At 64.7% G+C, this 110522-nt stretch carries 110 protein-coding genes and 6 pseudogenes (2 of these 116 running past the window's edge); 66 read left to right on the top strand and 50 right to left on the bottom strand.

Annotated elements, in window-relative coordinates; translation table 11 throughout:
• Nucleotides 1-155, bottom strand: the start of a protein-coding gene (locus tag AC6RIC_RS13865; RefSeq protein WP_499732755.1) for a hypothetical protein. 466 nt of this gene lie to the left of the window's left edge; 155 of the gene's 621 nt are visible here — the first part of the coding sequence; its start codon is at nt 153-155; its stop codon lies beyond the left edge, outside the window.
• A 36-nt stretch (nt 156-191) separates the two neighbouring features.
• Nucleotides 192-1631 carry a DHA2 family efflux MFS transporter permease subunit gene (locus AC6RIC_RS13860; RefSeq protein WP_499732754.1) on the bottom strand — a complete coding sequence of 480 codons (1440 nt, stop codon included), beginning with the start codon at nt 1629-1631 and terminating at the stop codon, nt 192-194.
• 317 nt (nt 1632-1948) lie between these two features.
• Here AC6RIC_RS13860 and AC6RIC_RS13855 point away from each other — a divergent pair, with 317 nt between their 5' ends.
• The 8 genes from AC6RIC_RS13855 to AC6RIC_RS13820 all read left to right on the top strand — a co-directional run bounded on the left by AC6RIC_RS13855 (nt 1949) and on the right by AC6RIC_RS13820 (nt 11906).
• A complete protein-coding gene (locus AC6RIC_RS13855; RefSeq protein ID WP_499732753.1) occupies nt 1949-2263 on the top strand; it encodes a hypothetical protein in 315 nt (104 codons plus the stop codon).
• 183 nt (nt 2264-2446) lie between these two features.
• Nucleotides 2447-3940, top strand: coding sequence for an IMP dehydrogenase (gene guaB / locus AC6RIC_RS13850; protein WP_454656811.1), 1494 nt, complete (start codon nt 2447-2449; stop codon nt 3938-3940).
• Nucleotides 3941-4010: 70 nt separating this feature from the next.
• Nucleotides 4011-4421: an MAPEG family protein gene (locus AC6RIC_RS13845; protein ID WP_454656810.1), complete on the top strand. Its 411-nt coding sequence runs from the start codon at nt 4011-4013 to the stop codon at nt 4419-4421.
• A 142-nt stretch (nt 4422-4563) separates the two neighbouring features.
• On the top strand, nt 4564-5667 hold the full coding sequence (locus AC6RIC_RS13840) for a DUF2865 domain-containing protein (RefSeq protein ID WP_499732752.1): 1104 nt from the start codon (nt 4564-4566) through the stop codon (nt 5665-5667).
• Nucleotides 5668-6107: 440 nt separating this feature from the next.
• On the top strand, nt 6108-7118 hold the full coding sequence (locus AC6RIC_RS13835) for an extracellular solute-binding protein (RefSeq protein WP_499732751.1): 1011 nt from the start codon (nt 6108-6110) through the stop codon (nt 7116-7118).
• 77 nt (nt 7119-7195) lie between these two features.
• Nucleotides 7196-8800, top strand: a complete 1605-nt coding sequence (locus AC6RIC_RS13830) for an ABC transporter permease (RefSeq protein WP_499732750.1) — start codon at nt 7196-7198, stop codon at nt 8798-8800.
• A gap of 96 nt (nt 8801-8896) precedes the next feature.
• The gene (locus AC6RIC_RS13825) at nt 8897-10651 is read left to right on the top strand and encodes an AsmA family protein (RefSeq protein ID WP_499732749.1); all 1755 of its coding nucleotides are present in this window, start codon (nt 8897-8899) and stop codon (nt 10649-10651) included.
• Nucleotides 10652-10727: 76 nt separating this feature from the next.
• Nucleotides 10728-11906 (top strand): E22 family MetX-like putative esterase, encoded by a 1179-nt coding sequence (locus AC6RIC_RS13820; RefSeq protein ID WP_499732748.1) that lies wholly within the window; start codon nt 10728-10730, stop codon nt 11904-11906.
• Nucleotides 11907-12046: 140 nt separating this feature from the next.
• Here AC6RIC_RS13820 and AC6RIC_RS13815 read toward each other — a convergent pair whose 3' ends face one another.
• The 3 genes from AC6RIC_RS13815 to AC6RIC_RS13805 all read right to left on the bottom strand — a co-directional run bounded on the left by AC6RIC_RS13815 (nt 12047) and on the right by AC6RIC_RS13805 (nt 13376).
• Nucleotides 12047-12658 (bottom strand): ATP-dependent Clp protease proteolytic subunit, encoded by a 612-nt coding sequence (locus tag AC6RIC_RS13815; protein WP_499732747.1) that lies wholly within the window; start codon nt 12656-12658, stop codon nt 12047-12049.
• 134 nt (nt 12659-12792) lie between these two features.
• The gene (locus tag AC6RIC_RS13810) at nt 12793-13065 is read right to left on the bottom strand and encodes an SRPBCC family protein (protein ID WP_499732746.1); all 273 of its coding nucleotides are present in this window, start codon (nt 13063-13065) and stop codon (nt 12793-12795) included.
• Entirely contained in the window at nt 13062-13376 is a 315-nt protein-coding gene (locus AC6RIC_RS13805) for an ArsR/SmtB family transcription factor (RefSeq protein ID WP_499732745.1), read from the bottom strand. The genes AC6RIC_RS13810 and AC6RIC_RS13805 overlap by 4 nt, the downstream gene beginning before the upstream one ends.
• A gap of 210 nt (nt 13377-13586) precedes the next feature.
• Here AC6RIC_RS13805 and AC6RIC_RS13800 point away from each other — a divergent pair, with 210 nt between their 5' ends.
• On the top strand, nt 13587-13832 hold the full coding sequence (locus AC6RIC_RS13800) for a hypothetical protein (RefSeq protein WP_499732744.1): 246 nt from the start codon (nt 13587-13589) through the stop codon (nt 13830-13832).
• Between the two features lie 344 nt (nt 13833-14176).
• Here AC6RIC_RS13800 and AC6RIC_RS13795 read toward each other — a convergent pair whose 3' ends face one another.
• The gene (locus tag AC6RIC_RS13795; protein ID WP_499732743.1) at nt 14177-14809 is read right to left on the bottom strand and encodes a MarC family protein; all 633 of its coding nucleotides are present in this window, start codon (nt 14807-14809) and stop codon (nt 14177-14179) included.
• 292 nt (nt 14810-15101) lie between these two features.
• Here AC6RIC_RS13795 and gyrA point away from each other — a divergent pair, with 292 nt between their 5' ends.
• Nucleotides 15102-17825: a DNA gyrase subunit A gene (gene gyrA / locus AC6RIC_RS13790; RefSeq protein ID WP_499736597.1), complete on the top strand. Its 2724-nt coding sequence runs from the start codon at nt 15102-15104 to the stop codon at nt 17823-17825.
• Nucleotides 17826-18242: 417 nt separating this feature from the next.
• The gene (gene aat, locus AC6RIC_RS13785; protein WP_454658988.1) at nt 18243-18851 is read left to right on the top strand and encodes a leucyl/phenylalanyl-tRNA--protein transferase; all 609 of its coding nucleotides are present in this window, start codon (nt 18243-18245) and stop codon (nt 18849-18851) included.
• 24 nt (nt 18852-18875) lie between these two features.
• On the opposite strand, the gene AC6RIC_RS13780 is transcribed toward aat, so the two are convergent.
• The 4 genes from AC6RIC_RS13780 to AC6RIC_RS13765 form a co-directional block, all read right to left on the bottom strand.
• A complete protein-coding gene (locus AC6RIC_RS13780) occupies nt 18876-19502 on the bottom strand; it encodes a DUF2155 domain-containing protein (RefSeq protein WP_499732742.1) in 627 nt (208 codons plus the stop codon).
• A gap of 89 nt (nt 19503-19591) precedes the next feature.
• A complete protein-coding gene (locus tag AC6RIC_RS13775) occupies nt 19592-20824 on the bottom strand; it encodes a glycosyltransferase (RefSeq protein ID WP_499732741.1) in 1233 nt (410 codons plus the stop codon).
• 21 nt (nt 20825-20845) lie between these two features.
• Nucleotides 20846-21256 carry an NADH:ubiquinone oxidoreductase subunit NDUFA12 gene (locus tag AC6RIC_RS13770; protein WP_257735652.1) on the bottom strand — a complete coding sequence of 137 codons (411 nt, stop codon included), beginning with the start codon at nt 21254-21256 and terminating at the stop codon, nt 20846-20848.
• 61 nt (nt 21257-21317) lie between these two features.
• Complete coding sequence (locus AC6RIC_RS13765; protein WP_499732740.1) at nt 21318-21827, bottom strand: hypothetical protein; 510 nt, start codon at nt 21825-21827, stop codon at nt 21318-21320.
• 717 nt (nt 21828-22544) lie between these two features.
• Between AC6RIC_RS13765 and AC6RIC_RS13760 the strand changes: the two genes are divergently transcribed.
• From AC6RIC_RS13760 to AC6RIC_RS13705, 12 genes and pseudogenes are all read left to right on the top strand, one after another.
• Nucleotides 22545-26279, top strand: a complete 3735-nt coding sequence (locus AC6RIC_RS13760; protein WP_499732739.1) for a vitamin B12-dependent ribonucleotide reductase — start codon at nt 22545-22547, stop codon at nt 26277-26279.
• A gap of 33 nt (nt 26280-26312) precedes the next feature.
• The gene (locus AC6RIC_RS13755; protein ID WP_499732738.1) at nt 26313-26993 is read left to right on the top strand and encodes an ImmA/IrrE family metallo-endopeptidase; all 681 of its coding nucleotides are present in this window, start codon (nt 26313-26315) and stop codon (nt 26991-26993) included.
• A 608-nt stretch (nt 26994-27601) separates the two neighbouring features.
• Nucleotides 27602-29374 (top strand): ThiF family adenylyltransferase, encoded by a 1773-nt coding sequence (locus AC6RIC_RS13750; protein ID WP_499732737.1) that lies wholly within the window; start codon nt 27602-27604, stop codon nt 29372-29374.
• On the top strand, nt 29362-29853 hold the full coding sequence (locus AC6RIC_RS13745; protein WP_499732736.1) for a Mov34/MPN/PAD-1 family protein: 492 nt from the start codon (nt 29362-29364) through the stop codon (nt 29851-29853). Before AC6RIC_RS13750 ends, AC6RIC_RS13745 begins: the two co-directional genes overlap by 13 nt.
• 90 nt (nt 29854-29943) lie before the next feature.
• Nucleotides 29944-30482 (top strand): annotated as a pseudogene (locus AC6RIC_RS13740) (transposase); the annotation flags it as partial.
• Between the two features lie 326 nt (nt 30483-30808).
• Nucleotides 30809-33196 (top strand): heavy metal translocating P-type ATPase, encoded by a 2388-nt coding sequence (locus tag AC6RIC_RS13735; protein ID WP_499736596.1) that lies wholly within the window; start codon nt 30809-30811, stop codon nt 33194-33196.
• 52 nt (nt 33197-33248) lie between these two features.
• The gene (locus AC6RIC_RS13730) at nt 33249-33707 is read left to right on the top strand and encodes a hypothetical protein (protein ID WP_499732735.1); all 459 of its coding nucleotides are present in this window, start codon (nt 33249-33251) and stop codon (nt 33705-33707) included.
• 92 nt (nt 33708-33799) lie between these two features.
• Nucleotides 33800-34801 carry a YVTN family beta-propeller repeat protein gene (locus AC6RIC_RS13725; protein ID WP_499732734.1) on the top strand — a complete coding sequence of 334 codons (1002 nt, stop codon included), beginning with the start codon at nt 33800-33802 and terminating at the stop codon, nt 34799-34801.
• Nucleotides 34802-34928: 127 nt separating this feature from the next.
• Entirely contained in the window at nt 34929-35162 is a 234-nt protein-coding gene (locus tag AC6RIC_RS13720) for a DUF2933 domain-containing protein (protein ID WP_454656791.1), read from the top strand.
• Between the two features lie 171 nt (nt 35163-35333).
• Nucleotides 35334-36011: a Spy/CpxP family protein refolding chaperone gene (locus tag AC6RIC_RS13715; RefSeq protein ID WP_499732733.1), complete on the top strand. Its 678-nt coding sequence runs from the start codon at nt 35334-35336 to the stop codon at nt 36009-36011.
• Between the two features lie 216 nt (nt 36012-36227).
• On the top strand, nt 36228-36485 hold the full coding sequence (locus AC6RIC_RS13710; protein ID WP_047579395.1) for a heavy-metal-associated domain-containing protein: 258 nt from the start codon (nt 36228-36230) through the stop codon (nt 36483-36485).
• A gap of 5 nt (nt 36486-36490) precedes the next feature.
• Nucleotides 36491-36970 (top strand): DUF411 domain-containing protein, encoded by a 480-nt coding sequence (locus AC6RIC_RS13705; protein WP_499732732.1) that lies wholly within the window; start codon nt 36491-36493, stop codon nt 36968-36970.
• A gap of 160 nt (nt 36971-37130) precedes the next feature.
• Here AC6RIC_RS13705 and AC6RIC_RS13700 read toward each other — a convergent pair.
• The 4 genes and pseudogenes from AC6RIC_RS13700 to AC6RIC_RS13685 all read right to left on the bottom strand — a co-directional run.
• Nucleotides 37131-37604 (bottom strand): annotated as a pseudogene (locus AC6RIC_RS13700) (3'-5' exonuclease); the annotation flags it as partial.
• A 188-nt stretch (nt 37605-37792) separates the two neighbouring features.
• Entirely contained in the window at nt 37793-38473 is a 681-nt protein-coding gene (locus AC6RIC_RS13695) for a transmembrane anchor protein (protein WP_499732731.1), read from the bottom strand.
• 11 nt (nt 38474-38484) lie between these two features.
• Nucleotides 38485-39210: a HupE/UreJ family protein gene (locus AC6RIC_RS13690; protein WP_499732730.1), complete on the bottom strand. Its 726-nt coding sequence runs from the start codon at nt 39208-39210 to the stop codon at nt 38485-38487.
• Nucleotides 39211-39260: 50 nt separating this feature from the next.
• On the bottom strand, nt 39261-39584 hold the full coding sequence (locus tag AC6RIC_RS13685) for a hypothetical protein (RefSeq protein ID WP_499732729.1): 324 nt from the start codon (nt 39582-39584) through the stop codon (nt 39261-39263).
• 166 nt (nt 39585-39750) lie between these two features.
• On the opposite strand from AC6RIC_RS13685, the gene AC6RIC_RS13680 reads away from it, so the two are divergent.
• From AC6RIC_RS13680 to AC6RIC_RS13665, 4 genes are read left to right on the top strand one after another with little or no spacing between them, the layout of a single operon-like run.
• Complete coding sequence (locus AC6RIC_RS13680; protein ID WP_499732728.1) at nt 39751-40029, top strand: metal-sensing transcriptional repressor; 279 nt, start codon at nt 39751-39753, stop codon at nt 40027-40029.
• A gap of 7 nt (nt 40030-40036) precedes the next feature.
• Nucleotides 40037-41305, top strand: coding sequence for a nickel/cobalt efflux transporter (locus AC6RIC_RS13675; protein ID WP_499732727.1), 1269 nt, complete (start codon nt 40037-40039; stop codon nt 41303-41305).
• A gap of 21 nt (nt 41306-41326) precedes the next feature.
• Nucleotides 41327-42697 carry an MFS transporter gene (locus AC6RIC_RS13670; RefSeq protein WP_499732726.1) on the top strand — a complete coding sequence of 457 codons (1371 nt, stop codon included), beginning with the start codon at nt 41327-41329 and terminating at the stop codon, nt 42695-42697.
• A gap of 12 nt (nt 42698-42709) precedes the next feature.
• Nucleotides 42710-42910, top strand: a complete 201-nt coding sequence (locus tag AC6RIC_RS13665) for a hypothetical protein (RefSeq protein ID WP_499732725.1) — start codon at nt 42710-42712, stop codon at nt 42908-42910.
• Between the two features lie 202 nt (nt 42911-43112).
• On the opposite strand, the gene AC6RIC_RS13660 is transcribed toward AC6RIC_RS13665, so the two are convergent.
• Nucleotides 43113-43346: a helix-turn-helix transcriptional regulator gene (locus tag AC6RIC_RS13660; protein WP_499736595.1), complete on the bottom strand. Its 234-nt coding sequence runs from the start codon at nt 43344-43346 to the stop codon at nt 43113-43115.
• Here AC6RIC_RS13660 and AC6RIC_RS13655 point away from each other — a divergent pair.
• A complete protein-coding gene (locus tag AC6RIC_RS13655; protein WP_499736670.1) occupies nt 43257-44093 on the top strand; it encodes a hypothetical protein in 837 nt (278 codons plus the stop codon). The genes AC6RIC_RS13660 and AC6RIC_RS13655 overlap by 90 nt on opposite strands.
• A 272-nt stretch (nt 44094-44365) precedes the next feature.
• On the opposite strand, the gene AC6RIC_RS13650 is transcribed toward AC6RIC_RS13655, so the two are convergent.
• Together AC6RIC_RS13650 and AC6RIC_RS13645 are read right to left on the bottom strand one after the other, a co-directional pair.
• Nucleotides 44366-45721 (bottom strand): ATP-binding protein, encoded by a 1356-nt coding sequence (locus AC6RIC_RS13650; RefSeq protein ID WP_499732724.1) that lies wholly within the window; start codon nt 45719-45721, stop codon nt 44366-44368.
• Nucleotides 45718-46380 (bottom strand): response regulator, encoded by a 663-nt coding sequence (locus tag AC6RIC_RS13645; protein WP_499732723.1) that lies wholly within the window; start codon nt 46378-46380, stop codon nt 45718-45720. Before AC6RIC_RS13645 ends, AC6RIC_RS13650 begins: the two co-directional genes overlap by 4 nt.
• Before the next feature lie 63 nt (nt 46381-46443).
• Between AC6RIC_RS13645 and AC6RIC_RS13640 the strand changes: the two genes are divergently transcribed.
• On the top strand, nt 46444-47151 hold the full coding sequence (locus AC6RIC_RS13640) for a DsbA family protein (protein ID WP_454656776.1): 708 nt from the start codon (nt 46444-46446) through the stop codon (nt 47149-47151).
• A gap of 83 nt (nt 47152-47234) precedes the next feature.
• Nucleotides 47235-47825: a L,D-transpeptidase gene (locus tag AC6RIC_RS13635; RefSeq protein WP_499732722.1), complete on the top strand. Its 591-nt coding sequence runs from the start codon at nt 47235-47237 to the stop codon at nt 47823-47825.
• Nucleotides 47826-47880: 55 nt separating this feature from the next.
• Here AC6RIC_RS13635 and AC6RIC_RS13630 read toward each other — a convergent pair whose 3' ends face one another.
• The gene (locus AC6RIC_RS13630; protein ID WP_499732721.1) at nt 47881-48678 is read right to left on the bottom strand and encodes an AraC family transcriptional regulator; all 798 of its coding nucleotides are present in this window, start codon (nt 48676-48678) and stop codon (nt 47881-47883) included.
• Nucleotides 48679-48792: 114 nt separating this feature from the next.
• On the opposite strand from AC6RIC_RS13630, the gene AC6RIC_RS13625 reads away from it, so the two are divergent.
• From AC6RIC_RS13625 to AC6RIC_RS13605, 5 genes are all read left to right on the top strand, one after another.
• Nucleotides 48793-50112: a tetratricopeptide repeat protein gene (locus tag AC6RIC_RS13625; protein WP_499732720.1), complete on the top strand. Its 1320-nt coding sequence runs from the start codon at nt 48793-48795 to the stop codon at nt 50110-50112.
• Complete coding sequence (locus tag AC6RIC_RS13620) at nt 50109-51326, top strand: MFS transporter (protein WP_499732719.1); 1218 nt, start codon at nt 50109-50111, stop codon at nt 51324-51326. The genes AC6RIC_RS13625 and AC6RIC_RS13620 overlap by 4 nt, the downstream gene beginning before the upstream one ends.
• Before the next feature lie 5 nt (nt 51327-51331).
• On the top strand, nt 51332-52489 hold the full coding sequence (locus AC6RIC_RS13615; RefSeq protein WP_499732718.1) for a flavin monoamine oxidase family protein: 1158 nt from the start codon (nt 51332-51334) through the stop codon (nt 52487-52489).
• A gap of 5 nt (nt 52490-52494) precedes the next feature.
• The gene (locus AC6RIC_RS13610; protein WP_454656770.1) at nt 52495-53520 is read left to right on the top strand and encodes an alcohol dehydrogenase; all 1026 of its coding nucleotides are present in this window, start codon (nt 52495-52497) and stop codon (nt 53518-53520) included.
• Between the two features lie 90 nt (nt 53521-53610).
• The gene (locus AC6RIC_RS13605; protein WP_499732717.1) at nt 53611-54183 is read left to right on the top strand and encodes an ureidoglycolate lyase; all 573 of its coding nucleotides are present in this window, start codon (nt 53611-53613) and stop codon (nt 54181-54183) included.
• 148 nt (nt 54184-54331) lie between these two features.
• Here AC6RIC_RS13605 and AC6RIC_RS13600 read toward each other — a convergent pair whose 3' ends face one another.
• From AC6RIC_RS13600 to AC6RIC_RS13550, 11 genes are all read right to left on the bottom strand, one after another.
• Entirely contained in the window at nt 54332-57508 is a 3177-nt protein-coding gene (locus AC6RIC_RS13600; RefSeq protein ID WP_499736528.1) for an efflux RND transporter permease subunit, read from the bottom strand.
• Nucleotides 57505-58920 (bottom strand): efflux RND transporter periplasmic adaptor subunit, encoded by a 1416-nt coding sequence (locus tag AC6RIC_RS13595; protein WP_499736527.1) that lies wholly within the window; start codon nt 58918-58920, stop codon nt 57505-57507. Before AC6RIC_RS13595 ends, AC6RIC_RS13600 begins: the two co-directional genes overlap by 4 nt.
• On the bottom strand, nt 58917-59312 hold the full coding sequence (locus tag AC6RIC_RS13590; RefSeq protein ID WP_499736526.1) for a FixH family protein: 396 nt from the start codon (nt 59310-59312) through the stop codon (nt 58917-58919). Before AC6RIC_RS13590 ends, AC6RIC_RS13595 begins: the two co-directional genes overlap by 4 nt.
• A gap of 127 nt (nt 59313-59439) precedes the next feature.
• On the bottom strand, nt 59440-59838 hold the full coding sequence (locus tag AC6RIC_RS13585) for a hypothetical protein (RefSeq protein WP_499736525.1): 399 nt from the start codon (nt 59836-59838) through the stop codon (nt 59440-59442).
• A 12-nt stretch (nt 59839-59850) separates the two neighbouring features.
• On the bottom strand, nt 59851-61026 hold the full coding sequence (locus tag AC6RIC_RS13580; RefSeq protein WP_499736524.1) for an MFS transporter: 1176 nt from the start codon (nt 61024-61026) through the stop codon (nt 59851-59853).
• Entirely contained in the window at nt 61023-62441 is a 1419-nt protein-coding gene (locus AC6RIC_RS13575; protein ID WP_499736523.1) for an FAD-dependent oxidoreductase, read from the bottom strand. Before AC6RIC_RS13575 ends, AC6RIC_RS13580 begins: the two co-directional genes overlap by 4 nt.
• 57 nt (nt 62442-62498) lie before the next feature.
• A complete protein-coding gene (locus AC6RIC_RS13570) occupies nt 62499-62816 on the bottom strand; it encodes an ArsR/SmtB family transcription factor (RefSeq protein WP_454656762.1) in 318 nt (105 codons plus the stop codon).
• A gap of 59 nt (nt 62817-62875) precedes the next feature.
• Nucleotides 62876-63928, bottom strand: coding sequence for an ACR3 family arsenite efflux transporter (gene arsB, locus AC6RIC_RS13565; RefSeq protein ID WP_499736522.1), 1053 nt, complete (start codon nt 63926-63928; stop codon nt 62876-62878).
• 7 nt (nt 63929-63935) lie between these two features.
• Entirely contained in the window at nt 63936-64361 is a 426-nt protein-coding gene (gene arsC / locus AC6RIC_RS13560) for an arsenate reductase (glutaredoxin) (protein ID WP_499736521.1), read from the bottom strand.
• The gene (locus AC6RIC_RS13555; protein WP_454656759.1) at nt 64361-64888 is read right to left on the bottom strand and encodes an arsenate reductase ArsC; all 528 of its coding nucleotides are present in this window, start codon (nt 64886-64888) and stop codon (nt 64361-64363) included. The genes arsC and AC6RIC_RS13555 overlap by 1 nt, the downstream gene beginning before the upstream one ends.
• Nucleotides 64881-65237, bottom strand: a complete 357-nt coding sequence (locus AC6RIC_RS13550; protein ID WP_499736520.1) for an ArsR/SmtB family transcription factor — start codon at nt 65235-65237, stop codon at nt 64881-64883. The genes AC6RIC_RS13555 and AC6RIC_RS13550 overlap by 8 nt, the downstream gene beginning before the upstream one ends.
• Before the next feature lie 166 nt (nt 65238-65403).
• Here AC6RIC_RS13550 and AC6RIC_RS13545 point away from each other — a divergent pair, with 166 nt between their 5' ends.
• The 4 genes and pseudogenes from AC6RIC_RS13545 to AC6RIC_RS13530 all read left to right on the top strand — a co-directional run bounded on the left by AC6RIC_RS13545 (nt 65404) and on the right by AC6RIC_RS13530 (nt 68423).
• Entirely contained in the window at nt 65404-65622 is a 219-nt protein-coding gene (locus AC6RIC_RS13545) for an Lrp/AsnC ligand binding domain-containing protein (protein WP_454656758.1), read from the top strand.
• A gap of 232 nt (nt 65623-65854) precedes the next feature.
• A pseudogene (locus AC6RIC_RS13540) lies at nt 65855-66079 on the top strand (chromate transporter); the annotation flags it as partial.
• Between the two features lie 158 nt (nt 66080-66237).
• Entirely contained in the window at nt 66238-67035 is a 798-nt protein-coding gene (locus AC6RIC_RS13535; RefSeq protein WP_499736519.1) for a metallophosphoesterase family protein, read from the top strand.
• 5 nt (nt 67036-67040) lie between these two features.
• Entirely contained in the window at nt 67041-68423 is a 1383-nt protein-coding gene (locus AC6RIC_RS13530) for a protein kinase domain-containing protein (protein WP_499736518.1), read from the top strand.
• Between the two features lie 99 nt (nt 68424-68522).
• Here the strand turns inward: AC6RIC_RS13530 and AC6RIC_RS13525 are convergent, their stop codons facing one another.
• From AC6RIC_RS13525 to blh, 5 genes are read right to left on the bottom strand one after another with little or no spacing between them, the layout of a single operon-like run.
• The gene (locus AC6RIC_RS13525) at nt 68523-69308 is read right to left on the bottom strand and encodes a sulfite exporter TauE/SafE family protein (protein ID WP_454656755.1); all 786 of its coding nucleotides are present in this window, start codon (nt 69306-69308) and stop codon (nt 68523-68525) included.
• Nucleotides 69305-69748 (bottom strand): DUF6691 family protein, encoded by a 444-nt coding sequence (locus AC6RIC_RS13520; RefSeq protein ID WP_454656754.1) that lies wholly within the window; start codon nt 69746-69748, stop codon nt 69305-69307. The genes AC6RIC_RS13525 and AC6RIC_RS13520 overlap by 4 nt, the downstream gene beginning before the upstream one ends.
• Complete coding sequence (locus AC6RIC_RS13515) at nt 69745-70152, bottom strand: YeeE/YedE family protein (protein ID WP_454656753.1); 408 nt, start codon at nt 70150-70152, stop codon at nt 69745-69747. The genes AC6RIC_RS13520 and AC6RIC_RS13515 overlap by 4 nt, the downstream gene beginning before the upstream one ends.
• On the bottom strand, nt 70149-70487 hold the full coding sequence (gene bigR, locus AC6RIC_RS13510) for a sulfite-sensing transcriptional repressor BigR (protein WP_454656752.1): 339 nt from the start codon (nt 70485-70487) through the stop codon (nt 70149-70151). The genes AC6RIC_RS13515 and bigR overlap by 4 nt, the downstream gene beginning before the upstream one ends.
• Nucleotides 70481-71776, bottom strand: a complete 1296-nt coding sequence (gene blh, locus AC6RIC_RS13505; RefSeq protein ID WP_499736517.1) for a bifunctional sulfur transferase/dioxygenase Blh — start codon at nt 71774-71776, stop codon at nt 70481-70483. The genes bigR and blh overlap by 7 nt, the downstream gene beginning before the upstream one ends.
• Nucleotides 71777-71996: 220 nt before the next feature.
• On the opposite strand from blh, the pseudogene AC6RIC_RS13500 reads away from it, so the two are divergent.
• From AC6RIC_RS13500 to AC6RIC_RS13475, 6 genes and pseudogenes are all read left to right on the top strand, one after another.
• Nucleotides 71997-72248 (top strand): annotated as a pseudogene (locus AC6RIC_RS13500) (hypothetical protein); the annotation flags it as partial.
• A gap of 394 nt (nt 72249-72642) precedes the next feature.
• Complete coding sequence (locus tag AC6RIC_RS13495) at nt 72643-72957, top strand: Hsp20/alpha crystallin family protein (RefSeq protein WP_499736516.1); 315 nt, start codon at nt 72643-72645, stop codon at nt 72955-72957.
• 109 nt (nt 72958-73066) lie between these two features.
• Complete coding sequence (locus tag AC6RIC_RS13490) at nt 73067-73447, top strand: hypothetical protein (RefSeq protein ID WP_454656749.1); 381 nt, start codon at nt 73067-73069, stop codon at nt 73445-73447.
• An 88-nt stretch (nt 73448-73535) separates the two neighbouring features.
• Entirely contained in the window at nt 73536-74366 is an 831-nt protein-coding gene (locus tag AC6RIC_RS13485) for a universal stress protein (protein WP_499736515.1), read from the top strand.
• 153 nt (nt 74367-74519) lie between these two features.
• Entirely contained in the window at nt 74520-75140 is a 621-nt protein-coding gene (locus tag AC6RIC_RS13480; protein WP_499736514.1) for a BON domain-containing protein, read from the top strand.
• 91 nt (nt 75141-75231) lie between these two features.
• On the top strand, nt 75232-75447 hold the full coding sequence (locus AC6RIC_RS13475) for a hypothetical protein (RefSeq protein ID WP_454656746.1): 216 nt from the start codon (nt 75232-75234) through the stop codon (nt 75445-75447).
• A 337-nt stretch (nt 75448-75784) separates the two neighbouring features.
• Here the strand turns inward: AC6RIC_RS13475 and AC6RIC_RS13470 are convergent, their stop codons facing one another.
• Complete coding sequence (locus AC6RIC_RS13470) at nt 75785-76273, bottom strand: NUDIX hydrolase (RefSeq protein WP_454656745.1); 489 nt, start codon at nt 76271-76273, stop codon at nt 75785-75787.
• A 114-nt stretch (nt 76274-76387) separates the two neighbouring features.
• On the opposite strand from AC6RIC_RS13470, the gene AC6RIC_RS13465 reads away from it, so the two are divergent.
• Entirely contained in the window at nt 76388-76789 is a 402-nt protein-coding gene (locus tag AC6RIC_RS13465; protein WP_499736513.1) for a phasin family protein, read from the top strand.
• Nucleotides 76790-76842: 53 nt separating this feature from the next.
• Here AC6RIC_RS13465 and AC6RIC_RS13460 read toward each other — a convergent pair.
• The 4 genes and pseudogenes from AC6RIC_RS13460 to AC6RIC_RS13445 all read right to left on the bottom strand — a co-directional run.
• Nucleotides 76843-77242, bottom strand: a pseudogene (locus AC6RIC_RS13460) (acetate/propionate family kinase); the annotation flags it as partial.
• A 243-nt stretch (nt 77243-77485) separates the two neighbouring features.
• The gene (locus AC6RIC_RS13455) at nt 77486-77716 is read right to left on the bottom strand and encodes a hypothetical protein (RefSeq protein WP_499736512.1); all 231 of its coding nucleotides are present in this window, start codon (nt 77714-77716) and stop codon (nt 77486-77488) included.
• A gap of 21 nt (nt 77717-77737) precedes the next feature.
• On the bottom strand, nt 77738-78076 hold the full coding sequence (locus tag AC6RIC_RS13450; RefSeq protein WP_499736511.1) for a MaoC/PaaZ C-terminal domain-containing protein: 339 nt from the start codon (nt 78074-78076) through the stop codon (nt 77738-77740).
• Nucleotides 78073-79767 carry a PHA/PHB synthase family protein gene (locus AC6RIC_RS13445; protein WP_499736510.1) on the bottom strand — a complete coding sequence of 565 codons (1695 nt, stop codon included), beginning with the start codon at nt 79765-79767 and terminating at the stop codon, nt 78073-78075. Before AC6RIC_RS13445 ends, AC6RIC_RS13450 begins: the two co-directional genes overlap by 4 nt.
• A gap of 225 nt (nt 79768-79992) precedes the next feature.
• Here AC6RIC_RS13445 and AC6RIC_RS13440 point away from each other — a divergent pair, with 225 nt between their 5' ends.
• Both AC6RIC_RS13440 and AC6RIC_RS13435 read left to right on the top strand, forming a co-directional pair.
• Nucleotides 79993-80976, top strand: a complete 984-nt coding sequence (locus tag AC6RIC_RS13440) for a zinc-dependent alcohol dehydrogenase family protein (protein WP_454656741.1) — start codon at nt 79993-79995, stop codon at nt 80974-80976.
• Between the two features lie 86 nt (nt 80977-81062).
• Entirely contained in the window at nt 81063-81959 is an 897-nt protein-coding gene (locus AC6RIC_RS13435) for an ABC transporter ATP-binding protein (protein WP_488850840.1), read from the top strand.
• 29 nt (nt 81960-81988) lie between these two features.
• Here the strand turns inward: AC6RIC_RS13435 and mgtA are convergent, their stop codons facing one another.
• The 3 genes and pseudogenes from mgtA to AC6RIC_RS13420 all read right to left on the bottom strand — a co-directional run bounded on the left by mgtA (nt 81989) and on the right by AC6RIC_RS13420 (nt 85743).
• On the bottom strand, nt 81989-84382 hold the full coding sequence (mgtA, locus tag AC6RIC_RS13430) for a magnesium-translocating P-type ATPase (protein ID WP_499736509.1): 2394 nt from the start codon (nt 84380-84382) through the stop codon (nt 81989-81991).
• A 100-nt stretch (nt 84383-84482) separates the two neighbouring features.
• Nucleotides 84483-84602, bottom strand: a pseudogene (locus AC6RIC_RS13425) (hypothetical protein); the annotation flags it as partial.
• 76 nt (nt 84603-84678) lie between these two features.
• Nucleotides 84679-85743, bottom strand: a complete 1065-nt coding sequence (locus tag AC6RIC_RS13420) for an NAD(P)-dependent alcohol dehydrogenase (RefSeq protein WP_499736594.1) — start codon at nt 85741-85743, stop codon at nt 84679-84681.
• Nucleotides 85744-85810: 67 nt separating this feature from the next.
• Here AC6RIC_RS13420 and AC6RIC_RS13415 point away from each other — a divergent pair, with 67 nt between their 5' ends.
• Together AC6RIC_RS13415 and AC6RIC_RS13410 are read left to right on the top strand one after the other, a co-directional pair.
• Nucleotides 85811-86878 carry a universal stress protein gene (locus AC6RIC_RS13415; RefSeq protein ID WP_499736508.1) on the top strand — a complete coding sequence of 356 codons (1068 nt, stop codon included), beginning with the start codon at nt 85811-85813 and terminating at the stop codon, nt 86876-86878.
• 85 nt (nt 86879-86963) lie between these two features.
• Nucleotides 86964-87770 (top strand): ABC transporter ATP-binding protein, encoded by an 807-nt coding sequence (locus AC6RIC_RS13410; RefSeq protein ID WP_454656737.1) that lies wholly within the window; start codon nt 86964-86966, stop codon nt 87768-87770.
• Nucleotides 87771-87929: 159 nt separating this feature from the next.
• Here AC6RIC_RS13410 and AC6RIC_RS13405 read toward each other — a convergent pair whose 3' ends face one another.
• Entirely contained in the window at nt 87930-88466 is a 537-nt protein-coding gene (locus AC6RIC_RS13405) for a GNAT family N-acetyltransferase (protein ID WP_499736507.1), read from the bottom strand.
• Between the two features lie 233 nt (nt 88467-88699).
• Here AC6RIC_RS13405 and AC6RIC_RS13400 point away from each other — a divergent pair, with 233 nt between their 5' ends.
• Both AC6RIC_RS13400 and AC6RIC_RS13395 read left to right on the top strand, forming a co-directional pair.
• The gene (locus AC6RIC_RS13400; RefSeq protein ID WP_499736506.1) at nt 88700-91090 is read left to right on the top strand and encodes a phosphoketolase family protein; all 2391 of its coding nucleotides are present in this window, start codon (nt 88700-88702) and stop codon (nt 91088-91090) included.
• A gap of 141 nt (nt 91091-91231) precedes the next feature.
• Nucleotides 91232-91405: a cytochrome b/b6 domain-containing protein gene (locus tag AC6RIC_RS13395; RefSeq protein WP_499736505.1), complete on the top strand. Its 174-nt coding sequence runs from the start codon at nt 91232-91234 to the stop codon at nt 91403-91405.
• A gap of 31 nt (nt 91406-91436) precedes the next feature.
• On the opposite strand, the gene AC6RIC_RS13390 is transcribed toward AC6RIC_RS13395, so the two are convergent.
• On the bottom strand, nt 91437-92180 hold the full coding sequence (locus tag AC6RIC_RS13390; protein ID WP_499736504.1) for a response regulator: 744 nt from the start codon (nt 92178-92180) through the stop codon (nt 91437-91439).
• A 138-nt stretch (nt 92181-92318) separates the two neighbouring features.
• On the opposite strand from AC6RIC_RS13390, the gene AC6RIC_RS13385 reads away from it, so the two are divergent.
• Complete coding sequence (locus AC6RIC_RS13385; protein ID WP_454656732.1) at nt 92319-93071, top strand: Crp/Fnr family transcriptional regulator; 753 nt, start codon at nt 92319-92321, stop codon at nt 93069-93071.
• A gap of 9 nt (nt 93072-93080) precedes the next feature.
• A complete protein-coding gene (locus AC6RIC_RS13380) occupies nt 93081-94994 on the top strand; it encodes a hybrid sensor histidine kinase/response regulator (RefSeq protein ID WP_499736503.1) in 1914 nt (637 codons plus the stop codon).
• A 26-nt stretch (nt 94995-95020) separates the two neighbouring features.
• Here AC6RIC_RS13380 and AC6RIC_RS13375 read toward each other — a convergent pair whose 3' ends face one another.
• Nucleotides 95021-96607, bottom strand: a complete 1587-nt coding sequence (locus AC6RIC_RS13375; RefSeq protein WP_499736502.1) for a bifunctional aminoglycoside phosphotransferase/ATP-binding protein — start codon at nt 96605-96607, stop codon at nt 95021-95023.
• Between the two features lie 144 nt (nt 96608-96751).
• On the opposite strand from AC6RIC_RS13375, the gene AC6RIC_RS13370 reads away from it, so the two are divergent.
• On the top strand, nt 96752-96994 hold the full coding sequence (locus AC6RIC_RS13370; RefSeq protein WP_499736501.1) for a hypothetical protein: 243 nt from the start codon (nt 96752-96754) through the stop codon (nt 96992-96994).
• Between the two features lie 38 nt (nt 96995-97032).
• On the opposite strand, the gene AC6RIC_RS13365 is transcribed toward AC6RIC_RS13370, so the two are convergent.
• On the bottom strand, nt 97033-98640 hold the full coding sequence (locus AC6RIC_RS13365; RefSeq protein WP_499736500.1) for an MBL fold metallo-hydrolase RNA specificity domain-containing protein: 1608 nt from the start codon (nt 98638-98640) through the stop codon (nt 97033-97035).
• A 186-nt stretch (nt 98641-98826) separates the two neighbouring features.
• On the opposite strand from AC6RIC_RS13365, the gene AC6RIC_RS13360 reads away from it, so the two are divergent.
• Together AC6RIC_RS13360 and AC6RIC_RS13355 are read left to right on the top strand one after the other, a co-directional pair.
• Nucleotides 98827-99273, top strand: coding sequence for a host attachment protein (locus AC6RIC_RS13360; protein ID WP_454656727.1), 447 nt, complete (start codon nt 98827-98829; stop codon nt 99271-99273).
• Between the two features lie 1031 nt (nt 99274-100304).
• Complete coding sequence (locus tag AC6RIC_RS13355; RefSeq protein WP_499736499.1) at nt 100305-100460, top strand: hypothetical protein; 156 nt, start codon at nt 100305-100307, stop codon at nt 100458-100460.
• A 31-nt stretch (nt 100461-100491) separates the two neighbouring features.
• Here AC6RIC_RS13355 and AC6RIC_RS13350 read toward each other — a convergent pair whose 3' ends face one another.
• Together AC6RIC_RS13350 and AC6RIC_RS13345 are read right to left on the bottom strand one after the other, a co-directional pair.
• Complete coding sequence (locus AC6RIC_RS13350) at nt 100492-101868, bottom strand: PleD family two-component system response regulator (protein ID WP_499736498.1); 1377 nt, start codon at nt 101866-101868, stop codon at nt 100492-100494.
• Nucleotides 101869-101886: 18 nt separating this feature from the next.
• Complete coding sequence (locus tag AC6RIC_RS13345) at nt 101887-102255, bottom strand: response regulator (RefSeq protein WP_047574547.1); 369 nt, start codon at nt 102253-102255, stop codon at nt 101887-101889.
• 133 nt (nt 102256-102388) lie between these two features.
• Between AC6RIC_RS13345 and AC6RIC_RS13340 the strand changes: the two genes are divergently transcribed.
• A complete protein-coding gene (locus AC6RIC_RS13340; protein ID WP_499736497.1) occupies nt 102389-102679 on the top strand; it encodes a DUF3572 domain-containing protein in 291 nt (96 codons plus the stop codon).
• A complete protein-coding gene (locus AC6RIC_RS13335) occupies nt 102676-104025 on the top strand; it encodes a DNA polymerase IV (RefSeq protein ID WP_499736496.1) in 1350 nt (449 codons plus the stop codon). Before AC6RIC_RS13340 ends, AC6RIC_RS13335 begins: the two co-directional genes overlap by 4 nt.
• On the opposite strand, the gene AC6RIC_RS13330 is transcribed toward AC6RIC_RS13335, so the two are convergent.
• Entirely contained in the window at nt 103982-104827 is an 846-nt protein-coding gene (locus AC6RIC_RS13330; protein WP_499736495.1) for a cell envelope integrity EipB family protein, read from the bottom strand. The genes AC6RIC_RS13335 and AC6RIC_RS13330 overlap by 44 nt on opposite strands.
• A gap of 193 nt (nt 104828-105020) precedes the next feature.
• On the opposite strand from AC6RIC_RS13330, the gene AC6RIC_RS13325 reads away from it, so the two are divergent.
• The 7 genes from AC6RIC_RS13325 to AC6RIC_RS13295 all read left to right on the top strand — a co-directional run bounded on the left by AC6RIC_RS13325 (nt 105021) and on the right by AC6RIC_RS13295 (nt 110242).
• On the top strand, nt 105021-105494 hold the full coding sequence (locus AC6RIC_RS13325) for a RidA family protein (protein ID WP_454656721.1): 474 nt from the start codon (nt 105021-105023) through the stop codon (nt 105492-105494).
• A complete protein-coding gene (locus tag AC6RIC_RS13320) occupies nt 105494-106273 on the top strand; it encodes a glycerophosphodiester phosphodiesterase family protein (protein WP_499736494.1) in 780 nt (259 codons plus the stop codon). The genes AC6RIC_RS13325 and AC6RIC_RS13320 overlap by 1 nt, the downstream gene beginning before the upstream one ends.
• Nucleotides 106270-107508, top strand: coding sequence for a GNAT family N-acetyltransferase (locus AC6RIC_RS13315; protein WP_499736493.1), 1239 nt, complete (start codon nt 106270-106272; stop codon nt 107506-107508). The genes AC6RIC_RS13320 and AC6RIC_RS13315 overlap by 4 nt, the downstream gene beginning before the upstream one ends.
• Complete coding sequence (locus AC6RIC_RS13310; protein ID WP_499736492.1) at nt 107501-108277, top strand: 2'-5' RNA ligase family protein; 777 nt, start codon at nt 107501-107503, stop codon at nt 108275-108277. The genes AC6RIC_RS13315 and AC6RIC_RS13310 overlap by 8 nt, the downstream gene beginning before the upstream one ends.
• 90 nt (nt 108278-108367) lie before the next feature.
• Complete coding sequence (locus AC6RIC_RS13305) at nt 108368-108796, top strand: HIT family protein (protein WP_257731955.1); 429 nt, start codon at nt 108368-108370, stop codon at nt 108794-108796.
• Nucleotides 108797-108858: 62 nt separating this feature from the next.
• Nucleotides 108859-109329 carry a carboxymuconolactone decarboxylase family protein gene (locus AC6RIC_RS13300; RefSeq protein WP_499736491.1) on the top strand — a complete coding sequence of 157 codons (471 nt, stop codon included), beginning with the start codon at nt 108859-108861 and terminating at the stop codon, nt 109327-109329.
• A gap of 19 nt (nt 109330-109348) precedes the next feature.
• On the top strand, nt 109349-110242 hold the full coding sequence (locus tag AC6RIC_RS13295; RefSeq protein ID WP_499736490.1) for a sigma-70 family RNA polymerase sigma factor: 894 nt from the start codon (nt 109349-109351) through the stop codon (nt 110240-110242).
• A gap of 185 nt (nt 110243-110427) precedes the next feature.
• On the opposite strand, the gene AC6RIC_RS13290 is transcribed toward AC6RIC_RS13295, so the two are convergent.
• A protein-coding gene (locus AC6RIC_RS13290) for an AzlD domain-containing protein (RefSeq protein ID WP_454656715.1) crosses the window boundary here: on the bottom strand, nt 110428-110522 show its 3' portion. The gene runs 265 nt beyond the window's last position; the window shows 95 of its 360 coding nt (coding positions 266-360); the start codon falls outside the window, past its right edge — the gene reads right to left on this strand; its stop codon occupies nt 110428-110430.

Genomic DNA, 110522 nt, shown 5'->3' with positions numbered 1-110522 from the left:
GCGAAGGGCCGCAAGCCCGAGCGGCCATCGAGCTCGTAAGCGATGCCTTCGTCGCTGAGCGTCAGTTCGGTTTCGGCGAGCTTGAGCCGGGCCGCGCCGTCGCCGACGCAGAGCGTATAGCGCGTCTCGTCCAAGGGCGCGGGCTCAACCTGCATGCCCTGACCCTGCGGCAAGTCAGGGAATCCCGCAAGCTAGTCGAGCGGCTTCTGCTCCGCGATCGCCTCGGCGGTGACCTTGCGCGCACTGACCGGCACATGGCCAGAAACCTCGGCGCCGGCATCAGGCGCAAGCTGCATCATCCAGAACACCGACGAGGCCGAGATCAGACCGACGATCAGGAAGGCCGGCCAGAAATCCCCCGCCCCGAGCGTCTTGCCGCCGTGCAGGAAATGGGTCGTCTCCAGAGCGAAGGCGCCGATCGTCACGCCGATGCTGAGCGAGAGCTGCTGCGCGACGCTCGACATCGAGGTCGCGCTCGACATCTCGCGGTTGGAGACGTCGGCATAGCTCAGCGCGTTGATGCCGGTGAATTGCAGCGAGCGGAAGCAGCCGCCGACCAGCAGCACGGAGAGGATGATCGCGTGCGGCGTCGTCGGCGTGAACAGCCCGGAAGCCGCGAGGAAGGCTGCACCGATCACGGCATTGACGGTCAGGACCCGCCGGAAGCCGAAACGGGCCAGGATGGTCCTCGCCAGCGTCTTCATGATCAGCGCGCCGGCCGCCGAGACGAAGGTGATCAGGCCGGACTGCAGCGCATCCAGTCCGAATCCGAGCTGCAGCATCAACGGCAGCAGGAAGGGAATCGCGCCGATGCCGGTCCGGAAGACCGAGCCGCCGATCACGCCGGTCCGGAAGGTCGGAATCCGGAACAGCGACAGGTTGAGCACCGGGTAAGGCACGCGCTGCGCATGGAACCAGTAGGCCACCAGCGCCGCTGCACCGCCCAGCACGCAGGCGTAGGATACGACCTCTGGCACCAGATGGCGGCCGCCCGTATTGAGCCCGAGCATCAGGCTGGCGAAACCGCAGGAGGAAAGCAGGAAACCGCGGATATCGAGGGGCGGAACATCCTCCTCCCGGATATCCTCGAAGAACAGGCTCGCCAGCACGATGCCGACGAGGCCGATCGGGATGTTGATCAGGAAGATCCAGCGCCAGTCGAAATAGGTGGTGATGAAGCCGCCGAGCGGCGGCCCGACGACGGGGCCGACCAATGCCGGAATCGTCAGATAGGCGAGCGCGCCGACGATCTCCGACTTGCTGACGCTGCGCAGGATGACGAGGCGCCCGACCGGCACCATCATCGCCCCGCCCATGCCCTGGATGAAACGCGCGCCGACGAAAGCGCCGAGCGAGTTCGAGACCGCGCAGAGCAGCGAGCCCAGCATGAAGACGCAGAGCGCCGAGCGGAAGATCGTGCGGGCGCCGAAGCGATCCGCCATCCAGCCGGAGATCGGGATGAAGACGGCGAGGCTGACGAGATAGGAGGTCAGCGCAAGCTTCAGCGCGATCGGGTCCTCGCCCAGTGATTGCGCGATCACCGGCAGCGAGGTCGCGATCACCGTCGAGTCGGTGTTCTCCATGAACAGCGCGCAGGAGACGATCAGGGGCAGGAGTTTTGAGCGCTGCAAGTCTGTAGACCTTGAGACTTCGGACCTTAGGGCTTCGGACCTTCCGCGCCCGTCGAATTAGGCGCACTTGAAATCATAAGCTCGGCTATTAATGCGATGTGTAGGGAGTGACGAGAGCGAAATCGCGGCTTGCCGCTGGATTTGCCCGCTGCCCGCGCGCTTCCGCCATGCGCCTGGATTATGCCTCGGCGGCAAGCACAATGCCGCCATGCGCTGGCCGCTCTCCTTCGGGCGCTGCGGCGCCCCCATTTCTCTGGAGCCCGGTCGCACCGGGCCGTCGCGGGGGGGCGCGCGCGTTCATTCTCCGGAGAAGCGCCATGATCGATATTTCATCTGTTTTCGCCGCCGCTCGCTGCCTGTCGCCCGGCCTGACCGCACTCGGCTTCACCCTCGCCCTCGCAACGAGCCTGAGCTGGGCCCCCGCCGCAAAGGCGGCCGACATGACCAGCTGGCAGGCCGGCTGCCAGTTCAAGGCGATGCCAGGCAGTGGCGGCGAAGGCCTGCGTTATGACATGTGCCTGCGTCTGCAGACCTGCCAGCGTATGGCCGATGCGGGCGACCAGAGCATTGCCCGGATCGGCTGCTTCGGCTTCGCGCCGGAGGTGCCCGCCGCCGCTGGCCGTACCCACTGACGTCGACGACGCAACGGAAACGGCGCCGCCATGCGCCAGCGCCGTTTCCGCACCGCAAAAGAATCCCTCACCGAGCACTAGCGGCCCCGCCGCGGCCATGCTAACGGGCCTCGTCAACTCGGCACCGGGCCTGTCGCCCTGCCCCCCTCGAAAAGCCGGCCCCGCCCGGTCTCGGAGTTGACGATGACGCTTTCCCTCGACGGCCTGATCCGCGACGGCTTCACCTTCGACGACGTGCTGCTCGAGCCGGGCCCGTCCGAGGTCATGCCGGCGGATGTCGATATCCGCACCAGGCTTACCAAGACGATCTCGCTGAACCTCCCGATCATCGCCTCGGCGATGGATACGGTCACCGAAGCCCGGATGGCGATCGCCATGGCGCAGGCCGGAGGGCTGGGCGTCATTCACCGCAATCTCGACGCCGATCAGCAGGCCGCACAGGTCCGCCTCGTCAAGAAGTTCGAATCGGGGATGATCGCCAACCCGATCACCATCCACCCCGACGAGACGCTGGCCGACGCGCTGGCGCTGATGAAGAACAACGGCATCTCCGGCATCCCGGTCGTCGAGCGCGGGCCGCAGGGCCATAAGGGCAAGCTCGTCGGCATCCTGACCAACCGCGACGTGCGCTTCGCTCAGAACCCGGCCCAGCCGGTCTCAGAGCTGATGACCAAGGAGCGCCTGATCACGGTCCGCGAGGGCGTCAACCCCGAGGAGGCGCGCCGCCTGCTCCATCAGTTCCGCATCGAGAAGCTGCTCGTCGTCGACGATCACTATCGCTGCATCGGCCTGATCACCGTGAAGGACATGGAGAAGCAGGTCGCCCATCCGAACGCCGCCAAGGATACGCATGGCCGCCTCCTCGCCGCTGCGGCGACCACGACCGGCGACCAGGGCTTCGAGCGCTCGGAGATGCTGATCGATGCCGGCGTCGACCTCATCGTCGTCGACACCGCCCATGGCCATTCGGCCAAGGTGCTGGAAGCGGTCAGCCGGGTGAAGAAGCTCTCGAACTCGGTCCAGGTCATCGCCGGTAACATCGCCACCGCCGGCGGCGCCCAGGCCCTGATCGATGCCGGCGCCGACGCCATCAAGGTCGGCATCGGCCCGGGTTCGATCTGCACGACCCGCATCGTCGCGGGCGTCGGCGTGCCGCAGCTCACCGCGATCATGGATGCGGCCTCGGCCGGCGCGAAGGCCGGCGTCCCGGTCATCGCCGATGGCGGCATCAAGTATTCGGGCGACCTCGCCAAGGCGCTGGCCGCCGGCGCCTCCTGCGCCATGGTCGGCTCGCTGCTGGCCGGCACCGACGAGACCCCCGGCGAGACCTTCCTGTACCAGGGCCGCTCCTACAAGGCCTATCGCGGCATGGGCTCGGTCGGCGCGATGGCGCGCGGCTCGGCCGATCGCTACTTCCAGCAGGATATCAAGGATTCGCTGAAGCTCGTGCCGGAGGGCATCGAGGGCCAGGTCGCCTACAAGGGCCCGGTCTCGAACGTGCTGCACCAGCTCGCCGGCGGCCTGCGCGCCGCGATGGGCTATGTCGGCGGCAAGGACCTCGCCGACTACCAGAACAAGGCCCGCTTCATCCGCATCACCAGCGCCGGCCTGCGCGAGAGCCATGTCCACGACGTGACCATCGTGCGCGAGAGCCCGAACTACCCGACCCGCTCTTGAGTCGGCCGGAACTTCGTGCAGCACTGGCCCGGCTCATCCGGGCCGGTGCGACACAAGGCGACGCGCAACCATGACTCTCAAGCTGATCTACCCGACGCTGGCGATGATCTTCTGGATCTTCGTCGTCGGCGTCATCCTGGCTTTGCGCCGTAAGACTGCCTTCACCAGCGGCGCCGTCCGGCCCGACGACGTGTCGGTTTCGACCGAGCGCTATCCTCTGCCGGCGCGGCTCGCCGCGGCGAACTTCACCAATCAGTTCGAAACGCCGGTGGTCTTCTTCGCGCTCGTGATGGTCGCGATGGAGACGGGTGCCACCGGCTACGCCATGGCGCTTCTCGCCTGGCTCTTTGTCGCCACCCGGGTCGTCCACACCTTCATCCATATCGGCTCCAACAGGCTGCCGCTGCGCGGCGCCGTCTACGGCATCGGCGTCATCGCGCTGTTCTTCATGTGGCTCGGCGTCTTGATCTCCGTGCTCTGAGCGGGAACCACGCTCCTCGCTCCCGTTAAGCATCCCGTCCGTTTCCGGAGAGCACCCGCCCGGAAGCGTTGAGGCTTAACGAAAAGTAAACTACACCCCGAATGGCGGCGGATGGTGGACAAGCGTAGTTTGGAGTGACGCGATGTTGCGTGTCCGTGAAGTCCCGGCGCGGGTTTTCGCCCGCGACGGTGAGGTTCTGGCTGCCACTTCCGGCAAAGTGAAACTCGCAGGCCGCAGCCCCTCCGCGCGCCTGCTGGCGCTTGCCGCGCTCGGGATCGCGCTCGGCTCCGGCGGCATGGTGCTGACGGCTTCGATGGTCCAGGCCGAGAGCGAGGGCAGCGCGCGCGAATTCCTCCTCCAGGAAGCGGCCCGCCGGGAACAGGGGCGCGTGCAGAACGCGACCTACAGCTCGACCCGCTATGTCCCGCAGGCCAATGCCTATGCTCCCGCCGGCAATGGCTGGCGCCTGCCGCTGATGCAGGTCCAGCCGGACGGTCGCCTCGCGCATCCACCGATCGAGCTCAACCCCTTCCGGAAATCGACCCAGAAGACCGCCGACCGGCAGCGCAGGCCAGCCGGCACGACCGGCGCCTCGCTCGACGCGGTCTCCGGCGCGGCGGACCGCGCCCAGACCTTCTGCGTGCGCCTGTGCGACGGCTTCCACGCCCCCATCGGCTATCTCCGCTCGGGCGGCGACATGAAGGCCCATGAAACGCTCTGCACGGCGATGAACCCGGGCGTTCCGGTAAAGGTCTTCAGGATGGCTGCCGGCGGGACCAGCATCGCCGACGCAGTCGCCGCCGACGGCAAGCGCTATGGCGCCCTGCCGATGGCCTTCAGCCACGAGAAGGCGGCCGATCCGGCCTGCCGCCCGGCCATCGTCCAGGCCGGCGAACGGCGGATTTCGCTGCTGCGCGACATCACCTTGCGGCCTGGCGACAGCGTCGTGCTCGACGGCAAGGTCTCGACCTTCGCCGGCAGTTCGAGCTGGCCCTATAGCCGGCGCGACTTCCGCGATTTCCGGACAGCCTCGGAGCTCAGCAAGACCCAGCGCCGGCAGATCGACGAGCAGGTCGGCATTTCCCGGATGGAAGCGCAGGCTCGCAGCGTCCGGCGCCAGATGCGGGTCCGCGAGGCGCAGTTGCAGGACGATACCGTCGCCAGCGACGCGGTCCTGCGCGGCACGGTCTCTCCGACGACGCGCGAGCCGGTCCGCCTGATTCCGCTCTCGCTGCCGTCGCGCTAGGCCTTCCAGACTGTCAACGCCCCTTGTCATTCCGGGGCTTCGCGCAGCGAAGAACCCGGAAGCCACGACCGGCTGAGACCTGCAGGTCCTGGCATAGAATGCTCCACCCAGTCGTGGGCTCCGGGTTCGCTCCTACGGAGCGCCCCGGAATGACAATGGCTGGCACATCCTGGGAGCCGGCACTCCGTCCACGTTCGACAAGAGATCGCCGGATTCCGCCGCGACAGGTCGTCTCACCCGAAAGACCCGCGACCGGGGCACGTCCGAAATCCCCTCGTCTTTCCAAGGCAGTGCCCCATTTATTAGAATTCATCAAAATACGAAACAGACTAGAATTCCTATAAGGCATTGATATCAAAGGAATACTTCATTGACGCTCCGCAGGCGGCGTTCTATCGCTCGCCCATCGCGCTGACCGCGCCCACCGACGGAGCAGAAGAATGATCGCAAAGACCTATCTCCACGCCCTGGCGCTGTCCTCCTGCCTGCTCGCTGCCCCGGCCTTCGCGCAGGGCGTGAACCTGTACACGACCCGTGAGCCTGCCCTGCTCAACCCCGTGCTGGAAGCCTTCACCAAGGACACCGGCATCAAGGTCAACGCGGTCTTCCTGAAGGACGGCCTGCAGGAGCGCATCCGCGCCGAGGGCGCCAACAGCCCGGCCGACGTCATGCTGATGGTCGATGTCGGCGAGATCAACGCCGCAGTCGATGCCGGCATCACCCAGCCGATCAAGTCCGACCTCGTCGACAAGACCGTCCCGGCCCAGCTTCGCCCGGACAACAACTGGGTCACGCTGACCAAGCGCGCCCGCGTCGTCGTCGTCTCGAAGGAGCGCGTCAAGCAGGACGCGATCACCTATGAGGACCTCGCCGATCCCAAGTGGAAGGGCAAGTTCTGCATCCGCGCCGGCCAGCACCCCTATAACAACGCGCTCTTCGCTGCCTATCTCGCCCATCACGGCGCCGAGAAGACCGAGACTTACCTGAAGGCCGTGCGCGCCAACGCTGCCCGCAAGCCCGGCGGCGGCGACCGCGACGTGGCTCGCGACATTCAGTCCGGCCTCTGCGACATCGCCATCATCAACACCTACTATATCGGCCTGATGAGCGAGGCGAAGAACGAGCAGAAGGGCTGGTTCGACGCGATCAAGCCGCTCAAGACCACCTTTGCCAATGACGGCACCCATGTGAACGTCTCGGCCGCCGCGCTCGCCAAGAACGCCCCGAACAAGGAGAACGCCGTCAAGCTGGTCGAGTACATGCTCGGCGACAAGGCCCAGGCGCTCTATGCGAACGGCAACTTCGAGTTCCCGGTCAACGCGGCCGTCGCCGACTCCTCTGCCGTCAAGCTGCTCGGCGCTGTGACGCCGGACAAGCTGCCGCTCTCCGAGGTCGCCAAGCAGCGCAAGGCCGCGGCCAATCTGGTCGACAAGGTCGGCTTCGACAATTGAGCCTGAGTCAACCACTCAGCGCTATGCGACGGCCGCCATTCCGATGGCGGCCGTCGACCCGTTTCGCCTATGCCTCCATGGCCGGCGCGGCGCTCGTGCTGCTGCCGCTGCTCGCGCTCGTCGCGACGGCCTTCTCCTCCCGGCAGGCTGCCGAGATCTGGCCTCACCTCGCCGCCAACGTCCTGCCCACCGCCCTCGTCCAGACGAGCCTGCTGCTGGCCGGCGTCGGAACGGCCTGCGCCATCATCGGCGTCGGCAGCGCCTGGCTGGTGACGCAGTACGATTTCCCGGGACGGCGTTCGCTCGAATGGCTGCTGGTGCTGCCGCTGGCGCTGCCGACCTATCTAACGGCCTATATCTACGTCGAATTCCTCGGTTTCCAGGGGCCGCTTCAGAGCGCTCTGCGCGCCGCGACCGGCTGGCGCTCGCTGCGCGACTACTGGTTTCCCGATCCGCGCAACCTGCCAGGCGCGATCGCGATCATGGCGATCGTCCTCTACCCTTATGTCTATCTCAGCACGCGCGCGCTGTTCAGCGTGCAGGGCGCCAGCATCGTCGAGGCCGCCCGCAATCTCGGAGCCGCACCCGGCCGCCTGTTCTGGCGCATCGGCCTGCCGCTCGCGCGCCCGGCGCTCGCCGCGGGCCTCACCCTCGTCCTGCTTGAGGCGCTGAATGATATCGGCGCCACCGAATATCTCGGCGTCCGCTCGCTGACGCTCTCGATCTACACGACCTGGGTCAATCGCGGTTCGCTGCCCGGCGCCGCCCAGATCGCCTGCGTCATGCTGCTGATGGTCTTCGCCCTGATCCTCGTCGAGAGGAAACTGCGCGGGCAGAGGCGCTTCGCGTTGCCGGTGCGCCAGCCCCGGCCGGTGACGCGCCGGCCACTCCATGGGCGTAGGGCAATGCTGGCCGCCCTCGCCTGCGTCCTGCCCGTGCTGTTCGGAGCCGTCCTGCCGGTCGGCTATCTCGTCGTCGAGATCCTGCAGCGCGGCCTGCTGGCGCAGTTCGACACGGCACTGCTGCGCCTCCTCGGCAACGCGCTCCTGCTCTCCGGCCTCGCCGCGATGCTGGTCGTGGCGCTCGGGCTCGGGATCGCGACCGCGGGCCGCACCGGCCGCGAGACCTGGCTGAAGCCCCTCGCCCGCATCGCCAGCCTCGGCTACGCCGTGCCCGGCACCGTGCTGGCGCTCGGCCTGCTGATCCCGCTCGCCGCCTTCGACAATCTGCTGGCCGATGCCGCATCCGCCCTGTTCGGCCTCAAGCCGGGCCTGATCCTGATCGGTTCCGGCGCGGCCCTGGTGATCGCCTATACCGTGCGCTTCCTTGCCATCGGCGTCTCCGGCGTCGAGAGCGGGCTGGCGCGCGTCTCGCCGCGGATCGACGACGCCGCCCGTGCGCTGGGCGCCGCCGGACCTGAGCTGCTGCGGCGGATTCACTGGCCGTTGGCGCGCCCGGCGATCGCTGCCGCCGCGCTTCTCGTCTTCGTCGACTGCCTCAAGGAGCTGCCGGCGACGCTGCTGCTGCGCCCCCTCAACATCGACACGCTGGCGACCGTCGTCTACGGCCATGCCTCGCGCGGCGTCTTCGAGGACGGTGCGCTGGCCGCGCTGCTGATCATCCTCGCCGGCCTCTATCCGGCCTTCGTTCTGGCGAAAACCGGCACAGATCGGGCGGGATAGCCGGCTTTCCAGCCTCGACAAGCCCTCCGCATCGGCCTAAACCCTGTGCCGCCAGGGGGCTGGCTGACTTTCGGCCCGGTGCCGATTCGGAAGTCCATGACCAGACGCGCTGCGATCATCGCTTTCAGCCTCGTCGTCGCCATCGGCCTCCTGGGCTTGCAGTCCTGGGATGTCGCCCTCGGGCGTGTCCAGCGCGGCGCCATCAAGGCGATCGAGGAGCGGACCGGTTTCGTCGTCAAGACGATCGAGCGTGCCGAGATCGCCCTGCTGCCCTTGCCGCGTATCAGCCTGTCCCAGGTCGCCTTCGCTCAGCGCGACGGTGCACTCGCCGGCGAGGCCGTGCGGATCAAGGCGCATCTGCGCCTGCTGCCGCTGTTCAGCGGTCAGATCAGCTTCGACCGGGTCGATCTGGTCGCGCCCCGGATCGACATCGCCGGCCCCGCCGGCAGCGACGGCATCGCCGAATGGCTCGCTCCCGCGCTCGCCGAACTCGAGCGACTGCAAAGCCAGAGCAAGATCGTCATCAGCGCGGGCTCCGTCTTCCTGCGGGCGAACGGCGCGATCCAAAGCGTCGTGCGCGATCTCGACCTCGTGATCGACGAGCGCAGCCGGAACGAACCTCTCGCTCTCTCCGGCCAGCTCAACTGGCGCGGCATCCCGACCGAGGTGAGCCTGCTCTGGCCCATGGTCGGCGGCAACGCCAAGGCGGCCCTGTCGGCGACGTCCTCGTTGCTGAAGCTGCGCTTCGAAGGCACCCGCTCCGGCCCCGGCGAGCCCGTGATCAGCGGCCCCCTCGTCCTCTCCACCCCTTCGCTGACAAAATTGCTCGGCTGGTTCGACGAGGAATCGCGCCTGGGATCGGCGCTCGGCGCCGTCGCCATCTCGGCTGATATCCAGGTGAAGCCGCGCGAGGTCTCGTTCAGCAACGCCATCGTCAATCTCGATGGCGAGCGTCTGGACGGCGCGATCAAGCTCGCCGAGACCGGCGGGCGCTTCGCGTTGTCGGGCACGCTTGCCGGCGCGACGCTCGATCTCGGCCGCATCGTCGATCGGCTGCCGGTTCCGGTCGTCGATGTCGCGGACACGACCCCCTTCGACCTGGAAGCCTGGACCGCGCGCGATATCGATCTGCGCATCTCCGTCGACGCAGCCCGCCTAAAGGGCGCGAGGCTCAACGACGTTGCGACCTATCTGCTCGTCAAGAAGGGGCGTTTCGAGACCGGGCTGCTCCGCGCCGGCGCCTACGGCGGCAGCATCAAGAGCCGCCTGCTCGCGATCGCCACCCCCGCCGGTGTCGACATCAAGCTTCAGGCCGGGCTCGACAAGGTGAATATCGGCCAGGCTGCATCCGACCTGCCGCAGCTGGGGCGCCTGAGCGGCACCGGCAATCTCCAGTTCGCCCTGGACGGCGTCGGCCGCACTTTCGACGAGCTGCTGGGATCGTTCACCGGCCGGATCAACCTGGCAGCCCGGCAGGGCGAGATCGGCGGCGTCGCCTTCGGCGAATTGCTCCGCCGCGCCGAGCGCAGCCCGGTCCAGGCGCTGCGCGACTGGCGGCAGGGCAAGACGCCCTACGAGAGCATCAGTGCCAATGCGGGTATCGCCGGAGGCCTGCTCGCCCTGACCGAGGCGCAGATGATCGGCGCGAACTACCGCTTCAACCTTGCCGGCAGCGCCGCGCTGCGCACCCGCACCCTGGACATGACCGCACTGCTCGCCTCCCCGAACGGCGCCACGAAGCTGCCCTTCCTGCTCAAGGGCCCGGTCGATGCTCCAGCCTTCGAGATCGAGACAGAGGCCCTCGTGAGCCCGGCCGGCGCCTCCCTCGTTCCGACGCTGCTCACGCGTTGAATCCCCGCTTTCGCGATCATCGTAAATCCGCTCTGATGCGGACGGATCTGGTTGCGGCAGCGGGAAGGATGCAGCGATGAAGATGTGGATCATGGGCGCGCTGGCGCTCGCAGGGTGGATGACGGCAGGCATGGCCGAGGCACAGGATCTGGCGGTCGAGAAGAAGGTCTTCGAGCTCCCGAGCTTCACCACCCAGAGCGGACGCACGCTGAAGAATGTCCGCGTCGGCTGGGAGAGCTACGGCACGCTCAACGCCGACAAGTCCAACGCCGTGCTGATCTGCCACTTTTTCTCAGGCAACTCGCATGCCGCCGGCAAATACGCGGCCAGCGACCCGACGCCGGGCTACTGGGACGCGATCGTCGGCCCGGGCAAGGCGATCGACACCAACAAGTATTTCGTCCTGTCCTCGGACACGCTGGTGAACCTCAACACCGGCGACCCGAAGACCACGACGACGGGCCCCGCCTCGACCAATCCCGATACCGGCAAGCCCTACGGCCTCGACTTCCCCGTCGTCACGGTCCGCGATTTCGTCGAGGTGCAGAAGGCACTGGTCGAGAGCCTCGGGATCAAGAAGCTCGCGCTCGTCGCCGGTCCCTCGATGGGTTCGCTCCAGACCTTCGAATGGGCGGCGAGCCATCCCGAAATGGTCGCCAAGGCCATGCCGGTGATCGGCGCCGGCGAGGCCGATGCCATGCTGATCGCCTGGCTCGACGTCTGGGCTGCGCCCATCCTCGTCGATCCCAACTGGAACAACGGCGACTACTACGGCAAGGCCCCGCCTCTCGCCGGTCTTGCCAAGGCGCTGACGGCGGTGACGCTGCAGGCCAATCACCAGGATTGGGCCAACGCCACCTTCGGCCGCCGTCCGGCCAAGGAGGGCGATGAACCCGGCAAGGCGCTCGCCAACAAGTTCCAGGTCCAGAGCGTGCTCGACAATGCCGGCATGGCCCGCGCCAAGCTCTCCGACGCCAACCATTTCCTCTATCTCGTCAAGGCGAATCAGCTCTTCGCGGCGGGCGGCACCTCGCTCGCGGACGGCATGGCGAAGATCAAGGCACCGATGCTGCTGATCACCCAGCCGAAGGACCTCGTCTTCACGCCCGACATGGTCGCGACGACGGTGAAGGCGGCGAAGGCGGCCGGGCGCGACATCACCCACGCCACCATCGACGGCTCGCGCGGCCATCTCGACGGCGTAATATCGATGAAGCAGGCGGAAGGCGCGATCCGGGCGTTCCTGGAGAAGTAGCCGGACGCCCTCGTTCACCCGAGCGGTCATCCCGGACAAGCCGCGTCAGCGGCGCCGATCCGGGATCCATGCCTGAACCGTTCCGGCATGGATTCCGGGTCTACGCTTCGCTCCGCCCGGGATGACCTCGCGTGTAGGGCTCACGCCGCGGCCGGCTCCTCCATCCGGTGGACGATCCGATCGATCAGGCCCCATTCCAGCGCCTCTTCCGCCGTCATGAAGCGATCGCGGTCGAGCGTGCGCTCGACCTCCTCGTAGCTGCTCCCGCAATGCTCGGCATAGAGCCGGGTCAGGCGATGCTTGGTCTGCCGCATCTCCTCGGCATGGATGAAGATGTCGGAGGCCTGCCCCTGGAAGCCGCCGAGCGGCTGGTGGACATGCAGGCTCGCATTGGGCAGCGCCCCGCGCTCGCCCGGCTCCCCCGCCATCAGCAGGAACGACCCCATCGAGCGCGCCGTGCCCATGCACAGCGTATGCACCGGCGAGCGGATGTAGCGCATCGTGTCGTACATGGCGAAGCCGCTGGTCACCACGCCGCCCGGCGAGTTGATGTAGAGATGGATCGGCTTCTTCGGGTTTTCCGCTTCCAGGAACAGCAATTGCGCGCAGACCAGCGCGCTCATCGCGTCGTTGACCTCGCCGTTGAGGAAGATGATCCGTTCGCGCAGCAGCCGCGAGTAGATGTCGAACGAGCGCTCCCCGCGGCTCGACTGCTCGACGACCATAGGGACGAGTTGCATCGCTTCGCGCATCGGCGAACTCCAGGATTTCGACAGGGAATGGAACGTGGTCGCGCCGCCTCAGGCAGCGGCGCGCATGACCGGTGGTGCGTTGCTGTTCGCCGGGACCAGATCCAGCCCGACGCGATGATCGGTCAGTTCATGGATCACATGCAGGCTGCTTCCGCCGGCCTCGCTGGCGTCGATGCGGAAGGTGACCACGCTTTCGAGAAAGGCGGCTCGCTGTCGCGCATCCGGTAGCGCAGCGCCGCCCCCGGCGTGACGACGCTCGGCTCGGGGTCGGCCAGCTCGGCATCAGGCAGCCACTGCTCGCGCAGGCCGGGCGTGCTAAGGGCGCGCCAAAGCTTTTCGGGTGGCTCGTCGAACTGAAACGCGAAGACGAGAGGATCGGCCGCCGCCTGGCTGTCGTTGCCGCTCATTGATCCATTTCCCTGAGCAAGGCCCTGAGATCGTCGATCCGTGCCGGCCAGAAGGCGCGGTATTTCGTCAGCCATCGCGCGACCAGCGCGAGCCCCTCCGGATCGACCCGATAGTTCACGAAGCGCCCTTGCCGCTCCTCGCGGACGAGGCCGGCGCCGCGCAGCACCGCGAGATGCTGCGACATCGCCGGCTGGCTGATCGCCATGCCCTCGCGCAACGCACTGGCATTCAGGCTGCCCGCCGCCAGCTTGTCGAGGATGGTGCGCCGCGTCGGGTCGGCCAGCGCCTTGAAGATCTCGTTCTCGATCATGACATCACATAAGCATTCACTTATGTGAATCGCAAGAGGCATTGCGCTGAAGGCTCGTGCTAGCCTGTCACGAGGACAGAGTCAGAGCGCGAGAGAGCAGCCATGAGGGCGACAGGGTCGGGACCTTTCCTCCTATACGCCTTGCTGTCATCTCACCCGGCACAGGCCGCCTGCACGGAGCCGCAGGCCGGCTCGGATCAAGCCCCGGCTTTGTCGCCGCCACTGAGCCAGGTGGTGACCGGCGCCGGCCGCCTGCAATTCCATTCGGCGCCGAGCAGCGCCTGTCCGATGAAAGGCATCTTCATCATCTCGAAGGACGAGGTCATCGCCTATGCGCAGACGCGGGATGGCTGGTCGTCGGTGATGTATCTCAATCCCCGGACCGGCAACGACGTCAGCGGCTGGGTCCGGTCGGGGCGCTTGAAGACGATCGGAACGATGGGACCGAAGCGCTGATTGCTGCGTGCTGCACCACGCGGTCCGCGATGGGGCGATGTCAGCCTTAGCCCTGGCGCTCGCTCAAGATCACATGCGCAAGTCAATCCCGCCAGGTAAGGCCGATTGCCAAGAACCCTGCCGGAAGACCGATCAAAGCACCGAATATCAAGCCGATGAGACCTGAAAACTCGTCAAGATGCTGAAAAAATAGGCCACCGATAAGCGCGACGACGATGGTGCAGGTGCACCAGACAAAAATAAAAAGGCAGATGCTAAATAGAATTCTTATCACATTGGTTCGTCCATAGACTGCCGTTGGCGACCCGCTATCGGCCGAAAGCAGCCTTTCCGACCCGCCGCCCCTACCCCGCCTGCGCCGCAGCCTTGATCCCGTCGATCACGAACTGCACGGCGAGCGCCGCCAGGATCACCCCGAGCAGGCGCGTCAGCACGATATTGCCGGTGACGCCCAGGAGCTTCGCGATCGGCGTCGCGGTCAGGAAGACCAGAAGGCAGGACAGCACCACCAGCCCGCAGATCACCGCGAGCGTCGCCAGCAGCAGCGGATCGCCATGGGCGCGGCCGGCGAGCAGGATCATCGCGGTCAGCGCGCCCGGCCCCGCCATCAGCGGGATCGCCAGCGGGAAGGCCGCGACGTTACGGATGTGATCCTGCGTGATCGCGGTGTCCGCCGTCTGCTGCTTGCGCTCGGTGCGGCGCTCGAACACCATCTCGAAGGCAATCCAGAACAGCAACAGCCCGCCCGCGATGCGGAAGGCCGGCAGCGAGACGCCGAGCGCCTTCAGCACGATGTCGCCGGCCACCGCGAAGAAGGCCATGATGCAGAAGGCGATGATCGAGGCGCGGATCGCGACCTGCTTGCGCTCGCCCTCCGACATCCCGCGCGTCAGCGACAGGAAGATCGGCGCGAGGCCCGGAGGATCGAGCGTCACCAGCATGGTGACGAGCGCGGCAGTGGCGAATTCGACGAACATGGCGCCACATCAGCATGCCGAAAGCCCGCCGTCACGCGCCAAGAAAGGCCGGAATGAGGCAGCGCGCCGGAAGACCTTCGAGAATGTCTTCTAACGCGCTGAATTTATTGGCGTAATTTTTGCCGGGACAGCGCCCGCTTTTGCTGGCTTCTCCTGCTGGAATCGGCTAGCCAGAAGGCTGAAAAATCAGCAGGAATCGGGACATTTCCCCTTGAGCGACGATACCGACGACAAGCGCGACGGAGCCCCGGATCTCGGCGGCGACATCAAGCCGATCGCGATCACCGACGAGATGAAGAAGAGCTATCTCGATTACGCCATGAGCGTGATCGTGAGCCGCGCTCTGCCCGATGTCCGCGACGGCCTGAAGCCGGTCCACCGCCGCATCCTCTATTCGATGTGGGAGAACGGCCAGACCCCGGAGAAGAAGCACGTCAAATCGGCGAACATCGTCGGCGCGGTCATGGGTCAGTACCATCCGCACGGCGACCAGGCGATCTATGATGCGCTCGTCCGCATGGCCCAGCTTTTCTCGATGAGCGTGCCGCTCGTCGACGGCCAGGGCAATTTCGGCTCGATGGATGGCGACCCCCCGGCGGCCATGCGTTACACCGAAAGCCGGCTGGCCAAGCCGGCCATGCCCCTGCTCAGCGATCTCGACCGGGACACGGTCGATTTCCAGCCCACTTACGACGACAGCCGCCTGGAGCCCAAGGTCCTCCCTGCGACCTTCCCCAACCTGCTCGTCAACGGCGCGGGCGGCATCGCCGTCGGCATGGCGACCAACATCCCGCCGCATAACCTCGGCGAGGTCATCGATGCCTGCGTCGCCTATATCGACGATCCCGAGATCTCGATCGACGACCTGATCGAGATCATCCCCGGCCCCGACTTCCCGACCGGCGCCTCGATCATGGGCCGCAGCGGCATCCATGCCGCCTACCATGTCGGCCGCGGCTCGATCGTGATGCGCGCGAAGACGCATATCGAGGAGCTCCGCAAGGAGCGCGAGGCGATCATCGTCACCGAGATCCCCTATCAGGTGAACAAGGCCTCGATGGTCGAGAAGATCGCCGATCTCGTGCGCGAGAAGCGCATCGAGGGCATCTCCGACCTGCGTGACGAATCGAGCCGCGAGGGCGTGCGCGTCGTCATCGAGGTCAAGCGCGACGCCGTCGCCGATGTCGTGCTGAACCAGCTCTATCGCTTCACCCCGCTGCAGACCTCCTTCGGCGCCAACATGGTGGCGTTGAACAACGGGCGGCCCGAGGTGCTGAACCTCAAGGACTTCATCTCGGCCTTCGTCGAGTTCCGTGAGGAAGTGGTCTCGCGGCGGACGCGCTACCTGCTGAACAAGGCTCGTGAGCGCGCCCATGTGCTCTGCGGCCTGGCCACCGCCGTCGCCAATATCGACGAGGTCATCCGCCTGATCCGCACGGCGCCGACGCCTGCCGCGGCGCATGAATCGCTGATGGCGCGCGACTGGCCGGCCGACGACATCGCCCCGCTGATCGCGCTCGTCGACGATCCGCGCCACCCGATGAATCCCGACGGCACCTACCGGCTTTCGGACGCGCAGGCCAAGGCGATCCTCGAACTGCGCCTGTCGCGCCTGACCGCTCTGGGCCGCGACGAGATCGGCGACGAGCTGGAGAAGCTCGCCAAGGAGATCGCCGACTATCTCGAGATCCTGCGCTCGCGCCTTCGCATCCAGACGATCGTCAAGACCGAACTCGCCGAGGTGAAGGCCGCTTTCGCCACGCCGCGCCGCACCGAGATCCAGGATTGGGGCTCCGACCTCGACGACGAGGATCTCATCGCTCGCGAGGACATGGTCGTCACCGTCAGCCATGGCGGCTACATCAAGCGCGTGCCGCTCTCGACCTATCGGGCGCAGCGCCGCGGCGGCAAGGGTCGCTCCGGCATGGCGACCAAGGACGAGGATTTCGTCGCGCGGCTCTTCGTCGCCAACACCCATACCCCGGTGCTGTTCTTCTCCTCGGAAGGCCAGGTCTACAAGGAAAAGGTCTGGCGCCTGCCGCTCTCGGCGCCGAATGCCCGCGGCAAGGCGCTGGTCAACATGCTGCCGATCGAGGCAGGCGAGCGCATCACCACGATCATGCCGCTGCCGGAGGACGAGGCGAGCTGGGAGACGCTCGACGTGATGTTCGCCACCGCCTCGGGCGGGGTGCGTCGCAACAAGCTCTCCGACTTCGTCAACGTCAACCGCGCCGGCAAGATCGCGATGAAGCTCGACGAGGGCGACCACATCGTCGACGTGCAGATCTGCACCGAGAACGACGACGTGCTGCTGACCACGGCCGACGGCCAGTGCATCCGTTTCGCGGTGCCGGAGGTTCGCGTCTTCAAGGGCCGCGATTCGACCGGCGTGCGCGGCATCAATCTGGCCAAGGGTGACGAGGTGATCTCGCTCGCGATCCTGCACCATCTCGATGCGACACCGGATGAGCGCGCCGCCTATCTCAAGCGCGCCGCGGCCGCCCGCAGGGCGCTGACCGGCGAGGCCGAGGACGGTGCGGAGACCACGGCGGCGACCGAGGCCGATGCGGAGGAAAGCGCCGGCGATATCGAGCTCGGTCAGGAGAAATACGCTGCGATGGGTGCAGCCGAGCAGTTCATCCTGACCATCTCGGAACGCGGCTACGGCAAGCGTACATCGTCCTTCGAGTACCGGGTCACCGGACGCGGCGGCAAGGGCATCGTCGCCATGGTCGTCAACGACCGCAACGGCAAGCTCGTGGCCTCCTTCCCGGCCCTCGACAGCGACCAGCTCATGCTGGTCACGGATGGCGGCCAGCTCATCCGCGTCCCCGTCGATGCCGGCCCGGACAATCGCATCCGCATCGCCGGGCGCTCGACGCAAGGCGTGACGGTGTTCAACACCGCCAAGGACGAGAAGGTCGTCTCGGTCGAATGCATCAACGACGACGGCGAAGGTGACGAGGACGGCGAGGCTGGCAACGAAACGCCGGGTGCCGAGCCGACGGAAGGCTGATCCATCAGCCTCTTGCGGCCATGGCTTCAGGCTCGATCTGAAACCATGGCGCCTGCTGCGGGAGCCTCAAGTTCGCACTGAACCTCGCCGTCATTCCGGGCTTGACCCGGAATCCATCGTAGAGTGCACCATCCTACGATGGACCCCGGATCGGCGCGGCTCCGCCGCTTGTCCGGGATGACGCGGAGGTTCCCTTGCGCAACCTCGGCACCAGCCGTCATTGCGAGCGCAGCGAAGCAATCCAGGGAACTGGGTCGAACGTCTCACCAGCCCCCTGGATTGCTTCGTCGCCTCGCTCCTCGCAAGTACGATCAACCCTCACCGCTTCCGTTTGACTCAAAGCCCGCCTCACGCTCCCATCCGGTCATGAAGGCTCGTTCCGTGCCCGTCCGTTCCCCTGCGATCACGCCGGAGATCATGCTGCGCGCCTATGCCGCCGGCATCTTCCCGATGGCGGAGAGCGCCGACGACCCCAGCCTGTTCTGGGTAGAGCCGGAACTGCGCGGCATCATCCCGCTCGACCGCTTCCATCTCTCGGCGCGGCTCGCCCGCACCGTGCGCTCGGACCGTTTCGAGATCCGGGTCGACACCGCCTTCGACGCCGTCATCGCGGCTTGTGCCGAGGCCAAGCCGGACCGGGCCGAAACCTGGATCAATACGCGCATCCGCGAGATCTTCGGCGAGCTCTTCGCGCTCGGCCATGTCCATACGGTCGAGTGCTGGCGCGAGGGCCGGCTGGTTGGCGGCCTCTACGGGCTTTCGCTCGGCGGTGCCTTCTTCGGCGAGAGCATGTTCCACCGCGAGACCGACGCCTCGAAGGTCGCACTGGTCCATCTCGTCGCCCGCCTCAGGCAGGGCGGCTACCGGCTATTGGATACCCAGTTCCAGACCGGCCACCTCGCCCAGTTCGGCACGATCGAAATCCCGCGCGACGGCTATCGCGGCCTGCTCGACGATGCGTTGCGGCACCCGGGCGACTGGCAGGTCAGGCCGCTGAGCGGCCGCGAGGCGCTCGCCTCGCTCTGAGCGCCTTGCCGCGAGCCTGCTGGATCAGTTGCCGCCCATATACGGGTCGCGGCCGGGGGCGGGATTGGTCGGGAAGAAGCGCTGGCTCGGCCGCTGCGGCTGCACGGGCACGCCGCGCGGCGGTTCGACATCGATGCGCCCGCCGGGCGGCGGCGGAGCGGCTTGCTGTCCGGGCAGCGGCTGGTTGGGCGTGCGCGGCCGGCGCGGGTCCTCGGCCGGCGGCGCTTCCGGCTCTTTGGGATCGACGACGAGTTCGGTGCCGCCTTTGCAGTCGGTCAACCAGGCATCGTAGATCGCGTGCTCGACGCCGTGCAGGCCCGGGCTCGCCGCATACATCCAGCCGGTGAAGATGCGCCGGTACTCGTTCTTGACCGTGACCTCGTCGACCTCGACGAAGGCGTCGGTCTGCGGCGCCTCGGTCGGCGGCCGCGTCCAACAGACGCGCGGCGTCAACTGGAGGGCGCCGAACTGCACGGTCTCGTCGATCGCCACCTCGAAGGAGATGATGCGGCCGGTGATCTTGTCGAGCCCAGCGAAGACGGCCGTCGGATTGCGGATGCGATCAGCGTGCGCCGGGCCTGTGGCGGCCAATGTCGCCAGCGCGCTCGAGGCGAGGCCTGCCAGGATCGGGAAACGAAAGAACGACGGCATGCGGGCGCGAATCTCTTCGACAGCGCGGGAGAACCGCGATGGCGCGCAGTAACACGGCAAAGGCAGCGGAAAAAGGGCGCTCTGCTTCGTCAACAGCTCATGCGCTCTTCGATATCGATGACCGCAGCCTCGACCCCTTGCTCGGCGCGGATCACTTTCCCGAGCTCAGCGGCGCGCTTTCGCACTTCCGGCACCTGCAGTGCTTTTGCGGCGGCCGCCACGACATCGGGTGTCAACTGTCGCGGCAGAGCTCCGGGCCCCGCTCCCAAGGCCGCAATCCGGTCAGCCCAGAATGGCTGATCGCCGAAGAATGGCCGGATAGCCATCGGCACCCCTGCCCGCAAGCTCGCTCCCGTCGTGCCCGCACCGCCATGGTGCAGCGCTCCGGCAACGTGCGGAAGCAACTTATCGTGAGGCGCCGCATCGATCACAAGCATGTCGTCGCCATGTTCCTGCAGGTCGAGTGCCCCACCACCACGGACGAGAATGCCGCGCATACCCGCCAGCCGCAGACCAGCGACGATTGCTTCGGCCAATTCTCGTGGCCGATCTCCCGGCATGCTCCCAAATCCGACATAGATCGGGGCTGTCCCGGCCGTGAGGAAGGAAGCAAGCGCCGGCGACACCCCGCTCTCGGGCTCATCGAGGAACCAGTAGCCGCAGACGTGCACACGCTTCGGATCCCAATCGGACGGAACCGGAATCACGTGGCGGCTATAGGCATAGAGCACGCCGATCGAGGGGTCTGGATAGCGTCTTTGCTGCCCCAGCCGCTCGCGTCGCCACCGCGTCAGCATCCGTCCGAACAGGAGGGCCGGAGCAGCGGCCATCAACATGTGGCTGGGCTTGTTCAACAGGCTTGGCAGCCTGATCGGCAGAATGGGACTTGGGAAGGCAGATGTAGGCGTAAAGCCCGGCAAAGGCGAGGCAAGCAGGCTTCGTGCCCCCAATCTGGCGGCAATGGCGGGGCTCACGAGCGACTTGGGGTGATGCAGGATCAGACGAGGTCCGAACCCACGTAGAGCCTCCCATTCAGCATCCATCAGCCGGGTCATCGCCGGCTTGATCTTGCCGAGCAACGCGAGGCCGGCAGAAAAACCGCGACCGGCAGCGACCGCGGCCTTCCCGGCGTCACTGTCGAGCAAGTCGAGCAACGTGCCCGGCAGCGGGGCAAAGGGTACTCTCAGACGCGACGCCAGATCGGAAAACTGTTCGGGTGCAGCCAACTGGACGTCGTGCCCGCGCGCAATCAGGCCACGCGCAAGGGCGACATAGGGCTGAACGTCGCCACGCGTACCGAATGTCTGGATGGCAATGCGCATCGGAGCGCTACGCCGGAAGCCTCAGCGGCCGGGCGTCCAGGCCTCGTAGTCGCCGGTCGCGGCCGGGCGCTCGCCCTCGGCCAGGGTTGAGCCTTGCGGGCGATAGGCCAGCGCCGTGCCGGTCCAGTTCTGCTGGTGCGGCTGCTGCCATTCGCGCGGCTGGTAGCTTTCCTCGGAGGGCGCGACATCGACGGTGTGATGCAGCCAGCCGTTCCAGCCCGGCGGCACCTTGGAAGCCTCCGCGTCGCCCTTGTAGATCACCCAGCGCCGCTGAAAGCCGAGCGCCTTGTCCTTCACCCCACCCTTGGTGCGGTAATAGACATTGCCGAACTCGTCCTCGCCCACCCGCTCGCCATGGCGCCAAGTGTGGAAACGCGTGCCGATCGTCTGGCCGTTCCACCAGGTGAATATCTGCAGCAGCCAGTCCTTCATCGTCTTTCAAGTCCGTGCGCGCGATGCAAAATAATCGCGCGACTTATGGCCCCCGCACCGCCTACTGTCCAGCCCGCGATAGCCCGACCGTGCTGAAACTGCCCGATGTTTCGCGCTTGTCGCAGCGTGTCAGGCTCATGACGGCCAGGACGTCGGGATCGGCGGCCCTGAGCTGGCGGGTCTGCTTGTCCCGGAACATCACGTTGGTCGCGTTGACCAGCCGGCCTGACGCGATCAGCGTCGCCAGAATCTCCATGTCGCGCGGATCGTCGCGATCGCGCGGCTTCTTGGGGTCAGGCGCCCCCGCAATCAACCGCACGCCCGCGCTCAGCTCCATGACGACATGCGCCGTGGCGCCGGAGACGGTCGCCTTCGTGAAGGTGAGCCCATCCACGGGCATCCCGGGGGCGGAGATGCCTGTTTTGTTGATGGTGATCCGCGCCGCCGAGCCGCAGCCGCGCGCCCGGGATGCCCGGGACGCCCATTCGCCCGCGAAGGCCGGAGCCAGCGGCTCGCTATCGGTGCAACCGGCCAGGACCAGAGGAAGCAGGCAGAAGGCGTAGCGGTGCATGGGTTATCCCGGTCGGATCACGCTGCAACCGGCATAGCCTGACCGACCTGACGTCACTTTAAGCCGATCGCTAAATCTGCGCGCCTTGAGTCGCCGCCACGATTCGGCCGCGATTCGGAACGGCCTTTTCAGGGAGCATTCTCCGGGAAGTCGCCCGAGATCAGCCACTTCCGGGCGGCTTTGAAAGCGGTGCTCGCGGCAGGCCCCGGCGCGCACCGGATTCAGCTCGCGTCAACCATGAATAGCGGGGATTTTATGGACTGCGCTTCATCCCGCACTGTGGCAATCTTGCCAATGCGCATCCGATTCCCCGGTAATTTCCGAGGCTTAGCGGGCGCCTTGCAACTTATCCCCATAACCCACATATCCCTACCAGATGTCGTGTCCACAGGGATCACAGGGCACTATTCCTTGACGCGCAGCGGGTATCTGCACTAGATTTTGACCATCGCATGACGGCCGGCGGCACCCCCTCTGGATGACTGCGAAACCCTAGTTTTCCAGTGTGTTCCGGGCCTGCCGCCGCATCCGCCATCAACAGCGGAAGCGAACGGATTTGCGCGGGCATTTTGGGCGCGTCCGGGACCATCGGCGGGGCGACACCGCGGAGATCCCACAGGGCATCGAACCGAGTTTGGGCTGACATCAGGAGCCGGTGATCAACCGGCCGCGCGTGGCTTGCGAAGCAGGCCCGCGGCAGATCAAGGGACGAAGATCATGCGCATCGAGCGCCGCTACACCACCGCCGGACAGTCGCCCTATGCCGCGATCCCGTTCCGATCGGCCGTCAGCGAGATCAAGAACCCGGACGGCTCCGTCGTCTTCCGGCTCGAAGGCATCGAGGTTCCCGAGACCTGGTCGCAGGTCGCGAGCGACGTGCTCGCGCAGAAATATTTCCGCAAGGCCGGCGTGCCGGCGCGCCTGAAGCGGTTCGAAGAGAACGACGTTCCCTCCTTCCTCTGGCGTTCCGTCGCCGACGAGGCCGCTCTCGCCGAGCTGCGGGAAGGCGAGCGCTACGGCTCCGAGATCTCTTCCAAGCAGGTTTTTGATCGCCTCGCCGGCTGCTGGACCTATTGGGGCTGGAAGGGCGGCTACTTCACCTCGGAAGAGGATGCGGCTGCATTCCATGACGAGCTGCGCTTCATGCTCGCCACCCAGCGCGTCGCGCCGAACTCGCCGCAATGGTTCAACACCGGCCTGCACTGGGCCTATGGCATCGACGGTCCCAGCCAGGGCCATTTCTACGTCGACTTCAAGACCGGCAAGCTGGTGAAGTCGAAGTCGAGCTACGAGCACCCGCAGCCGCATGCCTGCTTCATCCAGGGCGTGCAGGACGACCTCGTCAACGAGGGCGGCATCATGGACCTCTGGGTCCGTGAAGCCCGCCTGTTCAAGTACGGCTCCGGCACCGGTTCGAACTTCTCGATGCTGCGCGGCGAAGGCGAAAAGCTCGCCGGCGGCGGCAAGTCCTCGGGCCTGATGTCCTTCCTCAAGATCGGCGACCGCGCTGCGGGTGCCATCAAGTCGGGCGGCACCACCCGCCGCGCCGCCAAGATGGTGGTGGTCGATGCCGACCACCCGGATATCGAGGCCTATATCGACTGGAAGGTGAAGGAAGAGCAGAAGGTCGCCGCGCTCGTCACCGGCTCCAAGACCGTCAAGAAGCACATGAAGGCCGTGCTCAAGGCCTGCGTGAACTGCGAGGGTGATGGCGATTCCTGCTTCGATCCCGAGCAGAACCCGGCCCTGAAGCGCGAGATCAAGCTCGCCCGCAAGGCGCTGGTACCCGACAACTATATCAAGCGCGTCATCCAGTTCGCCAAGCAGGGTTACAAGGACATCTCCTTCGACACCTATGACACCGACTGGGATTCCGACGCCTATCTCACCGTCTCCGGCCAGAACTCGAACAACTCGGTCTCGCTGACCGACGATTTCCTGCGCGCCGTCGAGACCGATGCCGACTGGAACCTGACCGGCCGCACCACCGGCAAAGTCCTCAAGACGCTGAAGGCCCGCGACCTCTGGGAGAAGATCGGCTACGCCGCCTGGGCCTCGGCCGATCCCGGCCTGCACTTCAACTCGACGATGAACGACTGGCACACCTGCCCGGCTTCCGGCCGGATCCGGGCGTCCAACCCGTGCTCCGAGTACATGTTCCTCGACGACACCGCCTGCAACCTGGCCTCGGCCAACCTGCTGCAGTTCTACGATACCGAAACCAAGTCCTTCGACGTCGCGGCCTATGAGCATCTCTGCCGGCTCTGGACCGTCGTGCTCGAGATCTCGGTGACGATGGCGCAGTTCCCGAGCCGCGAGATCGCCGAACTCTCCTACGAGTACCGCACGCTCGGCCTCGGCTACGCCAATATCGGCGGCCTGCTGATGACCATGGGCCTCGGCTACGACTCCGACGAGGGCCGTGCGCTGGCCGGTGCGCTGACCGCGATCATGACCGGCGTCGCCTATGCGACCTCGGCCGAGATGGCGGGCGAGCTCGGCCCCTTCCCTGGCTACAAGAAGAACGCCAGCCACATGCTGCGCGTCATCCGCAACCACCGCACGGCCGCCCATGGCCTCGCCGACGGCTATGAGGGCCTGAGCGTTACCCCGGTCCCGCTCGACCATGCGACGCTGGCCCGCCTCGGCGGCTCGGCCGTCACCATGGCGGAGCGCTCGCGCATCGTCTGGGACGAGGCTCTCGAGCAGGGCAAGCGCTACGGCTACCGCAATGCCCAGGCGACCGTGATCGCGCCGACCGGCACGATCGGCCTCGTCATGGATTGCGACACCACCGGCATCGAGCCCGATTTCGCGCTGGTGAAGTTCAAGAAGCTCGCCGGCGGCGGCTACTTCAAGATCATCAACCGCGCCGTGCCGGACGCGCTCCGCGCCCTCGGCTACCGCGAGGCCGATATCGCCGAGATCGAGGCCTATGCCGTCGGCCATGGCTCGATGAAGCAGGCGCCGGGCATCAACCCCTCGACGCTGCGCGCCAAGGGCTTCACCGACGAGAAGATCGAAGCGGTCGAGAAGGGGCTGAAGAGCGCCTTCGACATCAAATTCGTCTTCAACAAGTGGACGCTGGGTGAGGATTTCCTCACCGGCACGCTCAAGGTCCCGGCCGAGAAGCTGAACGACATGTCGTTCGAGCTCCTGCCCTTCCTCGGCTTCAGCAAGGCCGAGATCGAGGCCGCCAACGTCCATGTCTGCGGCGCGATGACCCTGGAAGACGCCCCGCACCTGAAGACCGAGCACTACAACGTCTTCGATTGCGCCAACCCCTGCGGCCGCATCGGCAAGCGCTATCTCTCGGTCGAGAGCCATATCCGCATGATGGCGGCGGCCCAGCCCTTCATCTCGGGCGCGATCTCCAAGACCATCAACATGCCGAACGAGGCGACGGTCGAGGACTGCAAGAGCGCCTATATGCTCTCCTGGAAGCTGGCGCTGAAGGCGAACGCCCTCTACCGCGACGGTTCCAAGCTCTCGCAGCCGCTGAACTCGGCGCTGATCTCCGACGATGACGACGAGGCGGACGACGCCGTCGAGACGCTGGTCGCCCAGCCGATGGCGGCCCGCGCCACCCAGATCTCGGAGAAGATCGTCGAGCGCATCGTCGAGCGCATCGAGCGCAAGCGCGAGCGCGAGAAGATGCCGGATCGGCGCACGGGCTACATCCAGAAGGCCACCGTCGGCGGGCACAAGGTCTATGTCCATACCGGCGAGTATTCGGACGGGCGCCTCGGCGAGATATTCATCGACATGCACAAGGAGGGCGCGGCCTTCCGGGCGATGATGAACAACTTCGCCATCGCGGTCTCGCTCGGCCTGCAATACGGCGTGCCGCTGGAGGAGTACGTGGAGGCCTTCACCTTCACCCGCTTCGAGCCCTCGGGCTTCGTCGCCGGCAACCAGTCGATCAAGAACGCGACCTCGATCCTCGACTACGTCTTCCGCGAGCTGGCGATCTCCTATCTCGGCCGCAACGACCTCGCCCATGTCGACCCGAGCGAGATCGGCCATGACGTGTTGGGCAGCGGCGTCGGCCAGGACAAGGCGCCGGATGCGACCCCGATCGTGACGACTCCCCTCGCCTCCACCGGCTTCCGCCGCGGCAAGCCGATCAACCTGCTCGCCATCCAGGGCGGCAGCCAAGGGAACCACGCAGCGAACGATGCGGTTGCCCGCTCGTCCTCCACTGTGACGGCTCTCGCCACGGCAGGCGCGACCGCGCTGAAGGAGGAGCCCGAGGCTTATGGCGAGGCGGAGATGGCCAAGCTCGGCTTCTCAGCGCCGGCTGCCCAGCCGACCCAGTCAGAGCGCCGGGCCGAGGCGATCATGAAGGGCTATGTCGGCGACTCGTGCGGCGAATGCGGCAACTTCACGCTGGTCCGCAACGGCACCTGCCTGAAGTGCAACACCTGCGGAAGCACGACTGGGTGCAGCTGATAGATTAACGGCGCCTGTCTGAGAGGCCCAATCATGCTAGATGATACGAAAGTTCCCTGGCTTGATGCCTCAAAGATCGAAGAATTTGCGCTTGCGTGGCGAAAAATTGAAGGAAACAGCAACGCATCAAGATTTAAAATCGTTGAGTTTCTTTATGAAACCCTTCCCAACCTTTTGGTTGGGAAGGCACTTGAGATAATAACATACGATGACCTTGGAGAGGACTCACCGGCATTCGTCAGATTTTTGAATCAACGAAAGCACGGATATCAGCTCGTAGAGCTTCACATTGAAAACTGGGTTCTGGAGAATGCCAAACTCGATGATGAAGAGGCTCGCAAGATCATTGCCCATGAAATAGGGCACATCATTCTCCACGATGTAAGCGCACAGAAATTCTCACCCGGATCAGAGAAAAATGTTCGTTTTCTTCCCAACGAAGAATCTGGAGAGTGGCAAGCCAAGCGATTTGCCGACGCATTTCTAGTTCCGTTACATGTCGCAGCATCGTTTGATAACCCAGAAGAATTAGCTGAATACTGCGCAGTCGATATCGATTGCGCAAAACGTCGTCTTATCTCGGTTCGTGCTGAAGCAATCGAAAAAAGAAATTCTAGCGGTTACTCTTGCATTAAATGCGGCGATTATAACTTAAGAACATTTGGCATGAGCAATTTTTGCATGAATTGCCAAGCGCATTTTATATCATTCTAGATTTCCAGAGGTTCAGCGCAGAAATCGTAACCGGCCCTTTTACCTCTTTCTACCGGCGTTCGGATTGGGTCGGCTGGACGCAGCAAAACATTAGATCGCATCGAAGATCGATTTGGACAACGCCCTAATCTGTATCGGCGACTCGTGCGGCGAGTGCGGCAACTTCACGCTGGTCCGCAACGGCACCTGCCTGAAGTGCAACACCTGCGGCTCGACCACCCGCTGCTCATGACTATCCCAAGGTGCTGAAGTTGTAGGCGCTCCGGAAGTTTGGTCAGATTCCACCCAAAACACGCCTCGATGAGAGCGAAAGTCCGCCGCCCCCCTGCGGCGGACCACCCAAGTCCTCTACTGCCGCGAGCTGTTCTGGGAACGAGATACGAGTTCGTCCTCTTCCTGCTCGAGAGCGGAAGCGGCCAGGCCGAATGGATCTGAAAGGAGCGTCCTATGTCAGGAAGACCCGACACGCCCGGTCGGCCCGATCATCCACCGGGACGGCCGGACGGCCCTCCCGGGAAGCCGGACGGCGTGCCACCCGGCCGTCCTGACGGCGTGCCGCCCGGACCGAAGGACCCGCCGCAGCCGCCGGATCGCCCCGTAGGCTGACAATGATCCGCTACGCCGACGTCAAACCGGGAATGGTTCCTCGCTGGGAGCACACCTACCCCGGCAGGTTCGAGCACGAAATTCGTGACCTGCTTCATTTCGTCGGCGATAGCCTTCGGGTTGACGGAGACCTTTTGGCGAAGGGCATTCTCCGTTTGACGTTCACGTGGCCTCTGCCGGACGACAGGAAGTGCGCGCTCCAAGCGGTGTTCCCCGACACCTATCCATTCATTCGACCTCAGGTCTCTCTGGTTGCGACACAGGATTCGTTCCCAGAACGCCACGTCTCGCCGATCGACGGAACTCTGTGCCTTCTCGGAAGAGATAGCGGCCTATGGCCTGCCAAGTGGACGTTGGCAGAACTCCTCAATCGGCAGCTCGCCAACGCTCTCGGTGGCTCTGGAAGCGAAGACCCTCAAGGCGAGCCGATGGAAGTTTGGTGGAACAGCGTCGCTCCTGCTGCCGAAGGATACGTCGAGGGTAGCTATATGCTCGTCGACAGTTCCTGGGATCTCGGCAGTGCATTGATTGGCACGGCGAAGATCTCCTTCGCCCTTGAGCGAACGCAGGGCGGAATCATCTGGCGTGGCGCCGTCGACGAGGTGAAGGCCGCCGACGGAACGGTTCTAGCGAAGCGCGAATTCACGCTTCCATCCGATATCGAAGCTCGCAAGACTTCGCGCACGTTTCCGTGGCGGCGTGTCGAGCGATTGGCACCTCCGACACAGGCGATGTCACGGGATCGAGCCTTCTGGAATGACGTCGTTTTCAACAAGGACAATAGCGGCCCGGCACTCGATGGAGCCGTCTCAATGTCCATCACCGTCCAATCAACGGAAATTGCACACGAGCGTCGCGGCGATACCTGGCTGTTTGCCGCACTGTACGGTCCGGCCCAATCGTTCCGCAGGCCGAAGCCCGGCCAAAAGCCACATAAGCAGTCGCTGCTGATCGTCCCGACATACCGAGCGGGTATTGAGGACGTCGGAGGGCGCGTGCCCTCGGTCGATGTCCTGCGGAACAAGACGGTTACGATATTCGGGCTCGGTGCAATCGGCGCGCCATTAGTGATCGAGCTCGCCCGCAACGGTTGCCGTAAGATCATCGTGCTCGACCATGACTTCGTCGAACCCGGCAACTCCATCCGGTGGCCTCTCGGCTCCTCGGCATGGGGGCGGCGGAAGGTCTCGGTTCTCAAGGAATTCGTTGAGCGGGAGTATCCGGCGACCATGGTACAGGCGGTTACTCACCATGTCGGCGCAGCGGCCGTCCAGGAAGGCACGGGCGACCTCGACGTTCTCCCGGGCATCATTGCGGAAGCCGACCTCGTCGTCGACGCGACCGCGTCGAGCGGAGTGTCGCGCCTCCTCGCTGATCTCTGCCAGCGAGCGGCCAAGATGATGGTCTCCGCCTATGCCACCGCCTCGCTGAAAGGTGGCGTCGTGGCCGTCTATCACCCCGCCTCCGGTTGCCCAACTTGTCGAGAGTTCGCCTATCAGTCGGGCCATATCCAGAAGCCGCCGGGTTCCGGCGAGAGCGAGGCTTTGCGCCAACCGCCCGGATGCGCTGAGCTCACTTTCACCGGCGCTTCCTTCGACCTTCAGGAACTGTCGCTTGCGGCGGTTCGGACGGTCGTTGATGTCATGACGAATCCCTCATCGTACCAAGGGTCCATGATCAACACGCTGTCCCTGCACGATGGTACCCGATCGGCGCCGCCAAGTTGGACGGCCGACCTGCTGCCGCCGATGCGGGAATGCGGATGCAAGCCGTAGTCTGGTTGTCCCGCGCGGCCGTCGACGAGATATCCGCCGAAGCCGATCACCACTATGAGCTCGAGACGGGTGGGTCATTCATGGGCTATTGGGCCGATGACCGCGCTGCCGTCGTGACCAGGGTGATCCCAGCGGGTCCCAATGCCCATCGCAGTCGACGGAGCTTCAAGCCGGACCAGGATTGGCAACTCGCGGCGATCGCGGAGCACTACGCGCGATCCGACAGGCGGGACACCTATCTGGGCGATTGGCATACCCATCCCAATGCCCGGGCGGCTGTTCTTAGCTGGACGGACAAAGCCTGCCTGAAGGCGATCATCAAGACCCCGAAAGCGCGAACGACCCTTCCGATCATGATGCTGGTCTGCGGCGCTCCGGGAGGCTGGAGCTTTCACCCGAAGGTATGCCGTCTGATCAGGCGATACCGCGTGTTCGAGATGATCGAGGCAACCGACGCCTCAGTAGCCACATACGAATAGGGCCGCACGCGCCGAGGCAAGTCAGCCGGCAGTCCGACGCGCTTGTCGGTCCTCGCGGGCATGTCGCTTTTCGGGCGGGCGGAAGCGCGCGGTCAGGCGCGGGGCCTGACCCGGGAGCGCAACCGGATCGACGAGATCGCGCAGGTTACGCTGGCCGATCATCACGATTCCCGGTTGCTGCGGCGCATTCCGGGAATCGGACCGATCAACGCTCTGACAATCCTGGCCGAGGCCGGAGACCTGCGGCGGTTCGGCCATTACCGCCAGTTCCTGAAGTTCTGCGGACTCGACCTCGCGACCTACCAATCCGGCACCTTCCGCGGTCGGACCAAGCTTTTGAAGTAGGGCAATGCCCGCCTGCGCCGAACGTTCTGGATGGCGGCGCAGGTCGCCGCACGCCAATGTGACAACAGCTTCCGCGATAAGCTCGGCCGCTATATTGCCGGTCACGCGGACGATGCCGATCGCCGTCGCAAGGCGATGACCGCGCTCACCGCCAAGATGGCGCGGGCGGCGCATGCCGTCGCCAAGACGGGAACAGAATACCGACCGTTTCTGTAGCGGTCGGGCGCCAGGTGGAAGGCCCCCTCTCTGCAAGAGCCGTGAGGGCGCCAAAGGCGACCCTGTAGACAATGTTCGGGCCTTCCACCTGGGTGCGCATCTCGTCTTGAGGACGGTGAGGGCCACGGCCGCGTCAGCGCCGCTGGATCCTGTGTTTGCTATGGCTGGGAGCGATCCCGTTGACGGTGGAAACCATCTGGATCAGCTTGCTGCCAACGTCGGCGATCTGCCGGCGCGATGAGACCCGCTGGCCAAAGCCTAAAGCTGCTTCACGACATAGGACGTTATCGCTGACCACGACGAGCGCGAGGACGGAAGCCCCAACGCAAACGCTTGACCTTCCTATTATGGGAAGGCCCAACATTACCGCAGCTCATCAATGCGTATGCGGAGAATGGTCATGACCGACACCCCGACCAGTAAGGGCCATGGCCATCATCATGACCATCGCGCCCCTGGGGGCCATGGCCATGAACACGCCGGGGAAGCCGGGAAGGTAAAGGACCCGGTCTGCGGGATGACGGTCGACCCGCACGCAACCGCGCACCGGGCGCAATACGAGGGCAAGCCGTATTACTTCTGCTCCTCCGGCTGCCAGTCAAAATTCATGGTGGAGCCCGCCAAATACGTCGAGCCAGCGGCGGCCCGGAAGGCGGAACCCGTGCCGGAAGGCACGATCTACACCTGCCCGATGCATCCCCAGATCAGACAGGTGGGACCCGGTTCCTGCCCGATCTGCGGGATGGCGCTCGAACCCGTGCTCGCGACGGCGGAGACCGGCCCCAGCCATGAACTGATCGACATGACGCGCCGGTTCTGGATTGGACTCGCGCTCTCCCTGCCCGTGATCGTGCTGGAAATGGGCGGGCACCTGACGGGTCTGGGCCACTACGTCGGCCAGCAGACCTCGAACTGGGTCCAGATGCTGCTCGCGACTCCTGTCGTGCTGTGGGCCGGCTGGCCGTTCTTCGAGCGTGGCTGGCAGTCGCTGGTTTCGCGCAACCTCAACATGTTCACGCTCATCGCCATGGGGACGGGCGTGGCCTGGGTCTACAGCATGGTGGCGACGCTGGCGCCCGGGATCTTCCCGGCCGCGTTCCGAGGCCATGACGGTTCGGTGGCCGTGTACTTCGAAGCGGCCTCCGTCATCACGGTTCTCGTCCTGCTTGGGCAGGTCCTCGAGTTGCGGGCGCGGGAGAGCACCAGCGGGGCCATTCGCGCGCTGCTCGACCTCGCGCCCAAGACGGCCCGCAGGATCATGCCTGACGGCACCGAGCAGGAGGTCCAGCTCGACACCGTGCAGGTCGGTGACCGTCTGCGGGTGCGGCCGGGCGAGAAGGTCCCGGTCGACGGCGTCGTTGTCGAGGGGCGCAGCGCGGCCGACGAGTCGATGGTCACGGGCGAGTCGATGCCAGTCACCAAGGAGGTCGGCGTCGCGGCCATCGGGGGCACGATGAACCAGTCCGGCGGCCTCGTGATCGAGGCGCAGAAGGTTGGGCACGACACGATGCTGTCGCGGATCGTCCAACTGGTGGCGGAGGCCCAGCGCAGCCGCGCCCCGATCCAGCGATTGGCCGATCACGTCTCGGGCTACTTCGTGCCCGCGGTCATCGGCGTGGCGGCGCTCGCCTTCATTGCATGGGCCTTCTGGGGTCCCGAGCCGCGGCTCTCCTACGGCCTCGTCGCGGCCGTGGCGGTGCTCATCATCGCCTGTCCCTGCGCGCTCGGTCTCGCCACGCCGATGTCGATCATGGTCGGGGTCGGCCGCGGCGCCCAGGCGGGCGTTCTCATCAAGAACGCCGAGGCCTTGGAACACATGGAGAAGGTCGACACCCTCGTGGTCGACAAGACCGGAACCCTCACGGAGGGCAAGCCATCCGTGATTGCCGTGGTTCCAGCTCCGGGCTTTGACGAAGCCGAAATCCTGCGCCTGGCAGCCAGCGTGGAGCGGGCGAGCGAGCATCCGTTGGCGTTGGCCATCGTCGCGGCCGCCGACAAGCAGGGCATCGCCACCGCGCCGGTCGCCGATTTCGACTCACCCACCGGCAAGGGAGCGCTGGGTACCGTCGAGGGGCGACGCGTCGTGCTCGGCAACGCGGCCTTCCTGACCGAGCATGGCATCGTCCCCGATCGCCTGGCAGAGCAAGCGGACAGGTTGCGCGAGGACGGCGCCACGGTGATCTTCGCCGGAATCGGTGGAACGGTGGCGGGTGCCATCGCCATTGCCGATCCGGTCAAGAGTTCGACGCCGGAGGCGCTCGCCGGGCTCAGGGCGGAAGGCATCCGGGTCGTGATGCTCACCGGCGACAACTGGACGACCGCGAAGGCGGTTGCCAGGCGGCTCGGTATCGACGAGGTCGAGGCCGAGGTCCTGCCCGACCAGAAGAGCGCCGTGGTCCAGCGTTACAAGGCGGAGGGCAGAGTGGTCGCCATGGCGGGCGACGGCGTCAACGACGCGCCGGCGCTGGCGGCGGCGGATGTCGGCATCGCCATGGGCACGGGCACCGACGTGGCGATGGAAAGTGCTGGCGTGACCCTGCTGAAAGGCGACCTCACCGGAATCGTGCGGGCGCGACGGCTGTCGCAGGCCGTAATGCGCAACATCCGCCAGAACCTGTTCTTCGCCTTCATCTACAATGCGCTCGGCGTGCCGGTGGCGGCGGGAGTGCTCTTCCCGTTCTTCGGGATCCTGCTGTCGCCGATCATCGCGGCGGCCGCGATGGCACTGTCCTCGGTCAGCGTGATCGGCAACGCGATCCGCCTGCGCACCGTACGCCTGTAGTTCCCGGACCGGGCAGTTCTATCGAGAGCCGCTCGGTCCGTCCGACTGTTTGATGCAGCGCAAGGTTTCGGTCCGCCAGCCGGGTAGACTTTTTGCAATGAAGAGGCGTCGCAAAAAAGCTCTGTCTCCGTTGATGGCCATGCTCCTCGCGGTCGCCGCGATGGTTCTCGTGGTCGGTCGTATGGCGACGCCTGCCTTTTCGGCGCCCGGTCCTGCCACGCACCTGTCCTTGGTCATGGAGCATGGGCACGTCGACCCGGCGGCGGCCTCCATCCATCACGGCCGAAACGCGGATCAAGACAACGCCGAGGGAACGGCGGGCGGCCCCTCTTGCGACCAGGCTTGTCTCGGCGCTTCCTCGAGCTGCCTCGTCGTGCCCCCGGCGATGATCCGTGCCGGTGCCCCTTTCCCAGGATGGCCCGAAGCCGTCTGCCTCCAGCCGGGGAATGACTTGATGCTGACCGGGGCAATCCCGGAGGTGCGTTTCAAACCGCCAAAATCCATCGCGTAACCCAACCGAATCCCGACCCCGCCGCTTCCGTGATGTCGCGGCCTGCGTGGGCACCGGGCCCCTGTTCAATTCGAATTCGGAAGGACAATGCGATGTTCGCACGCAGAACCCAGATTGCACTCGCCCTCGTCACATCCCTTGGCGCCGCCGGCGCCCGGGCCGACACGATCGTCGTCGCCAACGAGAACGGGCAGAGCCTCTCCATCATCGACTCCCAGACCTCGAAAACCACTACGGCGGCGATTCCGATCTCGCCGCACAACGTCGACGTCACCGCCGATGGCCGCCTCATCCTGGCGACCGGTATGCCTGCGGCACAGTCCGGCAGCCATGCGGCTCACGGTTCCGCGGGCGGGCAGCTCATTCTCATGGACGTCTCTGGCGACGCGCCCGGCGCGCCGCAGGTCGTGGCCGTTGGAGGACATCCGGCGCATGTCGTTCCCGACGCACAGGGGCATTTCGCCTACCTGACCGACGCCGAAACCAACTCGGTGGTAGTGGTCGATATCCCGGGGCGTAGGGTAACCGGTCGCATCCCCGTGCAGAACTACCCGCATGGACTGCGCCTATCGCCGGACGGCAACCTGCTCGCGGTCGCCAACATGAAGAGCGACACGGTCTCGTTGGTGGATACGCGCAATCCGGAGAAGGCCATGCATATCTCCGTCGGAAAGCGGCCGGTCCAGGTCGCGTTCGACCGGAGCGGCCGCATCCTCGTGGTCTCGCTCAACGGCGAGGACAAGGTCGCCATCATCGACGTCGACGCTCGCAAGCTGCTGCGGAAGGCCTCCGTCGGAAACGGACCCGTGCAGGTCTACGTTACGCCGGACGGCAAGGCCGCCCTGGTCGCGAACCAGGGCTCGGCGGCGAAGCCGGACAACCGGGTGTCGGTCGTCGCGCTCGAGGACGGCAAGCTGATCCGGAACGTGACGGTCGGCAAGGGAGCGCACGGCATCGTCATCGCTCGCGACGGTCGCACGGCCTACGTCACGAACACCTACGCGAACACCATCTCCGCGATCGATCTCGGCAGCCTCTCGGCCGGGAAGGCCTATCCGGTGGGCAAGGGGCCGAACGGCATCGCCGCCCGCTAGGTGCCAGGAAGCGGGAGCAGACCGGGTGGGCGGAACGAGCCTTGCCGGTACCCCGCTTGATTTCGCTCAAGGCACCGTTCGCCAGCAACGTCCAAGATCGGCCCGCTCCGCACCGGGAGAGATCGACATGCCCACCACACCGACTCCTGCCCCCGAGTCGCCACGAACCTGGCGGACCCTGCTGATCAACACGCCTCTGGGTTGGGTCTGCTCGCTCGCGTTGGCCACTCTCGGCATCTACCTCCTCGCGAACCACGGCGTTCATATCGTGACCGCACTGCCCTACCTCCTGCTGCTGGCCTGCCCCCTGATGCATCTGTTCATGCACGGCGGCCACGGCCACCACGACAAGCGGGGGTGACCGCCCAAGGCCGGGCCGGCTGCGGCCCGGCTGAGAACATTGGGGACCCTTGCAGCCCCGGGACCAATGGCTGCGCCCGACGCAACCTGATCGGCGCGGCCTGCGGCCATTCCGCGAAAGCTGCGCCGACGCCGTTCTTACCCTTTTTGACCGCTCAAAGGAGACACTGCCATGAAGATGTCCGTTCTCGCGACTGTCCTGGTTACCCTTGCCGGGCCCGCGCTGGCCCAGGCGCCGACTTCCAGTGACCCGCACCATCCAGGTAATGCCCCCAAGGCGCAGGCCCAATCCACGGCGCCAGCAAAACCTCAGGCGATGCCCGGCCAATCCGGAATGCCAATGCCCATGGGCCAGATGATGCAGGGTCAAGGCATGCCCGGCGGCAGCCGAGGGATGATGGGCCAGTTCTCGACCGAGGATATGAGTGCCTTCGCCGAAGCCCACATCGCGTCCATCCATGCCGGGCTGAAGCTGACCGCCGGCCAGGAAAAGCTATGGCCTTCGGTCGAAACCGCGCTCCGGAACCTGGCGACCCTTCACCTCAGCCATATGCAGGCCAATCGCCAGACGGGAGGCATGACGGCAAACGATCCGGTGAACATGCTGCGCACCATGGCCGATCATATGAGCCAGGGATCCGACGCCATGCGCAAGCTCGCGGACGCTGCCGCGCCGCTCCACGCGACCCTCGACGAGGCCCAGAAGCGGCGGCTGCCGGCACTCGTCCGGATGGGCAGCCGAGGCATGATGGCGCAAGGCATGATGGGGCGGGGAATGATGGGACCCGGCGGTGCCATGATGCCCGGTGGATCCGATGGTGCTGACGACGACACCCCGAACAAGCACTGATGCGCCACCCCGGATGGAGCCAGGCTCGCAACGAGGTCAACCCTGCTCCGAACCAATGAAAGCGGGCGGACACGGGGTTGTCCGCCTTCGCAAGGGCGCCCTCGCAATGTACGTGCCGTCGCGACATCGGCGCGTCGTGATGAATCGCCGCTTGACCTTGCCATCATGGTAAGGTGCAGGCTGTTCTCATCGTCGATGAGAAACGGAGACCATTCCATGTGCGGATGCAACAACCACTCCTCCCGGCCGGACCAGGCGGCCGAACGTGATCCGAATGCCCTGACCTTGCGGGTCGAGGACATGACCTGCGGTCACTGCGCTGGCACGATCAAGAACGCGATCGAGACGGGACTGCCCGGCACGCAGGTCGAAGCCGATCCGGCTTCCAAGTTGGTGTCCGTCCGCGGGAGCAGCGACCTGGCATCCATCAAGGCTCTCGTCGCCAAGGCCGGCTATACCCCGGTCGCAGCCTGAAGGAGATGCTCATGCTCACCCGCCGCCGCTTCCTCGCCGTTCTCGGAACCTCTGGCGCCGCGATGATGGCCGGACGAGCCTTTGCGCAGGCCACCCTGCCGAAGGTGACCGTGACCAAGGATCCGAACTGCGGCTGTTGCGGCGGCTGGGTGGAGCACATGAAGGCCGCAGGCTTCCCCGTCGAGGTCATCACATCCTCGGACGTCGACCAGGTGAAGCTCCGCCTCGGCGTGCCGGGCGACCTTGCCTCCTGCCATACGGCAGAGGTGTCCGGTTACGTCGTCGAAGGTCATGTGCCGGCTGACGCCGTCAAGCGCCTCCTGGCCGAGAAGCCGCAGGCTCGGGGCCTCGCCGTTCCGGGAATGCCGATGGGTTCTCCCGGCATGGAGGTCGCCGGCAAGGCGCCGGACAGCTACGAGGTCGTCCTGTTCGGATCTTCGGGCCGGACCAGCTTCGCGCGCTACCGCGGCGTACACCGCGTCTGATCCCGGAACGCCATTTGCTCGAGGCCCTGGCGAACCATTGCCGCGTCGATTTCGGCAGGCTGACGGCAGCCGCGACCGTGAACTTCGGCGAACGCCGGTATACGATCGGCGACCAGATCCTGACGCGGGACACCCTGAGCCGGAAGAGGCTGCGGGTTTACCCGAGCTTGTTGCCTTCGAAGCCCAGATCGGCCCACCGGATCTCGGTGACCGAGCATGCCCAGGCCTTCGACTCGAAGGCTGGCGATAGCTTTTCGCAGAATGGGCGATCGAACGCGGCATTGTGCGCGATGACGAGGTCGGCGGGTTCGACCAGAGCATCGAGCGCCGCGATATCGATGCCGTGACCGGAGACCATCTCATCCGTGATGCCCGTCAGCCGCGTTATCTCCGCGGGGATCGGAGCGGATGGCTGGCGCAGGCCGCTATTGACACCGACAACATCCCCGATCACGCCCGCATCGTCGTAGGTGAAGCTCACCGCGCCGATCTCGATGATCTCGTCCCGGGTATGCAAGAGGCCGGTGGTCTCGGTGTCCACCAACACCGCGAGGTTCGGGAACGCGCTCTTCTCCCGCGGGACGATCGGGCGAGGCATTAGCTTTCGCAGCACCCTGAAGTAGCCAGGGGCATCGTCGAACAGGTCAATCTGGATTGCTGCGATCTTCATGCGGCGACCCTAGCCGTTTTCTTCGTCGCCAACTGCCAGCAGTAGTCTCCGGCCGCAAATTGGAAGCGAACCCGCGACGCATCCTTGGAAGCCAAAACTGGTGGGCAGGGCTCAACCAAGGTGTGATGCACCAGGTTGAGCCCGCTGTCGATTTAGATCATCCGCTTGATCTCGGCATAGGCGCCGTTGGTCTTCAGCGTGATCGTCACGTCCTTGGAGCCGCGATTGCGCCAGAACCAGCCATGAGCGCCGTCACCCTCAGCCGTCAGAACGCCCTCGTCGCTGGCGGCACCACGTCCCTGCTTGTAGCTCTTCTCCTTGCCGCCGCCGGCCGGAGTGCCGTGCATGTCGTAGTTCACGACGCCACCGTCGGTCGCCCAGGAGAAGTTCACCTTGGCGCCTGCCTTCATCGTCAGCTTGTACTCGACACCTTCGCTGGGCTTCAGGGTGATGACTGTTTCGTCCTTGCGCCCGGCCGCCTGAGCGACAACCAGCCGCTCACCTGCCTGGGCTGGTGAGACGAACAGGGTCGCCAGCACGTTGCCGATCAGGCTGGAACGCTGATCCGGAGCCGGACGAGCTGGCTGCTCAACCGCGCCCGTCGAATCCTTCTGGCGATCGCGCTCGGCTTCCTCGGCGAGCTGGGTCTTGATCTCGCCCATCTCGGTCAACTTCAGCATCCGGCCGACCCCGGTCGGGTCGATGGCGTACTCGGCCGGGAGCACGATGGTGACGAGGATGCCAGCCGCGGCGACGAAGGCGATGGCGGTGGAGCGCAGGAGCTGGGCCGAGGTGGGCAGTTCCGCGCGGGTCGGGATGTCAGTGTTGTACATGGGTGCGAACCTCAAGCTTGCGAGATGAAATAGCCGGTGAGCTGGTAGCCGATCAGCACGAACCCAGCGGTGAGCATGACGGTGTTGGCGGCGTAGGCATGGCGCCAGAAGCTGTTGGTGCGGCGCCAGAAGCCCATCGCGATCAGGATCATCGCCAGGGCGGTGAGCTGCCCGATTTCGACGCCGACATTGAAGGCGAGGAGGTTCGGGACGAGGCCGTCCGGCGAGATCTTGTATTCGAGTATCTTGGTCGACAGGCCGAAGCCGTGGAACAGGCCGAAGATCAGAGTCGCGACCTTCGTGTTCGGCTGGAAGCCGAGCCAGCGCTGGAAGGCGCCCATGTTGTCGAGCGCCTTGTAGACGACCGACAGGCCGATGATCGCGTCGATGATGTAGCTGTTGATCCCGACGTTGAAATAGACGCCGAGCAGCATCGTGGTCGAGTGGCCGATCGCGAACAGGCTGACATAGATCGCGATGTGCTTCAGCCGGTAGAGGAAGAAGATCACTCCGAACAGGAACAGGATGTGGTCGTATCCCGTCACCATGTGCTTCGCGCCGAGGTAGACGAAGGGGATGATGTTCACCCCCGTGATCTCCTGGATGTAGCCCTTGTCGCCTTCAGCGACGGCGTGGGCGAGTGCTGCGTTCAGGCCGATCAGCCCAAACATCGCAGCAAGCAGGACTATGAACAGAGCGCGCAGCTTGCGACGCCCCGTCAATGAGGATCGTTTCATGTGATTTCCGAGATGTGTCGTGAGGGAACGCCGCCTTGGGCGGCGCGCTTTCAAGCGACGAAGGATCTCGGCGGTCGATCGAGGCCGTGGCGCAGGCCCAGCTCGGTATCTTGCGGCTCATGCCGCATCATGGTGCCGACGAAACGCGGCATCCCGAGCCGAGGCTGAGCGACCAGATTGGCGGTCTCGTGAACATGGTCGGAGGTGTTGTGGCCGTGAACATGTCCCGGGACGCGTTCGTCCGGCTCGCCCTCGTCATGCGAATGCCCGTGCTCGGCAATCGTCGCGGCGAGTTCGGCGTGGCGCTGGGCTTCGGCCTGGGCCATCGCATAGGCGTTGTGGCCCGACTGGACGTGGACCGCGGACAGCAGCATCGCGAACACCGCCAGGAAGGCGGCCGCGAGGCTCGATCTGATTCTGATGCTGCGACGCGGCATGACGAAAAGCTAGGGACACCATTCTTAACGAAAGTTTGACGTGATGAACTAAAGGCACCGAATCGCGCTTTGACTCATCCTATCCAGGGGGATACCATCAGCCATGTCCGAAAGCCACCTGCACGAGAGCCATCCCGAGATCGCCAAGCGCCTGAAGCGGGCGGAGGGCCATCTGCGCAAGGTCATCGAAATGATCGAAGCCGGCCGGCCGTGCCTTGAGCTCGCGCAGCAGCTTCACGCGGTCGAGAAGGCCATCGGGCAGGCCAAGAAGAACCTGATCCAGGACCATCTCGATCACTGCCTTGAAGACGTCGTCGGTCCTCTCGCACGCGAACAGCGCCGCTCGATCGACGAGTTCAAGGAGATCGCCAAGTACCTATGAGAACGTGATGCCGTCCTTCGCCGACCTGATCCAACAGAGTGCCTCTCACGCCTGGCTGTTCATCCCGAGCGCGATCCTGCTCGGAGCGCTGCATGGCCTGGAGCCCGGCCACTCCAAGACGATGATGGCCGCGTTCATCGTCGCGATCCGTGGAACAGTGACGCAGGCCGTACTCCTCGGCCTGGCGGCGACGGTCTCCCATACGCTCGTGGTCTGGGGCATCGCGATCGGCGGCATGTTCCTCTGGCAGGGCGTCGCCCCGGAAACGTTCGAGCCCTATCTCCAGATCACCTCTGCGGTGATCATCGTCGGCATGGCTCTTTGGATGCTCTGGCGCACCTGGGGAGACCAGCAGCGCGCCGGGCTGGCTTCGGGACATAGCCATGGCGGCCACGGGGGCCACAGCCACGGAGGACATGGCGGGCATAGTCACGGCGGGCATTCGCACGGCCCCGCAACGGCAGCCGCGCATTCTCACCATGGCCACGAGGCCGATATCCGTCGCATCGACACCGGGCATGGCGTCATCGCCGTCGAGGTCTTCGAGGATGGCGTCCCGCCGCGCTGGCGCATTCGTACCGAGCGGGGCCATGCCTGGGCAGCCAAGGACGTCGGCATCGTCACCGAGCGGCCGGACGGCTCGCGTCAGGCCTTCACCTTCGAGAGGCGTTCCGGGCTCCTCGAATCCGTGCAGGAAATCCCCGAACCCCACGAGTTCATGGCGCGGGTCAGCCTCGGCCATGGCGACCACACCCATGATTACGATCTCTCCTTCGTCGAGGATCACGCCCATGGCCACGACCACATGCATGAGGAACTGCGTGGGCTCGATGTCGCGACCGATGGCTACCAGGACGCCCACGAGCTGGCGCATGCCAACGACATCCGTCGCCGCTTCGCCGATCGCAACGTCACGACCTGGCAGATCGTCCTGTTCGGCCTGACCGGCGGCCTGATCCCGTGCCCGGCTGCGATCACCGTGCTGCTGCTCTGTCTCCAGCTCAAGGAGTTCACGCTCGGCTTCACGCTGGTATTGTGCTTCTCGATCGGTCTCGCGATCACGCTCGTCTCCGTCGGCGCGGCGGCCGCGCTGAGCGTCCGTCACGCGACGAAGCGCTGGTCCTGGTTCTCGACCTTCGCGCGACGTGCGCCCTACTTCTCCGGAATCCTGCTGATCGGCGTCGGCCTCTATGTCGGCATCCACGGCTGGATGGGGCTCTCCTCCCAGGCAACGCGTGCGGCCCAGGTTGCTCTAGTCCTGCCGCTGGGCGGCTGATCAGAACCGCATCGGACGATCATGCTCGACGTTCTTTCCAACCGAACCTACCGGCACCTGTTCCTTGCGCAGATCATCGCGCTGCTCGGGACAGGTCTTCTGACCGTCGCGCTCGGGCTGCTCGCCTTCGAACTTGCCGGCGACAAGGCGGGAGCGGTGCTCGGGACTGCGCTGGCGATCAAGATGGTCGCCTATGTCACGGTCGCGCCCGTGGTCGGCGCTTACGCTGCGCAATTGCCGCGGCGCGCCTTCCTGATCGCGATGGACTTGGTGCGGGCCGCCATTGCCTTGCTGCTGCCCTTCGTCTCCGAGGTCTGGCAGATCTATGTCCTGATCTTCCTGCTGCAATCGGCCTCGGCGGCCTTCACGCCGACCTTCCAGGCGACGATCCCCGACGTGCTGCCGGAGGAGGCCGACTATACCCGGGCCCTATCGCTCTCGCGCCTGGCTTATGATCTCGAAAGCCTCATCAGCCCAGCGCTCGCCGCCCTCCTGCTCAGCCTTATCAGCTTTCACTGGCTGTTCTCGGGCACCGTCGTCGGCTTCCTCTGCTCAGCGGCCCTCGTGCTGTCGGTTTCGTTGCCCATGTCGCCAGCCGTTCAACGTGAGGGCAGCATCTACGACAAGACGACGCGCGGCATGCGCATCTATCTCGCGACGCCGCGCCTCCGCGGCCTGCTTGCCTTGAACATGGCGGCGGCGGCCGGCGGCGCGCTGGTGATCGTCAACACCGTGGTGATAGTGAAGGGTTGGCTTGGGCTCGGCGATGGGCAAGTTGCGATGGCGCTTGCCTGCTTCGGGGGCGGCTCGATGCTTGCGGCGCTGGTCCTGCCGCGCCTTCTCGACAAGCTTCCCGACCGGCGCGTCATGCTGGTCGCGGCCTGCTGGCTCGGCCTCGTGCTCACGCTCTTCGGTGCGGCCTTGTTCACCGCCTCCTGGACGGATGTCGCGACCACAACAACGGTCGCCGGAACCTGGATCTGGCCCTTGCTCCTGGTGGCCTGGCTGCTGCTGGGCATCGGGTATTCAGCGGTACAAACGCCCTCGGGCAGGCTGCTGCGGCGTTCTGCCCAGACGGCGGATCGTCCCGCCGTGTTCGCGGCGCAGTTCGCGCTCTCGCATGCCTGCTGGCTCGTCACTTATCAGCTCGCGGGGTGGCTCGGGGCCGCGCTCCCGCTCTCCGTGACCGCGGGCATCTTCGCAGCCCTAACCTTCGCCGCACTCATCGTGGCCGCGCGTGTCTGGCCAGCGGCCGATGCCGAGAGCCTGGTCCACAGCCATGACGACCTGCCGCCCAACCACCCGCACCTCGCCGAGGCCGACGGGCATCGTCATGACCATGCCTTCGTCATCGACGATCTGCATGAGAAATGGCCTTCGCGGGCCGGTTGATCCGGGGCTCCGATGGATTGGCTGATCTCACTCCAACGCGGGCTGCACGCCGACGCGCTGGCGGCGCTGAAAGCGATGCAGGATGCAACATTATCGGTCTGCCGCCCCTCGCTGACATGGTCGCGTGTTCCGCTTCGGGTCGGCACGATCAAAGCCATCGCCGCCTGCTCCGTGGCAGGACTACTCTACGGTTTGACCAGCGGAATGGTTTGAGATCTCGGCATCGCGTTCGGCCGCTCTTCGTTTCGGAGCATGAGCTGCTCGGAGCACAGCAATGCGACGGTGCTCAACACCATTTGTGGAAATTGGCCCTGAGGCCCAGGGCGCCATCGCCTGGATTGGACGTCGACGCATGTCGTCATCTGGCATCGTTCCGACGACAGGCCTCGAAATCGACGGATCGATAGAACGACAATTATCTTGAGCTGAAATTCAAGACGGGCCCGCATGCGCCCGCAATATCGACGAATCGAACTCCTTCGCCTTCGAGCACGGATAGAACGGCATCACGAACCCGAGCCTGCGGGCGCCGAACCCCTGCTTCGAATTCCGCCAGGGTTTGCCGTCGAATTTCGGCTCGCTCGGCCAACTCAGCCTGGCCCCAACCCAGAAGGCCCCGGGCAGCGACGACGAGCGGGCCGGTAACCATATCCCCGGAAACGAATCGAACATTTTGTTCGAAATCGGCATTGAGCTCTGGCGGCCTCGAGGGCGCCTGATCGTCAGTCGGCATCAAGCCTCCTTCTCCGCCGCAGCCATTCCGAACCGCCGCGTCACCTGGCGCGGATCCATGAAGCGAGCGCCGGGAATCCCTTTCCCGGCAACGCGGAGCCTTGCCATGAATCCCATGCCATTGACGATGGCCATCAAGCAGCCCTCGACCAATCCTTTCGGACCAGCCGATCAACTTCACCACGCTCTGGATGCCAGGCTCCTGGCGGACCCTCGCGTTCGCGATTTCCAGCGCAGCCCCCGTGATGAGTTATTCCTATCTTCCTCAGTTGCTCCTCCAGGGTCCGCTATGAGGACGGTCCGGTTAATCGATCGGATTCTGGGTATTATTGCAATCCCCGGCGACTCGATCCTCCTCTCGTCACTTCGGCGAAGGCTTCACAATCATCTGCATCCATTAGAAATTCTTATCGTCAGCGAACGATGGCTTCGACGGCGGCCTCATTTCGATGGCTCCGAACTGATCGCTTCCTCCGCTCGGTACCCCGTGCCGCCGCTCTTCCGCGTCCTGATAGCAGAGCACCTGACGGAATCTGGCGGGAGTTCGTACCTCGTCGATTGTGCAGCCCGCGTTGCCGGAGTGCAGGATCCCGTTCGTGCGGTGCTTGCACTGGCCGCCGCCAAGGCCGTGACGATCGATATCACTCGTCCGATCGGCCGTTGACAGAAGTCTCCCTGCCGCCTTCACGCTGAAGGCCGCGCACCTCTATAGCCGGACGCTTCACGTCGCGGCCGTAACGTCCCGTCTCGGCGTTCATCAGTTCTCCATCGAGGACGGCCTCTGGCGCGAGTTTTCGCCCTCAGAAGGAACGACTTCGACGATGCGGATGTGAGGGCGTCTGAGATTAGGCTCTCGTTGGGCTCGGAAGAGCCCCAACCAAGATTGCACCCCATCCTCGATTTTGGGTACAGTTTTGGTCGAGCTTGGCAGCCGGGCTAGTCCTTATGTGGCGACCTTTGCTGCCAACCGGCGTTTGGAAACGAAACGGTTGCCGAGAGTCCGCCACTCTCCCTGTTCCTCAGCTCGAGTATGCTCCCGCTGAGATTCGCAAGCGCAGCTTCCGCAATCGCCAAACCCAGCCCGCTTCCGCTGTGGTTCTGTCCGCGGCCCCGATAGAAGCGCTGCCTGACCAGCGCGAGCTCATCGACGGGAATTCCTGGCCCCTCGTCCTCGACGGTGATGCTGGTCTCTGCGGCTCGGCGCCAGCGCACCTTCCCTCCAGGGGGGCTGTATCCGCACGCGTTCTCATGGAGATTGCGCAAGGCAAGCCGGAGGTTGTCGGGGTCGCCGATGATTGCGAATGCATCGAGCTCCGGATCGATCTCGACGATGAGATCGTCTCGCAAGCGCCCCTTGTCGATCTCGCGCAGCAGTGGTTCGATCGCGATGGGGATCATCACCGGTCTCGCGACATCGGCGTCGAGGCGGGCAAGCGCGAGCAACTGGCTCACGAGGCGTGCAGTACGATCAACGCCTTCGATGATCTTTCCCAGGGCCGACTGGCGCATTTCCGATTGCTCGGCAGCCCTGGCGATCTGGGCTTGCGTGCGGATCCCGGCGAGAGGTGTGCGCAATTCATGCGCGGCAAAGGCAGTGAACTCCCGTTCATGCCGCCGCGCTGCCTCCAATCGCCCGAACAAGCCGTTCAGAGCGTCGGTAACGGGGAGAACCTCGTCGATCGGCTTGCCCCGCAGCGGCATGAGATCGTCGGCAGCCCTACCCTTCAGGTCGGCAGCGATCTGCTTCAAGGGGCCAAGGCCTCGCCCAATGCTGAGCCAGATGAGTAACGCGAACAGGGGCAGCATCACCAGGGTCGGCACGACGAGACCGAGCACGAGGTCCTGAACGAGCCGGTCGCGCAAGCCGAGCCGGTCGCCGACCAGGACCCGCACGCCCTTCGCAGCATCCTCGATGGCATAGACGCGCCAGGTCTCGCCATCGAGGATGCTATCCGAGAACCCTTCCCGCTGCTCGGTCAGGCGTTCCGTTGGTGCCGTACCCGAAGCAGCGACAAGCCGACCGCTCAACGACCAGATCTGGCAAGAGAGCTGCCGCTCATAGCTGCTCGTATCAATCCTCCCGGGTGGTACCTTCGCGATCGCATTGTCCGCCATTCCTCCATCGTCGCGGACCAGCGAGGAAACCATGCGCGCGGCTTCCTGAAGGCGTGTGTCGAGGACGCGCTCCAGCTCGCGCTTCGTGCCGAGATAGATCCAGATGGTCGCAGCGAGCCAGATCACGCCGGTCGTCGCGACCAGGATGAGGAACAGCCTTGCGCGAAGCGAGGTCACGGCGTCGACCTCAGGCGATAGCCGACGCCGCGCACGGTTTCGATCACCTCGCGGCCGAGCTTCTGGCGTAGGTTATGGACGTGGACCTCGATCGCGTTGCTTTCCACGTCCTCTTGCCAGCCGTAGAGGCGTTCCTCCAACTCGGCGCGTGAGCGGATCGTCCCGGGCCGTTCGGCAAGCGCCCGGAGGATCGCAAATTCACGTCGCGTCACGTCGAGCGTTTTCCCGTCCCGCGAGACCGTGTGAATCGCCGGATCGAGGACGAAGCCGCCCGCGGCGATCGTTGAGGCCGCCCTGCCCTCGCCGCGCCGAGCGATAGCGCGCAGCCGTGCCGCGAGTTCATCGAGATCGAATGGCTTGCCCAGATAGTCATCCGCTCCGCGATCGAGCCCCGCGATTCGATCGCGTGTGTCGTCGAGTGCCGTGAGCAGGAGGACAGGCCTACGCTCGCCACCTGCCCTCAGACTCTCCAGCAGGTCGAGCCCGGAACCGTCCGGCAGCATGAGGTCGAGCACGATCACGTCAAAGGCTCCTGCGGCCAAGGCATGCCTGCCATCGGCGCATGAACCGACAACCTCCGCGCTGATGCCATGGATCTTCAGGCCCACACTGAGGCCGTCGGCAAGGATGGGGTCGTCTTCGACGATCAGAACGCGCATGTCATTCCCTCGACGCCGGATTTCTCCCTCCAGCTTAAGGCTGCCTTAAGCTGGCGAAGCTCGATGGCCGCATCGTTCCCGCATGGGAATCGCAGATTGCCCGCGACGGCGGGAACTGCTCAGGCTGTACATCGAAGAGAGCGCGAAGCCATGCATCACGATCGTCGCACCATTCTGGGAGGACTTGTCCTCGCCGCGGCGGGCCTCCCTGGCCTGGCTTCAGCTCAGGAAGGGCAGATTGACGCAAACGCCATCCTCAATGATCCGGACGCGCCCGTTGGCGGCAATCCGGAAGGCGACGTCACCATCGTCGCCTTCCTCGATTACAACTGCCCGTTCTGCAAGACATCGGCTGTCGAGCTCGCCCGGGTCATGAAGGAGGACGGCAAGATTCGGCTCGTCTACAAGGACTGGCCGGTCATCGCCGAAACCTCGGTCTATGCCGCCCAGCTTGCTCTCGCGGCGACCTACCAGGGCGGATATCAGAAAGCGCATGACGCGCTGATGGCGACCCGGGGAAAGCTGAGCAAGGAGCAGATCTCGGCGGCGATCAAGGGGGCCGGGCTCGATCTCGCACGCCTTCAGGCCGACCTCGATGCCCACGGCGACAAGATTCTCGCGCTGCTCAAGCGCACCATGGCTCAGGCCGACTCCCTCGGGCTGCAAGGAACGCCGACCTATCTCGTCGGACCGTTCCGTACCTCGACGCTGGATTACAAGGGCTTCAAGCAGGTCGTATCCGACGCCCGCAAGAAGCAGGCTGGCCAGTAGGGGCGACGGAAATGGCTTCTACCTTGCCGATCCGCGGTGCCGCGGTCGTAATGCTCGCTGCGTTGGTCGCCGGTTGCACGACCATGGCCCAACGGCCTGAGCCGCCGCCCGCGCCGCGATTCAGCGCCCTTGACGTCGAGCGCTATGGTGAGGTCGATGGCGAACCATTTCATGTTCCGGCCGTCTCGCTGGAGGATCTTCAGCCACGGAATCTGCGTCAGCTCGTCGAGTATCGGACGAAGGAAGCGCCGGGCACCATCGTCGTCGATCCGAAGCATCGGTTCCTTTATCTCGTGCAGGAAGGCGGGAAAGCTTTGCGCTACGGGGTGGGCGTCGGCCGCGAGGGACTGGCCTGGTCCGGATCGGCCAATGTCGCGACCAAGCGCGCGTGGCCGAACTGGACGCCGACTCCCGACATGATCCGGCGCGAGCCCGGCAAATATGCGAAATGGGCTGGCGGGATGAGCGGCGGCGCGGATAATCCGCTCGGTGCCCGGGCGCTGTATCTATTCAGGGATGGCCGCGACACCCTGTATCGCATCCACGGCACCAACGAGCCCGAGACGATCGGCCACGCCGTCTCGTCGGGCTGCATTCGCATGATGAACCAGGACGTGATCGACCTCTATCGACGCGTCTCGGCAGGCGCGAAGGTCGTGGTCCTACCGGGTTGATCGCCCAGCGGCGGGTGGCATGCATCTGATGTGTCGAGCGCGGCTCCGCGCTTTCCTACCTCCCTGCCATAGGTCCCGGGTTCTGACGAACGAAGGCATGGGGGCTTTTCCCCATCTCCCCTCGAAACGCGAAGATGAAGGCGGAGGGAGAGCCGTAGCCCAGTTCCATAGCGACGCTGGTCACGGACATTCCGCTGCTCAACAGTTCGATCGCGCGGAAGACACGCAGTCGGCGCCTCCACGAGCGCAGCGGCGCGTCAACTTCCGCTTCGAAGCGTCGGGTCAGCGTCCGAACCGACATGCCCAGTTCCCGGGCCCAGTCATCGGCGCTCCGCTCGTCGTTCGGGTCGAGGAAGAGCGCTTCGCAGATCTTGATCAGCGCTTCGCTGCGGGGCCACGGAAGAGCGCTCGGTAATTTTGGTGCGCGGCGGAGTTGGTCGAGGATGAGCGCCACGACGCGGCCTCCATATCCATCGACATCCTCTTGATCGCAGATTTCGGCAGCTTCGACGATCAATGCCTTCAGGAGAGGCGTTACGGACAGAACCGACGGCCCGATGGGAAGGTCCTTCCCGAAATTGTCCGCGATCCACAGACTCCGAAATTCCGCACCGAGCAGCGAGCCAACCCGATGCGCGACACCGGTCGGCAGCCAGGCGGCTTGCTCCGGCGAGGTGATGAATGTTCGCCCGGCCGTCGAAATCGTGAGCACGCCGTCGATCGCATAGACGAGCTGATGCCAATCGTGGGCGTGCTCGGGAAAGTAATGGCGCGCGGGAATCGACTGCGCCCGAATGGTCAGGGGGCGCGGCGGGCGAGCACTTGGCGGGGCGGAAACCGTCAACCAGGACATCTACGAGCCCAATATGTCCGATACTCGATGCATTATGGCAAAGCGTCGAAAGTTCGCCAAGAGCGCTTCTGCTATGGGCTATGAACCCAAACACGAACGGAGCGGAACATCGCTATGGCCCATGTCGACAGCCGCGGCCTCGCCATTTCGACCAACTCCGCGGAAGCGGCACGCTTCTACCGCGAAGGTATCGACCTTCTTCTCTCCGCCTGGCCGCGCGCCGTGGAGACATTGCAGCAGACCCTCTTGGCTGACCCCGATTTCGCGCTCGCCCATGCGGCGCTGGCGCGCGCCTATGCGATCCGCGTCCAACCCGCCGACGCAAAGACCTCGATCGCCAAGGCATCCGACCTCGTCGCACGCAACGGCACGCCCCGGGAGCGCAGTCACGTCGCAACCTTGGCCTTCGCCGTGACGGGGCAAGCGGCCAATGCCCTTTCCGCGGCGTTGGCCCACATCGACAAATGGCCGCGTGACGTCGTGATCATGTCGTTGCCGCTCGGAGCCTTCGGCCTGTTCGCATTCTCCGGCATGGCCGATCACGACCAGGCTCGTGTCGACCTGTGCGAGCGCTATGCCGATCATTTCGAATCCGATGACTGGTGGTTCCTGACCTATCGCGGCTGGTCGCATGCCGAGAACGGCGCCGTGAGGCTCGGCCGCGATCTCGCTCAGCGGAGCCTGGATCTTCGGCCTGCCAACGCCAACGGTGCCCATGCCCTCTCGCATGCGATGTTCGAGGACGGCGCGGGGGCGGAAGCCGAGCGACTGCTTACTCAATGGCTGCCGACCTATGACCGTTCAGGGATCCTGCACGGTCACATCGCCTGGCACGAAGCGCTCTCGGCGCTGGAACGCGGAGATGCAGCACGTGCCCTGGCGGTCTACGAGGAACACGTCCAGCCTGCGGTCTCACTCGGAACGCCGATCAACATCATGACCGACACGGTCTCGCTGCTCTGGCGCATCCGCACTTATGGGCATGAGGTCCCGGCCGGGTTGTGGGAGACGGCGCGGACTTACGCAGACACGAAATTCCCCAAGCCCGGCCTCGCGTTCGCCGACGCTCATCTCGGCCTTCTGTCCGCTGCAATGGGCGACAGGATCGCGGCGGGCGAACGCATCGAAGCGCTGACGAAGCTGGTCGAGGAAGGGGCGATGGCCGCGGGTCCGATCGTTCCAGCCATCTGCCGGGCTGCGCTAGCCTTCGCCGAAGGTGACTATGCCGGCTGCGCCCGGATTCTCGAGCCGATGGCCGGCGATGTCGCGCGGATCGGCGGCAGCGGCGCCCAGCGCGAAATCATCGAAGACACCTTGCTGCTGGCGCTGATCCGCAGCGGCGAAGCCACGAAAGCCCGCGCACTTCTCGACGAACGCCTCCATCGGCGCCCGTCACCGCGTGACACACTCTGGAAGAGCCAGATCGCAGCATGACCACGATCACTGCATCGAACGAACCCGGGCAGGCTGAAACCCTGCGCCGGGAACGCTGGAACGTTCTCAGGCTGGCCATCTGCCAGGCCCTGGCAGGAGCCAACTCGACCGTCGTCTACGCGACCGGAGCCGTCGTCGGAGACATGCTGGCGCCGAGCAAGGCGCTCGCAACGATGCCGATCTCGATCTTCGTCGTCGGCATGGCTCTTTGCACGCTGCCGGCTGGTGCGGTCGCGCAGCGCCATGGCCGCAGGGCAGCCTTCATGCTGGGAACCGGTTGCGGCGTGCTGGCAGGCCTGCTCGGTGCGCTGGCGGTTTACTACGCAGCCTTCTGGGTCTTCTGCGCCGCAACCTTCTTCGGCGGGGTCTACGCTGCGGTGGTGCTGTCGTTTCGCTTCGCGGCCGCCGACTGCGCCGCGCCTGCCCGGCGGCCCCGGGCTCTGTCGGCCGTAATGGCCGGCGGAGTCTTCGCCGGTGTGATCGGCCCCCAGCTCGTCACGCACACGATGTATCTGTGGGCGCCCCATCTTTTTGCCGCGACCTATGTCGGACAGGCGGCGGTGGCCGCGATCTCCGCCTTCATCCTTCTCGGCGTGAAGCTGCCCATGCCGACCGCAGCAGAGCGTGCCGGAGGCAGACCGCTGGGCGTTATCGTCCGCCAGCCACGCTTCATCCTTGCGATCATCTGCGGGGTCGTTTCCTACCTGCTGATGAACTTCCTGATGACGGCGGCACCCTTGGCGATGAAGTTCTGCGGCCTGTCTCAGGAATCGGCCAATCTCGGGCTGCAATGGCATGTCATCGCCATGTACGGCCCTAGCTTCTGGACGGGGCGACTGATCACGCGCTTCGGTGCCGCGAAGGTCGTCGCCGCCGGGCTTATCCTGACAGGCGCTTCGTCAGCAGTCGGCCTGCTCGGAATCGATGTCGCGCATTTCTGGGCGACGCTGATCCTGCTGGGTCTCGGCTGGAACTTCGGCTTTGTCGGCGCGTCCGCCATGGTGTTCGAATGCCATCGGCCGGAAGAGAAGGCACGCGTGCAGTCCTTCAACGACTTCGCCGTGTTCGGCACAATGGCGGTCGGCTCGTTCCTGTCCGGCGGATTGCTGTCTTCCTTCGGCTGGAACACGGTTCTCTGGCTTTCGTTCGCGCCGCTGCTGACCGCCGTCCTAGCTTTGGTGGCGGGTCGGCACACAGCGACCCGGCGCGGCTGATCGGCATGCGCACATCGCCCCCGAACACGAACGACAAGATCGCCATCATCGGCGGAGGTCTGGCGGGGCTCGTCGCGGCCCGCCGTCTGCATCAGGCTGGCACTCCCTTCGAGCTGATCGAGGCACGGGACAGGCTCGGCGGGCGAATTCTGTCGGCGGGGAGCTCCGGCGCATCGTCTTCCGATGGCTTCGATCTCGGGCCGTCCTGGCTCTGGCCGGAGATGCAACCTCAGTTGGCGGCGCTCGTGGACGAACTTGGCCTCGCCTCCTTCCGGCAGCATGAGGAGGGCGACGTCATCGTCCAATATCGCGCCGGGGCGACACCTGCACGCTATCCCGGAAATAGCTTCCGGCAATCGGCCTCGGCCCGCCTCATCGGAGGGACCGGCACTCTTGTCTCCGCCCTCGCCGCCCAGCTTCCCGCAGCATCGATCCGAACCGGCACAACCGTTCGCAGCCTGATACGGACCGAAGGTGGGGTCGATCTGATCTGCACGACGCAGCACGGAGAGACCGTGAGACGGGAGGCATCCCGAGTGATTCTGGCCCTGCCCCCGCGCCTCCTCGCGGAATCGATCGTTCTCGATCCGAGCATCGAGGGCCAGGTCCAGAGAGCTTGGCGGCAAACGCCGACCTGGATGGCTCCCCATGCGAAGTTCTTCGCGGTCTACGAGCGGCCGTTCTGGCGCGAGGCGGGCCTGTCAGGAGCTGGCCGCAGCATGGTCGGGCCCTTGGCGGAGATCCACGATGCCACCACGGCTTCGGGCCAGGCTGCCTTGTTCGGCTTCGTAGGTGTTCCGGCTCCACGGCGTGCAGAGATTGGTAAGGCGGCGATCGTCAAGGCCGCGGTCGAGCAGCTCGCGGCCATGTTTGGCCCCCTCGCAGGCGCGCCGAAAGCGACGCTCTACAAGGATTGGGCAGCCGATCCTCTCACGGCGACGCAGGAGGACCTGGGCGCTGCCGGCCATCCCGTCGGCTTCCCCTCACCTCACGTCGAAGGTGACTGGGCCGGGCGTCTCCTGCTGGCCGGAAGCGAGGCCAGCAGTCGCGAGCCAGGATATCTCGCCGGGGCAGTCGATGCCGCGGACCGTGCCGTCGAAGAACTGATGAAGCTGTCGGGCGGGATCGTCCGTAATCCGACGCCAACCCTGGTTGGGAGATAGTCGTAATGGGGAGCACCTATCGGGCCGTGGTCGTGACGGCTCCTGGAAAGCTCGAACTGATCGAGCGGGACATCCCGGTTCCCGGATCTGGGGAGGTCCTCCTCTCCGTGGAGGCATGTGGCCTTTGCGGTGCCGACGCGAACGATGTCGAACGGAGCGGAGGACCATGGCCTCGCGTTCCCGGGCATGAGGTGGTCGGTCGGATCGTCGCGCTCGGTCCCCAGGTGCCGTCCATCTGGCGCGAAGGGCAACGTGTCGGCGTCGGGCGCCTCGGCGGCCACTGCAACGAATGCGCTCAATGCCGCCAGGGCAAATTCCAACTCTGCCGAAACCAGCATTTCGTCGGCTCGACCTGCGACGGCGGCTATGCCGAGATGATGATTGCCCGCGGTACAGGCTTGGTTTCCATTCCCAAAGAGTTGAGTTCGGAAGAGGCAGCTCCCATTCTGTGCGCGGGTATCGCGACCTTCAACGCGCTGAAGAAATCCGGCGCCGAGGCCGGGGATACGGTCGCCGTCCTCGGCATCGGCGGGCTCGGTCATATGGCCGTCCAATACGCACGCCGAATGGGTTTCAGGGTCGTCGCCATCGGGCGCGGCACGGATACCGCCCTTGATGCGCAAGGGCTCGGAGCTCACAGCTACATCGACACGGAAACGCAGGACGCGGCACAGGCCCTGACCGCCATAGGCGGAGCCAAAGCCATCATCGCCACCGTCGGCTTGGCCAATGTCGTATCGCCGCTCCTCGCGGGGTTGGCTCCGGGAGGTCGGCTCGTCATGCTCGGAACCGGCAAGGACCCCCTCGCCGTATCAGCCGGTATCCTGGTTGGTGGTGAGCGGAGCGTGCAAGGCTCCATCACCGGCACGCCCTACGAGAATGAACGGACCCTGGACTTCAGCGTCCTCACAGAGGTCCGGCCCTGGATAGAGACCATGCCTCTGGAGGATGCCGCCGACGCCTACCGGCGGATGAAGTCAGGCGATGCGAAGTTCCGGATGGTCCTAACAATGGCCAGCGCCGGCACCTGAGCGAACTCATCGGGGACGGTTTTTCAAGATCTCGTTCGCGAGCTGCTCTTTCATTATCGAAATAATTCAAAGTGTTGGGAGGCGAAAATCATGAAAGAAATGAAGGGAAGCCGGATAGATGGCCTCACAACGCTTGGCGGCATGTCTTCTCAAGATAACCTGCTGGACGTGAAGCCAGTCACCGAATTGGCATTTGAGCCCTTCGGCTGGATCGTCGAAACCACCAATTCCGGCTGCGATGCGAACAACGGCACTGCGCGCCGCCACGATATCCACGCTCATCCAGCCGCCGAGGTTCAGGCCGGATCCCGATTGGTCACTTCTATTTTCGAAGCGAAACGGCAGCAGCCTGACCAGACCATCACCATGCTGGAGCGGCATGTGAATTCGATCCAACTGATCGTGCCGCTCGGCGGCGAGGGCCACGTCGTCATCGTCAGTCAAGCCGGCGAAGACGGCATGCCCGATCTTTCGACCCTCACGGCGTTCTCGTTCACGGCGTCGCAGGGCATGATCTATCGGCGGGGACTTTGGCATCATCCGATTATGGCGGTCGGCTCTGACGCCAGCTTTCTGGTGCAGTCCTGGCAGAACGGCACGGCGGCCGACTGCGAGATCGTTACGATCGAACCGACGACATTAGCCCTCGACAGCGCCCTCTGACGATGACGTCGACTTGGTTCCCTGCCATCAGAAGAGGTATTTTACGAGCGCGGCGATCACCAAGATGACGATCGCAATGCCGAGAAATACGACCAGTCCCATCCCCCAGCTCATGCCGCTCATCATGCCATGCATATTGGCTTCTCCCTCATTCGGTACTGGCAGCAAGATGCGCTGAATCTGATGCCTCTCTGACTTTCTCGACCTTCGCGGCCGATGGCAGCCGCCAACCTTTGATCAACGCGTAGATCGCCGGGATCACCAGCAGCGTCAGTACGGTCGACGAGACCATCCCTCCGATCATCGGCACGGCGATGCGCTGCATCACCTCCGAGCCCGTGCCGGTGTTCCAGAGGATCGGCAGCAGGCCCGCCATGATCGCGACCACGGTCATGATTTTCGGCCGCACTCGCTCGACGGCACCCAGCATGATCGCCTCGTGCAGATGGGCGCGCGTGAACGCCCGCCCCTGCGCTTCGCAGCGCGCCCGCACCTCGCTGAGGGCGTGATCGAGATAGATCAGCATGATCACGCCGGTCTCGGCGGCGACGCCTGCGAGCGCGATGAAGCCGACGGCAACGGCGACCGACATGTTGAAGCCGAGCCACCAAAGCAGCCAGACACCGCCAACCAGCGCGAATGGCAGCGACAGCATGACGATGAACGTCTCGGTCAGCCTGCGGAAATTCAGGTAGAGCAACAGGAAGATGATCGCGAGCGTCACCGGCACGACCAGCTTGAGGCGGGCCTCGGCCCGTTCGAGATATTCGAACTGACCGCTCCAGGCGATGCGGTAGCCCGCGGGCAGCTTGATGCTCTGCGCGATCGCGTTCTGGGCGTCGCGGACATAGCCGCCGAGGTCGCGCCCGACCGTATCGACGAAGATGTAGACCGCGAGCTCGCCATTCTCGGTCCGGATCGAGGTGGCCCCACGCTTGCGTTCGATGCTCGCAACCTCGCCAAGCGGCACGCTGGCGCCGGACGGGGTCGAAACCTGGACTTCGCGAGCGATGGCCTGAGGATCGGAGCGCAGGTCGCGCGGATAGCGGATGCTGACGCCATAGCGCTCGCGGCCCTCGACCGTCGTCGTCACAGTCTCGCCGCCCATCGCCATCACGATGGCGTTCTGGACGTCGCCGATGGAGAGCCCGTACCGCCCCAGCGCGATCCGGTCCGGCACGATGTCGAGGAAATAGCCTCCAATCACACGCTCGGCATAGGCGCTGCTCGTCCCCGGCACGGCCTTCAGCACCGTCTCGATCTGGCGCGAGACCGCCTCCATTTGCGCGAGATCGGTACCAAACACCTTCACCCCGATCGGCGTGCGGATGCCGGTCGCGAGCATGTCGATGCGGGCCCGGATCGGCTGCGTCCAGGCGTTGGAAACGCCGGGGAACTGGAGCGCCTTGTCCATCTCCGCCTTGAGGCTGTCGAGCGTGACGCCCTCGCGCCATTCCGCCTTAGGCTTCAGGTTGATGATGGTTTCGAACATCTCGGTCGGCGCCGGATCGGTTGCCGTCTGGGCGCGCCCCGCCTTGCCGTAGACCGAGGCGACCTCCGGGAACGAGCGGATGATCCGGTTCTGGGTTTGAAGCAGCTCGGCCGCCTTGGTCACCGAGATGCCGGGCAAGGTGGTCGGCATGTACATCAGCGTGCCCTCGTCGAGGGACGGCATGAACTCCGAACCGAGCTGCCGCGCTGGCCAGAGGCTGAGCCCGAGAACGGCCACCGCGGCCAGGATCGTCAGGGTCTTGGCGCCGAGAACCCCGCGGATCATCGGACGATAGAGCGCGATCAGGCCGCGATTTATCGGGTTACGGCTCTCCGGAATGATCCTGCCCTTGACGAAGACGACCATCAGCGCCGGGACGAGTGTCACCGACAGGAGCGCCGCGGCCGCCATGGCGAAGGTCTTGGTGAAGGCGAGCGGCCCGAACAGACGGCCCTCCTCCGCTTCCAAGGTGAAGATCGGCAGGAACGAGACCGTGATGACGAGCAGGCTGAAGAACAACGCCGGGCCGACCTCGCTGGCCGCCTCGATCAGGATGTCGATGCGTGGCTTGTCCGGCGCGGCCCGTTCGAGGTGCTTGTGGGCGTTCTCGATCATGACGATGGCGGCGTCGATCATGGCGCCGACGGCGATCGCGATGCCGCCGAGGCTCATGATGTTGGAGCCCAGGCCGAGCACCTTCATCGCCGCGAACGCCATCAGGATGCCGACGGGCAGCATGATGATCGCGACCAGGGCGCTGCGCAGATGCAGCAGGAACACGATGCAGACCAGCGCGACGATGATGGTCTCTTCGATCAGCGTGCCCTTCAGCGTCTCGATGGCCCGCTCGATCAGCCCGGAGCGGTCATAGACAGGCACGATCTCCGCCCCACCCGGCAAGCTCGGCGCGAGCTCCGCGAGTCTTGCCTTGGCGTGCTCGATCACCGCCAGTGCGTTGGCGCCGAAGCGTTGCAGGACAATGCCGCTTGCGACCTCGCCCTCGCCGTTGAGTTCGGTGATGCCGCGCCGCTCGTCCGGACCAAGTTCGACGCGGGCGACGTCGGAGAGGCGAAGCGGCACGCCCCGGTCGCTTTTCAGGACGATGCTCTCGATATCGGCGATCGACTTCAGGTAGCCGCGGCCGCGAACCATGAACTCGAACTCGCTGAGCTCGACCGTGCGCCCGCCGACATCCATGTTGCTGCTGCGCACCGCCTCGCGCAGCGTGGCGAGCGAAACGCCCTGGGCACGCAGCCGCGCGGGATCCACGACGATCGCGTATTGCTTGACGAAGCCACCGACGCTGGCGACCTCGGCTACGCCCTCCGCGCGCGAGGCTGCGAAGCGCACCACCCAGTCCTGTAACGACCTTAGCTCGGCCAAACTCATGTCCTTGGCCATGACGGCGTACTGGTAGACCCAGCCAACCCCGGTCGCGTCCGGCCCGAGCGTCGGCGTGACCCCGGTCGGCAGGCGCCGCGCGGCCGCGTTGAGATACTCGAGCACGCGCGAGCGCGCCCAATAGGGGTCGGTGCCATCCTCGAAGATGACGTAGACGAAGGAGACGCCGAAGAAGGAGAAGCCGCGCACGACGCGCGCCTTCGGTACCGTCAACATCGAGGTCGTCAGCGGATAGGTGACCTGGTCCTCGATCACTTGCGGCGCCTGGCCCGGGTATTCGGTGTAGACGATGACCTGGACATCGGAGAGGTCCGGGATCGCGTCGAGCGGCAGGGTCTTCAGCGCATAGACACCCGCCGCCACGGCGAAGGCCGAGGCGACGAAGACGAGGATCAAGTTGCGCGCCGACGAGGCGATCAGGCGGGCGATCATGGCTTGGCCTCCGGCTGCGTAAATCCGCCCAGAGCGGCCTTGAGATTGCTCTCGGCATCGATCAGGAAGTTGGCCGCGACGACGACGCGGTCGCCCTCGGCGACACCCTCGGTGATCGCGACCATGCCGTCGCCGCGGCGCCCGAGCTTGACCTCGCGCGGTGCGAAGCGGCCCTCGCCCAGATCGAGGATGACGATGCGGCGCGTGCCGCTATCGATCACGGCACTGTCGGGAACGGCGAGTTCCGGAGAGGCATCACCGGAGCCGATATCGACATCGGCATACATGTTCGGCAGCAGCATGCCGTCGCGGTTGCCGATCTCGATGCGGACCCTGGCCGTGCGCGTCGCCTCGGCGATCTCCGGGTAGATCACGCTGATGCGACCTTCGAAGGAGCTCCCGGGACGGCCGCGCAACCGCACCGTGGCTGGTGCCCCGATGCTCACGGCAGCCAGTTCGCGTTCCGGAACATCGGCCAGAACCCAGATCGTCGAGATGTCGGCTAGCCGAAACAGACTGCCGCCGGCGGCCATCTTCATCCCATCGCTGACCGAACGTTCGAGCACGATCCCGTCACGTGGTGCCGACCAGTTGATCGTGAGCGGCACCTTCCGGCTTCGCTCGATCTCGGCGATGACCTCCGAAGGGACGCCGAGGTTTTCGAGCCGCTGTCTTGCGCCGCCTTCGGGTACGCCGCGCGCCGCGGCATTGAGCTCGGTGATGAACTGAGCGCCGGCCGTGCTGATCTCGGGCGAGTAAATGCGCGCGAGGCGGGTTCCCTTCGTGACGTGGTCACCGGTCGTGACCGCCGCGACCTCCTGGACGAAGGCGTCGGCGCGTATCGTCACGACGGAGACCCGCCGCTCGTCAAGCTGCACTACGCCCGGAACGTGAACGGTTTGGGCAATGGTCTGACGGCGGACAGGTTCGGAACGGACGCCGCTGCGCTGGATGCGCCCGGGCGAGAGCTTGATGACGCCGTCTTCGTTTCCCTCGCCTTCGTAGACGGGGAGATAGTCCATCCCCATAGAGTCTTTCTTCGGCGCCGGCGAGGTATCGGGGAGCCCCATGGGATTGCGGTAGTAGAGGACGCGCTTCGCGTCGGCCTGCACTGTCCGCTCCTCGCTCGGGAGTTTCTCCTCGAAGCTGACATCCTGACTGGCGCGGACGGCCGTGAAGGGTCTGCCGTCCCCGGCCTGGCGCGGCCCTGCCGAATAGACCGGCTTCCGGTCCGGGTCCTGATAGTAGATGACCGGGCCGCTTCCGACAGGCTCGTTTGCCGCGAGCGAACCATCGATACCGAGCCATCCGCGCCAGCCAACGGCAAGACCGCGTTGCCCGGCCCAATAGCCTGCACCTCCCGCCGCCAAGATGGCGGCGAGAGCGAGGCCCGTGAGGGCGAGGCGTTTCATGGCAGGGCCTTGAGGATCAGCTTGTTTTCGAGCGTGCCGGTTTCACCCTGAACCTTGGCGCCGAACGAGAGGCGCCAACCGCCAGCCATGACCAGATTGGTCTTGAAGCGGTAGGTTCCGGGTTCGGTCGATGGCATCGCCTCGATCGGCGACGCCATCATCTCCATGCCGTCCGGCGCCATGTCGATGCGCTGCGCAAAGATCACGGCGTCGGGAACCGGCTTACCCGAGCGCTTATCGATGAGCTGAACGGCGATAACGACGCCGTTGCCGTGCTTGAGTTCGCTCTGCACGAGCCGGAACTCATAGTCCTTGATATCCGCGAGCGCCGGAAGGGAGACGGCCGCGAGCGGAAGCGCCGCGACGAGCGCCCGCAAAGTGTTGAAGGTCATGATCGTAGTCCTGAATGCATCAGGCTGCCGCACAGGCGCACAGCCTCAGACGTGGCGATGGCCACGGCTCACCGTCCGCCCGGAACTGCCGTGCGGACGAAACCAGCGCATTCGCGCTGGCGATGCCTCAGGTTCGTGGAGGTCGGGCGGGCGGCTCGAAAGGCCGCGAAACATGATCGGCGTCGTTCCCGCCGAGCCCGAGTTGAGCAACGATCGGCCGGGCGAGTGTAACGAACGACGTCGGTTCGCTGGCGAAGCATTTTGCCAGGCAGAAGCTCAACGCGGGGCAGTTGGTCGTGCAGTCCTTGGCCTTGCCCTGATCGGGCGGGCAGCACGGCATGGCGCCATCCATCGGCATCGCCATGTCCACTGCATCCGTACGGCCAAAGCCTGCCGTCGCCGGGCTGACGAAAGCAGCCAGGACGGTAGCCGTGATGAACAGGGTCAGCACCAGACAATGCGCAAAGAGCCGAAGCTTCATGCGGATGCTTTGCCATGGCGGCGAGATCCGCGAAAGGACCTTCATTTCAAGAGTTCGTCATTTCCGGTTCTTGGCGCTCCACAGGCATACCCCAAGCAAGACATTGATGACGGCCAGCATCATGAGGGCCACATAGGTCCAGTTCGAACCCGCCTTATCGAGCAATAGTGCCCCTGCCGTCGGCGCCAAGGCCTGGGCAACGAGGCTCGGCCTCGCGAGCTTTCCGACCAGGGGCGCATATCGCTGCGGTCCGAACTGAGCGAGGGGCAGCGTTCCCTTCGCGATCGAGAAGACGCCATTCCCTGCGCCGTAGAAGATAAGCGCCAAGGCGATCGGGCCAGCCCCGAACGCCAGCATCGCGAGCCCGAAGGCAATCAGCCCAAGGGCCGCGCTCATCGTCCAGATCGGATGGTGACGGCCTCCGCCTGCCATCTCGACGACCCGGCCGCCAACCTGAGCCGGCCCGACAAGAGCTCCGAGCGCAACGGCCGCGGCCAAGCCGATCCCCTGTGCCTGAAGCAGCGTCAGCAGATGGACACCGACGATCGCGGTAATGGCACCACCGATGATCATGATCCCGGAAAGAATTCGGAACGCGGTGCGTTCCGACGGCAGTAGCTCGACCGTCGGACCGCCGCCTCCGACCTTCGCCTTCGGAAGCTCCGGTGGAACCTTCGGAAGGGCTATCAGGATGATCGGGAGGGAAACCAGAAGCTGGATGGCGGCATAGGTGAAGCAGGTGCCTCTCCATCCCAGATGGGCGACAAGGTAAGCCGATAAAGGCCAGCAGACGGTGCTGGCGAAGCCACCCCACAAGGTCAGCATCGTGATCGCCGACCGCGCGGTGCCGCCGTAAAGACGCCCAAGCGTCGAGAACGCCGCATCGTACAGACCTGCGGCCATTCCCGCTCCAAGGACAATCCAGCCGAGCACGAAGACCGGCAGGTTCGGAGCTATGCCCAGGATGAATTGCCCGGCGGCCAGAAGGATGGCCGCTGCCGCCAGGACCGGTCGCCCGCCCGTCTCTCCGATGGCGCGGCCGACATGGGGCGCGACGGCCCCGGCGGTGAGCAGCCCGATCGAAAGAGCGCCGACGATCCACGACAGAGGCCACCCGGTATCGGTGGCGATCGGTGCGGCAAGGACGGCCGGGAGATAATAGGACGAGCCCCAGGCGAGGATCTGCACCACGCCCAGGGCCGAGATGACGGTCAGCCGATCGCGATCGATCATGCGGCCTTGCCGCAGCAGGAGGATGTCGCCTGCGCGGGCTCCGGCGCTTTGGCAGGACCACAGCCGCATCCAGCCTTGCCGTCGGCCTTCGCTGCGGCGTCATCGGCGCAACAGGCATCCGCTTCGGCCGGTACGGGACCTCCGCAGCATCCTCCGGCTCCTGCCGGCGCAGCAGTGCATACGCCCGTCTCCGGCAAGACGAGCCTGACATCGTCGGCCTCGGCCAGATCGCCGGCGATCGCCGCCACGACCGACCGAACCTGCTCGAAGCCCGTCATCATCAGGAAGGTGGGTGCGCGCCCGTAACTCTTGATCCCGACGGTGTAAAACCCGGGCTCCGGATGCGAGAGCTCGCGGTGCCCGTGCGGCGGAACGGATCCGCAGGAATGGAGATTCGGGTCGATCATGGGTCCGAGCGCCCGGGCGCTTTCCAGCCAGGGGTCGAACTCGACGCGCAGTTCCCGGGTCAGCGAAAGATCGGGCCGCTGTCCCGTGCAGGCCACGATGCGGTCGATCGGTCCGATGGTTCGGCCGACACCGCCGACCTCGCCATATACGACGATACCTGCCCCTTCCTGTCGAAGACCCGCAATAGCGAAGCCGGAGACCAATTCGACGCGACCTTCCGCGACGAGACGGCGCAGGCGCTGCCCGAGATCTCCCCGGGCAGCGAGCTGGTCGTTCGAGCCCCCGCCATAGACACGGGAGAGATCCCGGCCGCGCGTGACCCAGATCGCCCTGGTCGCGCCGCCCCGAGCCGAAAGCTCATCGAGATCGAGCAGCACGTTCGCGGCGGAGTGCCCGGCGCCCACCACCAGCGTCGTTCGGCCGACATAGTCGGCTCGGTCTCGGCCGAGGACATCGGGAATACCGTAGGCGATCCGATCAGCCAGCGTTTCCTCGCCTTCCGCGGGCACGCCGCTGGCATTCACCGGGTTCGGAGTCCTCCATGTTCCGGAAGCGTCGATCACCGCCCGGGCCTGGACGCGGCTCACCGCGCCGTCGCGACCGACGACGGTCAACTGGAACGGGCGCAGCTCGCGGTCCCTGCTCACCACCTTGTCGATGCCATGGCGGCTGATCGCGGCAACGCGGACCCCGTATTCGATGACGGAGGTCAGTTCGTTCGTTGCCGCCAAGGGCGCCAGGTAGATTTCGACGAGGTCGTTTCCGGTCGGATAGCTCCCGCTTTCGGGCTCCCTCCAACCAGCGGCCGCAAGCAGTACCCGGCTGGCGGGATCGACATTGAATTCCCAGGGAGAGAACAGTCGGACGTGACCCCAGTCCCGGATGTTGGCGCCGGCCGCGTCGCCTGCCTCGAGCACCTTCACCGGGATACCTCGCGTGACGAGGTTCGCTGCGGCCGCGAGTCCGATCGGTCCGGCCCCGATGACGACGACGGGAAGCTCCTTCATCTGAATATCCTCCATTCCTGCTAGAAACATGGAATTAAGTGGCAAATGAAAAGCCGCTCAGGCGGCCTTCCCGGAAGCATCCGAGCAGCCTTCCTCAATGCAGCATTCGTCGGCGAGGAAGCCGAGTAGTGCATCCATGGCCGGATAGACCGCGCGGCAGATCAGGGTGGTGGCCTGTCGCTCCTGCGTGACGAGACCGTTCCGGATCAGCCGCTGAAGGTGGTGGGACAGGGTCGAAGCCGGGATCCCCAAGCGTTCCTGCACCTGATTGACAGGGAGGCCGCCGTGACCCGCGCGGACCAAGGTTCGATAGAGCTGGAGGCGCGTCGGGTTACCGAGCGCTTCGAGCTGCTTCGCTGCTTCTTCGATGTTCATGGAAATAAGTAGGCATGGACGGGATCGCTTCGTCAAGCCCTATTTCCATGATCGTCGAATTACTCCGCTGCCTGAACCTTTCGCACGCTGTCGCTGCGCTCGTACCAATCCTTCGATCGGTTCACGATCCAGACCACAGTCAGCATGACCGGGACCTCGATGAGGACGCCGACGACCGTAGCGAGCGCGGCTCCGGAGTTGAAGCCGAACAGGCTGATCGCCGCGGCGACTGCGAGCTCGAAGAAGTTCGAGGCGCCGATCAGCGCTGACGGCCCCGCGACGCAATGCTGCTCGCCCGCGATCCGGTTCAGCAGATAGGCCAGCCCGGCATTTAGGTAGACCTGGATCAGGATCGGCACCGCCAGGAGCGCGATCACCATCGGCTGGGCGAGGATCTGCTCGCCCTGGAAGCCGAAGAGCAGGACGAGAGTGGCGAGCAGGGCCACGAGCGAAACAGGTCCCAGTCGGCCGAGCAGTCGATCGAGCGCAGCCTGCCCGCCCTTCGCCAGAACGCGGCTGCGGACGAGTTGCGCGACGATTACGGGGATGACGATGTAGAGCACGACCGAGAGGACGAGCGTTCCCCACGGCACGGTGATCGCCGACAGGCCGAGCAGCAGGCCGACGATCGGAGCAAAGGCGACGACCATGATCGCGTCGTTGAGGGCGACCTGGCTGAGCGTGAAGTGCGGTTCGCCCTTCGTCAGGTTCGACCAGACGAAGACCATCGCGGTGCAGGGCGCGGCCGCCAGGATGATGAGTCCGGCGATGTAGCTGTTGATCTGGTCGGCGGGTAGCCACGGCCGGAACAGCCAGGCGATGAAGAACCAGCCGAGCGCCGCCATCGAGAAGGGTTTCACCGCCCAGTTGATGAAGAGGGTGACGCCGATCCCGCGCCAGTGGCGGCCGACCTGCCCGAGCGCCGCGAAGTCGATCTTCAGCAGCATCGGGATGACCATCAGCCAGATCAGAACCGCGACGGGCAGATTGACCCTGGCGATCTCGGCCGAGCCGATGGCTTGGAACACGCCCGGCATGACATGGCCGAGCGCAATCCCGACGACGATGCATAGCGCGACCCAGATGGTCAGGTAGCGTTCGAAGGTGGACATGGTGACCTCAGGCGAGTGCGACGGGACGGCCGGAGGCATCGACGACGAGCTCGCCGTCCTCCTTGCGGAATTCGCCGAGCTGGGGCGGCAGCAGGGGCAGGACCGCCTCCGACGGCCGGCACAGCTTCACGCCCTTGAGCGACACGACCAACGGACGGTTCATTAGAATGGGATGGGCCTCGATCGCATCGAGCAGGACTTCGTTGGAAAGGCTCAGGTTGCCGAGGCCGAGTTCGGCGAAGGGCGTGCCCTTTTCGCGCAGGATGTCCCGGGCGGTCAGCCCGGCGCGATCGAGAAGCTGCTTCAGCAGCGCCCGGCTCGGCGGCGTCTTCAGATACTCGATGACGTGCGGCTCGACGCCGGCATTGCGGATCAGCGCGAGCGTGTTTCGAGAAGTCCCGCAGGCCGGGTTGTGGTAGATGATGACGTCCATCACGCCACCTCCGGGCGACCGCCGCTCGCGCCCTCGAGGCCCCCAATCCGCCGAACCTGCTGAGCCAACGCCATCTCGTCGAGGCTGGCGACGGGCAGCGACAGGAGGACGTTGATCCGGTTCCTGAGATAGCGCAACGCCGTCACGAAGGCTCGCTCGCGCTCGATCTCGCTGCCCTGGACGTTGGACGGGTCCTCGATGCCCCAGTGCGCCGTGATCGGTTGCCCGGGCCAATGCGGGCAGGCCTCGCCCGCCGCCTGATCGCAGACGGTGATCACGAGATCCATGACGGGTGCGCCGGGCTTCGCGAAGAAATCCCAGGTCTTCGACGACAGGCCCTCGGTCGGGATGCCTTCGGCATCCAGAACCTTGAGCGCCATCGGCTTCGGCCCGGGGCCGCCCTCGCTGCCGGCGGAGAAGGCCCGAAAACGTCCTTCGCTGAGATGGTTTAGCAAGGCCTCGGCCATGATCGACCGAGCGGAGTTATGCGTGCAGAGGAACAGCACGTTGTGGACGCGATCAGGCATCGGTCGTGACCTTTGGCGGGCAGCAGGGCGTGAGCTCAACCAGGAGCGGCGCGCAGATCTCCGCACGGCCACCGCAGCAATCCTTGAGGAGGAACCCGATGGCCAATCGAAGCGCGTCGAGATCGGCTCGGTAGATGATCGAGCGACTGAAGCGCTCCGAACGGACGAGCCCTGCCCGGCTGAGGATACTCAGATGGGACGACATGGTGTTGTGGGGAACTTCGAGACGGCGAGCGACCTCGCCGGCAGGCAACCCCTCTGGCTCCGCGCTCACCAGCAGGCGGAAGACGTCGAGGCGAGTACTCTGCGCCAGCGCTGCCAGCGCGAGGATGACTTGCTCATTTTCCATATGTCGAGACTTATCGACATTAATATCGAAACGCAAGGCGGGTGTCGGTTGGAGACGACGCGAACCAAACTTGCTTTCGGCGGCAACTTCTCACTCAACGTTCGGCCCCGCACTCGCCGAGCGTTGGCCCGAAGATGCCGACACCGCGGATCGGATCCGTAGCGTCATGATGATCGCACTGGAAGGCCGAAACGTGAAGGGCACGGTCGCCGCTCTCCGAAAGAACCCCGGCTTTGCGGCCATGCACACGACGAATGGTCTTTGGGACCTTATCGCCGAGATCGAGGTCCCAAGCATGGCCGAATTCAATCGGCTCCTGACCGGCATTCGCGTGATGGAGGGCATCTCGAAACCCGAGACGCACCTGTGTCTCGGCCCCGCATAACCGGCAGCATCATCTGCCGGGCAGCCTATCAGCTCTTCGCCGAGCTGAGATGTGAGACCTGCGGTTGGAAGATCGGCGACTGAAGCCCGACCTTCGGATCGCTGAAGGGTCTTTCGGCCTCCTTTCTCCGGGCGAGCGGCGTCATTCTCCTCGTCACCCGGACCAAGGAGTGACCATGAACCCGAAGGAACTCATCGACCGCATCGCTTCCATGCCGCCGCAAGGCGCCGCCGCCACGGCGGCAATGCGCGGTGCTAACGCAGCGGTCGTCGGGATTCTCGGTGCCGCCCCTTATGACCCGGTCTGGGCGAGCGCCGTTCAATCACGACACGTTTTCGTTCTGCCGCTTGCGGGCTTTCTGCTCCTCATCATCTGTAAAGCACCGCCCTGGATCACCGTGGCATTTCTGGCCGTCGCTGGCGTACTCACGCATTCTAAGAGCGATGGAGCCTTATGATCATCCTCCGTGCCTCGGGGCCGCAGGTGCCGATGCCCCAGCAACCGCTGCCGCTCCCGATCACTCACAAATGATAGGTGCCGCGTTAACACGAGCGGCAGCAAATTTGATGCTCGTGACCGAGGCTGCGGGGCGTGCTGGGATGGAGTCCTTTTTAGATGCAGCATCGTTTCGATGGTGGCAGGATCGCCAAGGTTTTCGCCTCCGGACAATCGATGCGCATCGTCGTACTCGCTGACATCCATGGGAATCGCGAGGCACTCGATTCAGTGAAGGAGGCTGTCGCTGCGGCGGCCCCGGACGTGATCGTGATTGCCGGCGATATCGTCGGGTATGGGCCGGATCCGGCTTATGCAGTGGAAGTTGCGGCGCAGTACGCCGCGAACGGTGCGCGGGTGGTGCTCGGCAATCACGATCAGGCGGTCCACCAAGAGGACCGTGGCATGACCAAGGCCGCTCGCGACGCAATTCACTGGACGCGCAGCCAACTTTCGGAAGAACATCGTGCCTTCCTCGCCGGACTGCCTCTGACAATCGTGGAGGAGGATCGCCTCTATGTTCATGCGAGTGCCAACGAGCCCGGCCGCTGGCGCTACATCCTGGACGCGCAGGCAGCGGAATCCGCCTTCGATGCAACCGGAGCGCGTCTCATCGTCTGCGGCCACACGCACGTTCCAGCCATGTTCTATGCTCGTGTCGGCTACCCGCCCGTCGCGTTTCGGCCGCTTGACAATCAACCGGCACCGTTGATCGCGACGCGTCGACACCTTGTGGTCGCGGGCTCCGTCGGGCAGCCACGAGACGGCAATCCGGCCGCCTGCTTCGCTCTCATCGACTTGGAGCAGCGCTGCGTCACCATGCGGCGCGTGCCCTATGATGCAGAAACGACTGCCCGCAAGGTGCTGGCGGCGGGGCTGCCGCCGGCTCTCGCCACGCGGCTCATTTTCGGTCGGTGAACGGAATGCGCTTCCACGAAGGACAGGTGATCGACGGCTTCACGCTGAAATCGCTGATGCCTTCCGGCGGTATGGCTTCACTCTGGCGGGCACATCATCCGGATGTGGAAGCCCCCGTCGTCCTCAAGATTCCCTTTCTCGAGCCCGGCCAGGATGTCTCGACCGTCATCGGCTACGAGGTCGAAGAACTGATCCTGAAGCGCCTATCAGGCCCCCATGTTCCGCGCTACATCCGCTCCGGCGATCTGGCGGAGACGCCCTACATCGCTATGGAGTTCGTCGAAGGCGAAAGCCTCGCACGGATCGCCAAGAATGCGCCACTCTCGCCCGAGGAGGTCGCGCGCATCGGCGCCGAGGTGGCGGCCGCCGTCGCCAGCCTGCATCAGCAGCAGGTGGCACATCTCGACTTGAAGCCCGAGAACGTCATCCTCGCCGCCCGCGGCGCGGTGCTGCTCGATTTCGGCCTCTCACGCCATGCCGGCCTGCCAGACCTGCTTTCGGAGGAAAGCAACGTCCCAATGGGCTCAGCCGCCTATATCGCACCCGAGCAGGTGCTGGGCGACCGGTCCGACCCTTCGAGCGACATCTTCGCCCTGGGCGGCATCCTCTATCTGCTCGCCACCGGAGAGCCGCCGTTCGGCTGGCCCTCGACACAGGCGGGGATGAAGCGAAGGCTCTATCAGGCGCCGAAGCCGCCCTCCGCCCGCAATCCGAAGGTACCGGCCTGGCTGGAAACGATCATTCAGAAATGCCTCGAGGTCGATCGCGAGCGCCGCTATGCGGATGCCGCCCGGGTCGCTTTCGAGTTGCGCAACCCTGAGCAGGTGGTGATCGTCGAGCCCCTGCCACAGCGTCGCTGGTGGGACTGGCTCCTCGCAGCGTTCCAGAAGCGCGATGATCTTCTGCTCACCGGCGCTCCAACGGCCCGTCGGCGCGAGGCCGGTCCGGCACTTATCCTGGCGGCAGTCGACCTCGCCGATGGCGTCAATCCGCTGGCCGATGCCGTGCTCGCCGAGACCGGTCGGCTCTTGGCGGCCCGCACCGATTCACGCCTCTCTTGCCTAACCGTCCTGAAGACCGAGATTCTGCGGGAGGACGTCGTGGCGGACAGCGCTGGCCACTCCGTCTACATCAAGCGGCTGGTTGCGCTTAAGGCCTGGGCGAGCCCGCTCGGCCTTGCCGAGGACCGGATCAGCTACCACGTCGTGCAGGCGGTGAGCGCGGCCGACGCTATATTGCGTTATGCCGAGCATAACCAGATCGGCCACATTATCCTCGGTGCGCGCGGCGCCTCCACCCTGCGCCGCCATCTCGGCAGCGTCTCGTCCAAGGTCGTGGCCGAGGCCGGATGCTCGGTGACGGTGGTACGGAACAGGTCTTCCACCTAACGCGCGTAGCGTGATGCAGTCATAGCGACGAGGTTGCCGCGCTTCCAAGGAAGTTCGCCCGAACTATCCAGGTCGTGCCGCCAAAATCACCCTCCGCGATTACGCGATGCCGATCGCCATCGGCAGGTTCTTGAAGATCACATAGATCGCGACCGTCAGGATGAGCGCAGCGAAGATGCGGTTCAGCGTGGCCTTGCCTTTCGAGAGATGCGTCGCCAGGAGCATGCCGAGAATGCCGCCCGCGACGCCGCCCGAGATGAACTGCACTGCGACGACCCAGTCGACAAGGCCGCTGCGGGCATAGTTCAGCGCCGTCGCCAGGCCGAACGTTCCCACTGCGAGCAAGGAGGAGCCGATGGCATTGATCATCGGCATGCCGGTGGCGAAGACGAGCGCCGGCACGATGAGGAAGCCGCCACCGATACCGAAGAAGCCGGAGGCGCCGCCCGTCGCCAGCGCCGCGGCGGCGGTGAGCGCACACATGCGCCGATCCACCGGCCGCTCATCGCCTCGGCTGACGCCGCGCGGCCGCAGCATCAGCAGCCCCACAACAACCATCAGTGCGCCGAAGAGCAGGAGAAGTCGTGTTCCGTCGACGACGAGGCCGAGGCTCGATCCGACAAGGGCGCCGAGCGAACCGAGCGCCGCGAAGACTGATGCGCAGAGCCAGCGGACATGGCCCTTCCGGGCATGGGCGAGCAGGTTGGCATAGGCATTGATCGAGACTGCCAGCGCGCCAGTGCCAATCGCGATATGCGGGCTGGCGACGCCGACGACGTAGAGCAGCAGTGGCGTGGCCAGGATCGAGCCGCCCCCGCCGACCAGCCCAAGGCTGAAGCCCACGAGGCCGCCGGAAGCGAGGGCAGGGACGAGGGTCGAGGTCATCGCGGCAGCATCCCCGCGATCACCCGATCATGCAGTATCATCCCCACCACCATCGCTGCGACGAACAGGAGAACCGGGACGAGGCCCATCGACAGCGCCGAGACCGCCGGGCCCGGGCAGAAGCCGGCGAGACCCCATCCGGCTCCGAACAGCGCCGAGCCCGCTAGCAGCCTCCCATCGATCTCCGTCTTCTCCGGCAGGTGGAAGCTGTCGTCGAGCAAAGGGCGCCGCAGACGGCGTTGCAGCATGACGCCCGGCACCGCCACGAGCACAGCGCCGCCGAGCACGAAGGCCAGGCTCGGGTCCCAATGACCGCTGGCGAGATTGAGGAAGCCGAGCACGCGCGCCGGATCCAGCATTCCGGAGAGCGACAGGCCGAATCCGAACAGCGCACCGGCAAGGAGCGCAACGACGATACGCAGGGGCGCGAGAGGCTTCACCGCAGGAACTCCATCAGCGTCGCCATGGCGACCCCCGCGAGGAGGAAGGTCGCGGTCGCGGCGAAAGAACGTCTCGAAAAGCGGGCAAGGCCGAGGATGCCGTGTCCCGAGGTGCAGCCCGAGCCCATGCGCGTGCCGATGCCGACGGCCAGCCCGGCCACGAGGACCAGGGGCCAGGACGTAGCGATGGTCACGGACGGGAAGCTCCCGAAGGCCAGCATGTAGAGCGGCGGGCCGCTGATGAGCCCGATGACGAAAGCCGCATTCAGCGGGACCTGCGCGCCGCCGAGCAAGCGGCCGACGATGCCGCTGATGCCGGCGATCCGTCCGTCGAGCAGCAGGAGCGCGACGGCGGAGAGGCCGAGCAACATGCCGCCGATCAGAGAAGGCCAATAGACACTCATGGCTGCTGCTCCGGTTCGCAATAGATGGCGTAGAGGGCTTCGATCAGGCGCGCGGCCTTCTCTTCGCTCAGGCGGTAGAAGATCTGCTTGGCTTCGCGGCGCGTCGTGACGACCCCGGCTTCGCGCAATGCGCCGAGCTGCTGCGACAGCGTCGGCTGACGGATGCCGAGCCGCTCCTCGAGCTCGCCGACGGCGTATTCGCCCTCGGCGAGTGCGCAGGCGAGCCGCAGACGTGCTGGATGCGACAACGTCTTGAGCAAGGCGGCAACCTCGCCAGCGCGCTCCTCCATCTCAGCCGGCGGCATCGTGCGGATCATTGCGGCGGCCATCACCATGCGGCCCCCGAGAGCGCATCGAGCGGGAATTTGAGATAGCGCCTTCCGTTGGCTTCGGGCTCCGGCAGCCGGCCGCCGCGGATGTTGACCTGGAGTGCATGCAAGATCAGCTTCGGCATCGGCAGGGTGCGGTCGCGCGCTTCCCGCAGCGCGACGAAGCGCTCCTCCGTCATATTGACGAGGTGCGGGTTTGCACGCTTTTGCTCGCCCACGGTGCTCTCCCATCTGGCGCCGCGCCCGCCAGGCTCGTAGTCGTGCCCGGTGAACAAGCGCGTCTCTTCCGGCAGGGCCAGGATCGCCTGGATCGACGCCCACAGGGCCCGGGCGCTGCCGCCCGGGAAATCCGCGCGCGCCGTGCCGGAATCCGGCATGAAGATCGTATCGTGCACGAATGCCGCGTCACCGATCACATAGGTCACAGAGGCAAGGGTATGGCCGGGCGAGAACATCACGCGACCCGAGAGTTCTCCCACCTTGAAGCTGTCGCCTTCGGCGAAGAGTCGATCCCATTGCGAACCGTCGATCGCCAGTTCCGGCCAGTTGTAGATGCCCTGCCATAGCTTCTGGACATCCGTGACGCGCGCGCCGATGGCTGTCCGGGCACCTGTTTTCTGCTTGAGATAATGAGCGGCCGAGAAGTGATCGGCGTGGGGATGGGTGTCGAGGATCCACTCGACGGTGAGCCCCTCGCGCGCCACATAGGCGAGGATCGTGTCGGCCTGATGCGTGGCGGTCGCGCCGGACTTCTCATCGAACTCATAGACCGGGTCGATGATCGCGCAGCGCCTCGTCTTCGGATCGGTTACGACATACTGAATGCTGCCGGTGCGCGGCTCGTAGAAGCCCTTAACTTGCGGCGCCTTGGCCGCATTCCGGGCGAGCCACTGCACCGCGCCCGAGAGATCGAAGCCGTGCGCGCGACCGAAAGCCTCAACCTCGCCGGGCTTCATTCGCCCTGCCAGCACCTCGCCCAGCACGTGCAGCGTCAATGATCGCGTGCCGCTGCGGCAATGGGCGTAGACGCGCCCCTTGGCCCCCGACACTGCCTCTTGGAAGGAGCGGATATCGGCTTCGGTGATCGTCGTCGCCGTCACCGGAATGAAGCGATAAACAAGACCCGACTGCTCGAGAATCGCCTTCTCGGCGGCGCTGCTGGGTTGTCCAGTTTCCTCACCGTCGGGTCGGTTGTTGATAATGGTGGCGAAGCCGGTCGCCGCCAGCGTGGCGAGCGCCTCCTGCCTCGGCTGACTGGCGATCGTCAGCCGGTCGTCGATCTTGACGGCAGTCATCGTGAGCATCCTCTCAGCAGAAATCACTTTACAGTTAAATATAATATATATCGACTAAATGCAAGCCCGCCTGCGGCCGACCCCGCTAATGGCGTTCCAACTGCTTCGTCAGGAGGCTGGAACGCCATTAGCGGGGTCGGCTTCATCACCCGAAGAGCCCCGCCACAAGCAAGCCTGGCTCGCTTCACACAGCATTTGTTTCCGCTGCAATGGTTTGACGGAAGCCGTCGCGATCGCGCAACGGACCCACCACATCGCGCGGCAGAGCATTGTTGTCGGTCTCGGCCTGTCGGGCATTGCCATGGTTTTCGCGGCCTTCGGCTTGATCCCTCCCGTGGCCGGGGCCCTTCTTCAGGAGGGCATCGATATCGCGGTCATTCTCAACGCGTTGCGAACGCTTGCAGGGCCGAAAGAGTGGCGTTTCCGGCTCGCTTGGAAGCGGCGCCAGTTCGCCCATGATCGCAGGCCCTGAGCAGTTCGCTCTCCGATCATTTCGTTTTTGATTTCTCTCAAAGTGACCGACCGAGATCCGTGCTTGGTTCACGCATCGGTCCGGTTGGCCGCACGCCAGATACCGGGCTTTGATTGAGCGGCACGATCTTCGCGGCTCTACCGCACCGCTCGCCATCGTCTCACAGGAGGCCGTCATGGCAGGAGCAGCAACCAAGCTTCCAATCAAGAGTGAAACCCGTGTGCCTTCGCCTCGCCGAGCCGAGCCGGCGGGCCTCGAAGGCTTTTGGAACGAGATGGAGCGACTGTTCGACACTTTCGGCTTTCGCTCGGGCCGACATCCGTTCGCGAGCGCGCCTTCCTTCGACCTATCCCTGCCCCGCTTCGAGCGTTGGGGAAGTGTCCCCGCAGTCGACGTGTCCAAGACGGACAATCTCTACGAGATCACCGCCGAGCTCCCGGGCATGGCCCCGGCTGACGTGCAGGTCAAGCTATCCGAAGGCGTTCTGACGATCAGCGGCGAGAAGAAAAGCGAGAAGGAGCGGAAGGACGAGGACGCCTATGTATCCGAGCGCCGCTATGGTTCCTTCTTCCGTTCATTTCGCATGCCCGACGATATCGCCGCCGACAAGATCGACGCGAACTTCGCCAACGGCATCCTGACAATCAAGGTGCCGCGGCAGGCGAGGTCTCAGCCGAAGGAAGAGGTCATCCCCGTCAAGGCGGCCTGACGCCGTCGGCATCGCGCCGCAAGCGCTCGCATTCGCGAGAGTATCCTGGGCACTTGCCGATATGCCGAGCGATCAGTGAGCACTTCCGTAGCGATCCGGGAGAAAGCCAATGATGTATGTCGTCACACTCCATCTTGCGCGAACGCCCACCCATCCGGACGGACACCCGGGCTGCGGGTACGAGATTCACGCACCATTGGACGCGAAACTCCATCTTGATCCCAAAGCTTGGCAGCGAAACCGTGACAAGTGCCGTGTCCGACGCTTCTGGGCTGGTGAAGCCGATCGATACGGTTGGCTGGTGCATCGGGCCGGCGGATCGGGTGGGGCAACCTGGTGCATCGACTATGACGATGCCGGCACTGCCGACGATGAGCCCGGGTTCCGGTTCGACGGCCATCGCTTCGGAGCGGGCGACTATATCTCGATCAGAAATGCCGAGGATGGGGTTCTGCTGCCGTTCCAGGTTGCCTCGATGAAGCTGAAATAACCCGCTCGCGGGTGAAGCAGCGAATCCTTGGTTCCTCCTCCGCGCTGAGCCGCCGTTCAGCGTGATCCTCGCACACGAAGGCCCCGCGATGAGTTCGAACATTCGCAACTTCGCCAGCATCATGGTTTGCGTGGGACCGTCGAACGACGCCGAAAACCGTGTCGCGCTGGCCGTCTCGCTCGCGTCCCGTTTCGGCAGCCGCCTGATCGGCGTAGCCGCCGAGGAGGCAGCGATCCCCTATCTCGAAGACGGTTTGGGTACCGCGCGTCCGATCCTGGTCGAGAACGCCCGAAAAGCCGCTATGGAAGATCTCGGGCAAGCAGAGGCGAACTTCCGACGTGGCGCCGGCTCGCTACCGGACGTCGAGTGGCGCTGGAGTACCGAAGAGCCCAACTCGTTCATCGTCAACCAGGCACGCGCCGCCGATCTCGTGGTCGTCGCAAGGTCGTCTTCGGGAACGTCCCATCGGCTCATGACGATCGACCCCAGCGAAGCAGTCTTACGATTGGGCCGCCCCGTGCTTGTCGTCCCGCATGACTGCCGGGAGATATTCGCCCGGAGTGTCATCGTAGCCTGGAAGGACACGCGGGAAGCGCGGCGCGCCGTGCTCGATGCCCTGCCATTTCTCCAACGCGCCGAAACCGTGACGGTGCTTTCCGTTGACGAAGAAGCAAGCACGGCGGGCACGGAGGATGTCTGCGCGCACCTAGCGCGCCACGGTATTGCCAGTCGGCACTTGGCGCGCGCGCCGCTGTCGGGCTCCTGCGCCGACACCATCGTAGATGCTGCGCTCGAGGAAGGTAGCGACCTGATCGTGTCGGGCGCTTACGGGCACACCCGGATGCGAGAATGGGTTTTCGGGGGCGTTACGGGCGATCTTCTCGCCCATTCGCCAATACCCTGCTTGATGTCGCATTGAGGATGATCCCCACCAGAGATCACGCAAACATATGTCGAATTTTCAGCGCCGAATTATTGATAATTATCAATGTAATAAGCGTATAGATAACCAAACTGAAGATACACCCAAACACAGGAGGCTGCCATGGGTGATTTATCTCTTCGCGAAAGCGTGCTGAACGAGTTGGAATTCGAGCCAAGCGTCAATGCGGCCCATATCGGCGTCGCCGCCGACAATGGCGTCGTCACCTTATCCGGACATGTCGGCAGCTACGCCGAAAAGCTGATGGCCGAGCGTGTGGTCCAACGCGTGAAAGGCGTTCGGGCGATCGCACAGGAAATCGAGGTCCGCTGGCCGAGCGATCAGAAAACCAACGATGACGAGATCGCGCAGCGCGCGCTCAAGATCATCGAATGGGATACCACGATTCCCAACGGCAAGGTCCAGCTCAAGGTGCAGAAGGGCTGGGTCACCCTGACCGGCGAGGTCCCGTGGTACTTCCAGAGCAGTGCCGCGCAAACCGCCGTTCGGAAGCTGTCGGGCGTGACTGGCATCACCAACAACATCACCATCAAGCCCACCGTCCAGGCCGGCGACATCAAGCACCGGATCGAGGACGCTTTGAAGCGCAATGCCGAACTCGAGGCGAACCAGATCCGCGTTCTCGTTTCGGGCGGCCGCGTGACTCTCGAGGGCAAGGTGAGCGCATGGCACGAACGCGTGCTCGCCGAACGAGCTGCCTGGGCCGCTCCCGGGGTCGCGATCGTCGAGGACCGTCTCGCAGTGGCCTGAGGGCTTCCGGGAAAAGCAGACCGGCCGCGATCCGCGTCTCGGCCGGTCCCTCCGGGCAATCTCGACGGCTAACTCATGTCGAGGAGCGATCATGCTTGCGACACGGCTGGCGAAACAGGAAGAGCAAAGTATTCGAAGAACCCATTCCGCTCTGATCCCGGCATACCTCATGCGCGACGACGGAAGCGTGTTCAGGATTTGGCCGAGCGGCCACATCGAACGGATCGGCGCGCAGCCCGGCAAGTGCGATTGCCGCTTCCCCGAATACGAGAAGCCGGGCACTGGCGATAAGAGGTTGTCCGGCTGAGTAGGAGTTCGGCTGCATCCAAGGACACAACTTCATCCCGGCTGCAAGGTCTTGAACCCGGCGCAGCGCTTCCATGTAACGCTCGTTGCCGATTGAATCCGAAAGATCGCGTGGCGTGCGAGGTCAACAATGTCGAAGAAGGTCGACTCTCAATCCGATTACGACCAGTGCAACACCCTGCTTCTGAGCGCTTATTTTTGCGTGATGGGCCGATCAACGTTCGATCAGAATTTACGAAAATCGATCGAAGAGGCATTGACGATATTACTTAAGGAAAAAGACAAAAGAACGACGTCAAACGTTATCCCATTTTGCCGCGAATCGTCACAACGGCAGCTCACTGATCGATAGGACAAAGCGTTTCATCGAGTAATTTTTTCTCGAGACGCTCGATAAGATCACCTTGCGCCGCCAGGATGCGCAACCGTGCTTCCGGAAGTGAGAACCAAGCCGCACGGTCGATTTCGGGAAATCGGTGAATCCGACCGCTGCCACGCGGCCATTCCATCTCAACCTCACTACCACAACGAATCCGCTCCGTGTCCAGGTCACCCTCGATGGCAAAGCCTTCGACGATCTTCCCGGACCTTTGTCGAATGCATCCGAGCGGAGCGAGCGGCCCTTCAGGCATGGTTCCCAGTTCCTCGGCGAATTCACGTCGCGCGGTTTCCTCCGCGGCCTCGCCCGGATGCGGCTCGCCCTTGGGAATCGACCAGGCACCCAAATCCTTGCGCCGCCAGAACGGGCCGCCCGGGTGGACGAGGAGAACCTCGGCACCTTCCTCCGCAACGCGATACATGAGAATTCCGGCACTGGACGAAGCCATCGAAGTAATTCCACCGCCTCCAAATTTTGCGTTGCGTCAAAGACCCGATGAAGCCCCCGGAGGAAACTCTCCATCGCCGCCATTCAGGCGAATGAGACAATTCAGGAGGTTCCCATGCCTATGACGAAGCCTGTCTCCAACTCTCTCGCGCCAGACCAGATCGGCACCACCGCCATGGTCGATGAAGGCATGCAGATGGTCAAAGCCCAGCTCGCCGCAACAACCGTGCTGCCGCAGAAGATCTGGGAGACCCAGCTCGCGATCACCTCGGAAATCCTGGCGTTCATGGGCCGCCGCATGCAAGCCCAGGCCGAATTCTGCGCCAAGCTCGGCCGCTGCAAGGAAATCGGCGAGGCGGTGGACGCCCAGCAGGACTTCGCCAAAGGCGTCGGCGGCGCCTATGCCGACGAGGCCGAGAAATTGTCGACGCTCGCGCGGAAGAACGTGGATGCCTGGACCGGGGTCGGCGCCCAGTACATGTCGGGCTGGACTGGCAATCACAAAGCCGCAGCCTAAGTCTCTATCCGGAAGCCTGTCTGAGTCGAGTTTCCACCATTCGGCTCAGACGGCTATGCGGTTGGTCTTACCCGCGCCAATGCATCCTCGGCGATAACAGCTTCCTCGTCGGTCGGGATTACGAAAGCCGCCACAGGAGCATCGGTCCGGCTGATCCGGGTTGCATTCGCCACATTGGCGGCCTCGTCGAGTTCGAGACCCAACCATTTCAACCGCCTCGCCACGGCAGCGCGGATTGACGGCTGATGCTCGCCGATTCCGGCAGTGAATACGATCGCATCGAACCCGCCCAACGTTGCCGCAAGCCGGGCCCACCTCCCCCGCGATGCGGAAGCAAAACAGGTCGAGAGCCTCATGCGCTTCAGGCCTTTCGCTGTCGAGGAGATCGCGGCTGTCGGGACTGATCCCGGATACGCCGAGCAGGCCACTGCGGCGGTAGAGCAAATCCTCCACAAGCCGCGGCTTGGGATAGGCTGGCAGGCTCATCGCATAGGCATGGCAGATGCGGCGTTCGGTGGTGAGGCCGGAGCCTGAAGCGACGACGGCGCCGAGCAACTCATCCGAATGAAAGCTGCCCTTCATGAGGGCCGCCGCCTGGCCCGATACCGCAAGCTCGACGGCGCGCGCGGCCGCGGCAGCCTGGATCTTCGCCTCCGGGCCGACGAGGAGCGGCTGCAACAGCCCCTCGTCACGGACTTAGATCGCGGCCAGGATGGCTTCCGGCGAGCAGGGATGGACGATCGCGGCGCTCAACGACGGCAGGGCACGGGCTTGTGCCATGATGCTGTCGTAGCGATCGGAATGCTTCAGCGTGACTTCGGAAAGGCGCAGGCGCGGCCGGGTCACGCATTGGCCGGGTGCCATCACCGTCGCCGTGCCGGACAGAACCGTTTCGCCGCGCTGGTTGGAGCAAGCGGTATCCAGCACGACGGCTCGCTTCGACGCCTCCTAGCTTCGGACCGTGACGGTCGCCGTAATGGTATTGCCGGGCGTGACCGGCTTCAGGAAGCGCAGATCCTGCCCGAGATAGATCGTACCCGGTCCGGACAGCTGCGTGCCGAGCACCGCCGAGACCAGCGCCGCGGTCCACATGCCGTGCGCCACGACATGCCCGAACGGATCAGCCGCAGCGAAGGCTGCATCCAGATGGGCGGGGTTGGCATCCTCCGAGACGGAAGCGAACAGCTCGATGTCGTCAGGCTGGACGATGCGGACGGCGACGCGCTTTCGCCGATCGCGATCTCGTCGAACGTCCGGTTGGTGAGGAGCTCCTGGTCCACGGCTCACCTTTGCAGCACATAGGTTCCCGGTGCATCGCAGAGCGGTTCTCGTCCGCTTCCAGCACCACCGAACGCGGGTGGCACGACCTGCTCGGGCGACGATAAGCCCTCGAGCCATTCCGTCCAGGCCTCCCACCACGAGCCTTCGCGTGTCCGCGCTGCGGCGAACCACTCGTCGGGACCGAGGCAGATATCGCCATGCTTCTTCGCGAGCATCCGATACCGGCGCCCGGGATGACCGGGCTTGCTGACGATTCCCGCATTGTGCCCGCCACTCGTCAGCACGAAGGTCAAGTCGGCATCGATCAACAGGTGCAGCTTGTGGACCGAACGCCACGGCGCGACATGGTCGCGCTCGGTCGCGACCGCGAAGGTCGGTGTGCGGATATTCTGGAGCGCCGCAGGTCGTCCCTCCACCATGAAGCGGCCGCTCGCCAGATCGTTGTCGAGATAGAGGCCGCGCAGGTATTCCGCCTGCATGCGATAGGGCATGCGCGTGGAATCCGCGTTCCAGGCCATCAGATCGAACATCGGGGAGCGTTCCCCCATCAGATAGTCGTGCACCAGCCGCGACCAGATCAGATCGTTCGAGCGCAGGAGCTGAAAGGCCGCGGCCATCTGGTCGGCCGACAGGTAGCCGCGGTTCCACATCATGCTGTCGAGAAAGCGCAGTTCGCTCGTATCGATGAACAGCGCAAGCTCACCTGGCTCGCTGAAATCGGTCTGGGCCGCGAGGAAGGTCAGCGATGCCAGTCGCCCGTCGGCGTCGCGCACCATCGCCGCGGCTGCGATCGCCAGAAGCGTGCCGCCCAGACAGTATCCGGCAGCGTGAACCTTGCGACCGGGCATGATCGCAGCGATGGCATCCAGCGCAGCCATCACCCCGCTGCGGCGATAGTCATCGAGAGCGAGTTCTCGGTCGTCGGCATCGGGGTTGCGCCAGGAGATGCAGAAGACCGTGTACCCGGCGCCAACGAGGTAGCGCACTAGCGAATTCTCCGGCGACAGATCGAGGATATAGTACTTCATGATCCAGGCCGGGACGATCAGGATCGGCTCGGCGCGGACGGTCGGCGTCGCCGGCGCGTACTGGATCAGTTCGATCAGGTGGTTGCGGAAGACGACCTTGCCGGGCGTCGCCGCCACGTCCCGGCCGACGACGAAGCGTTCGGCGCCGACAGGAGGCTGTCCGGCGAGCTGCCGTTGCAGATCCTCGATCCAGTTCCTCCAGCCCTCGACGAAATTGGCGCCGCCGGTCTCGCGGGCACGCGCGATCACCTCCGGGTTGGTCAAGGGGTTGTTCGCGGGGGAGAACATGTCGAGGAGCTGGCGGGCGACGAAAGAGACCACCTCCTCATGGTGAGGCTCCACGCCTGGCACCTCATGCGTGACGTTGTGCCACCATTGCTGGTTGAGCAGGAACGCCTGCGCCATGAAGCCAAAGGGCGGCCTGCTCCATTCCGGCGCCGCGAAGCGGCGGTCGCCGGGCAGCGGCGCGATGCAGGGATCGGCCTTCGGCTGGAAAAGCCCCGATGCGACATGTCCGCCCAGGCGGGCGGCCTTGCGCGCCGCCTTGGCTGCGAGTTCGAGCTGCTTGCCGGGCGCGGCTGCGAGATGGATAGCCCAGTCGAGATAGGCCAGCGTCAGGGCCATCGGCGAAAACCCGCCGGTGAGCTTCGCTGTCGCCGCTTCGCGCATGCGATCGATCGCTGAGAATGCCTCCTCGCCGAGCGTCTCCTCCCTGCAAGGTTGCTGTCTCCGAAGCTTCCGAGACAAGCCGGTTCGGGATGAGGACTGCATGGCTTTCTTCCCGCGAAACTCTCGCCAAGATGCGCTCCAAAAGCCCCGCGCTCCTTGAGCTTGGTCAAAGCCGATGCCACCTCCCCCAGGTAGGTTCTTCAGCGCGCAGAGCGGGAGAATCCCATGAAGGCGATGGTTCTGAACGCCGCGGGCAGCCCACTAGTAGAGGAGTCGCGCCCCGATCCTGCACCTGCCCCGGGAGAACTACGGATCAAGGTTGAGGCTTGCGCCATCTGCCGTACGGATCTGCATGTCGTCGATGGCGAACTGCCCGATCTGCAATGCCCACGCGTCCCTGGTCACGAAGTCGTCGGCCGGGTCGATCTGGTCGGATCAGATATCGCGTCCGGATTGATCGGTCGGCGCGTCGGCCTCGGCTGGCTGGGGCATACATGCGGGCATTGTCCCTATTGCCATGCCCTCCGCGAGAACCTGTGCGACACCCCGGAATTCACCGGCTACACCCGCGATGGCGGCTTCGCCACGCACGTCATTGCCGAGGCGGCCTATGTCTTCCCGCTGGATGAATTCCCCGACCCCGTCGCTGCCGCACCCTTGATGTGCGCAGGGTTGATCGGCTGGCGCAGCCTACGCAGCGCCGGCGCAGCCCGGCGGATCGGTCTCTACGGTTTCGGCGCTGCCGCTCACATCCTCACGCAAATCTGCCGTTGGCAGGGGCGCGAAGTCTATGCTTTCACCCGTCCGGGCGACGAATCAGCACAGGCTCATGCCCTATCGCTCGGTGCATGCTGGGCCGGAAGCTCCGAAGAAAAGCCGCCGGTGCCGCTCGACGCCGCGCTGATCTTCGCGCCCGTCGGCGCGCTGGTCCCGCTGGCCCTGAGCGCCGTCGTGAAGGGCGGGCGCGTCGTCTGCGGCGGCATCCATATGAGCGACATTCCCGGCTTCGGCTACGATCTGCTCTGGCACGAACGCGAACTTGTTTCGGTCGCCAATCTTACCCGAGCAGACGGCCGCGAATTCCTGTCGATCGCCCAGCTGGCCGGCATCAGGACGAAAACCACAATCTATCCCTTGGAGCGGGCGAACGAGGCACTGTCTGATCTGCGCGCCGGCCGGTTGCAGGGCGCGGCGGTGCTGGTGCCATGACGCTCTCGGGGCTCATTGCCGCGATATCCGAGCCCCCTCGTCCACATGGGCAAGCCTCGCCTCTGCCGTCCTCTCTTCTCCGCTTCGTGCTCCTCTCAGGCGGCTGGCATCAGGCGGCCGTCTGCGCCCTGTCCATCTTCGTCTTCCTGCTCAATGCCGCCCCGATCGAAACCCAGCGGCGCATCATCGACGCCGCCGTCCATCTCGGCAGCGCCCGTGCCATCCTGACCTTGATTGCTTTACAAATCGGGCTCGTGCTGGCTTTTGGCCTGGCGAAATTGGCGATGAACGTCTACCGCGCCTGGCTCGGAGAATGCGCGACCCGCGACCTGCGACTTGTGGTGACGCAGCGACTTGAACAAGCGGATGAGGAAGGTTCCGATCTCGCCAATGGAACCGGCCTCGCCATGATCCTCGCCGAAGCGGACGACATCGGCGGGTTCGTCGGCTCGAGCCTCAGCCTGCCGATCGTCGAGATCGGGTTTCTGGCGAGCGTCTTCATCTATCTCGCCTTCCTCGACCTCAGAATGATGGGTGCCAGCCTGCTGATCCTCGCGCCGCAATTCGTGTTCGTGCCGCTCATGCAGCGGGCGATCAACCGTCGCGTGGCGCAGCGAACGCGCCTCCTCCGACGTTTCGGCGACGAAATCCTGTCTCCATCGAAAGCGGAATCGAGCGCGCCCAAGCTGGACGAGGTGTTCGCTGTCGACATCGGCATCTTCGAAATCAAGTTCTCTCTCAATTTTCTGATGAACCTGACCTATTCCCTGGGCAGCCTGCTTGTGCTCGGCATCGGCTGCGTGCTGGCGGTTCGCGGACAGACCGAGATCGCCACCGTCGTCACCTTCCTGTCCGCCACGACCAAGATCGTCGACCCCTGGAACGACGTCATCGACTGGGCGCGCGGCTTTGCGATGACCTCCGTGAAATACGACCTCGTTATTCGGGCGCTCGAAACGTTGCCCGACGATACTCCTCCATGACCGCGGCGGCCCCCAGAGGTCATGACGCTTCAGAAGGCGCGGAAACGACGAGCTTCCGAATGACGGGTGCGACCTCTTCTTCGTTTCCCTTCCGCGCGCATCGCCAGCGGCTTCAGTATCTCGGCAAGCCCGAGGTAGAGGGCGGCGATGACCAGGATGGCGAGCAGGAGCGGAACCGGCAGCGCGACAAAGCCGAAGGGATGACCGAGCGGCGTCAGGGCCAGGATCAGTGCGGCGGCGAGAGCCCCGAGCGAGGTCATGACGAGAAAGCGATGCGGCCGGCTGCGCCAGCAGGGTGCGGCGGTGCGGATGACGAAGATCACCAGGATCTGCGTCAGGATCGACTCGACGAACCAGGCCGTCCTGAACGTCTCGGTGCCTGCGCCGAAAACACCGAGCAGAACGGCGAAAGTTGCCACATCGAATACAGATGAGAGCGGCCCCATGACGAGCGTGAAGCGGAGCACGGCGTGCATGTCCCAGTGCTGCGGCTTCGCAAGGTCGGCGGGGTCCGCCTCGTCGAAAGGAATGCCGACCTCGGACAGGTCGTAGAGCATGTTGTTGATCAGGATCTGCAACGGGTTGAGCGGCAGAAAAGGCAGCACCATCGACGCCAGCGCCATCGACAGCATGTTGCCGAAATTCGAGCTCGTACCCATGCGGACATATTTCATGATGTTGGCATAGGTGCGCCGTCCCTCGGCGATGCCCTGCGCGAGAACCCCGAGATCGGGTGCCAGCAGGACGATCGCCGCCGCCTCGCGCGCGACTTCGGTGCCACCCTCGACGGAGAGGCCGACATCCGCGGCATGGATCGCCGGCGCATCGTTGATGCCGTCGCCGATGAAGCCGACGGTGTGCCCCGCCCTGCGCAGGGCCAAGACGAGGCGCGCCTTCTGTTCCGGCGCGATCCGAGCGAACAGGTCGACGTCGCGAACGCGAGCGGCCAGGGCGGCATCTCCCAATGCCGCTATCTCGTCACCCGTCATCAGCCCTCGCGCCGGAAGCGCCAGAGTTTCGGCGAGATGGCGAACGACGGGGGCGGCGTCTCCCGAGATCACCTTGACGCGCACGCCCGCCGCCGCGAGCTGGCGGGCCGCCACGCCTGCGGAAGCCTTGGGCGGGTCGATGAAGGCAGCGCAGCCCGCGAAGACAAGACCGGCTTCGTCGTCGCGAGACAGGTCATGGGTTCCGGGAGGCATAGGGCGCTGAGCGATGCCGAGCAAGCGCAAGCCCTGCGCCCCTTTTGCTTCGAATAAGGTCAGAAGCTTGCCTCGCTGAGCATCGTCGAGCTTTTCAACCGTCCCATCCTCACGCTCCAAGCTGTCACACAGGTCGAGCAAGCCTTCGGGAGCGCCCTTGACAATCATCACCCGCTCGTCGCCCCTCGCCACAAGAACGGAGGAGCGTCGCCGCTGGAAATCGAACGGCAGATCGGCCAGGGCACGCCAGGCCTTATCGTCGCCTTCCGAGTTGGCGAGCAAAGCAGTGTCGAGGTTGTTGCGCAGCCCGCTGCAAAAACGGCTGTTGAGGCAAGCGAGTTCGGTTACGCGCGAGCTTTCAAAGCCGTCGCAGTCGAAGCTTCCGACATGGGCGATCCGCGCTTCCGTCAGCGTCCCGGTCTTGTCGGTGCACAGCACATCCATCGCCCCGAGATCGTGGATCGCGGATAACCGCTTCACCACGACCTGGCGTTGCGCCATGCGCATCGCGCCCCGTGCGAGCGTCACCGTCATCACGACCGGCAACAGCTCCGGCGTCAGCCCCACGGCCAGCGCGACGGCGAACAGGAAACTCTCGATCGACAGCCCGTGACGCACGAGCTGTGTCAGCAGCACGAACAGGACCAGGAAGCCGGTGAGGCGCAGGATCAGGATGCCGAGCCCGTGAACCCCACGTTCGAAGGCGGTGGGCGGCTCGCTCGCCTGCATGGAACGGGAGATCGAGCCTAGCCGTGTCTGCGCGCCCGTCGCAGCGACGAGCATCCGGACCTCTCCGCCAACGAGGCTTGTTCCCCCAAAAAGGGCGCTGGCGGTTCCGTAGCCAGCGGAATTCTCAGGAGCTGCCAGCTTCTCCACCGGAAAGGGTTCGCCAGTGAGCGCCGCTTCATCGGCCAACGCATCGTGGCTCTCGAGGATCAGGCCATCGGCCGGGATGAGATCACCGGTGTGAAGCGCGACGACGTCACCAGGAACAGCCTCCCGAACCGGGACTTCAATGAGCCGTCCGCAGCGAAGAACCGTGACCTGCACCGCCACCGTTCGGCGGAGCGCGTCAACGGCATTCTCCGCTTGGGTCTCCTGGAAGACGTCGAGGGCGATCGAAGCCAGCACGATGAGCACGATGATGATCAGGCTCTGCCAATCGCCCGTCGCCCCCGAGATGAGTGCGGCAATCAGCAAGATCGCGATCAGGGGTTCCATGAGCCGCTTGGCGATCTTGAACGACCCCCCCCCGCCGCAGACTGGTCACGGCGAGATTGGGCCCGAAGCATTTCAGCCGTTCGGCCGCTTCAACATCGCTCAAGCCGCCCGGCGTGGCCCCGAGACGTTGCAGCAATCCATCCCGCCCCTCCCGCCAGAATTCCCCGCCGCATGCCGCGACTGCTTTCGCAGGCTCCGTCGTCACGCCGGCCTCCCTCATTGCGCCCGTCGACTACGCTGATGATCCGGTCGCTGCGGCGGGCGCTAAGTGACATGCCGTTCCTTGATTCTGCCGTTCAAGGCGTGATCGCGACCTTGAGGACACCGTCGCGTTGGTGCGAGAACAGCTCATAGGCATCCTTGATGCGCTCCAGCGGGAAACGGTGCGTGACCAGCGGTCCCAGGTCGATCCGTCCCGAGGCGACGACGTCGATCAGGCGTCGCATCCGTTCCTTGCCGCCGGGGCAGAGCGTGGTGACGATGCGGTGGTCGCCGAGACCCGCCGAGAAGGCGCCGAGCGGGATCGTCAGGTCGCTCGAATAGACACCGAGCGACGATAGCGTTCCGCCGGGACGCAGCACCCGCAATGCGGCGGAGAAGGTCTCCTGGCGGCCCAGTGCCTCGATCGCCACGTCGACACCTCGCCCCTCCGTCAGCCGCATGATCTCGTCGACCGGATCGCCCTGCGAGAAATCGACGATCTCGTCGGCGCCCAATCTGCGGGCCATCGCCTGCCGTTCCGGAACGCTCTCCACGGCGATGATGCGCGTCGCGCCCATCAGCCGGGCGCCGGCCGTGGCACACAGCCCGATCGGGCCCTGCGCGAATACGGCGACGCAGTCGCCGATCCTGACCCCGCCGCTTTCGGCGCCGGAAAAGCCGGTCGACATGATGTCGGGACACATCAACACCTGCTCGTCCGTCAGCCCGGAGGGCACATGTGCGAGATTGACCATCGCATCCGGCACCAGCAGGTATTCGGCTTGTGCGCCGTCGATCGTGTTGCCGAAGCGCCAGCCGCCCATGGCCTTAAAGCCGTGGCGCTCGCCGGGGCCGTCCTGCGAGGCGCAGCCGCAGAGGCAGGCGGCGCTGTGCCCCGAAGGCGTGATAGCGCCGGCGATCACCCGCTGCCCCTCGCGGAAACCCTTCACCTCCGATCCGAGCTTCTCGATCACGCCGACCGGCTCGTGGCCGATGGTGAGGCCGCGCGCGACCGGATACTCGCCCTTGAGGATATGGATGTCGGTGCCGCAGATCGTCGTGGTGGTGATGCGCAGCAGTGCGTCGAGCGGCCTCACATCGGGAATCGGCTTGTCCTCGAGTTCGATGCGACCGGGTTCCACGAACACGGTGGCGCACATCATCTTGGACCGGCTTGCGCGCCGCTTTTCCGTCGAGGACCGCACGCCGGATTGAAGCGATGACGACATGATCCCTCTCCGAATTCTTCGAGATGAAATCAGCCTGCCCCGAACCGGCCCATCTGGATTTGACCCAACGCAAAATTGCGAGAGAACACCCGGGCGTTTGACGAAAATCAATGTGGTCGATGCGCTTCCGTCGCTCGATGGCACATCAGGAACAGCTTTCGACGCGGAGGTTGGCATGAACGACATCACTCTCTCTTCGAGCACAGTAGCGAAGGCGCAGGCCGTTCGCGGCACCGCCTATCGCGACATCGCAATCCACCTCGATGGTTCGCCGGAGGACGAAACCCGCCTGGCTCATGCGGAAGCGCTCGCTGCCGGCTTCGCGGCTCGGATGACCGGGATCTTCACGAACCTCTTGCCCGATCCCGCGCTCTTCGCCGGCGATTTCGGGATCACCGCGATCGGGCAATTGGTCGATGCCGTCACCGAAGAAGGAGACGTCAGTGAGAAGCGTCTCAGGGAGCGCCTGGCGCGCCTCGGCCCCGTGCATGAGCTACGCCGCCTCGACGCATTCCCCGGCCTTCTCGAACAGGCCGTCACCAGCGAAGCCCGCTGGAACGACCTCTTCATCGCGACCTGTCCGCGCGGTGACGGCCACGGCCGCTGGCGTCAACTGATCGAGAGCGTCATGTTCGACGGAGGCAGAGGGCTCTACCTCCTGCCACCCAAGGCCGCGCTGCGCTCTCCGATCAAGACCGTCCTGATCGGATGGACCGATACGCGACAGAGCGCCCGAGCCGTAGCCGAGGCCCTGCCCCTGATCGCCCACGCAACACAGGTTCACATCGTCACGGTCAGGGAAGAGGCCCATGGACGGATGGGCGGTGCCGAAGTCCTCGCCGATATCAGCGCCCATCTCGCCAGGCACGGTATCGAAGCAACGGCAACCGTGCTTAATACGGAGACGTCGCCGACGGACGCGCTCCTTTCCGAGGCTAGGCGGATTTCGGCAGACCTGATCGTCATCGGAGCCTATGGCCATTCGCGCTTCCGGGAATGGGTGCTCGGCGGCGTGACCGCGGATCTGATCGACAGCTCCGCCGTGCCGCTTTTTCTCGCTCATTAGCGTCGCAAGGCGGTTGCCCCGGGTGAGTTTTCCCAATGGGCCAACCGCCTTGCTCAGCTACTGCCTTGCAGTCGGAGAACCGTTCATGGTTGGGACCGAGCGAGAACAGGATCCGAACCGAGGTGAAGTGGCCGTTCGCGTCCGAGATCTCGAAGTCGTCTTCGGCGCCAAGGCGGTATTGGATCACCTCAATCTCGACATCATGCGCGGCGAGATTCTCGGGGTTATCGGAGCTTCCGGCTCCGGCAAGTCAGTCCTGGCACGAACGATCCTCGGCCTTCTCCCCAAGCGAAGCGGCGTCATCGAAATATTCGGCAGAGATCTCGATGACCTTCGGCAGAGTGAGCGCAGAGCCGTCGAACAGCGCTGCGGCGTGATGTTCCAGCAAGGCGCCCTATTCTCGTCCTTGACGATCGCGGAGAACATCCAGCTCCCGATGCGCGAGCTTCTGCATCTGTCGCCGAGCCTGCTGACCGAAATGGCGATGCTGAAGATCGAGATGGTCGGGTTGCCGCTTGATGCGGCGGAGAAGTACCCGGCTGAGCTGTCGGGTGGCATGACCAAGCGAGCCGCCTTGGCCCGGGCGTTGGCTCTCGATCCGGAGATTTTGTTTCTCGACGAGCCAACCTCGGGGCTCGATCCCATCGCCGCCGATGCCTTCGACCAGCTTCTGTTGACCCTCAAGGCGAGTCTGAACCTGACGGTGATGATGATCACCCATGATCTGAGCAGCCTTCACACGACCTGCGACAGGATCGCGGCCATTGCCCGGGGCAAGATCATTGCTCTCGGCACGCTACAGGATTTGCTGAGGCACGAGGACCCCTGGCTCAAGCAGTATTTCGCGGGCGAACGCGGTCGGACCATTTTCGCGGATCAAATCACCGCCTGACATGTGCTTGCAGAGCGGCACGATCAGACGCCGTAGACACGCCCCCAAGAGTGCATCTGCGGGACTCGCAAGCGAGCTGGAAAATGTCCCTGCCCTGGCCATGATTGAAGATCGTACGCCAAGGGAATTCGTGCGAGGACACTTTAGCCGATCAACCGATCACTTCACCTTGGGTGCCGGCTTGAATGTCCTTCGAAGCACAACGAGTCTCGCGTCGTCCCGACACTCGTTGACCTCGAACCCCTGCTCGATTTCGATCTCGATCGCTTCGTGATTTTGTCGATCTTCGAGAGATTCGACAGCCTTCACGCCCTTGCTCTCGGCGACCTTGCAAACATGCCTGAGTAACTCCCAACCCACGCCCTTATGCTTGTACTCGCGCCGGATCGAGATCGCGACTTCTCCTTTCTCCAAAGCGGCGTCGCAAGCAAGCATGGCCGCGGCGATGATCGTCTTCCCGTCATCGGTGAAGGCAACGAAGTTTTCGGTCTGCCGATCCTCGGCCTTCGTCATCGCGGCCAAGCGATCATGCCCGACCTCCTTGACCGTGGTCAGAAAGCGGAATCGCAGATCCTCGGGCGTCACATGCGTGAAGAATTCAGCCAGTCCCGCTTCGTCGTCGGGATGGGCGGGCCTCACCAGGAACCTGAAACCGGCGCGTGTGTTGAGGTAGCGGCTCAAATCGTCGGTCATCATGAGATTTCCCTCCAATCGCTGTGCAATCGAGCAGGCGCTTTTCGGCAGGTCGGCTACGCCAGGGCTTCCGGCGGACCATGAACAGACCGACGCCACGATGATGGTCGATCATCCCTGCACAGATCAGTTCGTTCGTACTCGCTGCACTTCGGATCCGCTTTGCTGAAAATCAAAGCGCACAGCGATGGCGCGGACGTAGAATTTCTTTTCTGAAGCCCTGCTGGAGCACGGCAATGACCTCTCGGGACATCGATACCGCGGCGCAGACGGCTCTGAGCTCGGAGGAAGCCGCGTTGATGCAGGCCTGGTGGCGGGCCGCCAACTACCTCTCCGTGGCGCAGATATATCTGCTCTCCAATCCGCTACTGCGCGAGCCTCTGCGGATCGAGCATGTGAAGCCGCGATTGCTCGGCCACTGGGGCACGACACCCGGCCTGAACTTTATCTATCTGCACCTCAACCGCATCATCAGGGCTCGGGATCTCGACATCCTCTTCATCGCCGGCCCCGGCCATGGCGCGCCGGGCGTGGTAGCAAGCACCTATCTCGAAGGAACCTATAGCGAGCTCTATCCGGACGTGTCGCAGGACGAGGAAGGCTTGCGGCGCTTCGTAAAGCAATTCTCCTTCCCGGGCGGAATCCCCAGCCACGCCGCGCCCGACACGCCCGGCTCCATCCATGAAGGTGGCGAGCTCGGTTATAGCCTCGCGCATGCCTTTGGCGCCGTGCTCGACAATCCCGGTTTAATCGCCGCCTGCGTGATCGGCGATGGCGAGGCTGAGACCGGTCCCCTCGCCGCGTCCTGGCACTCCAACAAGTTCCTCAATCCGGCAGCGGACGGTGCCGTCCTGCCGATCCTGCACCTCAACGGCTACAAGATCGCCAACCCGACCGTTCTGGCGCGCATCCCGCATGCCGAGCTGGAGGCATTGCTGCGCGGATACGGCTACGATCCGCTCTTCGTCGAAGGCGAGGAGCCGGAAGCGACGCACCAGGCGATGGCGGCAGCGCTCGATATCGCATTCTCCAGAATTGCAGCGATCCAGGATCAAGCCCGCGCGGGGGCGTCGCGCAATCGTCCGCTCTGGCCGATGATCGTGCTGCGCAGCCCCAAGGGCTGGACCGGTCCGAAGACCGTTGACGGCATGAAGGCCGAGGGCTTCTGGCGCTCCCATCAGGTGCCTTTCAGCGACATGTCGAAGCAGGGCCATTTGCAACTGCTCGAAGATTGGCTGCGCAGCTATCACCCGGAGGAACTGTTCGATGAGGCCGGTCGGCTGCGCGCCGAGATCGCGGCACTGGCACCTTCAGGCGAAAAGCGCATGAGCGCCAACCCCCATGCTAATGGCGGAGCGCTGCGCCGCCCCCTGAGGATGCCGGATTACACTCGCCATGCCGTGTCTGTGGAACGCCCAGGCAGCGGCAAGGCCGAGGCGACCCGGGTCATGGGGGCTTTCCTGCGCGATGTCATGAGGGCAAACGAGGCGAGCCGGAACTTTCGGGTCTTTGGTCCCGACGAGACCGCCTCGAACCGCCTACAGGCCCTCTTCGAGGTAACGGACCGGGCCTGGCAGGAAGAAATCCTCCCCGAAGATGAGAATCTCACGCGCGACGGCCGTGTCACCGAAATCCTGAGCGAGCATCTCTGCCAGGGTTGGCTGGAAGGCTATCTTCTGACCGGTCGCCATGGCCTCTTTTCCTGCTACGAAGCCTTCATCCACATCGTCGACTCGATGTTCAACCAGCATGCGAAATGGCTGAAGACGGCCAAGGAAGTGCCTTGGCGGCGGCCGATAGCCTCGCTGAACTACCTCCTCACTTCCCATGTCTGGCAGCAGGATCATAACGGCTTCAGCCACCAGGACCCCGGCTTCATCGACCATGTCGTGAACAAGAAGGCCGACATCGTACGGGTCTATCTTCCGCCGGACGCCAACACGCTGCTTCATGTGACCGACCACTGTCTGCGAAGCTGGGACCGCATCAACGTCATCGTCGCCGGGAAAGCACCCTCCCCGCAATGGCTCGACATGGATGCCGCGATCAAGCACTGCGCGCAGGGCATCGGCATCTGGGAATGGGCCAGCAATGACCGGGGAACCGAGCCCGACGTCGTGATGGCCTGCGCCGGCGACGTGCCGACCCTCGAAACGCTCGCGGCGGTCACGCTGCTGCGCCGACATCTGCCCGAGCTGAAGGTTCGCGTCGTCAACCTCGTCGACCTGATGACCTTGCAGCCGAAGTCCCAGCATCCGCACGGCCTGACCGATGCCGATTTTGATGCCCTGTTCACCACCGACAAGCCGGTGATCTTCGCCTATCACGGCTATCCCTGGCTCATCCATCGGCTCGCCTACAAGCGGACGAACCATGCCAACATCCATGTGCGCGGTTACGAGGAGGAGGGATCGACGACGACGACCTTCGACATGGTCGTGCGCAACCGGCTCGACCGCTTCCATCTCGTCGGCGATGTCATCGATCGGGTGCCAAGTCTTGGCGCTCGTGCTGCCTATGCCAAACAAGCGATCCGCGACAAGCTGGTCGAGCACGGGCGCTATATCCGCGAGCATGGCGTGGACATGCCGGAAGTGAGTGACTGGCAGTGGACCGCGACGGGATGAGACCAGCGTCGACGACTCGTCCGCACCAAAGTCTGCGGGGCTGCTACCCGGCGGGCGTGGCGGGTCTCATCTCAGTTCTCGGCCTCGTCAACGTGGCCGTGCGAGGCTGGGACTGGTTCGGAATCGTGCAGATACCGGGGTTTGCCTTCTGACGATCGAGCGCTGCGGCGTTCGATCAACGGCTGGCATGAGCTTGCGGCCAACGCGCTGCTCTGTCTCGCAGTCATTCATGCCGTGGCCGCTCTGTATCACCAGCTCGTGCGAGGCGATGGCCTGCTTAAGCGCATGTGGTTTGCGCGGCGGAACATGTCCTGATCGAGGAAGCCAGGCGATGCCGTAGGCACACCTAGACCGTTCGCGCTGGCGATTGCCCGGTGAAGACGTATCCCACTCCGCGCACGGACTTGATCAGGACCAGCGGATCCTTGCCGCCTTCGATCTTCTTGCGCAAACGGGAGATCTGCGCATCGATCGCCCGGTCGAAAGCCTCGTAATTTCGGCCTTTCGTCAAGTTCATTAGCGTATCACGTGAAAAAACGCGGCCGGGATGCTTGGCCATCACCATGAGAATGTTGAATTCTCCCGTCGTCAGCGCGACGTCTTCTCCTTCAGGCGTGATCAGCCGACGCTCCCGGGGATCCAACATCCAGCCATTGAACCGGATGACGTTCCCATCTTCGGTGTCGATCGTTTGGGGCGGACTCGGGTGGTGCCGACGTAGCACGGTGCGTAGCCTCGCCAGGACTTCGCGCAGATGGAACGGCTTCGCGATGTAATCGTCGGCGCCCATTTCCAGCCCGACGATCCTGTCCACAACGTCATCCCGACCCGTCAGCATGATGATGGGCACATCCGATCTGGATCGGATTTCGCGGGCCAACATCAATCCGTCCTCTCCGCTGTCGAGGATCAGGTCCAGCAAGACGATGTCGATCGCGTTGCGCTGTAACGCATCACGCATTCCCCGACCGTCCGCCACTGCACTGACGTGGTAGCCTTCCTCCTCGAAGTAGCGGATCAGCATCTGGCGGATGCGCGGATCGTCGTCCACGACCAGAATATGAGCGCTTCGCGATGTCGGCTCGGCCATGGCGGGTTGCACCGATTGGGCCACGGATCGGTTGTTACAATCCGTAACAATTCTGCACACACGCTAACACGCAGACCTTCGACGCGCCATGCGTCGCCGCTTTCATCCCCTCGTCAGATCGAAGCGGAGGATCGCGCTATGCTCATCGTGAATGCGGCGTCCAACTTTCCTTCCCCATTGCCCATCGTCGCGAAGGGCGAACCGAAACCTGGGTTGCTGGGGCTGTTCAGTCAGCAGCCTCTCGAAGCGTTCGGACGTGGCCAGACCATTTGCCGGGACGGCGATCCGGCCACGCACGTCTTCAAGATCGTGACCGGGCTGGTCCGCATTTCCAAGATCCTCAGCGATGGCAGCCGCGTCATCACGGGCTTCTTCTATCCCGGCGAGATCTTCGGCCTTTCTCCGGATGAACACTGTCTCGGCGACGCGGAGGCAGTCGGAGAGGTAAAGCTCCGGCGGTTGAATCGGAGTCGCTTTCAGCAGGCGGTCGACAGTTCCGAACAATTGCGCCCCCAATTCGTCAACTGGCTGTGCCAGGAGATGGCGAGTGCACAGGCGAGAATGATCCTGCTTGCCCGCAAGAAAGCCGAGGAGCGCGTTTGCGATCTGCTGCTCACGCTCGCGCGGCGTGCCGGAAACGAGCACGGCCCGGCCACCGAGATCGAAATCCCGATCAGCCGGGTCGACATGGCGGACTATCTCGGCCTGACGATCGAAACGGTGTCGAGAACGATGACGAACCTGATCAAGCGGGGCGTCATTCAGTCCAACACTCGTTATCGCTTCACGATCCGCAAGCCGGCGCTATTGAGAAGCCTTGCCGACGGCGGGGACGAATACGATGATCTGCACGACATTCCTCCCGGCCGACAGGCCATGCGAGCGCATTGACGGGGAAGCATGACGGCAGCGCGCGGCCCAAGGGCTATCAGCCAGAGGAGCCTGGATGAGATCGTTCAGGTGCTCGATGACGCCAATATCCTGGTCTATGAGTTCGATGGCAGGATTGTTCGCTGGAGCGGTGGCTGCGAGGATCTATACGGTTGGAACGCCCGGGAAGCCCTCGGTCAGAATGTCCGCCAACTCCTGAGGACCGAGTTTCCGCAGCCGCTGGATGTCATCCTGCGGGATGTGCGTCGAGACGGAACCTGGAAAGGCGAGCTGACGCAGCGCCACCGGGATGGAAGACGGATATTCGTCGTGAGCCGGTGGGTGGTCGTGATCAGGCAAGCGCCGGAAGACTCGGTCGTCCTCGCCACGAACATTGACATCAGCGAACTGAAAAACGCGCAGGCCGCCCTCGCCTCCCGTCAGTCACACCTGCTCTCGATCCTCGATACCGTTCCGGAAGCGATGGTCGTGATCGATGAAGCCGGCATCATGATGTCGTTCAGCAAGGCTGCGGAGAAGCTGTTCGGCTACGCCGCCGACGAAGTCTGCGGCCGGAACGTCAAGGCCCTCATGCCCGATCCCGATCGGAGCCGACACGATGGCTATATCGGCCGCTATCTCGCGACCGGAGAGCGTCGCATCATCGGCTTCGGACGCGTGGTGACGGGCCAACGCAAGGACGGAACGACCTTTCCAATGGAACTTGCCGTTGGTGAGGCCGCCGCGAATGGCCAGCGCATCTTCACGGGCTTCATCCGCGACCTGACCAGCCGGCACCGGATGGAGGAGGAATTGCGGCAATCCCAGAAGATGGAGGCCATCGGTCAGCTCACCGGCGGGATCGCGCATGATTTCAACAACCTGCTGACGGTGATCAGCGGGAATCTCGAGATGGTCGAGCGCCGCCTCGAAGACGGTCAGCTTCTGGAACTGCTGCGCGAAGCCCAGGGTGCGGCCGATGACGGAGCCAAGCTCACGGGCCAACTTCTCGCCTTCGGCCGGCGCCAAGCCCTCAACGCAAAACTGACGAATATCGGGGAGCTCGTTTCGACATTCTCCGAGCTGCTGCGCAGAACCCTTGGCGAAACCATAGAATTGCAGACCGTCGTCACGGGCCATTCCCTCACGGCGCTCGTCGACACAACCCAATTGCAGAATGCATTACTGAACCTTGCGCTGAACGCCCGCGATGCGATGCCGCGCGGCGGGCGTCTCAGGGTCGAGATCGCACGCACTCACCTCGATCCCGACTATGTCCAGATGTATCCGCAGATTCGGCTGGGAGATTATGTTCTGATCAGCGTCTCCGATACCGGAGTCGGGATGACCGAAGAGGTCAAGCAAAGAGCATTCGACCCGTTCTTCACCACGAAAGGCGTGGGCGCCGGAACCGGGCTGGGCCTCAGCATGGTCTACGGCTTCGCACGTCAGTCCGGGGGCCACGTTCAACTCTACAGCGAACTTGACGAGGGAACGACCGTTCGCTTGTTTCTTCCCGCCGCCATTCCGGTGTCCGTTCCCGACGCGGGCAACGTCGATCCTGTTCCCGCCACCAAGCCCAGCGCGGATGAATGCATCCTCGTGGTCGAGGACGATGCGCGCGTGCGCAGGGTCGTCGTCGCACGCTTGGAGGAGGAAGGGTACCACGTCATTCAGGCGGCCGATGGCAAGGAGGCGCTGTCGCTCGTGGCTGCGCACCCGGAAATCCGACTGCTCTTCACCGATATCATCATGCCGGGAGGTATGTTCGGCGATGAGCTGGCCAGGGAAGCTCGCATTCTTCGTCCGAGCCTGAAGGTTCTCTTCACGTCCGGCTATGCCGAGCCGAGCCTCGCCGGACGCGAGCTCGCCGAAGGAAGCTGGCTCAAGAAGCCATACACTGCGCGGGAGCTAGCCTCACGGCTGCGCGTGCTGCTCGACTGAAGATCCGCGCAGATACGACAGCACGCTCATGTCTTCACCGCGTGCGCCCCTGATCGCGCGCATACCGGACTGGGCCAAACCGCCGCGGCTCCAGCCTGCAAGCCGATCGCTGCAAGAGCGGCAGCGGCGACAATGTCGATATTCTCCTGTGCCGAGATCCGCATCCATTCGGTCGCAGCCCCATGCCGGGCAATCTGGTCGATCACGACGCTGGGGGTGGCGTCGGAAGGATCACCGCGACGCTCGATTACCCGTTGCACGAGCGCATCTTTCGGCGCCCGAAGCCAAAGGCCGCAGAACGGCACGCCGGCGCGCCTAGCCACTTCGCCGATCCGCTCCCGCTCGATCCGGCGGTCGAACACGGCGTCGGATACAGCGGCATGGCTCTGCGCCAATGCCGCCTCCGCAACCTGTACCATGACGGCATACGTTCGGGCCGAGACCTCCGCGTGATACGCATCCACCGGCAATCGGGTCTCTGCGGGAACGCCATGCAGCTTCTTCCGGATCCGATCCGAGGCGGCTATGCGGGCCCCGGGGGGCGGCCCCAGCAGGGGCGCGAGCTTCGCCGCAAGCGTCGATTTCCCCGAACCTGAATAGCCGCCGACCGCGACCAGGACGGGAGGTCTGGACTTAAGGAGGCGGCGGCAAAGGTCGAGATAGGCTCTCGCCTCGGTCAATCGGTCTGTCTCGGACCTCCCGGTGTCGACCGCAACAACGTGCGCGCGCACGGCTGCTCTCACCGCCATAAAGAACGGTAGCAGGCGAATTCCCCGCTCGTCGTCGACGGCGTCGAGGTAGCGGTTGAAGAGGAGGTTGGCGAGTACTTCAAGATTCCGGTGCCAGAGGTCCATGAGCACGAAAGCGAGATCATAGAGAACATCCACGGTCGCCAGGTCCTCATCGAACTCGAGGCAATCGAAGAGCAACGGTTCGCCCTTGAACAGGCAGATGTTGCGCAGGTGCAGGTCGCCATGCCCGCGCCGTACTTTTCCCTCCTGGGCTCTCTGGTTCAGCAAGTCGGTATGACGAGTCAGCGCTTCCCGGCAGCCCGCGATAACGACTTCGACTTCATCGCGAGGAAGAATGTCCGCACCGGCAAGAGCGCGCTCGTTGACCGCGAGCACGCGCGTCATCCGCTCGGCTCCTTCGCTGTCCGTCGAAACGGACGCCGTCCGATGAAGTCGCGCGATCGCACTCGCGAGCTCGGTCATATCGGTCGCGGTGAGACGCTGCCGCTCCGCCATCCGGTCGAAGAGCCAGTTGTCGTTGAAGCGCTCCATTTCTAGGACGGCATCGACCAACTTACCTTGGCCGTTCAGGGCAAGCTCGCCATTTTGTTCGCGAGTGATCCGATGGACCGCATGATAGAGACCCGATGCCGTCCGGCGGTTCATCATCAGCTCTTGCTCGCACATCGACAATCGCCGTTCCGGCGTCGACAAATCGACGTAAGCCAGTTTGACCGCGCGCTTCAACTTGAGGGCGCGGGCCCCGATCAGCATGACAACCGAGATGTGGGTGGAGACCAGTTCGATCCACTCAGCCCCCCCTCCAAAAGCGTCGCACGAACCGATAAAGCAGATCGTTTCATTCTGGCTGGCCATCTGCATGACGTGTCTCCGGTCGAAGCGCCACTTTCTTCCCGCCCGGAGAAATCACCTTGATTCTCATCAATCTGAAGGTCCTGGTTCTCTCCAAGTTTGAGCAGCTCCGGCGCTTCGCGATCGCTCGTTTCGGGAACTGGAGTGTCATCCTTGACGATGATCAAGGACTGCCGCCGGGGTTGCGATCATGAAGGCTCGTTCCCTTCGAAGGGTCATGCCATGCCCGAAGCACATGCGACCGACTGGATAGCAAAGGCCCGGCGTTCCTGGCGAGCTTGGCGCGAAACCCGACCGCCCGAGATCATCAGCGAACTCGATCAGAAGCCGACCTTGGCGTTCCTGCTACATCTGCGGGCCTTCATCAGCCTCATTCGCGAAATCCTGTCCCGCTAAGACCATCCCGCCGCGGGGTCCCATCGAGCGGCCGAAGCTCACTCGGACGTAAGAGCCTTCCGCAGCCGCCGGATGATCTGCTTCCGCCCACGTTCGTCGGCGGCGAGCGACATCTGCTCGTCGATATCGAGGATCAGGCTGGACAATTCATTATGCCAGTCGAGCCGTCCGGCGCTGTTCGCAGCGCTGCGGACCGGATTGCCGATCTGACGCGGCGCCCCGCCCGGGAGCGTGAACATGCTGTCGAGCAGGGGGGCGATCACCAGCAGCTCGGGATCCAGCTTCTTCAACCTGTCAGCGAAACTTTGCATGGCACGCTCCTCGCCATGCGTCAGAAAAACGGAACCGGAGATCGGCCGCCGCCCCGCAACCCAGGCAGCGAGCTGAGGCCCGTCGGCATGGCCGGAATAGACATCGAGCGAGCGAATGCGGGCCTTCACCTGGACATCCTCGCCCATCAGCCGGACATGGTGGGCGCCGTCGAGCAGAATTCGCCCGAGCGTCCCTTGCGCCTGGAAGCCGGCGAACAGGATCGTCGCGGCACCCCGCCACAGCCATTCTTTCAGATGATGTCGAATGCGGCCCGCATCGCACATGCCGCTCGCCGCTATCACGATATGAAAGCCGCGAATGCGGTCGATGGCTTTGCTCTGTTCGACGGATTCCGTGAACCGGACCTGGGGATCCCGCAAGGCCTCGAGTAAGGCTTGGCCGTTAGTCATCTCACCAGCGTGCTTCTCGAAGACCGCACTGGCCTTGGTCGCAAGCGGTGAATCGACGAAGATCGGCGCGCCCGGAATGCGACCTGCCTTCATCAGCCGGATGAGATCGACAAGGAGTTCCTGGGTCCGTTCGACGGCGAAGGAGGGAATCAGAAGCGGTCCCTCGAGCTGCGCCGCAGCGGTTACCTCGGCTTGCAGCAACAGCAGGCGTCGGTCCAGCAGAACGTCTTCCCGATCGACGTCGCCATAGGTCGTCTCGCAGATGACGTAATCGATCCCTTGTGGACCGGTCGGATCAGCATGAAACGGCTTAAGGCTGGAGCCGACATCCCCCGAGAAGAGTATCCGAAGGGGTATGCCGCCGGGTCTGTCGATCTCGACCTCGATGGAGGCCGAGCCGAGCAGATGCCCCGCATCCCAGTATCGCGCACGTATCCCTTTGGCGATTGCCATCAGCTTGCCGAGCGGAACGGAACGAAACTGCGTAAGGGTCGTGATGGCCTGCTCGACCCCGTAGATCGCCTCCACCGCCGAACGGCCCCGCCGTGCGTTTCGCCGGTTGAGTTGTTCGACTTCCATCTCCTGGATGTGCCCGGAATCCGGCAGCATTACCGAGCAGAGGTCTACGGTCGCCGCCGTTGCGAAGATCGGTCCCGAGAAGCCGTCCTTCGCGAGCTTTGGCAGCAACCCGCTGTGATCGATATGGGCATGCGTCAGGAGCACGGCGTCGATCAAAGCTGGGTCGAAGGGAAATGACCGGTAGTTCAGTTCCTTTTCCGACTTTGATCCCTGGAACATGCCGCAATCGATGAGGATGTGAGCCTCGTCCGTCCGAAGCGAGAAGCAGGAACCGGTGACGGCGTGGGCTGCTCCGTGAAAACAGAGACGGATTCCGGTTTCCTGCCGACTTTCGACCTCCGTCATTGTCGATCTCCGAAAAGGGCCGCGAACCCGAAGGCCAGCGAAGGCTTTCCCAGCACGATCCGTCGCGTCACGCCTTGAGAACGATCAAATTCGCCGCTGAGGCGTTCCTTTTGAGTTGGATCAAGGCGCGCGCCAGGTCAGCAGCGATCCTCGGCAAATGCCAGATCCGACTTAGGGAGCGCAGTCATGGACCTCCGGATTCCGCACGATGCCTGGGTGATCGTATGCGACGCCCGCAAGGCGATGTTTCTGAGAAACGAGGGCAACCCGACGCAGCCCAAGTTCGAAGTCGACGAGGTGAGGGAAGCCTCCGCGAACCCGCCGAGCGCTCGACAAGGAGCGGACCGGCCAGGCCGTATTCAAAACGCCGTCGGCCCCACGAGCGCGACCGAGGAGACGAATTGGCACGAGCTTGCCGAGACGAAATTTGCGCGCGACACGGCTGCTGCCCTCAACCGTCCCAATCAGTCCGGACTACCCCGGGACATCGTGCTGGTGGCGCCGCCACGTATTCTCGCGGCGCTTCGCCAACACCTCGATGGGGAATCGCGTGCTCGCATCCTCGCGGAAGTCGACAAGGACCTGACCAAGCACCCGATCCACGAAATTGAGCGGCTACTGTCGAGCCCATAGGGATCGGCCTGAACTCGAGAGTCATCCGAGGCAAATGCAGGGTTGCTCCCCCAAACCGTGCTCAATGTGTTTCGGCGTGCAAGTTTGACCCCGTGAGGCGGGGGATCGGCGTCCAACTTTGCCCCCCTTGAGCCGGCTTCGGATGGGCGGGCGGGGGATGAAGGGCGTGGATACAATTGCGCGGATCCGGTGCGAGTTTTCGGTCCGCGGGAAGATGCCGTTCGTCGCTATGCGCGAGGCTGGCGCCGCGATGAGCAGCCGCGGCGCGGCTACCAGGCCTGCCCACGGAGGTCGGGGCCGGTGTATCGGCAGACGGAATCGTGAACCACCGCAGCGTGTCGGTGATAGCTTCCTGCTCGCGAAGAGGAAGAGGCGCCACCCGGCCAGGGCACGATAGAAACGCTAAGTATTAATGCACGTACCCGGAACGGATTCTGGCAATGCGAGGTGGCCGGCCAGCGACGGTTCTGAGGAGGCCAGAATTCCATCACCGACCGGCCGAGCCCTTCGGTTTCCCAGGAGATGCGGCGGACCTGAGCACCCGAGGGGCGTTCGAGAGCGATCTCTGCGATCGCTGCGTTATATAACCTCTACAATGCACAGGATCTGAATCAATCAAATCCAACCGATCGCCCTCTTTTACCGATCATTAACCCTACCCGCTAAGATTACCTCGTCTGCTTTCGAGCCAATTCCCGAAAACGCCGCGCAAACCTGACGATGCGGGATCGGCAACTGGTCGGCATGAAGGGATTACTGGGGCAAGCAAGCGCCTGACGGGCGTTCGACAGCCGGCCTTCCAGGGCGGCCATGTCGCTCATGGGGGACAACGTCCGAACTTGCCCCCTTCCGACCCGCGGGCTTCACAACACGGTGACCGCGCGAGCCGAAATCACTGACCTGGCGTATAATGCCACGACTGAAACCTATCGTTGACGGGCTTCCAGGCAGAATCTCCTGCAAACGCTGCGGATCGGAACCGAGCGATGATCGTCCAAGGGTGCCGTGCCAGCCTTGTCTTGACGCTCCTCATGGCAGCCCTGAACGTGCTCGGCCTCGTCAACATCCCCTGGTGGTGGCTGCTTTGGCCCCTTTGGCTCGCGCTTCCCGCCTATTTGCTGGTGGCGGTCATCCTCGTCGTCGGGGCTGCCTTCGCGACGGCCCGCTCCCGGCCGCCCGAATTCTGACCTCCCCAGCGGTCTTCCCACTCAAGCGCGTCTAGGCCGCGCTGGCGACGATCACGCGGTTGCGGCCATTGGCCTTGGCCCGATAGAGCGCATCGTCCGCGCGCTTCATCATATCCGCGGAGGATGTGTCCCCGGCGCGCCGGTTAGCGACGCCGACCGAGACCGTGACCTTGATGTCGCGCGTGTTGTTCTGGATCGCGAAGGGCGAGCGCTCGACCCGCTCGCGGATGCGCTCGGCCACGCGAGAGGCGGCATCGCGCCCGGTATCGGGCAGCACGACGACGATCTCCTCGCCGCCCATGCGCGCGACGAGATCAATGCCGCGCGTGCAGGCACGGACCCGGTCGGCGAATTCACGCAGGACCTCGTCGCCGGCATCATGACCCCAGCTGTCGTTCACCGCCTTGAAATGGTCGATGTCGAGCACAAGCAGCGACAGCGATCGGGCCCTGAGCGCCGATTCGTCGAACATCACGGCGAGCCGGTTGTCCATGAAGCGGCGGTTATGCAGCCCGGTGAGCTGGTCCATCACCGCCATTTCCATCGAAGACTGCACGCTGTCGCGCAGCCGCTCGGTAAAGCGCTTGCGGCGGACCTGGGTGCGCGCACGCGCCAGCAACTCGTTGCGGTCGATCGGGCGGAGCAGGAAATCATGCGCGCCGATCTCGAGCCCGCGCAGGATGCGCTCGCGATCTTCAGCCTCGCCCATCAGCAGCACGGAGATGTTGCGCGTGCGCTCCAGCGAGCGGAGCTGGCTGCACAAGCGCAGGCCGTCCTGCCCCTGCAGGCCGAGGCTGATGACGACGGCGTCGAAATCGCCCTCGGCGGCCCGCATCACCGCCTGCTGGGCATCGCCCTCGATTTCCACGGCATGGAAGGCCGAAAGCGCGCTCTGCACGCGCTCGGCGGCGGCCGGGCGATCCTCGATCACGAGGATGCGGCCATTCAGGCCGGTCTCGGCCGCCGCGGTCACCAGCGGATCGGCGATGCCCAGCCGAACGGACGCGACGGCGCGGCTGCGCAACTCGTCGGTCATCGCCTTCAGGCGGGCGAGGCTGCGCACGCGGGCGAAGAGCGCGGTGTCGTCGAGCGGTTTGGTCAGGAAATCGTCGGCGCCGGCATCGAGCCCCTGCAGGCGGTCGCGGGGCTGGTCGAGCGCGGTGACGATGACGACGGGGATATGCGCGGTCGCGGGCGCGCCCTTGAGCCGCCGGCAGACCTCGAAGCCGTTCATGCCCGGCATCATCACGTCGAGCAGGACGATATCGACCTCGCCGCGCTCGCAGAGCGCGATTGCATCGCGCCCGTTCGTCGCCGTGACCACGCCGAAATACTCGGCCGACAGCTTCGCTTCGAGCAGCTTCACATTCGCGGGGATGTCGTCGACGACGAGGACGCGGGCAGTCATGGCTCTGCTTTCGCCGGCTCAGGCCGCGCCGGCATAGGTGCGAACGGTCTCCAGGAACTTGGCAACAGAGATCGGCTTGGAGAGATAGGCCTCGCAGCCGCCCTCCCGGATCCGCTCCTCGTCGCCCTTCATCGCGAAGGCCGTGACCGCGACGACCGGGATCGCCTTCAGGTCGTCATCCTCCTTGATCCATTTGGTGACTTCGAGCCCGGAGACCTCCGGAAGCTGGATATCCATCAGGATCAGGGCGGGGTGATGCGTCCGCGCCAGCTCGATCGCCTCGATGCCATCCGACGTCTTCAGCGTCGCATAGCCATGGGCTTCGAGCAGATCGTTGAAGAGCTTCATGTTGAGCTCGTTGTCTTCGACGATCAGAACCGTCTTCATCGGGCCGCCCTTCATTCGCGCCGGGAAGGCCCATGCCGAAGGCGGGCTTTCCAAATTGGCGGCGTCATCAGATGATTGCGTAACACGCGAGCAGTTGACGAAACGCAAACCGGATACGTGACTCAAGGCCCTCATGATACGACGACCGACCACCGATCAGGCCGAGACGCTCGCGCTCCAGGCCCTCGCCTTCCTGGCTTCCGAACCCGAGCGGATCGAGCCCTTCCTGAGCGTGACCGGCCTCAACCCGGCCAATCTGCGCGAGGCCGCCGGCGAACCCGGCTTTTTGGCCGCGGTGCTGGAGCATATCGGCAGCAGCGATTCGCTCCTTTTGGAGTTTGCCGGGAATTTAAGGCTGAATCCCGAAATCGTCGCCGATGCCAGGCGCGTCCTCGCCGGGCCGGAGCCGGACGACATTCCGTGAGCACGGGCGCGCCCTCGCCGCGCTGGCTCTGCCGCGACTGCCTCGTGGACCACGACACAGGCGCAGCGCTGAAGCGCTGCCCGGCCTGTGGCTCGCCGCGGCTTCTCAGCCATGCCGAGCGCGATTCACTCAGCCTCGCCCATATCGATTGCGACGCCTTCTACGCCACGATCGAGAAGCGCGACGACCCTGCCCTGCAGGACAAGCCGGTGATCGTCGGCGGCGGCAAGCGCGGCGTCGTCTCGACCTGCTGCTATATCGCCCGCACCTATGGGGTGCGCTCGGCCATGCCGATGTTCAAGGCGCTGAAGGCCTGCCCCGAGGCCGTGGTGGTCAAGCCGAACATGGCGAAATATGTCTCGGTCGGCCGCCAGGTCCGCCAGCTCATGCGCGAACTGACGCCGCTGGTCGAGCCGCTCTCGATCGACGAAGCCTTTCTCGACCTCTCCGGCACGGAGCGACTGCACCATGCCAGCCCGGCGGTGACGCTGGCGCGCTTCGCCCGGCATGTCGAATCCGAGCTCGGCATCACCATCTCGGTCGGGCTGTCCTATGCCAAGTTCCTGGCCAAGGTCGCATCCGACCTCGACAAGCCGCGCGGCTTCTCGATCATCGGGCGGAGCGAGGCGATAGCCTTCCTCTCGACCAAGCCGATCAGCCTCATTCCCGGCATGGGCCCGGCAGGCGTCGCGAAGCTGGCCGAAGGCGGCTTCAAGCTGATCGGCGACCTCCGCGAAGCACCCGTCGACAAGCTCTTCAAGCTTGCCGGCAAGGACGGCCCGCGCCTGAAGAACCTCGCCAACGGCATCGACGCCCGCCAGGTCACGCCGGAGCGCGAAACCAAGAGCGTCTCAAGCGAGACCACGCTCGACGTCGACCTCGCCCGCTTCGAGGAGCTGGAGCCGATCCTGTGGCGTCTCTGCGAGAAGACCTCGAAACGCCTGAAGGCGCAGGAGCTTGCGGGGCGAACCATCACCCTGAAGTTGAAGACCGCCGATTTCCACATCGTCACCCGCGCCGCTCGCCTGCCGGAGCCGACGCAGCTCGCGGCCCGCCTCTTCACCGCCGGGCGCGACCTGCTGAAGCGCGAGTGCAACGGCGCGCATTATCGCCTGATCGGCATCGGTGCGAGCGACTTCAGCCCGCCGGAAGCCGCCGACCACGGCGATCTCGCCGACACCGCGACACCGCGCCTGAAGGCGATGGAGGGCGCGCTCGACAAGCTGCGCGCCCGCTTCGGCGACGAGGCGATCGGCAAGGGGCTGAGCCTGAGGTTGCCGCAGCGCCGCGCGTCGGAACCCGCTACTTCGCGCAAGGCTCCTGAGGAAGAAGATCCAGACGCGTGAGCGTGCCGCGCAGCGCGAACGAGCCGTAATCGAGCCGGATCGCCCCGGTGATGCCGTTCTCGTAGAGCTCGAAATTGATGCTGTAGGCCGGCGTCGATTCGCCGGAGCCCGCCTTGAAATAGGAGATCGTCACCGGCCAGCGCGCCATCTTCCCGAATTCGGGGCGCTGCAGCGGCTTCTCGGCCGGCTCGGCCTCGATGCGCTTCCCGATGATCGAGAGCGTGTCATAGACCTCCTTGCCGGAGTTCGCCCCGTCATAGAGGCGCACGCTCAGCGTCTTCTGCCCGGCGCGGGCCGCCTGGATCACGGCCTTCATCTGCGCGTTGGGAAAGAGCGCGTCGTTGCTCTCGCGATGCGTCTCCGCCTTGGGCTGGCGCAGCTTCACCTCGTAGCCGCCATTGCTCTTCTGGGCCGTGCCGTCGACGATGTCTGGCTTGGCGCCGGCAGCGGTGCTTTCGGTCTTGAAGCGGTAATTCGCGCCGTCCCCGGCCTCGAAGCTGGTGGTGCGGGCGTCGATCAGGCGCGGCCCGGCCTCGGTGCCGAGCTGCGTGACCTGCCGGAAGGACAGCGCATAACCCTCGCAGGCATCGCCGGTGAACTCGAAGGCGATGCGGCCCTTCGCCGTCTCGATATTGCCGGATGGCTTGCCGCTGTCGAGCACGAGGTCATAGACCGCACGATGCGGTGCCAGCACCACCCGCTCCGACGCGGCCTGGGCAAAGGCCGGCATCGCGGCCAGAACCAGCGTCCCCGCGAGAACCCCGCTCGCCTGGGTCGCGAGCTTCGAGACTGTTTCGTTCATGCGCCGCTTGTCCGTTGTGACCTGTGCGAAATCTAGGTGCATCGCGGCAATGGCGCAAACATGGCGGCGGGCTGCTCCTGCCCGTCGCATCGGCCCTGCCCGCGCAACATGTCCCGATGCTTGCGAGGCCCGCTGGCTTCGGCCATGAAAGACTTGCCCGAAGGCACCCTGCCTCGCTCGCGGAGCCAAGCTTATGAACGTCGTCGATACCCGCCTCGCCGAACTCGGCATCACCCTGCCGAGCCCGGCCGCGCCCATCGCCAACTACGTGCCTTATGTGATCACCGGCAACCTGCTGGTCATCTCCGGCCAGATCTGCTTCGGCCTCGACGGCAAGCTTTCCGACAAGCACAAGGGCAAGCTCGGCGCCGAGATCTTCAACGAGGCCGGCCTGGAGGCCGCCCGCCTTTGCGCCATCAACGTGCTCGCCCAGGCCAAGGCCGCGCTCGGCGGCGATCTCGGCCGCATCGTGCGCTGCGTCCGCCTCGGCGGCTTCATCAACGCTGCCCCGCATTTCGCCGCGCTGCCGGCGATCATGAACGGCGCTTCGGACCTGATGGTCGAAGTGCTCGGAGACAAGGGCCGCCATGCCCGTTCGACCGTCGGCGTCGCCGAACTGCCGGCCGATGCCGCCGTCGAAGTCGAAGCGATGTTCGAGATCGCCTGATGTCCGCAGGGACGCTCAAAAACCCCGGCCGGCCCGATCTGGGCTGGCTGGTGGCGAATCCGATCGCGCATCGCGGCCTGCATGATCTGGCAGCCGGCGTGATCGAGAACAGCCCCTCCGCCGCTACCGCAGCGATTGCCGGCGGTTTCGGCATCGAATGCGACGTCCAGCTCACCGCCGATGGCGAGGCGGTCGTGTTCCATGATTTCGTGCTTGATCGCCTGACAGGCGAGACCGGCGCCGTCGTCGCTCGTAAGGCGGCGGAGCTCACCGCGATCACGCTCAAGGGGTCGAGCGATCCCATCCTGACGCTCTCGGCCTTCCTCGACCTGATCGGCGGACGCGTTCCGCTGGTGATCGAGATCAAGAGCCGTTTCGACGGGGACCTGACCCTGACCAAGCGGACCGCGAAAATCGTCGCGGGCTACAGGAACCATCCGATCGTGATCAAGTCCTTCGATCCCGCGATCGTGACGGCTCTGCGCGAGCTTGCGCCGGAGATTCCGCGCGGCATCGTGGCGATGAACGCCTATGATTACGGCGATTACGACAGCCTGTCGCCGGAGCGGAAACATGCCCTCGCCAATCTCCTGCACTTCACCGAGAGCCGGCCGGACTTCATCTCCTGGAAGGTCACCGACCTCGACAGCGCAGCTCCTTACCTCTGCCGCAACGCGCTGGGCCTGCCCTTGGTGAGCTGGACAGTGCGCACGCCTGAAGAGCGGCAGCGGGCCGCGGCCATGGCCGACCAGATGGTCTTCGAGGGCTTCCGCCCTTGAGCGAAGCGGGGGGCGGCGATCTCACCGTTCGTGTCGCGACCTCCCTCAAGGCCGTCCCCGCAGGCGCATGGAACGCCTGCGCCAACCCTCATGCGCTGGCGGACGCCATCTCGGCCCCCGCCGCGCGCCCCGGCGATCCCGCGCTCGACCGGGACAATCCCTTCGTCAGCCATGAATTCCTCATGGCGCTGGAGGAGAGCCACTGCACCGGCGGCCGCACCGGCTGGTCGCCGGCCTATCTCCTCGTCGAGGACGATGCTGGCCAGCTCCTGGCGGCGGCGCCCAGCTTCCTGAAGAGCCACAGCCAGGGCGAATATGTCTTCGACCATAGCTGGGCCGATGCCTACGAGCGCGCCGGCGGACGCTACTACCCCAAGCTCCAGGTCGCTGCGCCCTTCACCCCGGCGACCGGCCCGCGCCTGCTGGTCGCCGATAGCCCACGCGCCGAAGAAGCCCGCGCCGCCCTGATCGATGGGCTGGAAGCGCTGCGCGGGCAGACGCAATCATCCTCAGTCCATGTCACCTTCGCGCAGGAACCGGGCATCGCCGCGCTAAAAGAGGCCGGCTATATCGAGCGCAACGACCTGCAATTCCATTGGCAGAACGAAGGCTTTTCTACCTACGACGATTTCCTCACGACGCTGGCCTCGCGCAAGCGCAAGGTGCTGAAGCGCGAGCGCCGCGAGGCGCTCTCTGCCGGGATCACGATCGAGGTCCTCTCCGGCAACGACCTCACCGAGGCGGTCTGGGACGACTTCTTCTCGTTCTACGAGGATACCGGCTCGCGCAAATGGGGCCGGCCCTATCTCAACCGCGCCTTCTTCTCGGCGGTCGGCGCGGCGATGGGCGAACGCATCGTGCTGGTGATGGCGAAGCGAGCCGGGCGCCATATCGCCGGCGCCATCAATTTCCGCGGCGCCAACACGCTCTACGGCCGCAACTGGGGCTGCATCGAGGATCACCCCTTCCTGCATTTCGAGGTCTGCTACCATCAGGCCATCGATTATGCGATTGCCCACGGCCTCGCCCGCGTCGAAGCCGGCGCGCAGGGCGAGCACAAGCTGGCCCGCGGTTACCGGCCGGTCATCACCCGCTCGCTGCACCATATCGCCGATCCCGGCCTGCGCCGGCCCGTCGCCGCCTATCTCGCGCAGGAGCGCGAGCAGATCGCGGCGGCGCGGGAAGCGCTGGCAGCCGAAAGCCCCTTCCGCAAGACGGATACCGCCGATGACTGACGCCGCGCTTGCGACCACCACCTCCTCCGCGCCGATCTTCTGCGAGGACGGCGAACTCGGCTATCGCCGCAGCCTCACCGACTTCACGAATCCGCTCACCCTCGACGAAAGCTACCGGCTGGCACATCTGCCTCTGGTCGCGCCGGAGCATCCCGGAATCATCGCCCGGCGCGAAGGCAAGTTCTACGAGATGGGCCGCCACCCTGTGGTCTACTCGCTGGTCCTGCCTTTGGAAGACCGCGCCTTGCGCGCTTCTCCGGCCTTCCTCGCACTGGAGGCCGAGCTGAAGGCCGCGCCCTTCGCCGGCAAGATCGCCTGGAACATCCTGCCGAAGCGGCAGGGCCGCCTGCATGCGACGGTCTGCGGCTCGCTCAGCCTTGCCGAGGCTCCAGCCATCACGGCGGAGACGCGCGAAACCCTGCGCCGAATTGAGCCCTTCACGGTGGAACTGCGCGGTCTCTTCTCCGGCAACGTCAATTGCGGCCGGCTCTATCTCCCGGTCTATCCGGAGAAGCGCGCCGGGCGGAACGCGCTGCAGGAAGTGCAGGCGGCTTTCGGCCGGACGCCTGGCGATCTCTGGCTCGTCGGCCTCTACAACCTCACCGACGATCTCGATGCCGCCGAAACCGCGGCGCTGGCCGAGATCGTCGCACGCTGGTGGAGCAAGTCCCTGCTTCGTCTCACCGTGAGCGAGCTTCAGGTGATGGGCGCCAGCGATGACCTCGTGCTCGACGCCCATGTCGAGACGGTGCTGCCGCTCAGCGCCTGAGGCGGGGCCATCAGCCGGCCCGCGGCCTTGACGCCTCGGCCGGGGCGCCGCAGCTTGCGCCTACCCATTTCCGACCCTGCCGGACCCGCCATGACCGCCTATGATCAATCCAACGTCTTCGCCAAGATCCTGCGCGGCGAACTGCCCTCCCACACTGTCTACGAGGATGGCGAGACGCTCGCGATCATGGACATCATGCCGCGCGCCGACGGCCATGTTCTGGTGATCCCGAAGGCCGCCTGCCGCAATGTCTTCGACGCGCCCGCCGATGCGCTGAATGCGGTCGCGCTGACCACGCAGAAGCTGGCGCGCGCCGTGAAGGCGGCCTTCTCGGCCGAGGGCGTCACCATCCAGCAGTTCAACGAGGCCGCCGGTGGCCAGGTCGTGTTCCATCTCCATGTCCACGTCATGCCCCGCTTCGAGGGCGTGGCGCTCCGCCCGCATACCGGCGCGATGGAGAAGAACGAGGTGCTGGCCAGCAATGCCGAGAAAATCCGCGAGGCCCTGAAAAAAATCTGAGGGGCCATGTCACAACGAGGCCGGCTCGATCGTCTTGCCGTCATCAACCGATGGAGACAGTCATGAGCCAACGCCTCAACGCCTTCCAGATCGCGCCCGAAGCCTACAAGGCGATGCTGGTCCTGCAGGACTACGTCAACAACTCGACCCTCGAGCACAGCCTGATGGAGCTGGTGAAGATCCGCGCTTCGCAGATCAACCGCTGCGCCTATTGCCTGCACATGCATGTGCTCGACGCACGCAAGGCCGGCGAGAGCGAGGCGCGCATCAACCTGCTCAACGCCTGGGAGGAGTCCGAGCTCTATACGCCGCGCGAGCGTGCCGCCCTGCGCTGGACCGAGGAACTGACCCGCGCCTCCGAGCGCAGCCCGAGCGACGCGGCCTATGCCGAGCTGAAGGAGCATTTCAGCGAGAAGGACATGGTCGACATGTCCTTCGCGATCGGCGCCATCAACACCTGGAACCGCATCAATGTCGGCTTCCGCACGCGCCACCCGGCCGACCGGCCGCGCAAGACCGAGGCCGCCGCCTGATGACACCGCCCCGGCGCGCATGACGGGCGCGCCTGCCAGCCCCTTCGAGGCCAACCGGTCCTACCTGATCCGCCTCGCCTACCGCATGCTCGGCTCGCTCAGCGATGCCGAGGATGTGGTGCAGGATGCATGGCTACGCTGGCACGACTCCGCGCCCGAGGCGATAGCGAACCCGCGCGCCTGGCTCGGGCGCGTGGTGACGCGGCTCTGCCTCGACCTGATGAAGTCGGCCCGGCGCAAGCGCGAGACCTATGTCGGCGCCTGGCTGCCGGAGCCCCTAATCGAGACGATCGGCGCTGCCCCGAGTGCCGGCGAAGCGATCGACGTGCCCTATGCGCTCCAGCTCGCGCTGGAACGGCTTTCCCCGCTGGAGCGCGCCGCCTTCCTGCTGCACGACGTCTTTGACCAGCCTTTTTCCGAGATCGCCGACACGCTCGGGCGCAGTGAGGCCACCTGCCGGCAGCTCGTCTCACGGGCGCGCCGCCATGCCCGCGAGGAGGACGGCCCGCGCCACCCGCTCTCGCCCGACGACGCCCGGCGCTATGCAAAAGCCTTCTTCGAGGCCGCCCACAGCACCGATGCCACGATCCTGAAAAGCATGCTGGCCCATGACGCGATCCTGCGCGCCGATGGCGGCGGCAAGGTCAATTCGGTGCTGAACCCGATCCTCGGCAGCGACAAGATCGGCCGCTTCTTCGCCGGCATCAGCCGCCATGTCGAGCGCGAGGCTCGCGCCACGACACGCTATGAATTCGTGATGATCAACGGCCTGCCCGGCTATGTCAGCCTGGAGCGCGGCGAAACAGCCCAGGCGATGGCGCTCGATATCCGCGACGGGGCAGTCGCCGCGATCTACATCATTCGCAATCCCGACAAGCTCGGCCATGTCCGCCGGCTGCTGGCGGAAGTCTAAGCGAAGGGGACAAGTGCCAAGTCACTCCTAGCCAGCGCCACCCTTGTCATTCCGGGGCGCGCCGCAGGCGCGAGCCCGGAACCCACGACCGGGTGAGACATCCTGTGTTCGGTTGCTGGCCGCGCACCCGGTCGTGGGTTCCGGGTTCTTCGCTACGCGAAGCCCCGGAATGACAAGGGGTATGCCTAGGCCGCGAACAGCCAGACGCCGCCGATCAGGACCGTCTCGCCGGCGAGCACCGCGAGCATCATCCGGCGCTTGTCGACGAGCATGACGGCGG

This window comes from Allobosea sp. TBD101 (assembly GCF_059817965.1).
Note: the sequence above shows the minus strand (reverse complement) of the source record. Positions and strands in the feature narration are given on the sequence as shown.

Excerpts from the sequence above, each read along its gene's own strand:
- AC6RIC_RS13855 (WP_499732753.1), top strand. The coding sequence starts at position 1,949 with ATGATCGATATTTCATCTGTTTTCGCCGCCGCTCGCTGCCTGTCGCCC.
- guaB (WP_454656811.1), top strand. The coding sequence starts at position 2,447 with ATGACGCTTTCCCTCGACGGCCTGATCCGCGACGGCTTCACCTTCGAC.
- AC6RIC_RS13845 (WP_454656810.1), top strand. The coding sequence starts at position 4,011 with ATGACTCTCAAGCTGATCTACCCGACGCTGGCGATGATCTTCTGGATC.
- AC6RIC_RS13840 (WP_499732752.1), top strand. The coding sequence starts at position 4,564 with ATGTTGCGTGTCCGTGAAGTCCCGGCGCGGGTTTTCGCCCGCGACGGT.
- AC6RIC_RS13835 (WP_499732751.1), top strand. The coding sequence starts at position 6,108 with ATGATCGCAAAGACCTATCTCCACGCCCTGGCGCTGTCCTCCTGCCTG.
- AC6RIC_RS13830 (WP_499732750.1), top strand. The coding sequence starts at position 7,196 with ATGGCCGGCGCGGCGCTCGTGCTGCTGCCGCTGCTCGCGCTCGTCGCG.
- AC6RIC_RS13825 (WP_499732749.1), top strand. The coding sequence starts at position 8,897 with ATGACCAGACGCGCTGCGATCATCGCTTTCAGCCTCGTCGTCGCCATC.
- AC6RIC_RS13820 (WP_499732748.1), top strand. The coding sequence starts at position 10,728 with ATGAAGATGTGGATCATGGGCGCGCTGGCGCTCGCAGGGTGGATGACG.
- AC6RIC_RS13815 (WP_499732747.1), bottom strand. The coding sequence starts at position 12,658 with ATGCGCGAAGCGATGCAACTCGTCCCTATGGTCGTCGAGCAGTCGAGC.
- AC6RIC_RS13810 (WP_499732746.1), bottom strand. The coding sequence starts at position 13,065 with ATGAGCGGCAACGACAGCCAGGCGGCGGCCGATCCTCTCGTCTTCGCG.
- AC6RIC_RS13805 (WP_499732745.1), bottom strand. The coding sequence starts at position 13,376 with ATGATCGAGAACGAGATCTTCAAGGCGCTGGCCGACCCGACGCGGCGC.
- AC6RIC_RS13795 (WP_499732743.1), bottom strand. The coding sequence starts at position 14,809 with ATGTTCGTCGAATTCGCCACTGCCGCGCTCGTCACCATGCTGGTGACG.
- gyrA (WP_499736597.1), top strand. The coding sequence starts at position 15,102 with ATGAAGAAGAGCTATCTCGATTACGCCATGAGCGTGATCGTGAGCCGC.
- aat (WP_454658988.1), top strand. The coding sequence starts at position 18,243 with ATGCTGCGCGCCTATGCCGCCGGCATCTTCCCGATGGCGGAGAGCGCC.
- AC6RIC_RS13780 (WP_499732742.1), bottom strand. The coding sequence starts at position 19,502 with ATGCCGTCGTTCTTTCGTTTCCCGATCCTGGCAGGCCTCGCCTCGAGC.
- AC6RIC_RS13775 (WP_499732741.1), bottom strand. The coding sequence starts at position 20,824 with ATGCGCATTGCCATCCAGACATTCGGTACGCGTGGCGACGTTCAGCCC.
- AC6RIC_RS13770 (WP_257735652.1), bottom strand. The coding sequence starts at position 21,256 with ATGAAGGACTGGCTGCTGCAGATATTCACCTGGTGGAACGGCCAGACG.
- AC6RIC_RS13765 (WP_499732740.1), bottom strand. The coding sequence starts at position 21,827 with ATGCACCGCTACGCCTTCTGCCTGCTTCCTCTGGTCCTGGCCGGTTGC.
- AC6RIC_RS13760 (WP_499732739.1), top strand. The coding sequence starts at position 22,545 with ATGCGCATCGAGCGCCGCTACACCACCGCCGGACAGTCGCCCTATGCC.
- AC6RIC_RS13755 (WP_499732738.1), top strand. The coding sequence starts at position 26,313 with ATGCTAGATGATACGAAAGTTCCCTGGCTTGATGCCTCAAAGATCGAA.
- AC6RIC_RS13750 (WP_499732737.1), top strand. The coding sequence starts at position 27,602 with ATGATCCGCTACGCCGACGTCAAACCGGGAATGGTTCCTCGCTGGGAG.
- AC6RIC_RS13745 (WP_499732736.1), top strand. The coding sequence starts at position 29,362 with ATGCAAGCCGTAGTCTGGTTGTCCCGCGCGGCCGTCGACGAGATATCC.
- AC6RIC_RS13735 (WP_499736596.1), top strand. The coding sequence starts at position 30,809 with ATGGTCATGACCGACACCCCGACCAGTAAGGGCCATGGCCATCATCAT.
- AC6RIC_RS13730 (WP_499732735.1), top strand. The coding sequence starts at position 33,249 with ATGCAGCGCAAGGTTTCGGTCCGCCAGCCGGGTAGACTTTTTGCAATG.
- AC6RIC_RS13725 (WP_499732734.1), top strand. The coding sequence starts at position 33,800 with ATGTTCGCACGCAGAACCCAGATTGCACTCGCCCTCGTCACATCCCTT.
- AC6RIC_RS13720 (WP_454656791.1), top strand. The coding sequence starts at position 34,929 with ATGCCCACCACACCGACTCCTGCCCCCGAGTCGCCACGAACCTGGCGG.
- AC6RIC_RS13715 (WP_499732733.1), top strand. The coding sequence starts at position 35,334 with ATGAAGATGTCCGTTCTCGCGACTGTCCTGGTTACCCTTGCCGGGCCC.
- AC6RIC_RS13710 (WP_047579395.1), top strand. The coding sequence starts at position 36,228 with ATGTGCGGATGCAACAACCACTCCTCCCGGCCGGACCAGGCGGCCGAA.
- AC6RIC_RS13705 (WP_499732732.1), top strand. The coding sequence starts at position 36,491 with ATGCTCATGCTCACCCGCCGCCGCTTCCTCGCCGTTCTCGGAACCTCT.
- AC6RIC_RS13695 (WP_499732731.1), bottom strand. The coding sequence starts at position 38,473 with ATGTACAACACTGACATCCCGACCCGCGCGGAACTGCCCACCTCGGCC.
- AC6RIC_RS13690 (WP_499732730.1), bottom strand. The coding sequence starts at position 39,210 with ATGAAACGATCCTCATTGACGGGGCGTCGCAAGCTGCGCGCTCTGTTC.
- AC6RIC_RS13685 (WP_499732729.1), bottom strand. The coding sequence starts at position 39,584 with ATGCTGCTGTCCGCGGTCCACGTCCAGTCGGGCCACAACGCCTATGCG.
- AC6RIC_RS13680 (WP_499732728.1), top strand. The coding sequence starts at position 39,751 with ATGTCCGAAAGCCACCTGCACGAGAGCCATCCCGAGATCGCCAAGCGC.
- AC6RIC_RS13675 (WP_499732727.1), top strand. The coding sequence starts at position 40,037 with ATGCCGTCCTTCGCCGACCTGATCCAACAGAGTGCCTCTCACGCCTGG.
- AC6RIC_RS13670 (WP_499732726.1), top strand. The coding sequence starts at position 41,327 with ATGCTCGACGTTCTTTCCAACCGAACCTACCGGCACCTGTTCCTTGCG.
- AC6RIC_RS13665 (WP_499732725.1), top strand. The coding sequence starts at position 42,710 with ATGGATTGGCTGATCTCACTCCAACGCGGGCTGCACGCCGACGCGCTG.
- AC6RIC_RS13660 (WP_499736595.1), bottom strand. The coding sequence starts at position 43,346 with ATGGTTACCGGCCCGCTCGTCGTCGCTGCCCGGGGCCTTCTGGGTTGG.
- AC6RIC_RS13645 (WP_499732723.1), bottom strand. The coding sequence starts at position 46,380 with ATGCGCGTTCTGATCGTCGAAGACGACCCCATCCTTGCCGACGGCCTC.
- AC6RIC_RS13640 (WP_454656776.1), top strand. The coding sequence starts at position 46,444 with ATGGCCGCATCGTTCCCGCATGGGAATCGCAGATTGCCCGCGACGGCG.
- AC6RIC_RS13635 (WP_499732722.1), top strand. The coding sequence starts at position 47,235 with ATGGCCCAACGGCCTGAGCCGCCGCCCGCGCCGCGATTCAGCGCCCTT.
- AC6RIC_RS13630 (WP_499732721.1), bottom strand. The coding sequence starts at position 48,678 with ATGTCCTGGTTGACGGTTTCCGCCCCGCCAAGTGCTCGCCCGCCGCGC.
- AC6RIC_RS13625 (WP_499732720.1), top strand. The coding sequence starts at position 48,793 with ATGGCCCATGTCGACAGCCGCGGCCTCGCCATTTCGACCAACTCCGCG.
- AC6RIC_RS13620 (WP_499732719.1), top strand. The coding sequence starts at position 50,109 with ATGACCACGATCACTGCATCGAACGAACCCGGGCAGGCTGAAACCCTG.
- AC6RIC_RS13615 (WP_499732718.1), top strand. The coding sequence starts at position 51,332 with ATGCGCACATCGCCCCCGAACACGAACGACAAGATCGCCATCATCGGC.
- AC6RIC_RS13610 (WP_454656770.1), top strand. The coding sequence starts at position 52,495 with ATGGGGAGCACCTATCGGGCCGTGGTCGTGACGGCTCCTGGAAAGCTC.
- AC6RIC_RS13605 (WP_499732717.1), top strand. The coding sequence starts at position 53,611 with ATGAAAGAAATGAAGGGAAGCCGGATAGATGGCCTCACAACGCTTGGC.
- AC6RIC_RS13600 (WP_499736528.1), bottom strand. The coding sequence starts at position 57,508 with ATGATCGCCCGCCTGATCGCCTCGTCGGCGCGCAACTTGATCCTCGTC.
- AC6RIC_RS13595 (WP_499736527.1), bottom strand. The coding sequence starts at position 58,920 with ATGAAACGCCTCGCCCTCACGGGCCTCGCTCTCGCCGCCATCTTGGCG.
- AC6RIC_RS13590 (WP_499736526.1), bottom strand. The coding sequence starts at position 59,312 with ATGACCTTCAACACTTTGCGGGCGCTCGTCGCGGCGCTTCCGCTCGCG.
- AC6RIC_RS13585 (WP_499736525.1), bottom strand. The coding sequence starts at position 59,838 with ATGAAGGTCCTTTCGCGGATCTCGCCGCCATGGCAAAGCATCCGCATG.
- AC6RIC_RS13580 (WP_499736524.1), bottom strand. The coding sequence starts at position 61,026 with ATGATCGATCGCGATCGGCTGACCGTCATCTCGGCCCTGGGCGTGGTG.
- AC6RIC_RS13575 (WP_499736523.1), bottom strand. The coding sequence starts at position 62,441 with ATGAAGGAGCTTCCCGTCGTCGTCATCGGGGCCGGACCGATCGGACTC.
- AC6RIC_RS13570 (WP_454656762.1), bottom strand. The coding sequence starts at position 62,816 with ATGAACATCGAAGAAGCAGCGAAGCAGCTCGAAGCGCTCGGTAACCCG.
- arsB (WP_499736522.1), bottom strand. The coding sequence starts at position 63,928 with ATGTCCACCTTCGAACGCTACCTGACCATCTGGGTCGCGCTATGCATC.
- arsC (WP_499736521.1), bottom strand. The coding sequence starts at position 64,361 with ATGGACGTCATCATCTACCACAACCCGGCCTGCGGGACTTCTCGAAAC.
- AC6RIC_RS13555 (WP_454656759.1), bottom strand. The coding sequence starts at position 64,888 with ATGCCTGATCGCGTCCACAACGTGCTGTTCCTCTGCACGCATAACTCC.
- AC6RIC_RS13550 (WP_499736520.1), bottom strand. The coding sequence starts at position 65,237 with ATGGAAAATGAGCAAGTCATCCTCGCGCTGGCAGCGCTGGCGCAGAGT.
- AC6RIC_RS13545 (WP_454656758.1), top strand. The coding sequence starts at position 65,404 with ATGATGATCGCACTGGAAGGCCGAAACGTGAAGGGCACGGTCGCCGCT.
- AC6RIC_RS13535 (WP_499736519.1), top strand. The coding sequence starts at position 66,238 with ATGCAGCATCGTTTCGATGGTGGCAGGATCGCCAAGGTTTTCGCCTCC.
- AC6RIC_RS13530 (WP_499736518.1), top strand. The coding sequence starts at position 67,041 with ATGCGCTTCCACGAAGGACAGGTGATCGACGGCTTCACGCTGAAATCG.
- AC6RIC_RS13525 (WP_454656755.1), bottom strand. The coding sequence starts at position 69,308 with ATGACCTCGACCCTCGTCCCTGCCCTCGCTTCCGGCGGCCTCGTGGGC.
- AC6RIC_RS13515 (WP_454656753.1), bottom strand. The coding sequence starts at position 70,152 with ATGAGTGTCTATTGGCCTTCTCTGATCGGCGGCATGTTGCTCGGCCTC.
- bigR (WP_454656752.1), bottom strand. The coding sequence starts at position 70,487 with ATGGTGATGGCCGCCGCAATGATCCGCACGATGCCGCCGGCTGAGATG.
- blh (WP_499736517.1), bottom strand. The coding sequence starts at position 71,776 with ATGACTGCCGTCAAGATCGACGACCGGCTGACGATCGCCAGTCAGCCG.
- AC6RIC_RS13490 (WP_454656749.1), top strand. The coding sequence starts at position 73,067 with ATGATGTATGTCGTCACACTCCATCTTGCGCGAACGCCCACCCATCCG.
- AC6RIC_RS13485 (WP_499736515.1), top strand. The coding sequence starts at position 73,536 with ATGAGTTCGAACATTCGCAACTTCGCCAGCATCATGGTTTGCGTGGGA.
- AC6RIC_RS13475 (WP_454656746.1), top strand. The coding sequence starts at position 75,232 with ATGCTTGCGACACGGCTGGCGAAACAGGAAGAGCAAAGTATTCGAAGA.
- AC6RIC_RS13470 (WP_454656745.1), bottom strand. The coding sequence starts at position 76,273 with ATGGCTTCGTCCAGTGCCGGAATTCTCATGTATCGCGTTGCGGAGGAA.
- AC6RIC_RS13465 (WP_499736513.1), top strand. The coding sequence starts at position 76,388 with ATGCCTATGACGAAGCCTGTCTCCAACTCTCTCGCGCCAGACCAGATC.
- AC6RIC_RS13445 (WP_499736510.1), bottom strand. The coding sequence starts at position 79,767 with ATGCGCGAAGCGGCGACAGCGAAGCTCACCGGCGGGTTTTCGCCGATG.
- AC6RIC_RS13440 (WP_454656741.1), top strand. The coding sequence starts at position 79,993 with ATGAAGGCGATGGTTCTGAACGCCGCGGGCAGCCCACTAGTAGAGGAG.
- mgtA (WP_499736509.1), bottom strand. The coding sequence starts at position 84,382 with ATGGAACCCCTGATCGCGATCTTGCTGATTGCCGCACTCATCTCGGGG.
- AC6RIC_RS13420 (WP_499736594.1), bottom strand. The coding sequence starts at position 85,743 with ATGTGCGCCACCGTGTTCGTGGAACCCGGTCGCATCGAACTCGAGGAC.
- AC6RIC_RS13415 (WP_499736508.1), top strand. The coding sequence starts at position 85,811 with ATGATCCCTCTCCGAATTCTTCGAGATGAAATCAGCCTGCCCCGAACC.
- AC6RIC_RS13410 (WP_454656737.1), top strand. The coding sequence starts at position 86,964 with ATGGTTGGGACCGAGCGAGAACAGGATCCGAACCGAGGTGAAGTGGCC.
- AC6RIC_RS13405 (WP_499736507.1), bottom strand. The coding sequence starts at position 88,466 with ATGATGACCGACGATTTGAGCCGCTACCTCAACACACGCGCCGGTTTC.
- AC6RIC_RS13400 (WP_499736506.1), top strand. The coding sequence starts at position 88,700 with ATGACCTCTCGGGACATCGATACCGCGGCGCAGACGGCTCTGAGCTCG.
- AC6RIC_RS13390 (WP_499736504.1), bottom strand. The coding sequence starts at position 92,180 with ATGGCCGAGCCGACATCGCGAAGCGCTCATATTCTGGTCGTGGACGAC.
- AC6RIC_RS13385 (WP_454656732.1), top strand. The coding sequence starts at position 92,319 with ATGCTCATCGTGAATGCGGCGTCCAACTTTCCTTCCCCATTGCCCATC.
- AC6RIC_RS13380 (WP_499736503.1), top strand. The coding sequence starts at position 93,081 with ATGACGGCAGCGCGCGGCCCAAGGGCTATCAGCCAGAGGAGCCTGGAT.
- AC6RIC_RS13375 (WP_499736502.1), bottom strand. The coding sequence starts at position 96,607 with ATGCAGATGGCCAGCCAGAATGAAACGATCTGCTTTATCGGTTCGTGC.
- AC6RIC_RS13365 (WP_499736500.1), bottom strand. The coding sequence starts at position 98,640 with ATGACGGAGGTCGAAAGTCGGCAGGAAACCGGAATCCGTCTCTGTTTT.
- AC6RIC_RS13360 (WP_454656727.1), top strand. The coding sequence starts at position 98,827 with ATGGACCTCCGGATTCCGCACGATGCCTGGGTGATCGTATGCGACGCC.
- AC6RIC_RS13355 (WP_499736499.1), top strand. The coding sequence starts at position 100,305 with ATGGCAGCCCTGAACGTGCTCGGCCTCGTCAACATCCCCTGGTGGTGG.
- AC6RIC_RS13350 (WP_499736498.1), bottom strand. The coding sequence starts at position 101,868 with ATGACTGCCCGCGTCCTCGTCGTCGACGACATCCCCGCGAATGTGAAG.
- AC6RIC_RS13345 (WP_047574547.1), bottom strand. The coding sequence starts at position 102,255 with ATGAAGACGGTTCTGATCGTCGAAGACAACGAGCTCAACATGAAGCTC.
- AC6RIC_RS13340 (WP_499736497.1), top strand. The coding sequence starts at position 102,389 with ATGATACGACGACCGACCACCGATCAGGCCGAGACGCTCGCGCTCCAG.
- AC6RIC_RS13330 (WP_499736495.1), bottom strand. The coding sequence starts at position 104,827 with ATGAACGAAACAGTCTCGAAGCTCGCGACCCAGGCGAGCGGGGTTCTC.
- AC6RIC_RS13325 (WP_454656721.1), top strand. The coding sequence starts at position 105,021 with ATGAACGTCGTCGATACCCGCCTCGCCGAACTCGGCATCACCCTGCCG.
- AC6RIC_RS13320 (WP_499736494.1), top strand. The coding sequence starts at position 105,494 with ATGTCCGCAGGGACGCTCAAAAACCCCGGCCGGCCCGATCTGGGCTGG.
- AC6RIC_RS13310 (WP_499736492.1), top strand. The coding sequence starts at position 107,501 with ATGACTGACGCCGCGCTTGCGACCACCACCTCCTCCGCGCCGATCTTC.
- AC6RIC_RS13305 (WP_257731955.1), top strand. The coding sequence starts at position 108,368 with ATGACCGCCTATGATCAATCCAACGTCTTCGCCAAGATCCTGCGCGGC.
- AC6RIC_RS13300 (WP_499736491.1), top strand. The coding sequence starts at position 108,859 with ATGAGCCAACGCCTCAACGCCTTCCAGATCGCGCCCGAAGCCTACAAG.
- AC6RIC_RS13295 (WP_499736490.1), top strand. The coding sequence starts at position 109,349 with ATGACGGGCGCGCCTGCCAGCCCCTTCGAGGCCAACCGGTCCTACCTG.